107 protein-coding genes, 1 pseudogene and 1 riboswitch (2 of these 109 cut by a window edge) are annotated in these 115,343 nt (G+C 48.8%); of the genes and pseudogenes, 74 read left to right on the top strand and 34 right to left on the bottom strand.

Annotation, left to right across the window (positions count from 1 at the left end; all coding sequences use genetic code 11):
* From ACUUHJ_RS22850 to ACUUHJ_RS22745, 22 genes are all read left to right on the top strand, one after another.
* Window positions 1-2,396: the 3' portion of an adenylate/guanylate cyclase domain-containing protein gene (locus ACUUHJ_RS22850; RefSeq protein ID WP_472300007.1), read on the top strand. Its footprint begins 361 nt before the window's first position; 2,396 of the gene's 2,757 nt are visible here — the last part of the coding sequence; its start codon lies off the left edge, out of view; it ends in the stop codon at window positions 2,394-2,396.
* 18 nt (window positions 2,397-2,414) lie between these two features.
* Complete coding sequence (locus ACUUHJ_RS22845) at window positions 2,415-4,571, top strand: ATP-binding protein (protein WP_472300006.1); 2,157 nt, start codon at window positions 2,415-2,417, stop codon at window positions 4,569-4,571.
* Between the two features lie 112 nt (window positions 4,572-4,683).
* Window positions 4,684-5,256, top strand: coding sequence for a Pvc16 family protein (locus ACUUHJ_RS22840; protein WP_289678131.1), 573 nt, complete (start codon window positions 4,684-4,686; stop codon window positions 5,254-5,256).
* Window positions 5,256-6,062, top strand: coding sequence for a hypothetical protein (locus ACUUHJ_RS22835; RefSeq protein ID WP_472300005.1), 807 nt, complete (start codon window positions 5,256-5,258; stop codon window positions 6,060-6,062). The genes ACUUHJ_RS22840 and ACUUHJ_RS22835 overlap by 1 nt, the downstream gene beginning before the upstream one ends.
* A gap of 181 nt (window positions 6,063-6,243) precedes the next feature.
* A complete protein-coding gene (locus ACUUHJ_RS22830) occupies window positions 6,244-8,004 on the top strand; it encodes a phage tail sheath subtilisin-like domain-containing protein (protein WP_472300004.1) in 1,761 nt (586 codons plus the stop codon).
* A gap of 37 nt (window positions 8,005-8,041) precedes the next feature.
* The gene (locus tag ACUUHJ_RS22825; protein ID WP_007721341.1) at window positions 8,042-8,473 is read left to right on the top strand and encodes a phage tail protein; all 432 of its coding nucleotides are present in this window, start codon (window positions 8,042-8,044) and stop codon (window positions 8,471-8,473) included.
* 86 nt (window positions 8,474-8,559) lie between these two features.
* A complete protein-coding gene (locus ACUUHJ_RS22820; protein ID WP_007721338.1) occupies window positions 8,560-8,937 on the top strand; it encodes a hypothetical protein in 378 nt (125 codons plus the stop codon).
* Window positions 8,934-9,125 (top strand): DUF6760 family protein, encoded by a 192-nt coding sequence (locus ACUUHJ_RS22815; RefSeq protein ID WP_007721336.1) that lies wholly within the window; start codon window positions 8,934-8,936, stop codon window positions 9,123-9,125. The genes ACUUHJ_RS22820 and ACUUHJ_RS22815 overlap by 4 nt, the downstream gene beginning before the upstream one ends.
* A gap of 5 nt (window positions 9,126-9,130) precedes the next feature.
* On the top strand, window positions 9,131-9,595 hold the full coding sequence (locus ACUUHJ_RS22810; RefSeq protein ID WP_289673915.1) for a phage tail protein: 465 nt from the start codon (window positions 9,131-9,133) through the stop codon (window positions 9,593-9,595).
* 33 nt (window positions 9,596-9,628) lie between these two features.
* Window positions 9,629-13,639 carry a hypothetical protein gene (locus ACUUHJ_RS22805; RefSeq protein WP_472300003.1) on the top strand — a complete coding sequence of 1,337 codons (4,011 nt, stop codon included), beginning with the start codon at window positions 9,629-9,631 and terminating at the stop codon, window positions 13,637-13,639.
* 57 nt (window positions 13,640-13,696) lie between these two features.
* Window positions 13,697-14,332, top strand: a complete 636-nt coding sequence (locus ACUUHJ_RS22800) for a CIS tube protein (RefSeq protein ID WP_472300002.1) — start codon at window positions 13,697-13,699, stop codon at window positions 14,330-14,332.
* A 7-nt stretch (window positions 14,333-14,339) separates the two neighbouring features.
* A complete protein-coding gene (locus tag ACUUHJ_RS22795) occupies window positions 14,340-15,455 on the top strand; it encodes a phage late control D family protein (protein ID WP_472300001.1) in 1,116 nt (371 codons plus the stop codon).
* Window positions 15,452-16,177: a phage baseplate assembly protein V gene (locus tag ACUUHJ_RS22790; RefSeq protein WP_472300000.1), complete on the top strand. Its 726-nt coding sequence runs from the start codon at window positions 15,452-15,454 to the stop codon at window positions 16,175-16,177. The genes ACUUHJ_RS22795 and ACUUHJ_RS22790 overlap by 4 nt, the downstream gene beginning before the upstream one ends.
* A 16-nt stretch (window positions 16,178-16,193) precedes the next feature.
* Window positions 16,194-16,595, top strand: a complete 402-nt coding sequence (locus ACUUHJ_RS22785; RefSeq protein WP_015892455.1) for a GPW/gp25 family protein — start codon at window positions 16,194-16,196, stop codon at window positions 16,593-16,595.
* Between the two features lie 46 nt (window positions 16,596-16,641).
* Window positions 16,642-19,716 (top strand): putative baseplate assembly protein, encoded by a 3,075-nt coding sequence (locus tag ACUUHJ_RS22780; RefSeq protein ID WP_289673910.1) that lies wholly within the window; start codon window positions 16,642-16,644, stop codon window positions 19,714-19,716.
* A 17-nt stretch (window positions 19,717-19,733) separates the two neighbouring features.
* Window positions 19,734-21,977, top strand: coding sequence for a putative baseplate assembly protein (locus ACUUHJ_RS22775; protein ID WP_472299999.1), 2,244 nt, complete (start codon window positions 19,734-19,736; stop codon window positions 21,975-21,977).
* 33 nt (window positions 21,978-22,010) lie between these two features.
* Window positions 22,011-24,110: a phage tail protein gene (locus tag ACUUHJ_RS22770; RefSeq protein ID WP_472301230.1), complete on the top strand. Its 2,100-nt coding sequence runs from the start codon at window positions 22,011-22,013 to the stop codon at window positions 24,108-24,110.
* A gap of 36 nt (window positions 24,111-24,146) precedes the next feature.
* The gene (locus ACUUHJ_RS22765) at window positions 24,147-25,784 is read left to right on the top strand and encodes a hypothetical protein (RefSeq protein ID WP_289673908.1); all 1,638 of its coding nucleotides are present in this window, start codon (window positions 24,147-24,149) and stop codon (window positions 25,782-25,784) included.
* A gap of 78 nt (window positions 25,785-25,862) precedes the next feature.
* Complete coding sequence (locus ACUUHJ_RS22760; protein WP_173627437.1) at window positions 25,863-26,687, top strand: aldo/keto reductase; 825 nt, start codon at window positions 25,863-25,865, stop codon at window positions 26,685-26,687.
* Window positions 26,688-26,873: 186 nt separating this feature from the next.
* Window positions 26,874-27,620: an IclR family transcriptional regulator gene (locus tag ACUUHJ_RS22755; RefSeq protein WP_015892448.1), complete on the top strand. Its 747-nt coding sequence runs from the start codon at window positions 26,874-26,876 to the stop codon at window positions 27,618-27,620.
* A 122-nt stretch (window positions 27,621-27,742) separates the two neighbouring features.
* Window positions 27,743-28,375: a TetR/AcrR family transcriptional regulator gene (locus tag ACUUHJ_RS22750; protein ID WP_289673907.1), complete on the top strand. Its 633-nt coding sequence runs from the start codon at window positions 27,743-27,745 to the stop codon at window positions 28,373-28,375.
* A gap of 9 nt (window positions 28,376-28,384) precedes the next feature.
* Entirely contained in the window at window positions 28,385-28,888 is a 504-nt protein-coding gene (locus ACUUHJ_RS22745) for a DUF4188 domain-containing protein (protein ID WP_472299998.1), read from the top strand.
* Between the two features lie 84 nt (window positions 28,889-28,972).
* Here the strand turns inward: ACUUHJ_RS22745 and ACUUHJ_RS22740 are convergent, their stop codons facing one another.
* The 3 genes from ACUUHJ_RS22740 to alr form a co-directional block, all read right to left on the bottom strand.
* Window positions 28,973-29,296, bottom strand: coding sequence for a DUF3892 domain-containing protein (locus ACUUHJ_RS22740; protein ID WP_289673906.1), 324 nt, complete (start codon window positions 29,294-29,296; stop codon window positions 28,973-28,975).
* A gap of 147 nt (window positions 29,297-29,443) precedes the next feature.
* The gene (locus ACUUHJ_RS22735; RefSeq protein WP_289673905.1) at window positions 29,444-31,036 is read right to left on the bottom strand and encodes an alkaline phosphatase family protein; all 1,593 of its coding nucleotides are present in this window, start codon (window positions 31,034-31,036) and stop codon (window positions 29,444-29,446) included.
* A gap of 79 nt (window positions 31,037-31,115) precedes the next feature.
* Window positions 31,116-32,297: an alanine racemase gene (alr, locus tag ACUUHJ_RS22730; RefSeq protein ID WP_472299997.1), complete on the bottom strand. Its 1,182-nt coding sequence runs from the start codon at window positions 32,295-32,297 to the stop codon at window positions 31,116-31,118.
* A 689-nt stretch (window positions 32,298-32,986) separates the two neighbouring features.
* Here alr and ltrA point away from each other — a divergent pair.
* Complete coding sequence (gene ltrA / locus ACUUHJ_RS22725) at window positions 32,987-34,249, top strand: group II intron reverse transcriptase/maturase (protein ID WP_106834678.1); 1,263 nt, start codon at window positions 32,987-32,989, stop codon at window positions 34,247-34,249.
* 114 nt (window positions 34,250-34,363) lie between these two features.
* Here the strand turns inward: ltrA and acnA are convergent, their stop codons facing one another.
* The gene (acnA, locus tag ACUUHJ_RS22720; RefSeq protein ID WP_472299996.1) at window positions 34,364-37,093 is read right to left on the bottom strand and encodes an aconitate hydratase AcnA; all 2,730 of its coding nucleotides are present in this window, start codon (window positions 37,091-37,093) and stop codon (window positions 34,364-34,366) included.
* A gap of 287 nt (window positions 37,094-37,380) precedes the next feature.
* Here acnA and ACUUHJ_RS22715 point away from each other — a divergent pair, with 287 nt between their 5' ends.
* The 3 genes from ACUUHJ_RS22715 to ACUUHJ_RS22705 are packed head-to-tail and all read left to right on the top strand — an operon-like array spanning window position 37,381 to window position 40,877.
* Window positions 37,381-39,138, top strand: coding sequence for an ABC transporter ATP-binding protein (locus ACUUHJ_RS22715; RefSeq protein WP_472299995.1), 1,758 nt, complete (start codon window positions 37,381-37,383; stop codon window positions 39,136-39,138).
* A 15-nt stretch (window positions 39,139-39,153) separates the two neighbouring features.
* A complete protein-coding gene (locus tag ACUUHJ_RS22710) occupies window positions 39,154-39,816 on the top strand; it encodes a response regulator transcription factor (RefSeq protein WP_208759454.1) in 663 nt (220 codons plus the stop codon).
* On the top strand, window positions 39,813-40,877 hold the full coding sequence (locus ACUUHJ_RS22705) for a sensor histidine kinase (RefSeq protein WP_472299994.1): 1,065 nt from the start codon (window positions 39,813-39,815) through the stop codon (window positions 40,875-40,877). The genes ACUUHJ_RS22710 and ACUUHJ_RS22705 overlap by 4 nt, the downstream gene beginning before the upstream one ends.
* 63 nt (window positions 40,878-40,940) lie before the next feature.
* On the opposite strand, the gene ACUUHJ_RS22700 is transcribed toward ACUUHJ_RS22705, so the two are convergent.
* From ACUUHJ_RS22700 to ACUUHJ_RS22680, 5 genes are all read right to left on the bottom strand, one after another.
* Window positions 40,941-41,966, bottom strand: a complete 1,026-nt coding sequence (locus tag ACUUHJ_RS22700; RefSeq protein WP_289673900.1) for a ThiF family adenylyltransferase — start codon at window positions 41,964-41,966, stop codon at window positions 40,941-40,943.
* Between the two features lie 4 nt (window positions 41,967-41,970).
* Entirely contained in the window at window positions 41,971-42,678 is a 708-nt protein-coding gene (locus tag ACUUHJ_RS22695; RefSeq protein WP_289673899.1) for a molybdenum cofactor biosynthesis protein, read from the bottom strand.
* Window positions 42,679-42,781: 103 nt separating this feature from the next.
* Window positions 42,782-43,600, bottom strand: coding sequence for a radical SAM protein (locus tag ACUUHJ_RS22690; RefSeq protein WP_472299993.1), 819 nt, complete (start codon window positions 43,598-43,600; stop codon window positions 42,782-42,784).
* Window positions 43,601-43,612: 12 nt separating this feature from the next.
* A complete protein-coding gene (locus ACUUHJ_RS22685) occupies window positions 43,613-44,326 on the bottom strand; it encodes a 2OG-Fe(II) oxygenase (RefSeq protein WP_289673897.1) in 714 nt (237 codons plus the stop codon).
* Complete coding sequence (locus ACUUHJ_RS22680; RefSeq protein ID WP_289673896.1) at window positions 44,319-44,858, bottom strand: methylated-DNA--[protein]-cysteine S-methyltransferase; 540 nt, start codon at window positions 44,856-44,858, stop codon at window positions 44,319-44,321. Before ACUUHJ_RS22680 ends, ACUUHJ_RS22685 begins: the two co-directional genes overlap by 8 nt.
* A gap of 172 nt (window positions 44,859-45,030) precedes the next feature.
* On the opposite strand from ACUUHJ_RS22680, the gene moaC reads away from it, so the two are divergent.
* The 5 genes from moaC to ACUUHJ_RS22655 all read left to right on the top strand — a co-directional run bounded on the left by moaC (window position 45,031) and on the right by ACUUHJ_RS22655 (window position 50,233).
* Complete coding sequence (gene moaC / locus ACUUHJ_RS22675; protein ID WP_289673895.1) at window positions 45,031-45,513, top strand: cyclic pyranopterin monophosphate synthase MoaC; 483 nt, start codon at window positions 45,031-45,033, stop codon at window positions 45,511-45,513.
* A gap of 3 nt (window positions 45,514-45,516) precedes the next feature.
* On the top strand, window positions 45,517-46,773 hold the full coding sequence (locus ACUUHJ_RS22670) for an MFS transporter (protein WP_289673894.1): 1,257 nt from the start codon (window positions 45,517-45,519) through the stop codon (window positions 46,771-46,773).
* A 51-nt stretch (window positions 46,774-46,824) separates the two neighbouring features.
* Window positions 46,825-46,939: riboswitch (SAM riboswitch) on the top strand.
* A gap of 82 nt (window positions 46,940-47,021) precedes the next feature.
* A complete protein-coding gene (locus ACUUHJ_RS22665) occupies window positions 47,022-48,203 on the top strand; it encodes an aminotransferase class I/II-fold pyridoxal phosphate-dependent enzyme (RefSeq protein ID WP_472301229.1) in 1,182 nt (393 codons plus the stop codon).
* 154 nt (window positions 48,204-48,357) lie between these two features.
* Window positions 48,358-48,828, top strand: a complete 471-nt coding sequence (locus tag ACUUHJ_RS22660; RefSeq protein ID WP_016742085.1) for a hypothetical protein — start codon at window positions 48,358-48,360, stop codon at window positions 48,826-48,828.
* 196 nt (window positions 48,829-49,024) lie between these two features.
* The gene (locus ACUUHJ_RS22655) at window positions 49,025-50,233 is read left to right on the top strand and encodes an aminotransferase-like domain-containing protein (RefSeq protein WP_015892428.1); all 1,209 of its coding nucleotides are present in this window, start codon (window positions 49,025-49,027) and stop codon (window positions 50,231-50,233) included.
* Between the two features lie 54 nt (window positions 50,234-50,287).
* On the opposite strand, the gene ACUUHJ_RS22650 is transcribed toward ACUUHJ_RS22655, so the two are convergent.
* From ACUUHJ_RS22650 to ACUUHJ_RS22640, 3 genes are all read right to left on the bottom strand, one after another.
* Complete coding sequence (locus ACUUHJ_RS22650) at window positions 50,288-51,106, bottom strand: alpha/beta fold hydrolase (RefSeq protein WP_472299992.1); 819 nt, start codon at window positions 51,104-51,106, stop codon at window positions 50,288-50,290.
* A 143-nt stretch (window positions 51,107-51,249) separates the two neighbouring features.
* Window positions 51,250-52,098 (bottom strand): family 1 encapsulin nanocompartment shell protein, encoded by an 849-nt coding sequence (locus tag ACUUHJ_RS22645; RefSeq protein ID WP_007721249.1) that lies wholly within the window; start codon window positions 52,096-52,098, stop codon window positions 51,250-51,252.
* Window positions 52,099-52,135: 37 nt separating this feature from the next.
* On the bottom strand, window positions 52,136-52,735 hold the full coding sequence (locus ACUUHJ_RS22640) for an IMEF encapsulin system ferritin-like cargo protein (protein ID WP_289673892.1): 600 nt from the start codon (window positions 52,733-52,735) through the stop codon (window positions 52,136-52,138).
* A 330-nt stretch (window positions 52,736-53,065) separates the two neighbouring features.
* Here ACUUHJ_RS22640 and ACUUHJ_RS22635 point away from each other — a divergent pair, with 330 nt between their 5' ends.
* Together ACUUHJ_RS22635 and ACUUHJ_RS22630 are read left to right on the top strand one after the other, a co-directional pair.
* The gene (locus ACUUHJ_RS22635) at window positions 53,066-53,347 is read left to right on the top strand and encodes a DUF2325 domain-containing protein (RefSeq protein WP_016742090.1); all 282 of its coding nucleotides are present in this window, start codon (window positions 53,066-53,068) and stop codon (window positions 53,345-53,347) included.
* Window positions 53,348-53,410: 63 nt separating this feature from the next.
* Entirely contained in the window at window positions 53,411-53,557 is a 147-nt protein-coding gene (locus tag ACUUHJ_RS22630) for a hypothetical protein (RefSeq protein ID WP_015892424.1), read from the top strand.
* A gap of 30 nt (window positions 53,558-53,587) precedes the next feature.
* Here the strand turns inward: ACUUHJ_RS22630 and ACUUHJ_RS22625 are convergent, their stop codons facing one another.
* From ACUUHJ_RS22625 to ACUUHJ_RS22615, 3 genes are all read right to left on the bottom strand, one after another.
* Window positions 53,588-53,866, bottom strand: a complete 279-nt coding sequence (locus tag ACUUHJ_RS22625; RefSeq protein ID WP_289673891.1) for a S1C family serine protease — start codon at window positions 53,864-53,866, stop codon at window positions 53,588-53,590.
* Between the two features lie 22 nt (window positions 53,867-53,888).
* Window positions 53,889-55,337 (bottom strand): recombinase family protein, encoded by a 1,449-nt coding sequence (locus ACUUHJ_RS22620; RefSeq protein WP_472299991.1) that lies wholly within the window; start codon window positions 55,335-55,337, stop codon window positions 53,889-53,891.
* A 111-nt stretch (window positions 55,338-55,448) separates the two neighbouring features.
* A complete protein-coding gene (locus tag ACUUHJ_RS22615) occupies window positions 55,449-55,769 on the bottom strand; it encodes a winged helix-turn-helix transcriptional regulator (protein WP_016742092.1) in 321 nt (106 codons plus the stop codon).
* A gap of 201 nt (window positions 55,770-55,970) precedes the next feature.
* Between ACUUHJ_RS22615 and ACUUHJ_RS22610 the strand changes: the two genes are divergently transcribed.
* The gene (locus ACUUHJ_RS22610) at window positions 55,971-57,065 is read left to right on the top strand and encodes a YheC/YheD family endospore coat-associated protein (RefSeq protein ID WP_472299990.1); all 1,095 of its coding nucleotides are present in this window, start codon (window positions 55,971-55,973) and stop codon (window positions 57,063-57,065) included.
* A 64-nt stretch (window positions 57,066-57,129) separates the two neighbouring features.
* Here the strand turns inward: ACUUHJ_RS22610 and ACUUHJ_RS22605 are convergent.
* A pseudogene (locus tag ACUUHJ_RS22605) lies at window positions 57,130-57,333 on the bottom strand (trypsin-like peptidase domain-containing protein); the annotation flags it as partial.
* Between the two features lie 452 nt (window positions 57,334-57,785).
* Between ACUUHJ_RS22605 and ACUUHJ_RS22600 the strand changes: the two are divergent.
* Entirely contained in the window at window positions 57,786-58,319 is a 534-nt protein-coding gene (locus tag ACUUHJ_RS22600; protein ID WP_015892418.1) for a PadR family transcriptional regulator, read from the top strand.
* Window positions 58,320-58,373: 54 nt separating this feature from the next.
* On the opposite strand, the gene ACUUHJ_RS22595 is transcribed toward ACUUHJ_RS22600, so the two are convergent.
* Both ACUUHJ_RS22595 and ACUUHJ_RS22590 read right to left on the bottom strand, forming a co-directional pair.
* Window positions 58,374-59,486 (bottom strand): aminopeptidase, encoded by a 1,113-nt coding sequence (locus tag ACUUHJ_RS22595; protein ID WP_015892417.1) that lies wholly within the window; start codon window positions 59,484-59,486, stop codon window positions 58,374-58,376.
* Window positions 59,487-59,659: 173 nt separating this feature from the next.
* Window positions 59,660-59,752 carry a YjcZ family sporulation protein gene (locus tag ACUUHJ_RS22590; protein WP_017250455.1) on the bottom strand — a complete coding sequence of 31 codons (93 nt, stop codon included), beginning with the start codon at window positions 59,750-59,752 and terminating at the stop codon, window positions 59,660-59,662.
* 186 nt (window positions 59,753-59,938) lie between these two features.
* Here ACUUHJ_RS22590 and ACUUHJ_RS22585 point away from each other — a divergent pair, with 186 nt between their 5' ends.
* The 3 genes from ACUUHJ_RS22585 (at window position 59,939) to ytxJ (ending at window position 61,298) form a co-directional block, all read left to right on the top strand.
* Window positions 59,939-60,172, top strand: coding sequence for a hypothetical protein (locus ACUUHJ_RS22585; RefSeq protein WP_015892416.1), 234 nt, complete (start codon window positions 59,939-59,941; stop codon window positions 60,170-60,172).
* 277 nt (window positions 60,173-60,449) lie between these two features.
* Entirely contained in the window at window positions 60,450-60,848 is a 399-nt protein-coding gene (locus tag ACUUHJ_RS22580; protein WP_289673888.1) for a hypothetical protein, read from the top strand.
* A 123-nt stretch (window positions 60,849-60,971) separates the two neighbouring features.
* Window positions 60,972-61,298 (top strand): bacillithiol system redox-active protein YtxJ, encoded by a 327-nt coding sequence (gene ytxJ / locus ACUUHJ_RS22575; RefSeq protein ID WP_015892414.1) that lies wholly within the window; start codon window positions 60,972-60,974, stop codon window positions 61,296-61,298.
* Window positions 61,299-61,370: 72 nt separating this feature from the next.
* Here the strand turns inward: ytxJ and ACUUHJ_RS22570 are convergent, their stop codons facing one another.
* A complete protein-coding gene (locus tag ACUUHJ_RS22570) occupies window positions 61,371-63,527 on the bottom strand; it encodes a cell division protein FtsA (protein WP_472299989.1) in 2,157 nt (718 codons plus the stop codon).
* 314 nt (window positions 63,528-63,841) lie between these two features.
* Here ACUUHJ_RS22570 and ACUUHJ_RS22565 point away from each other — a divergent pair, with 314 nt between their 5' ends.
* The 4 genes from ACUUHJ_RS22565 (at window position 63,842) to ACUUHJ_RS22550 (ending at window position 67,478) form a co-directional block, all read left to right on the top strand.
* Window positions 63,842-64,939, top strand: a complete 1,098-nt coding sequence (locus ACUUHJ_RS22565) for a bifunctional 3-deoxy-7-phosphoheptulonate synthase/chorismate mutase (protein ID WP_015892412.1) — start codon at window positions 63,842-63,844, stop codon at window positions 64,937-64,939.
* Window positions 64,940-65,065: 126 nt separating this feature from the next.
* Window positions 65,066-65,374 (top strand): metal-sensitive transcriptional regulator, encoded by a 309-nt coding sequence (locus ACUUHJ_RS22560; protein ID WP_007720961.1) that lies wholly within the window; start codon window positions 65,066-65,068, stop codon window positions 65,372-65,374.
* Window positions 65,375-65,491: 117 nt separating this feature from the next.
* On the top strand, window positions 65,492-66,502 hold the full coding sequence (ccpA, locus tag ACUUHJ_RS22555; protein WP_015892411.1) for a catabolite control protein A: 1,011 nt from the start codon (window positions 65,492-65,494) through the stop codon (window positions 66,500-66,502).
* Between the two features lie 43 nt (window positions 66,503-66,545).
* Window positions 66,546-67,478 carry a 5'-methylthioadenosine/adenosylhomocysteine nucleosidase gene (locus ACUUHJ_RS22550; protein WP_472299988.1) on the top strand — a complete coding sequence of 311 codons (933 nt, stop codon included), beginning with the start codon at window positions 66,546-66,548 and terminating at the stop codon, window positions 67,476-67,478.
* A 78-nt stretch (window positions 67,479-67,556) separates the two neighbouring features.
* On the opposite strand, the gene ACUUHJ_RS22545 is transcribed toward ACUUHJ_RS22550, so the two are convergent.
* From ACUUHJ_RS22545 to ACUUHJ_RS22530, 4 genes are all read right to left on the bottom strand, one after another.
* Window positions 67,557-68,714 (bottom strand): acetoin utilization protein AcuC, encoded by a 1,158-nt coding sequence (locus ACUUHJ_RS22545; RefSeq protein WP_199928120.1) that lies wholly within the window; start codon window positions 68,712-68,714, stop codon window positions 67,557-67,559.
* Complete coding sequence (locus ACUUHJ_RS22540) at window positions 68,711-69,355, bottom strand: CBS and ACT domain-containing protein (RefSeq protein WP_015892408.1); 645 nt, start codon at window positions 69,353-69,355, stop codon at window positions 68,711-68,713. Before ACUUHJ_RS22540 ends, ACUUHJ_RS22545 begins: the two co-directional genes overlap by 4 nt.
* A gap of 34 nt (window positions 69,356-69,389) precedes the next feature.
* Window positions 69,390-70,022: an N-acetyltransferase gene (locus tag ACUUHJ_RS22535; protein WP_472299987.1), complete on the bottom strand. Its 633-nt coding sequence runs from the start codon at window positions 70,020-70,022 to the stop codon at window positions 69,390-69,392.
* A gap of 71 nt (window positions 70,023-70,093) precedes the next feature.
* On the bottom strand, window positions 70,094-73,234 hold the full coding sequence (locus tag ACUUHJ_RS22530) for a transglycosylase domain-containing protein (protein ID WP_472299986.1): 3,141 nt from the start codon (window positions 73,232-73,234) through the stop codon (window positions 70,094-70,096).
* A 255-nt stretch (window positions 73,235-73,489) separates the two neighbouring features.
* Here ACUUHJ_RS22530 and ACUUHJ_RS22525 point away from each other — a divergent pair, with 255 nt between their 5' ends.
* Window positions 73,490-73,744, top strand: a complete 255-nt coding sequence (locus ACUUHJ_RS22525; protein ID WP_472299985.1) for a GrpB family protein — start codon at window positions 73,490-73,492, stop codon at window positions 73,742-73,744.
* On the opposite strand, the gene rpsD is transcribed toward ACUUHJ_RS22525, so the two are convergent.
* Together rpsD and ACUUHJ_RS22515 are read right to left on the bottom strand one after the other, a co-directional pair.
* Entirely contained in the window at window positions 73,741-74,340 is a 600-nt protein-coding gene (gene rpsD, locus ACUUHJ_RS22520) for a 30S ribosomal protein S4 (RefSeq protein ID WP_016742106.1), read from the bottom strand. The two genes, ACUUHJ_RS22525 and rpsD, sit on opposite strands and share 4 nt — an antisense overlap.
* Before the next feature lie 292 nt (window positions 74,341-74,632).
* Window positions 74,633-76,921 carry an S-layer homology domain-containing protein gene (locus ACUUHJ_RS22515; RefSeq protein WP_289673882.1) on the bottom strand — a complete coding sequence of 763 codons (2,289 nt, stop codon included), beginning with the start codon at window positions 76,919-76,921 and terminating at the stop codon, window positions 74,633-74,635.
* 229 nt (window positions 76,922-77,150) lie between these two features.
* On the opposite strand from ACUUHJ_RS22515, the gene ACUUHJ_RS22510 reads away from it, so the two are divergent.
* From ACUUHJ_RS22510 to ACUUHJ_RS22480, 7 genes are all read left to right on the top strand, one after another.
* Entirely contained in the window at window positions 77,151-77,732 is a 582-nt protein-coding gene (locus ACUUHJ_RS22510; RefSeq protein ID WP_199928117.1) for a histidine phosphatase family protein, read from the top strand.
* A gap of 38 nt (window positions 77,733-77,770) precedes the next feature.
* A complete protein-coding gene (locus tag ACUUHJ_RS22505; RefSeq protein ID WP_472301228.1) occupies window positions 77,771-80,011 on the top strand; it encodes a sensor domain-containing diguanylate cyclase in 2,241 nt (746 codons plus the stop codon).
* 67 nt (window positions 80,012-80,078) lie between these two features.
* Window positions 80,079-81,077 (top strand): MBL fold metallo-hydrolase, encoded by a 999-nt coding sequence (locus ACUUHJ_RS22500; RefSeq protein WP_289673880.1) that lies wholly within the window; start codon window positions 80,079-80,081, stop codon window positions 81,075-81,077.
* Between the two features lie 126 nt (window positions 81,078-81,203).
* Window positions 81,204-82,109: a DUF6612 family protein gene (locus ACUUHJ_RS22495; protein WP_472299984.1), complete on the top strand. Its 906-nt coding sequence runs from the start codon at window positions 81,204-81,206 to the stop codon at window positions 82,107-82,109.
* A 257-nt stretch (window positions 82,110-82,366) separates the two neighbouring features.
* Window positions 82,367-82,969, top strand: a complete 603-nt coding sequence (gene refZ / locus ACUUHJ_RS22490; RefSeq protein WP_472299983.1) for a forespore capture DNA-binding protein RefZ — start codon at window positions 82,367-82,369, stop codon at window positions 82,967-82,969.
* Between the two features lie 47 nt (window positions 82,970-83,016).
* Window positions 83,017-85,473, top strand: coding sequence for a septation ring formation regulator EzrA (locus ACUUHJ_RS22485; protein ID WP_472299982.1), 2,457 nt, complete (start codon window positions 83,017-83,019; stop codon window positions 85,471-85,473).
* 5 nt (window positions 85,474-85,478) lie between these two features.
* Window positions 85,479-85,679: a hypothetical protein gene (locus ACUUHJ_RS22480; RefSeq protein ID WP_016742115.1), complete on the top strand. Its 201-nt coding sequence runs from the start codon at window positions 85,479-85,481 to the stop codon at window positions 85,677-85,679.
* A gap of 237 nt (window positions 85,680-85,916) precedes the next feature.
* Here ACUUHJ_RS22480 and ACUUHJ_RS22475 read toward each other — a convergent pair whose 3' ends face one another.
* Together ACUUHJ_RS22475 and ACUUHJ_RS22470 are read right to left on the bottom strand one after the other, a co-directional pair.
* Window positions 85,917-87,218, bottom strand: coding sequence for a BaiN/RdsA family NAD(P)/FAD-dependent oxidoreductase (locus tag ACUUHJ_RS22475; protein WP_472299981.1), 1,302 nt, complete (start codon window positions 87,216-87,218; stop codon window positions 85,917-85,919).
* A 78-nt stretch (window positions 87,219-87,296) separates the two neighbouring features.
* Entirely contained in the window at window positions 87,297-88,136 is an 840-nt protein-coding gene (locus ACUUHJ_RS22470; protein WP_472299980.1) for a GNAT family N-acetyltransferase, read from the bottom strand.
* Window positions 88,137-88,289: 153 nt separating this feature from the next.
* Between ACUUHJ_RS22470 and ACUUHJ_RS22465 the strand changes: the two genes are divergently transcribed.
* Entirely contained in the window at window positions 88,290-89,369 is a 1,080-nt protein-coding gene (locus ACUUHJ_RS22465) for a M42 family metallopeptidase (RefSeq protein WP_289673874.1), read from the top strand.
* Window positions 89,370-89,410: 41 nt separating this feature from the next.
* Complete coding sequence (locus tag ACUUHJ_RS22460) at window positions 89,411-89,926, top strand: hypothetical protein (protein WP_173605463.1); 516 nt, start codon at window positions 89,411-89,413, stop codon at window positions 89,924-89,926.
* A gap of 70 nt (window positions 89,927-89,996) precedes the next feature.
* Here ACUUHJ_RS22460 and ACUUHJ_RS22455 read toward each other — a convergent pair whose 3' ends face one another.
* From ACUUHJ_RS22455 to ACUUHJ_RS22445, 3 genes are read right to left on the bottom strand one after another with little or no spacing between them, the layout of a single operon-like run.
* Window positions 89,997-90,134 (bottom strand): hypothetical protein, encoded by a 138-nt coding sequence (locus tag ACUUHJ_RS22455; RefSeq protein ID WP_167402441.1) that lies wholly within the window; start codon window positions 90,132-90,134, stop codon window positions 89,997-89,999.
* Window positions 90,135-90,155: 21 nt separating this feature from the next.
* Window positions 90,156-90,302: a hypothetical protein gene (locus ACUUHJ_RS22450; RefSeq protein WP_173605462.1), complete on the bottom strand. Its 147-nt coding sequence runs from the start codon at window positions 90,300-90,302 to the stop codon at window positions 90,156-90,158.
* Window positions 90,299-91,546 (bottom strand): MFS transporter, encoded by a 1,248-nt coding sequence (locus ACUUHJ_RS22445; protein ID WP_472299979.1) that lies wholly within the window; start codon window positions 91,544-91,546, stop codon window positions 90,299-90,301. Before ACUUHJ_RS22445 ends, ACUUHJ_RS22450 begins: the two co-directional genes overlap by 4 nt.
* Before the next feature lie 326 nt (window positions 91,547-91,872).
* On the opposite strand from ACUUHJ_RS22445, the gene ACUUHJ_RS22440 reads away from it, so the two are divergent.
* The 16 genes from ACUUHJ_RS22440 to ACUUHJ_RS22365 all read left to right on the top strand — a co-directional run bounded on the left by ACUUHJ_RS22440 (window position 91,873) and on the right by ACUUHJ_RS22365 (window position 108,213).
* Entirely contained in the window at window positions 91,873-92,097 is a 225-nt protein-coding gene (locus ACUUHJ_RS22440; protein WP_015892387.1) for a hypothetical protein, read from the top strand.
* 132 nt (window positions 92,098-92,229) lie between these two features.
* Window positions 92,230-92,541 (top strand): YtrH family sporulation protein, encoded by a 312-nt coding sequence (locus ACUUHJ_RS22435; RefSeq protein WP_007720892.1) that lies wholly within the window; start codon window positions 92,230-92,232, stop codon window positions 92,539-92,541.
* On the top strand, window positions 92,538-93,083 hold the full coding sequence (locus tag ACUUHJ_RS22430) for a sporulation membrane protein YtrI (RefSeq protein WP_289673871.1): 546 nt from the start codon (window positions 92,538-92,540) through the stop codon (window positions 93,081-93,083). Before ACUUHJ_RS22435 ends, ACUUHJ_RS22430 begins: the two co-directional genes overlap by 4 nt.
* A gap of 56 nt (window positions 93,084-93,139) precedes the next feature.
* The gene (locus ACUUHJ_RS22425) at window positions 93,140-93,916 is read left to right on the top strand and encodes a sporulation protein (RefSeq protein ID WP_289673870.1); all 777 of its coding nucleotides are present in this window, start codon (window positions 93,140-93,142) and stop codon (window positions 93,914-93,916) included.
* A 196-nt stretch (window positions 93,917-94,112) separates the two neighbouring features.
* On the top strand, window positions 94,113-94,889 hold the full coding sequence (gene codY / locus ACUUHJ_RS22420; protein ID WP_016742124.1) for a GTP-sensing pleiotropic transcriptional regulator CodY: 777 nt from the start codon (window positions 94,113-94,115) through the stop codon (window positions 94,887-94,889).
* Between the two features lie 204 nt (window positions 94,890-95,093).
* Entirely contained in the window at window positions 95,094-96,587 is a 1,494-nt protein-coding gene (locus tag ACUUHJ_RS22415) for a M81 family metallopeptidase (protein WP_472299978.1), read from the top strand.
* Complete coding sequence (locus ACUUHJ_RS22410) at window positions 96,588-97,466, top strand: MurR/RpiR family transcriptional regulator (RefSeq protein WP_015892381.1); 879 nt, start codon at window positions 96,588-96,590, stop codon at window positions 97,464-97,466.
* A 24-nt stretch (window positions 97,467-97,490) separates the two neighbouring features.
* On the top strand, window positions 97,491-99,089 hold the full coding sequence (locus tag ACUUHJ_RS22405) for an ABC transporter substrate-binding protein (RefSeq protein WP_472299977.1): 1,599 nt from the start codon (window positions 97,491-97,493) through the stop codon (window positions 99,087-99,089).
* Between the two features lie 17 nt (window positions 99,090-99,106).
* Entirely contained in the window at window positions 99,107-100,027 is a 921-nt protein-coding gene (locus ACUUHJ_RS22400) for an ABC transporter permease (protein WP_015892379.1), read from the top strand.
* A 15-nt stretch (window positions 100,028-100,042) separates the two neighbouring features.
* Window positions 100,043-100,897 carry an ABC transporter permease gene (locus tag ACUUHJ_RS22395; RefSeq protein WP_472299976.1) on the top strand — a complete coding sequence of 285 codons (855 nt, stop codon included), beginning with the start codon at window positions 100,043-100,045 and terminating at the stop codon, window positions 100,895-100,897.
* Between the two features lie 23 nt (window positions 100,898-100,920).
* Window positions 100,921-101,910, top strand: coding sequence for an ABC transporter ATP-binding protein (locus ACUUHJ_RS22390; RefSeq protein ID WP_064202197.1), 990 nt, complete (start codon window positions 100,921-100,923; stop codon window positions 101,908-101,910).
* Complete coding sequence (locus tag ACUUHJ_RS22385; RefSeq protein WP_472299975.1) at window positions 101,907-102,914, top strand: ABC transporter ATP-binding protein; 1,008 nt, start codon at window positions 101,907-101,909, stop codon at window positions 102,912-102,914. Before ACUUHJ_RS22390 ends, ACUUHJ_RS22385 begins: the two co-directional genes overlap by 4 nt.
* Entirely contained in the window at window positions 102,895-104,007 is a 1,113-nt protein-coding gene (menC, locus tag ACUUHJ_RS22380) for an o-succinylbenzoate synthase (protein ID WP_064202199.1), read from the top strand. The genes ACUUHJ_RS22385 and menC overlap by 20 nt, the downstream gene beginning before the upstream one ends.
* Before the next feature lie 32 nt (window positions 104,008-104,039).
* Window positions 104,040-105,476, top strand: coding sequence for a serine hydrolase domain-containing protein (locus tag ACUUHJ_RS22375; protein ID WP_472299974.1), 1,437 nt, complete (start codon window positions 104,040-104,042; stop codon window positions 105,474-105,476).
* A 122-nt stretch (window positions 105,477-105,598) separates the two neighbouring features.
* On the top strand, window positions 105,599-106,816 hold the full coding sequence (locus tag ACUUHJ_RS22370) for an MFS transporter (protein WP_472299973.1): 1,218 nt from the start codon (window positions 105,599-105,601) through the stop codon (window positions 106,814-106,816).
* A gap of 140 nt (window positions 106,817-106,956) precedes the next feature.
* Window positions 106,957-108,213, top strand: a complete 1,257-nt coding sequence (locus tag ACUUHJ_RS22365; RefSeq protein WP_472299972.1) for an MFS transporter — start codon at window positions 106,957-106,959, stop codon at window positions 108,211-108,213.
* On the opposite strand, the gene ACUUHJ_RS22360 is transcribed toward ACUUHJ_RS22365, so the two are convergent.
* Window positions 108,190-109,020 carry an SDR family NAD(P)-dependent oxidoreductase gene (locus tag ACUUHJ_RS22360; RefSeq protein WP_472299971.1) on the bottom strand — a complete coding sequence of 277 codons (831 nt, stop codon included), beginning with the start codon at window positions 109,018-109,020 and terminating at the stop codon, window positions 108,190-108,192. The two genes, ACUUHJ_RS22365 and ACUUHJ_RS22360, sit on opposite strands and share 24 nt — an antisense overlap.
* A gap of 52 nt (window positions 109,021-109,072) precedes the next feature.
* Between ACUUHJ_RS22360 and ACUUHJ_RS22355 the strand changes: the two genes are divergently transcribed.
* Window positions 109,073-109,297 (top strand): DUF1540 domain-containing protein, encoded by a 225-nt coding sequence (locus ACUUHJ_RS22355; RefSeq protein ID WP_015892368.1) that lies wholly within the window; start codon window positions 109,073-109,075, stop codon window positions 109,295-109,297.
* A 58-nt stretch (window positions 109,298-109,355) separates the two neighbouring features.
* Here ACUUHJ_RS22355 and ACUUHJ_RS22350 read toward each other — a convergent pair whose 3' ends face one another.
* Window positions 109,356-109,946, bottom strand: a complete 591-nt coding sequence (locus ACUUHJ_RS22350) for a 5' nucleotidase, NT5C type (protein ID WP_289673861.1) — start codon at window positions 109,944-109,946, stop codon at window positions 109,356-109,358.
* A 97-nt stretch (window positions 109,947-110,043) separates the two neighbouring features.
* On the opposite strand from ACUUHJ_RS22350, the gene ACUUHJ_RS22345 reads away from it, so the two are divergent.
* Window positions 110,044-110,625 (top strand): DUF1700 domain-containing protein, encoded by a 582-nt coding sequence (locus ACUUHJ_RS22345; protein ID WP_289673860.1) that lies wholly within the window; start codon window positions 110,044-110,046, stop codon window positions 110,623-110,625.
* 54 nt (window positions 110,626-110,679) lie between these two features.
* On the opposite strand, the gene ACUUHJ_RS22340 is transcribed toward ACUUHJ_RS22345, so the two are convergent.
* A complete protein-coding gene (locus ACUUHJ_RS22340) occupies window positions 110,680-111,210 on the bottom strand; it encodes a DUF84 family protein (RefSeq protein WP_472299970.1) in 531 nt (176 codons plus the stop codon).
* Window positions 111,211-111,352: 142 nt separating this feature from the next.
* On the opposite strand from ACUUHJ_RS22340, the gene dapF reads away from it, so the two are divergent.
* Window positions 111,353-112,213 (top strand): diaminopimelate epimerase, encoded by an 861-nt coding sequence (gene dapF / locus ACUUHJ_RS22335; protein ID WP_472299969.1) that lies wholly within the window; start codon window positions 111,353-111,355, stop codon window positions 112,211-112,213.
* A 112-nt stretch (window positions 112,214-112,325) separates the two neighbouring features.
* Here dapF and ACUUHJ_RS22330 read toward each other — a convergent pair whose 3' ends face one another.
* Window positions 112,326-112,472, bottom strand: a complete 147-nt coding sequence (locus ACUUHJ_RS22330) for a hypothetical protein (protein WP_015892363.1) — start codon at window positions 112,470-112,472, stop codon at window positions 112,326-112,328.
* A 276-nt stretch (window positions 112,473-112,748) separates the two neighbouring features.
* Here ACUUHJ_RS22330 and ACUUHJ_RS22325 point away from each other — a divergent pair, with 276 nt between their 5' ends.
* The 3 genes in view from ACUUHJ_RS22325 to ACUUHJ_RS22315 are tightly spaced (at most 42 nt apart) and all read left to right on the top strand, a layout consistent with a single transcriptional unit that may run on beyond the window.
* On the top strand, window positions 112,749-113,918 hold the full coding sequence (locus ACUUHJ_RS22325) for a cysteine desulfurase family protein (protein WP_472299968.1): 1,170 nt from the start codon (window positions 112,749-112,751) through the stop codon (window positions 113,916-113,918).
* A gap of 25 nt (window positions 113,919-113,943) precedes the next feature.
* Window positions 113,944-115,143: a tRNA uracil 4-sulfurtransferase ThiI gene (gene thiI, locus ACUUHJ_RS22320; protein WP_015892361.1), complete on the top strand. Its 1,200-nt coding sequence runs from the start codon at window positions 113,944-113,946 to the stop codon at window positions 115,141-115,143.
* Window positions 115,144-115,185: 42 nt separating this feature from the next.
* On the top strand, window positions 115,186-115,343 hold the 5' portion of the coding sequence (locus ACUUHJ_RS22315; RefSeq protein WP_289673857.1) for a fumarylacetoacetate hydrolase family protein. Its footprint extends 619 nt past the window's final position; the window shows 158 of its 777 coding nt (coding positions 1-158); it begins with the start codon at window positions 115,186-115,188; its stop codon lies beyond the right edge, outside the window.

The following is a 115,343-nucleotide window of genomic DNA, read 5'->3' as shown; positions in this document are numbered from 1 at the left end:
TGTCGCCAGATGGAGAAATCGAACAAGTCGTGTATGAAGATTCCTATGGAGCGAACAGCCCGTACAAGCGAATTGGCAAGGTACGCTCCCTGCAAGTCGCGAAAGATCGTCTTTATTTTTATGTTTATCAACATCCTGAAGTGATTGCCTATCAATTTGTACCCTCTGATTCACCCCCCACACAACTCTATCAAATCCAATTGCCTAATGAAGTATACGTTAATGAAATCACAGGAGTAGACCCGCGTCATACCTATGTCACTACCAAGCGTGGAGAGTTTTTTCAGGTCGATGTTCCCCAAGGAAGTGGGGAAGCTCAAGTGAAAGGTCCGCTCTACATTCACTCCGAACGCTCGGAAAAGAATCGTACCGTCCCCGATCATGTCAAAGTGGGGCCAGCAGGTCGTCTTCTTTTCTACAATTCTGATCAAAGTGTCATTGAACGCTTCGATCCCGCACATCCAGATGAAATCGCCTTGATGGTGCCTTCCAAAACATTCGAGCAGATCAAGTCGAGCGATAGCAGTGCCCTAACGGCATTTGCTGTAACTCCCCAGTATCACATCGTAGTCGCCACAGATAGTCAACTCGCCTTTCTGGATCAACAAGGAAATGTGATGACCAAGCTCACGTCCCCGTCTGTATCCGAAAAAGACCGCTTGAAGGAATGGACCTGGTGGACAGGATTGGGCGTGGCCGTTCTCCTGTTTTGTGTCATTCAGTTTCTGTTGTTTCGCCTCTTCCGGATTCCGTTGATTATCAAGCAAACGATTGTAATAGCCCCACTCATTGTTGTCCCCGTATTCCTTCAACTGGAGGGAACGAAGCTGACCTTCTCGTTTATGGAGCAGGAAAATCAAACCGATCTTCGTCTCCAAGCCTATGTTATTTCCACGTTGATTGAAGGGGACAAGCTGGATGGAATCAACGGAGCGATTGATTACATGAATGCGGACTATCAAGCCGTACAGGCCAACCTGAAAAAACTGGAGGTCCCCGATGATGTGAATGTGAACAGGGGGCTGTATAAAACGATTTACAAATACACAGATGGCGAATTGTTTCTCATGATGGATGACAATGACAGCGCAGAAGTGTTTGAGAATGTGGCCATTGATGATGAGTTCCGCAGTGTGGTCATGAAAAGGGAGATCGTCTCGGGAAAAGCTCAGGATCGGACAGGCTACTGGATGTACGCGATGGCCCCGATATACAACTCTTCAGGCAAGCTATCCGGTGTGTTGGAGCTAGGCAGGGAAATGAACGGAGTCCGCATCCAGCACAACGAAATGTCACGTGAGCTAGGCCGTGGCGCTGCGCTAGTCTGGTCGATTTGTGCGAGTCTATTCTTCCTTTTCTCGTGGCTGACATACCGAAACATCCGCAATCTGCAAACGAACGTCTCCCATATGGGAAAAGGCGACTACAGTGTGGTGGCGAGGGTTCGTTCCATGGATGAAATTCAAAAGCTGGCAGAAAGCTTCAACCAAATGGCCAAGCGCATTCGTCAGTACATTTCGAATATCACGAGGATGAGCGAGGCGAACAATCGTTTTGTGCCGCAGCAGTTTATCCATTTTCTCGGGAAGGAAAGCATACTCGACGTGGAGCTGGGTGATCAGGTGGAGCGGGAAATGGCCGTTATGCGGATGAGTCTGCAATCGTTTCATGCGATCTCCCATCGTCTGCGACCAGAGGCGACCTTCCGCGTCATCAATGCGTTTCTCAAGCGGTTTGCTCCGATTGTAAACGAGAATCAAGGGATGATTACCGAATATCTCGATCCCGGGGTGCTTGCTGTTTATCCAAGAGAGGCAAAAGACGCGTTGGATGCGGCGGTACAGATGCGACGTACGTTAGCAGACTATAACGAGCAACGGGCGGAAAAAGGATACGATCCGATTGAATTGCGGGTTGCGCTGCATCACGGTCCGCTGATGCTGGGGATTATTGGCGAGGCGACGCGTCTGGAGGCTGCGATTATATCGGATCATGTCCGCGTGGTGGAGAAAATGGAAAAGATGGCAGAAACACTCGGGGCCTGCATCCTGATGTCCGATTCGCTGTTTGCCGAGATGGGAGAGAGTACGTCGTATCGATATCGTGATTTAGGCTGGGTGCATATCGAGGGAGAGGCTCAGCCGATGCATTTGTACGACGTATACGAGGGCGACGCTGACCAGATTCGTGCGCACAAGGATGAGACGAAGGAATTATTTGAGCAAGCGATTGTGATGTATCAGAATGGGAGATTTCACGATGCACGATCCGCATTTCTGTCCGTCATCAAGCAAAATCGCTGGGATCAGGCGGCGCGACAGTATTTCTACTTATGTGACGAATACGCGCAAAAAGGGGCGGAACAAGATTGGTCTGGCGAGTTGAAAATATCGTAGGAGCGGTGAAAAAGCGAAATGACGAATCTCGAACCGAATCACAACCAGTGGAACTATTACGAAGAGATGCTTCGATGGCTGGATATTCATCTGATGCGCTTGCTGGCCGTACGAGCACAGCAGGGGGAAGATTATCCGCTGGATCAAATGAGGGGGGTGATTGTCACAGAGGAGGAAGTCGTGCAATTGCTCGAGGCAGCTCCGCCAGCGACGCAGCTATGGGAAGCCTTCGCAGAGCGGTTGGCAGCATGCGAGGAACGACTTCATGCCCTGCACATGCAAGAAGCGGGTAGCATACCGATTTTGGCAGTGGCAGACGCTTTTTCACTCAACCGCTTCGAGCTGGGGTGTTTATTTCTTTGTCTGTCAGTCGAGCTGGATCGGAAGTATGAAAAGCTGTTTGGCTACCTCCTCGATGATATTACGTGCAAGTCACCTACTCCCGAATTGGCAATGCAGCTATTTTGCCGAACAGCGACCGAGAGGATAGAGGTCTGGACAGCGTTTGCGCAAAAAAGCAAGCTGGGACGACTGCTGCTTTTTACCGAGGGGGATATGGGTGGCAGCGGCTCTTGGCTCTCTCGACCGTTAAAGCTGGATGAACGACTGCTGCACTTCTTGACGACAAGGGATGGAGGTGATGCCAGTCTGCAGCCTTGGCTATCCTGGAGCTTGCCAGATCAAGAGTTAGAACCGTTGGTAGGAGAGAGCGCGATGCATTTACAGGAGCGCTTTGACACATTGTGGGAAGCAGCAGGAGCAGATTCAAATCGGCTTCTCCTGCATTTGCATGGTCCGACTGGCGTTGGAAAAAGGCATCGAGTCAAGCATCTGTTTCACCGCGTCAGGCAACCGGTGCTGTTCGTTGATGCAGAGCGCTTGATCCGGGAGGAAGCTTTTTCGCGCAGATTACAGCAGGTATTGCGAGAGGTGCAGCTGCTTCGGGGTGCGCTGTGCTTGCATCAGTTCGAGGTTTTTCTGACAGAAGAAGTCCAAACAGTTGGACGCAAGCAGCTGGTGATGGATGAACTCGAAAGCTTTTCAGGTCCCATTGCCATTTTGGCGAAAAGTCAATGGAAGCCGGAAAACGCTCTGGGGAAGCGGATTTGGCTGGAAATGGAGGTGCCTGGTCCAGATGAAACGGAAAGGAGGCGATTATGGGAGACAGGCCGTGCAGGCATGAGCTTTTCTCAAGAGATTGACGTAGGCGCTTTAGCAGGGAAATTCAAACTGAATGCCGGGCAAATCAATCAGGCGCTTCACAGAGCAAACGAGATGGCGATGCAGACGAAAGACAGGATCATAACGAAAACACATCTCCACGAAGCTTGCTTTCTGCAAATGAGACATGCGCTAGAAAAGCACGCCACACGCTTGAGACCCAAATACAGCTGGGAAGATCTGATTTTGCCTGAGGAGCAACTGACTTTGTTGCGGAACGCCTGCAATCAGGTGACCTATCGAAATGTTGTTTTGGGAGAGTGGGGTTTTGGGAGAAAGCTTTCTTATGGGAAAGGCGTCAGCATGTTGTTTGCAGGTCCTCCGGGTACGGGCAAGACGATGTCGGCGGAAGTCGTAGCAAAGGAACTGGGTCTGGAGCTTTTTAAAATTGACTTGTCGCAGGTGATCAGCAAGTACATTGGGGAGACGGAAAAAAACCTCCACCACATCTTCTCGGAAGCGAAGATCGGCAATGCCATCCTCTTCTTTGACGAAGCCGATGCCCTATTTGGAAAGCGCTCAGAAGTGAAAGATTCGCATGACAAATACGCAAATGTGGAAACAGCCTACTTGCTGCAAAAGATGGAGGAGTACGAGGGAGTCTCCATTTTGGCGACGAATCTCCTGCAAAATTTTGATGAGGCCTTCATGCGCAGAATCAACTACGTGGTGAAGTTCCCTTTTCCTGAACCGTCCTATCGCGAAGAAATATGGCGCAGCATGTTCCCGGCAGATACACCACGAGCTGGTGACATCGATTTTGAGTTTCTCTCTTCCAAGCTGCATATTGCGGGAGGCGGGATCAAAAATGTGGTGCTCGCTGCCTCTTTCTTGGCTGCATCAGAGGGCATCTCCGTTTCCATGCGTCATTTGATTGAGGCTGCGAAGCAGGAGTTAAAAAAGACGGGTAAGCTGCTGTTGAAAGAGGATTTGGGGGAGTATGCCAACAGGTAGCATGTCGAAGAAAGTGTGTAATTTTACAAAATTAGATAAAAATGCATGTAAAACCATTAATTTGAATGTTATGATAAGTGTATTCTGTCAAATAATGTCGAGGTGAACGGGTATTAGCCAGTACACCGCCATTGCTGAAGTAGGAGAGACACTGCTCGCTCTTTTGCGAAAAGAGATGACGCCGGAGCCGATTAGCCAACCGGAGTTGATTGGTCTAAGCTCGCCTGCTCAGCCAGGAGATTTGGCGTTAGCCTTGTTTTTATACGAAATCCGGGAAAGTCAGGAGAGGCAGCACATGATGATCAGTGAAGGTACTGATCAGTTGCGATATCCCCCAATGACGGTCAATCTCTCCTACATATTGACCGCCCATTCCCCAGCAGAACAGCATACCCGCATGCTGGACGAGCACCGCATCCTCGGGCGTGCCATGCAGGTTCTCTACGACAACGCCATTTTGCGTGGCGATCAGCTTCAAGGCTCCCTTGCAAACCTGGATACAGAGCTTCGTGTCGTCGTGGAGCAGCCTCCCGTTGATAAACTCATCCAACTCTTTCCACATGTTCCGTACAAGCTATCCATCGGCTACTCGGTAGGGCCGGTTCATATCGATTCCACCCGAGTTCGTTCAACGAAGCGCGTACTGGAACGGGATATTCGCATACGAGGGGAAGGTCATGGTTAATGGATCAGCATTTCCAGGTGCGCATTCGTTCCGTTTTCTCGTATGCCGTCCGTCTGGTGGATATGTATACAAGAGGAGCCCCTTTTCGCTCGAGCTTGTCTGTTCGCTTGGCGAATCATCCACAAGTGCCTGTATGCAAAGGGGACGGATGGTATATCTTTTCTGACTTGCCTGATGGGATATACACGCTCAATATAAGCAGCCGGGAGTATATGGATCGCTCCGTGACTTTCTCCGTGATCACCGGGAGCACATCTTACTCCGAACGAATTATTTACTTGCATCCGAGTCCAGCCTATCCATTTCGGGCAGGAGACTCCCTTGTTCGAGGGAGAGCTTGCTTGGAGGATGGTTCTCCAGCTGGTGGTGCCTGTGTGCAGGCTGTCATCTCATATGAGCGAGATGCCCCGGTGAAATTGGCCGAGGACGCTGCCAAAGAGGCCACGGAGCTAATCGTAACCAGTAAAAAGGGTCAAGTCGATTTGGCTGATGCTTTTCTTCTCGAAACACCCACATGCAAAGGGACGATCATTCGTTTTGCAAGTCCCCCAAAAGGTCGAGTTTATCCCTTGACCGAACCTCTTTCTCTTGCCTACCCAAGAGGCACTGTCTTACTCCCACTGCTCGAAACGAACTGCGACGACAGAGGAGAATTCGTAGTTGCCCTTCCGTTGTTTCTGGAAAAAACTCATGCGCGTATGAAAATTGAAGTATGGCGGGAAGAAGCCGCTGGTTTTGCCGAGCTTTCCATTCAAGCCAGTACGACCCAATCCATAGGTATCATCCAAATAAACAGACCCAAATAGGGTGATCCGGCAGTTGTTTGGCGTCGGTCCATGACATCCTGCTGCCTGATTATAGAGCAAGACTCACCTATCAAAACGGCTTTTTTGTAAGTGGTAAAGCAAGTGATGAAATTAATCGGAGGGAGGGACTGATTGCAGGTTTCTGCTGCTGATACATGCGGAACTCTCCAATCAGGTTACGATGCCAGAGTACTTATCACCAGGGGTGTATGTCGAGGAATTTGATAGTGGCCCCGTTCCCATGGAGGGAGCGAGTACAAGCACGGCCGGCTTTATCGGGCTTGCCCAAAAAGGACCCGTTGCGGGATTGCCTGAGCTGATTACAGGTGTCAATGATTTTCGCAAGTTGTTCGGTTCCTATTTGTCTGAAAATGCGTTTGGCGAATACCGCTATCTCGCTTATGCGGTGGATCACTTCTTTCTGAATGGAGGCTCCCGTTGTTATGTGATGCGGGTAGCGCCAGCAGATGCGAAGCCAGCTTCCAATGAAGGTAACAGCGAAGGAGCCGCCCTTCGGATTACGGCAAAAAACCCGGGGGCATGGGGAAATCAGATCCGCGTAAATTTGATTCCGTCGAGCAAGGCAAAAACGCAGATTTACGAGCAGCTCGGCGAAGCTCCTAAATACCGCGTGAAAAACAGTGCAGGCTTTCAAGCAGGTGATGTTGTTTCTTTCTACGACGGTGAAACCAAGCAGTACAGCGAAGTGGTTTCTTCCCAGGACAATGTGATCGAGTTGTCTACCGTGCTCACAGGAGACGTCATCGATAACAATCTGCTGCCGGTCAAAATTTTGTCCACATGCGAATTCACAGTGCAAGTCTTCTACAACGATGAGGCCGAAGAGTTCGACAAATGCTCGCTCAATGTCTCTGCTGCCAATCATGTCAGCAAGCTACTGTCCAAGAGCAATATCGTAGAGGTCGAAGCCGGTGCTGCCCCAGCGAGCTCAGAAGTCATACCGCCTTTTACCGTCATTTCAGGGATGGCGGAAGAAACTCAATCTGAGGGTGGAAAGACGGAATTCGGTCTGTATCAAATCTCATTGGCAGGGGGCAGCGACGGTTCTGTCGCCAATCTGTCGGCGGGCGAATACATGGGGGAGGATCATGGACCGGGAAAACGTACTGGAATCCAAGCCTTCATCGATAATGACGAAGTGAGCATTATGGCTATTCCTGGCGTAACAGACCCGAATGTGCAGCTCGCGCTTGTGGCTCATTGTGAAAACCTGAAAAGCCGCTTCGCCATCCTCGATATCCCACGCGACAAGAAAAAAGTAAGCGATGTGTTGACCCATCGCAATATTTTCGATACGCAATACGCTGCCATTTACAATCCTTGGCTGCAAGTGTTTGATCCGCTGGACAAGCGCAACATCTACATTCCGCCATCAGGCTCTATGGCAGGCATTTACGCGCGCTCGGACAACACCCGCGGCGTCCACAAAGCCCCGGCAAATGAGGTGGTACGCGGCTGCACAGGACTGGATTGCCAGTACAATACGGGCGAGCAGGATATTTTGAATCCGAAGGGAGTCAACCTGATTCGCGCGTTTACAGGTCAAGGAATTCGTGTCTGGGGTGCGCGGACGATGTCATCCAACGGGCTATGGAAGTACATAAACGTGCGCCGCCTGTTCATTTTCCTCGAAGAATCGATCAAAAACGGGACAAACTGGGTGGTATTTGAGCCAAATGACGAGAGGCTGTGGGCCCGGGTCCAACGCACGATCGATTCTTTCCTGACGCGAGTTTGGCGAGATGGCGCATTGATGGGCTCAAGCCCACAGGAAGCCTTTTACATCCAAATCGGAAGAAGCACGATGACGCAGGATGATATCGACAATGGCAGATTGATCTGCGTGATTGGTGTAGCTCCTGTCAAACCAGCAGAGTTCGTCATCTTCCGTATTACGCAAAAAACATCTGATCAGCAATAATTCACGAGGAAAAACGATGTGAAGAAAGGGGTACAGTATGGCAGATCGCAAGGATCCATACCGCAAGTTTCGGTATCGGGTAGAGATGGACGGCATTCAGCAGGCAGGCTTCAGTGAGGTGTCGGGCTTTGACGCGTCTGTGGACGTAGTCGAGTATCGCGAAGGCAATGAGGTGATTACACCGCGCAAGCTCCCGGGCTTGGCGAAGTACGGGAACATCACGCTGAAATGGGGTGTGACAGATTCGATGGATTTGTACAACTGGATGCAGGACACCATCCAGGGCAAGGTCGCACGCAAAACGGTAACGATCATTGCCATTAACGAAGCCGGAGATGATGTCGCTACATGGAAAGTCATCGAAGCATGGCCGACCAAATACACGGCCCCTGATTTTAACGGTACGTCCTCAGAGGTGGCGATTGAGCAGTTGGAAATTGCCCACGAAGGAATGACACGCACGAAATAAGAGAAAATCCCGACGCCTAAGAGTGGCAAGGAAAAGGCTTTTCTTTGTCACTCTTGCTGGCCTCGGGTGATGAGGAGGATGACACCATGGCATTTAAAACGGAATACGAATTTGAGCTCCCGCGCGGCTATGTGGATGAAGAAGGAAACCTGCACAAGCGGGGCGTCATGCGCTTGGCGACGGCTGCTGACGAAATTTTGCCGATGCGTGATCCGCGTGTCCAGCAAAATCCTGGCTACCTGACGATTATTTTGCTGACGAGAGTGATTACCAAGCTGGGAGATGTACGGGGAATTGACACAAGAGTGGTGGAGCGGCTGTTTACGGCGGATCTCGCGTACCTGCAAAACCTGTACAGACAGATTAATGAATTGGACAGCTCGATGTTCAAGACATCTTGTCCGAAATGCGAGCATGAATTTCAGGTAGATATGGCTTTTTCAGGGGCGCTGGAGGGAGTATGAGTGGGTATCCCGTCGACAAGATCTATGAAGAAGCCGCCTTCATCGCCTACTATTTTCACTGGCCTCACGACGAGATCATGTCGATGGAACACAAGGAACGGCGGCGCTGGTGTGAAGAAATATCCGCCATCAATCGCAAGCAAAATGATGAACCGGAAAATGTTTTTGATGTGTTCAAGCGGAGGTGAGTCTGGTGTTCGCCAATGACAATCCGTATTACACCAACCTCCGATTTCGTGTGGATTTATTTCCATTTGGATTGGAGATGGATGGCATTTGGGTCGCTGGATTTAGTGAAGTGTCCGGATTGGCCGTCGAAACAGAGCTGGAGGAGTACCAAGAGGGCGGCGTGAATCATTTCGTTCACAAGCTGCCGAAACGCAGTAAGTTTCCTAATCTCGTCTTCAAACGAGGGTTTGTGAGATCAAACGAGCTGTGGCGATGGTATGAGGATTTCCACTTTGGCCCGCCAGAAAAGCGCAAGCGCAAGCAAGGAGCAATCATTCTTATGGATGCAAACGGAAATGACGTGGGAGCTTGGGCGTTTGAAGGGGCTTATCCGGTCAAGTGGGTTGGACCGGAGTTTCGGGCCACGCATGGAGAAGTAGCCGTTGAGACATTGGAAATCGTGCACCACGGCTTAAAATCGTATTTTTAAGCCTTATCCCGTCTGCAAGGAGCAAAAGAAACGATGATAACGATCAAGGCGCTCCCACTTTCGCGGCGTCCATCACTGCAACCGAGAGCGTCCATTCAAGGCTTTGCACAGAGCATCATGCAGAAGTATCGGCACGCGGAAGGTCGCGATCCCGGCTACCTTGCTTTGATCCATCGTGATTTTTCACCGAGTATCGGAGGGCAGGAAAACCACTTTCATCAGACCTTCATTCATGTGCGCATGCAAGTACAAGTGGACTCCTACCTCGGATTGAATCGAGAAAGGTTGCCGAACGGACAGGCTGGCTTACCAGTGGCAAAAGAGCGCGTGGTGATAACGCAAGCATCGGGATCAGGACGAAAAGCACGACACACTACTTTGATACAGGAGCTTTTTCGGAAGTGGGAGTCGTCCAGAATAATCGAGAAGGTTTACCTGCCGCAGATAACGGTTGTCTCAAACGGAAGAGATAGATATCGCTGGTCTAGCTATGTTCAATCCTCGGTTCAGCGAGGAAACTCACTTAAGAAATGGCTTCCGCTTGGGCGGTTTAAAGAGCAGATACACCCGGCCGATTTTGCCGCCCCTCTTTTGAGAGCAATGGTTTTAGACAGCAAGGAAACCGTACGTGAAAGTTTTTGGACGCCTGAGACTCCCCATGTTTCTCCGGAATTATGGGTACACACAGCACGAAAGGGTGATCCAGGTGAACTCAGGAGCTTGCAAAATGAACGTGAACGGATACGGCTTGAATCAGCAACAGGAGTAGATGCGATTTCAATTCCACGTCTCAGAGCGACGCGTTTTGAAGAAGTCCGATTCGAACAGCCTAGCGTGCGCTACTTTTTGCAGTTGATCCGCAAAAGGATAGAACCAGAGATTGGGGCGTGGTCCTCTCCTGATTTGCTAAAAAGAGCAGAAGGACGGGCTGCTGGCTTACCTTTTGATCGCTCGGTGTGGACAGTGCAAGCCGGAATTGACGGCAGAGACGGTAGAGGCATCACGAGACGAATCGTTCATGAAAGTGAACATGCATTTTGGTCTGTAGCTTCCCAGCAGACTGAACTTTGGGGTCGCTGGTGGAAAAACCTGAGTCTGTACTGGCAGTATAGTCGAGAAACACCGCTACCAAGGACGATGATCGCCCATCCACGTCTACGTGTTTTACAGTCGATTGTTTTCCCGAGAAGCCGTCAGCATCCGCAAGCAAGAAGCGAGTGGATGCTAGAAACACTGTCTGACGTTTCTTTTATCCCATTGGAACAGAGGATACTTCAGAGCAATGAGCTTTCGAGGATGTTCTCGTTTTTATTGCCTCGTATGCTTCATCGAGCGGATGCCGGTCGGTTTAAACAGCTGTTCTATTTGGTTCAACGGTTTCCAAAGGCAGAAAGCGAACATGGGCTAGCCGTGCTCGGCTCTCGACAGAAGTTGAAGCAGATACAGAGCGGGCGGGAAGAACAGTCGAGTGCCTTGGTGTATTGGTTGCGCCAATTTGTCAAAAGTCTAGAGCGACAAGCAAACGCGCTTGCATCTCGGGTAGAGCAGAAGCAGCCGAATCGCATTACATTCCCCCCGTTGCAACTGCTTCCTTTCGAATCCAGCGCAACAAGTAATCAGCGGGCATACGAGTTGCTTCAACAACTGATATCACAGGAAGCTAGGTTGAACGAGATTGCTAGGAAGCAGTCCATTCGCTTGGAATCAAGCCATGAGCAAACTCATTTTGGCAAAACGAGCACCATCTCTGCCATGTTCCCTACTTCGTATCAGCAGCCTGACGTGCTACAGCAAGAGTGGCGGACGGGTTTGTCCTTACACCTTTTACACTCCATGCAGGGGCTACTGTTCCCATTGCAACCAGCGCGTATCACCGATATCTCCCGAACATTTCCGCTTCTCTCACAGTCAGTTGTCAGGAAATCGATCACTGCTTATTGGATTGAGAGCTTCCGGTCCGGCATTGATCCTGTTTTCTTTGAAAAACGAGGATGGTTGAACCAGCCGTGGATGAAGGAACATCTTGCAACTCATAACGAAATCGAGCGTGAGCCAGCTGGTATAGCAAGTACCGCACGGTTTGCATGGGAGCGTTTCGCGCCTGTCTTCCATACAAATCGCCAACGCTGGCAAACGTTACAGAATCGTATCGTCAGTACTACCCACGACAAGACGAACGGGAAGTCTGTGATGGAGTGGGTGCATCTTCAACAGATGGCGGCAAAACAGCTCAGAACAAGGGAGCTCCATATTGCTAGATCTCATGCTCCAAGGAACCTTTTATATGAGTCGGGGAAACACCCTCTGCATCCTGCTGCAAGTACGCCTAGTAGATGGTTGATGCACCTGCTGAATGCTCTGACCAAAGAGAGTACATCCATCCGTAATCATGAGGCTACGAATCGTATCGAAGGCATCTCACACCCATTTTTCCAGCCAGCTATTCATTTTCCGCAAAATAAACACGTTGTTCAGATGTCATACGAGATGGTACGTCAGCCAATGGCGGTACAGGGTGGAAGGGACAAGCAGTCAGATGTCACTTTCTCTTTTTCAAAGAATCATGAAAAGTTTAGCCTGCCCGAACGAAAAGCGACGATCTCAATGGTACACGAGCATGAGCATCATCCAATACGGCACACCGTCTTCCTAAAAAATGAGCGAAGCACAAGTCGATCACTCGTGCTTACTCGTCGTCATGATCAGGAGGCACTTTTCCTCAGGTTGAACCGCTTTGGATCTGCAATGCTTCGTGCCACAGAGTGGTTTGGACCCGGTGGAGCAGATCATCAGCGATTGTACAGCACGTCTGCGAAGCCGCTTGCTATGAGAGAAGACGTCTTTGACAGGAACTCATTGCGACGGATAGCTGCTGGATGGAGTTCGGAACTAGGACTTACGATCCTCATGCAAAAAAGCGCGAAGCTAGTGGCATTACGCGAGTTTGCAAAGCTAGGCACCTCAAGCACAAGTGGGAAAGCTCTACCAATCAGTGAAAAGCAAACGAATGACCGGTCAAGGTCTCGCATGGGCGAAAGCAATCCATTACGAGAAAGCCGTCAATCTCGTGAAATCAGTCAATCTCGCTTCTTTCAGCAAACAGCCAGCTTGTGGACAAGCTTCCTTGCCCTACGTGTCCGTCCTTATCTTCAAGTCATGGAGCAAATCAGAAAAGCAATCCAGACTGATTTCCGGACGGAAGCATATGTACAGAATCATCATTCATTCCTGACTGCTTTGAATCGTCACGATGCACAAATGGTTGTTCAGAAACAGTGGGGATTACCCCATAGCCCTGTGCATCAAAGCATGTTGGTGCCCGACAGTTTCATGCATGAGAGTGGAAGCAGTCGTGCAAGAAAACCACTACAACAAAAAGATCGATTCAACAGCTTGGAGCCATTATCTCACCACCATCCAATCAGCTCGGCTCCATTCTCGAGAAAAACCTCTATTGATTTTGTCTTGGACAGACTGCATTCTAGACAACTTAGTCGCCGCAGACTTTTCCAACAAACCAACCATGATCAGACTCTGACGGTCAACCAGAAGACACAGACGATCAATCGGTTAACGAGTGATAAGACACAGACAATCGAGGTTCGAGACGCTAGGCTCATGTCGCTGCAAAGACCAAGGATATTCAAGCAACAGTCAACAGCAATGACGATGCAGTCTTCACTCCTGCAACGAATGCAACAAGCGCAAAGAACACCCGGAGAATCCGAGCAGCGTTCCCTGTCCGAAAACTCAACCCATATTCATCGCCGAGCGTTACGCAAAGAAGACAGCCACACAAGCCCTGTTGCTACCGTTCAGTCGCCACCGTCCATGGAGTATTTGCGAAAAAGCATCCCTCCTCAAGAAACCGCAGTGCAGCAGGCGACAACACTTCCACCCCAGCGACAAGTCGATCTACACGTGCAAGAGAGGACTGGCAATCAGACGTCGTTGTCCCCACAAGAGGTGGATCGATTGATGGATAAAATGATGAAGGAGTTCGACAAGCGCTTCACTCAAGAGCGGCAGCGACGAGGTCTATAGGCAAGAATTGCCGCATTCACAGACGACTAGTTCTTCGATAAAGAGAGGCAAAAGCCAATGATGGGTCAGGAGAAAAAGGCCAAAATTTTAGTGGATCGCAACGGGCAAGGTGATTTCAAGGAGAGTATTTCCGTTCTCTTTAACCCTTCGGAATACAAGGTCGATGCTTCCAATAACTACTCGTGGCAGAAAATATTGGGGCAATCGGTACCAGTCGGGATGTTCACGAGCGGTGATATCGAGACATTATCGGTCGACTTGTTTTTTGATACATACGAAGCCGGAGTGGATGTGCGTGCATTCACCAATCAAGTGCTGGGACTGATGGCCGTAGAAAAGAAAATCAGTACGCCACCCCTATGCAAATTCGTCTGGGACAGCTTTCAATTCACTGGTGTTGTTGAAAAGGTTTCGCAGTGGTTTACGATGTTTCTCGATCAAGGGACACCGGTACGAGCTACGTTAGGCGTCACATTTAAAGGCACGAGCGTGAAAAAGTCCGCGGACGATATCGGGACTGCAAGAGAAAAGGTCGCACAACAAACGGTCAACCAAGGAGACCAGCTGCACTTGATGGCGTATCGCTCATACAATGATGCGTCGAAATGGCGTAACATTGCGAACGCCAATCAGATCGACAATCCCAGACTTCTAAAACCGGCTACTACCCTGCATGTGCCACTTGTGAGGTGACGAGGGCATGAGCGAATTGAAATTGACGACAGACCGCCATTCCTTCGATGACCTGCGCCAAACGTACAACAACTTTCATTCCCCAGCCCTGGAAATACTCGTTGGAGGGAAAAAGCTCATCAGCCAGGTAGGTGTCGCCATTACCAAAGCAACGATCAACTCTAGCCTGGAAGGTAAAGCTGATACGTTTTCGTTTTCGGTAACCAATGCTTTTGATACGGCCACGTGGGAGTTCCGCTGGGTAGATGACTTTTTGGTTCCTGGCAATGAAATTGAAATTCAGCTAGGCTATGGAACCGAGCTATCCAGCCTCTTTTACGGACATATTACAGCCGTTTCGTTTTCATGCGAGGAGACGCCTACCATAACGGTAAAAGGGATGGACAAATCGTTCCTGCTTATGGTCGATAACAAGTCTACCGCCTGGAATAAAAAGAAATACAGCGATGTCGTGAAAGAGCTGGGACAAAAATACGGCTTGTCGACGCATGTGGATGATACGGTTCAGACAATCGAGACCATTACCAAGACGGTGTCTGAGACTGACTTTCAGTTTATCAATCGTCTTGCGAAAATTTGTAACTACGACTTTTTTATCGTCGGGAAGAACTTGTATTTTCGTAAGCCACTGAGCAACATGACGCCGGTCCTTACCTTGATTTGGGGAGTTTCGTTGCGCAGCTTTTCCGTCGATGTCAACATTGCTTCTCAAGCCTCCTCCTATACGGTGCGATGGGTAGACAAGGACAAAACAACGGTGCTTCAGGAAGCGAAAGCAACGAGCGCAGATATCGGGAAGCTCGGGACGAATTCGAAGACAAGCGCTGATTTGCTGCGAGCAATCGGTGATTATTTTGATAAATACGAGTCTACGAAAAAGCTGGACTCACCTGAGGAGATTAAAGCAGTCGCCAAGGCACGCCTGAATCAACTCGCCATGAACCTTCTCGACGGCAACTGTGAGGCCATTGGTCTGCCAGAAATTCGTGCTGGCCGCTATATCACGCTAGAGGGCATGGGGAAAAAGCTGAGTCAGCCTTATTACATCACCTCTGTCACACATACCATCGATGTGGCATCTGGCTATGTCACGACGTTTCAAGTGAAGGGAAATACGATATGAGCTTTGATCAATGGTTCTACCAGGATGAAATCACTGAAGAAGAACGGGCAAGAATCCACGGTGTCATTGTCGGCATTGTGACGAACAACGAAGACCCGGAAAAGCTCTCGCGTGTGAAGCTGAAGCTGCCACTGGTGGATAACGAGCGGGAGACAGATTGGGTGCGAATGGCCACGCTTTTTGCAGGAAAAGATCGCGGCAGCCTGTTTATTCCGGAGGTAGGCGACGAGGTGCTGGTCGCTTTTCACTGGGGAGATGTACGCGAGCCATTTGTGATCGGGATGTTATGGAATAAGGAAAACAAAGGCCCGGAAATGGCGGAGAAAAACAACATCCGAAAAATCACGACCCGAGCAGGCCATGAAGTGATTTTTGGCGATGATCCGAATGACGGGAAGATCACAATTGCCACCAAAAAAGGACAACAGGTGGAGCTGTCGGACAAGGATGAGAGTATTGTGCTGACGGAGAGCAGCGGAAACAACCAAATCTCCATCAAAGGCGGCAGCGCCAATGAAGTTACGGTGAAGAGCGGCTCAAGTACGATTACGTTGAATGCAAAAGGGCAAGTGACCATTCAGTCGGACACATCACTGACAATCAAGTCCACCCAGCTAAATCTGGAGGCACAGGGAGCCATGTCGATTAAAGCAGGAGCGTCCCTGAACATCAAATCTGACGGCATTGTTGCCATCAACGGTTCGGTGATCAAATTGAATTAATTCATGGGGGGATTCCATGCAGCAGCCATTCGGTGAAAAAGGATGGAAGTTCCCTATTCAGGTGGATCAGGCTACAGGCCGTATTCGTTTGTCCGACTACGAGGATGACATTGCAGAAGCGATTCGCATCATTCTTTCCACAGCAAAGGGGGAGCGTGTGATGCGACCGAAATTCGGGAGTGGATTGCAAGGCTTCATGTTTGATGGTACGGACGGAACGAGCCTGGCTTTGCTTCAGTCGGATATTGCTGAAGCGATCATGATCTGGGAACCGCGTGTGCGGGATGTGCAGGTCGAGGCGAAGGTCGACAAGACTCATTCCGAAACGGTGAACGTTACGATCAGTTATACGGTACGTGCGACAAACAAGGGGTATCAGCTGTTGTATCCAGTCCATCGCCTCGGTCCACATGGATAGCGCAAAAATCGCAGTCGCGTGAAAAAAAGGAAGGGAGGTGGGTAAAGTGAAGCCACCTTTGGTCGATCCGCGGGATATGCAGGCAGTCATCCGAAAAATGCGCGAAATGGTGCCCTTCTACACACCGGAGTGGCGCTTTACGCCAGAAGATCCTGATTCAGGTACGGCTTTATTTCTCCTTTTCGCAGACATGCTGATGAATAATCGTGAGCGTTTGAATCAAGTGCCAGAGCGAAATTTTATCGCTTTTCTCAATATGCTTGGTGTCGGAATGACTCAGGCAAGACCGGCAGAAACCTTTTTGGCATTTGAATTGAGTACGGGCGTGCAAAAGCCAGTTTGGATACCGGCGGGCACAAAAGTTTCGGGTAAGTCTGCCCTTGGCGATGAAGTGGTTTTTGAAACCGATCAGCCTATGCTGGCTACCCCCTCTCTCCCAACGGACCTGTTGTTTTCCAATGGCAGTCGAGACTTTTTAACAGATGCAACGAGTTGGCTTGGAACAAATGCACCGCTTCCTCTCATGGACTGCCAGGCTTTGCCTAATCACCAGGAGCATTGCTGGTATTTGGGGCATGAGGACTTGTTTTGTTTAGGAGATCGTGCTTCGATCCAGCTTACGATGGTTTCCAATCAGGAACGCTACCTGGAATCCTTGCTGACAGAGAAGCTAGCGAATCCCGAATTGGTCGAGTGGACGTATCTGTCGGAGGGTGAATGGGTTTTGTTCGACAAGATCGAGGCTGATCAAAATCGGCTGCACTTGGAAAAAACGCAGCGGAAAAAATGGGAGCCTAGTCAAGTGCAGGGAATCGAAAACCGTTGGCTCCGCTGTAGAGTGAAGCCAGGCAGGATTCATGAGTGGATGAAAAATGGCGGGAGCACCTCTCTAACCCAAATCCAGATGAAGACGGATTATTTGCCGACAGATGATACGGAGGGCCTTGCACCCGACATGCTTTTCTCCAATGATGTGCAGGTTTCTGGGAGTGGTTGCCTTGCGTTTGGCGAGCAGCTCGCACCGTATGGCATGTTTTTTTTGTCCTGCGTAGAGGCGTTGACGAAGCCGGGAAGTACAGTTGCCCTGCGTTTTCGGATGAAGACAGTGCCTTATCCTGCAACGCATCTATCACAGCCGGAACCGAAATGGAAATGGATCATGAAGGAATCTTCCTTTGCCCCTCCTGCGACGACACCCGTCACGGTTAGCAAGGTGGTATGGGAATACTGGAATGGCAGCGGATGGATGGTGCTTCTGTCAGGAGACGACCGTGAGAAGCTGTTTGCCGGCACTGATTCGGATGAGGAGATTGTGGTTGTCTTTACGTGTCCAGGTGATTTGCAGCCGACAACCGTGCAATCCCAGTATGGTTATTGGATTCGTGTAAGAATTCTTCAGGTGGAAGGCTTGAATGGCCCGAATCCTGTATACATGGCCCCGTGGCTGGAAGATATGCGCCTGACCTACTCATACAGCGAGTCGCTGCATGAGCCCGAAGCCATTCTCACACAGAACGACTTGGATTGGCAGCAACTTGTCGGTACAAGCAATCATCAGGCTTGCTTCCAGCCGTTTTTGCCGTCCGAATGCTTGCATCCCGCCGTCTACTTTGGATTTGAGCAGCCGCCATTACAAGGACCGCTCTCTTTCTACTTTTCTTTTCTACCAATGGAAGAATCCCCAGGTGCTGCTCCGGTTGTGCAATGGGAATACAAGCGAGGAGATAGAGGTGCGACGACTTGGGCCAAGCTGCAAACGATTGATCAGACCGCTGGTTTTACGGAAAGTGGTACCGTACGTTTTGCTGGTCCTTTTGATATGGAAAAAAGCAAAATGTTTGAACGAGAGCGTTATTGGCTTCGCGCTGTCAACGTAGACAATCGTTTGGGAGGAGTCGCTTCGGATGCACGACACCCCATGCTAAGCGGCTTTTATCCGAATACGATACGAGCCATTCAACAGGAGACGATTCGTAATGAAATGGCAGAGCGGATAGCAGAGGGACCACAAGCCGAGTACAGACTGATTCGACATCCCGTCATGGACGAAGAGGTATGGGTAGATGAAACAGGCTTCTTTTTGCCGAGTGAACGAAAGAGCTGGCTGGAGCATCCAGAAAATCGGGTGGAGATTCTCTACGATTCTGAAGGGAACGAGCAAAAATGCTGGGTTCTGTGGCAGCGAGTAGAGCATCTGCACGATTCAGGCCCGGATGATCGCCATTACTGCTTGGAGAGTGCTAACGGAAAAATTTTGTTTGGCGATGGCCGACACGGTAGGGAGCTTCCTCAAACCGGACTCGGTTCCGTGAGGGTGACGTATAAGGTCGGAGGGGGAACAGCAGGAAATCTTCCAGCCGGGCAGTTGAATCAACTGGAACAATCGATTCCGTTTGTCCAAGCTGTCAGCAATCCGGTGCCTGCGAGTGGAGGAAGTAATCGGGAATTGCTGACGGAAGCTTTGCAGCGCAGTCCACAGACAATCAAGCATCGCTATCGAGCGGTGACGGCAGAAGATTTCGAATGGCTCGTCCGTGAAGCGCATCCGGGGATCGTCAAGGTGAAGTGTTTGCCGAATCGGAACAGCCGCCTGCAAAAAGAAGCAGGGCATGTCACTGTGATCGTATTGCCCACAGCGGGATGCTTCGGCACACCATTTTTGGAGCTTCGGCGTTCTGTCACGAACTACTTGCTGACACATGCGGCAGCGACGATAGCCTCTCCCGAACGGATTCATGTCAGGGAGCCTGTCTACTTGGAAATTGCGGTGACAGCAGAGCTGGCAGTGGGGTCTTTGGAGGAAATCGTGGAGGTAGAGCTGGAGACACTCGGCAAGCTCTCGCGATTCCTTGACCCGATAACGGGAAATCTGCACGGTGGGGGCTGGGAAATAGGCCAGCGTGTGCACCCTTCGCTCTTGTTTGCCTTGTTGAAATCCGTAAAGGGCGTCCGCTTTGTGGATCATCTGACCCTGGCTGTATTTCGAACGGAAAATGGGCAACGAAAGGAAATGCTCGCTTCTGAATACGAAACGATCGTACATGGGATTGTCACAGAGGGAGCACATCGAATCAGCGTCCGCGTTCACGAAGGCCAGGCTGCCTACCCACCCAAACATTGAAAAAGGAAGTGTGCGCTATGCTTCCATCCAAGAATCTGGATGATCGCTACTTTGAGGAGATCGTCGAACAAGCAAAAAACGCGATCCCCAAGCTGCAGCCAGAGTGGGGTGATCACCGTCATCACGATCCTGGCATTACGCTTTTGGAGATGTTCGCGTGGTTGATGGAAATGCAGCAATATTATCTCAACCGGATCACGGAAAAGAATGAACGCAAATTTTTGCAGCTCATGGGTGTACACCCAAAGAACCAGTCATGTGCGACGACGGATGTAACGTTTTTCGACGTGTCAGAAGAAGCGATCCTTCCGGAAAAAACGAGCTTGTTCGCGGGGAATCTTCCTTTCGAGACGGAACATTCGCTTGTTCTGGTACCAGCCAACCTGGAGCGTGTTCTGGTTCATACAGAAAGCGGGACAGTGGATGTGAGTTCATCCAATGCGCATACTGGCGTTACCTACTACGCATTCGGACAGGAACCAAAGATAGGGAACAAGATTTACTTAGGCTTTGATCGGCCACTGCCAGTAGGGAAGGCAGTCTCGATTGGATTGCGCCTGTTTGAGGACTATCCTGTCCCAATCGCCCCGCTTACGCCCACAGCGCTTTTCGTTCCATCGGCTAGTCTCGAGTGGGAGTACTATGGACAGAACGAACGCACGCAAGAACTGGGATGGAGTCCGTTACCACTAGTCTCGGATGAAACGATGAATCTCTCCTTTTCGGGACGTGTCCTGATCGAGCTGGAAGGGACGATGAAGCCGCTCATGCTTTACCCCGCCAATGATCGCCCTCGATTTTGGCTCTGTGCGACATTGCGTGCAGGTCGATTCGAATTGGCTCCTCGCATGGAAAAAATCGAGTTGAATACCGTGAGTGTGATCCAACGCGAAACCTTCAGTCAAGTGTGGGAGTTCGATGGAACGGGGCAAGCAGATCAGACGATCGTCCTTTCCAGTTCGCTATCGTATGAAGGCAATGTGGAGGTTCAATGCAAAAAGGGACAACATTGGCAAAGTGGATGGGATCAAGATGAACCAGACCAAGCCGATACAGGCGTATTTTCGTTTCGCGTTTCGCGTGACCCAGTACAGGGCACCACGATGATTGGATTTGGAGGTGCAATGCCTGAAGGTCGCAGAAATATTCGTGTCATCGCCTATCGGATAGACTTTGCAGGGCAACGGTTCATCGGAGAAAGCAGTGGATTGCCACATCAAGCGTTTCGGTTGAACGTCGAATCGATCTTGCCAGAAACGTTTGTTATTCAGGCGGCGCGTCAGGTTGAAGGCAATCCGTTTCCCGTCTGGGAAGACTGGTCGCTGGTCACTGATTTTGACCGATCAGGGCCACAGGATCGCCATTTTATGCTGACTGATGAGGATGGGGCAGAAATTGCGTTTGGCAACAATGAACACGGAGCCATTCCCGAAAGGCTGGAAGGCATGGCGGGTATTCGGATCCTATCGTGTCAGACAAGCCAAGGTGCGAAGGGGAATGTGCAAGGAGGGCAAATTACCCGATTCCTGCCACTCGCCCGGCAGCGAACCACTGCACAGGTGACGAATCCACGCCCAGCAAGTGGGGGAAGCGAGCGCGAAACGATTGATCAAGCCAAGCGCAGGATGAGAATGGAAGGGAAAAAACCGCAGCGGGCCGTTACAGCAGAAGATTATGAGGCCCTCGCTCTCTCGACACCTGGATTGCGAGTAGCCCGCGCGAAGGCAATCCCCCTGTACAAAGTAGGGGAAATGGGAGCTTCCGAGCAAAACGCAGCCGCTCAAACGACCGTCGTCATCGTCCCATTTAGCGATCAGCCGACACCACTGCCAAGTGAAGGCTTCCTGCGGACTGTTCGCCACCAATTGGAACAGAGAAGGCTATTGACGACAGAAGTCCATGTGGTTGCTCCAGCCTATATCAAAGTGACCGTTTTTGCGACAATCGTGGTGGAGCCTGCGCTTGTAGACAAAAAGCAGATGGTGCTACAGGCATTGCAGCGATATTTGACACCTTTGGATCTACACAATCCTTCGACTCACCAAGGAAAAGGCTGGGAATTTGGTCGGCCTGTTTATAAAAGTGATCTCTACGAGGTGTTAAACCAGATCGAGGGTGTGCTGTACGTGACGGATTTGTGGGTTTCCGCAGAGGGCGCAGGCATCGTCAGGGATGAAGGGGGCGATATTCAGATTCCGCGCCATGGGCTGGTGTACTCAGGAGAGCATGTTTTGGAGCTCGTTGTGGATAGAGAAAGATAGACGGGAACAAACGGAGGAGTGGGTGTGGATACAATGAATCGTTTCTTTTCCCTGAATAATCCGTCCGATTGGCAGCGGGGGATCTGGTATAACCTTCACGTCTCCAACGAGGGGATTGCGCTGAACAAATCGCCCGAATATGTGATCGATCATGTGCATCAGGCTGGGACGACACATCACTCTCGACTCTTGGATTTTGCCATGGCACGCGTTGGCTCATTGCTTTGGCTGGATGAAAGCGGACATATCACGCATTATGATGACGGCAACAACTTCAAGGAGACTGTGTTTCGCGCTGGACGGGGGTTGTTTTCCAAAGACTCGTTTCTCGTCGCAGACGATGAATACGTGTATATCCTTGACCCCGAAGCAAGGCGAAAAGTTGGTGCGTATTCTATAGCCAACGGCCAGTGCGTTTGGAGCTGGGAGGAGGGGGAGGAACAACGGCTTGTTCCTTTGGATGCAGGGCTGGATGAAGAAGGACGTCTTTACATCACGACACCTGTGCTCGTAGATCAAGACAACGAACGGAAGGAAATCGCGGCGGGAACACAAGTCGTCGTCCTTCGGCTGAATCGGGCAGGCAAAATAGACGCTACATACGCGCATGAGGAATTGAGAGTAAAAGAGACAGCTACACTCCGTGAGATCAGGCGAAGAAGGTTGTTCCGCCTGTCTGTTGCCGAAGCGGGCAAGGCCTATCTCTTTTGGGCACAGACGAAACAAGTGTTTCGGTTCTCTTCGGAAGGCGCCGATGTGTGCACCCTGGCGATCCCGTCCGGTACCAAGCCCGCGGGATTTGCAGTGGGTCCAGGCCCCATTCTCTATGTGGGTGATCGGCGTTCCATCGATTCGGCCCATGATCATACCCGATTCATTTTACGTTTTCAACCAACAGGAGAAGCACTTGCGCCATTGACCAACTACCACGGTCGAGCAGACAAGCTTGTTTTTGATAACCAGCAACGGCTGTATGTTTGGGACGCCCAGAAAAATGTCCTGACGATGATGAGGCTCGTCTCACGGACGTCCAATCTGGATGCGACGGGAATACCGATGGGCATCTACTTATCTCAAGCATTGGACAGCACGGAAATTGAAACGGTGTGGCATAAATTCACACTGGAAGCAGACATACCAGAAGAAACACAGTTACTCATCTCGACGTTTTCTTCTGATCGAAAAGAGCATGTAATTGATGGAGCCGTCCGCAATCTGGATGACGTTTTGCTGGCACCCGACATGGACTGGAGAACCAAGCTGCAAAGGACCGCCAATCTATGGTCAGAGCCGGTAATCAACGCTTCAGATGCGCTATTTCATTCCGCAAAAGGCCGCTATTTATGGCTCAAAATCGAATGGCTCGGAACGGACCGCCACTCCCCATTACTCAGACAAATGCGGATATACTCGCCGCGCGACACATTTTTGCGTTATTTACCAGCGACTTATCAAAGTGAACCTGCCAGTGCTGATTTCTTGGAGCGCTTCCTCTCCCTTTTCGGGACGTTTTACTTGGAGCTGGAGGAACAGATTGATACCATCTCACGGTTGTTCGATCCTGATACGACACCGGGAGAGTTCGTCCCTTGGCTCGCTTCTTGGTTGGGGATGGGCAGGGACGAGCATTGGACAGAGGCACAGCGACGAGAGCTGATTCGTCGCGCACCGGAGCTATACGCTGAGCGGGGCACTCGTGCGGGATTGGAAAAGATGGTTCAGCTGTATACCGGGGAACGCCCGATGATCGTGGAGTATTTCCAAATCAGGGACATGAAGGCGATCCCGGAGCTGCACGAGCTAATTTCTTCCTTGTACATGGATCATCCGTATCAGTTTTGTCTGATTGTTTCGCAGGGATGCGCGAAAACAGAGCGAGAGCATTCGGTTTTGCAAAAAATTTTGGAAGATCAAAAGCCTGCTTTTACAGAGGCAAAGCTCATCGTTCTGCGTCCGGGCATCTACGCCGACCTCCATAGCTACGTGGGGATTAATTCTTATTTGACGGAGCCGTCGTTCCTTACGCTTGATCAAAATTTGTCCATGCCATACAACACGGTGCTAAGTGGGAAGGACCGCAGCAGACGAATCGATTATGACACGAGGATTGGCCTGGATGCAGAGCTGGAGTAAGAAGCCGAGATTTATACGCAAAGTGAGGTGTTCGAGATGAAGAATCTGCGTTATTTTCCACATGAACGGAATGTGTATTTCAAAGGAAAGCTGTTGACCGTCAGAGATTTCGAATCAGAACAGCGCTATTTCAATGACAAGCGTCGACTCACCAATCGGCTGCTTCACGGGGGTGGGGTGGTATGCGGTTTGCAAGTGATCGCTGTGGACGAAAAGCAGATTTCGGTCGAGGCTGGGGTTGCTCTTGATTATCTCGGGAGGGAAATTGTGCTTCCTGAACCGGTGAAGCTGAAGCTGTCCATGATGGAAGGCTTTAGCAACAACGATTACGCAAAAAATGTGTACGTCTGCTTGGCCTATGATGAAAAAGGGAAAGAACAGGTCTTCTCCGTCTCCGAAACCGTCGAGCAGGAAATGGCTGAATACAACCGGGTGGCAGAAGGATATCGGCTTTTTATCAAAGAAGAGGCACCACATCCTGCATCCATCGAAGGGGTACAACTGGTAGAGCAAAGAGTGCTGCTCTATGCAGATCCACAGGTGCGCATTTGGCAGGCAACTCCGCGATACGTCAATCCGGGTGAAGTATTTTCCTTGCAGTTGCACATTGAGAAGACGGTACAAACGTCACGCGTGCAATTCGAATACAAGCTGGATGCCCCTGGGCTGACGGTCTTGGAAAGCAGTGACGGTAGCGTATCCTTCTTAGAGCCTGTTGACGCGAAAGAGACGGATTACGTCATTTCCATACCGATCAAGGCTGGCTGGGATCGTGGAACGGTGGAGCTGGCAGTGCTAGGCGGCAAGGCAGAGGTTCGACTCGGCGATCGCTTGGTGCATACCGATCTCGTCTCTGTAGGGAAAATCGAAATCACGCCAGACGATCTGGTAGAGCGGCTCGTATCCGATTACTACAATCGCAAGCTGGATCATGTGACACAAGCGAACGAACAGCCTTTTCTATATTTGGCAAAAGTATGCTTGCTGCAAATGAATGCGACCTATGTGATTGAGAAGGTTGTTCCTGTTCCGTTTGGGGAGTACGTGTATACGCCAGCGCTTTTGCAAAAGCTTGCGTTGCGTGGGCAGAAGGGAAAGCCAGTCGAGCAAGGCTCCCATGCGGATTCCTTTCGGGTGACCACGCGAGTGAAAGAAATCGCGGCAACTGATATGCCACAGTTCGATGTGAGCTACGATAATCTGGCGTCTGTCTACCAGTTTGAGCTGGGTCTGCCCCGACTAGGAAAGGCAAATGAACAAGTAGCAACGGGCGTGGTAGAAATACCGATTGATCCATACACCTCCAACTGGCCGTTTGGAGTCAAGATCGGCAATCGTTATTTTTCTGAGGAGCTCAAGCATTCTCTCGGAAAAGGGAATGTGTATGTCAGTGCAGGAATCGAGGATTTTCATGCAGATGTGATCGATGAGTTGCTTTCCCAGCATGAGCAAGTGATGTACGGGCATACCAGTGTTTTTGATGATTCGGAGTATGCGACAGATGCAGCGCATTTTGCCGTAGGGGTCATCGTTTATCCGCAAAAAGGAACGTTCCGGATCGGCGTACAGGTGAAGGGACCTGTACAGACAGATCGGGCGAGGATCAGGTGGTGGGCGATCAAACCGCTGGTAGAGGGGACAGAGGATGTAGTGATACAAGATTCGGAAGAGTAGCAAGGTTTGCTTCATTTTGTATTTATGTTACACTTTCTTAATGTAAGTACATATCAGCGTTAGACGGGAGGAGATCCAATGGCAACACATATCACAGATCATTCCGTTTTGAACAACGGGGTGAAGATGCCCTGGCTGGGTCTGGGTGTCTGGAAGGCAAAAGACGGAAACGAAACATTGGCCGTCCGATCCGCGATTGAGGCGGGTTATCGCAGTATAGACACGGCAGCTATCTACGGCAACGAAGCCGGAGTAGGCGAAGGAATTCGTCAAGCCGGGATTGATCGCGATCAATTGTTCATCACGACCAAGGTGTGGAATGCGGATCAAGGCTACGAGTCAACGCTGAAAGCTTTTGATGAAAGTATGAAAAAGTTGGGTACCGATACGCTGGATTTGTACCTGATTCACTGGCCCGTAAAAGGCAAGTATGTAGATACATGGAGAGCCTTGGAAAAGCTATACCGCGATGGATATGTACGTGCGATTGGCGTCAGTAATTTTCATAGCCACCACCTCGAGGATTTACGCCAACATAGCGAGATCATTCCAGTTGTCAACCAAGTCGAGTATCATCCCTTGCTTACCCAAAAAGAGTTGCATGCGTATTGCAAAGAGCACCACATTCAACTAGAGGCATGGAGCCCGTTGATGCAAGGAAATCTCGATCATCCTCTCTTGGTAGAATTGGGACAAAAATATGGCAAGTCTCCTGCGCAAATTGTGCTTCGCTGGGATTTGGAAAATCAAGTGGTGACCATTCCGAAGTCGATCACACCAGAGCGGATTCGTCAGAACGCAGATGTTTTTGATTTCACCCTCAGCACAGAGGATGTAGAAAAAATCACTGCCCTAAATGACAACAAGCGTTTTGGGCCAGACCCCGATCATTTTGATTTTTAAAGGGAAAAAATAACATAGAAAAGGGAAGCCGAAGCAGGTCGGCTGCCCTTTTTTCTTTCCATTCTGTAAGCTGACAATCGGATTCGCTCTTTACTATGCTTTATTTTTTCGTATACTGAAAAGTAGCATATTCGTTTCATCAGATGAAACGATCGGAACAAAGTAGGAAGCAGGTGTCAAACACTTATGGAAGAAGAACAAAAAGCAAACGTTCGGGCAGTCGATCGGGCTTTGGATATCCTGCTCTGTTTTACAGACGCGACGGATCTGGGCCTGAGTGAGATAGCGAGTCGACTCTCCTTGCACAAAAGTACCGTGCATCGTTTGCTGGCAACGCTGGAGAACAAAGGGTTTCTGATACGAGATGTCCAGACGGAGAAGTATCGACTTGGGTTTCGAGTTTGGGAGTTATCCGCCAATTTGTCGCAAAACGATGATCCAGCGACATTGCTGCTGCCGGAGATGGAGCGATTGCGGGATTTGGTGGAGGAAACGATCAGTCTGTATGTGCGGGATGGAAACGAGCGGATACGCGTACAGGCAGTCCAAAGCAAGCAGCCGATTCGCAGGGTGGCGCCAATTGGGGCGCGTATGCCACTTGCGGTGGGAGCATCGAGCAAGGTACTCGTTGCTTACGCAGAACCTTTCATTTTGCAGGAAGTCATCAGCGATCCGAATTGGCCTGACTTTGTGAACAAGGAGTCTTTCATTGAGCAATTGGATCAAATCAGGAAGCAAGGCTTCGCGACTAGCGTGGAGGAACGGGAGCTGGGGACAGCAGCCGTAGCCGTCCCGATATTCAACCGCAACGGACAATTGGTAGCGTCTATTGCAGCGTCTGGTCCATCCAACCGCCTGACTCCTGAAAAAATGAGCCAATATGCGCCTTACATCATGGAAGCAGCCTACCGAATGGGAAAAATGATGAAATAACGAAGAAGCCAGCACACCGCCACGAGGTGCTGGCTTTTTTGTTACTCAAATAAAAAACTTTACTAAAGTTAATTTATATACTATGATGAACACAGATAAAAATAGGAAAAAAGGAGTCCAAGATGGCAGAAGCATTAACTCTACGTGAGAAAAAGAAAGCCAAAACCAAATTAGCCCTTCTGGACGCTGCCTTGGAGCTTATAGGCGACGGGAGCTTCCGAAATGTACTGGTGGATGACATTTGCGAACGAGCAGAGGTGTCGAAGGTCACATTCTTTAAATTTTTCCCGCAAAAGGAAGAACTCCTGGTTTATTACATGAGCATTTGGCAAGCAGAGTGTTTCATTGAACTGCAGAGTACTGGCAAGAGAGGCTGGGAAGCGGTGCGGCATATTTTTGCCAAGGTTACGAGCGATGGTGTGAAGCAGCCGGGGATCATGCTTAGCCTTATCAGCTTTTTAGCCGAGCAAAAAATGCACCCGAGTGTCCCGCTTCTATCTGATGCCGAATTGCATTTGCGCTTCCCCGCACATGAGGAGAGAGAAGCCATTAGAGCTACTGATCTGCATCAGCTTTTCCAAAAGTGCGTGCAAGAAGCAGCCGAGGATGGTCAGCTGGCCCTTCACCTTTCGGAGGAGGAAGCCGTTATTTTGCTATTCTCGATGTTTTACGGAGCTTATCTAACGGCTCATTTGTTTCATGTGTCTGATTATATGGCGTGTTACGAACTGCATCTCAAATCATTGATAAGGTAGGGGAGTCGGATGGCAAAAGTAGTTCCGGGGCGTTTTACAGCACAAATGGAAGGATCTTTCGTCGTATTTATCATCGGGATGCGAATCAATCGTATGCTTGCAGTTCACAAGTGGATGCCAGTAGCCAATGCGATGGGAGGCATGATGCGGGAGTTGTATCAGCACCCGGAGCTCGGACTATTGGGGCACACTTCGCATTTTAATCTGCGTGAAATCACCCTGATCCAGTACTGGCGATCCTATGAGCATCTGGAAAATTACGCGAGAAAAAACCACAATCATTTGAGCGCGTGGAAGAAGTTCAACCAAGCGGTAGGAACGGATGGAACGGTTGGGATTTTTCACGAGACGTACTTGGTCGATGCAGGAAAATACGAATGCCTATACGGAAATATGCCTGTCTGGGGATTGGCCAAAGCGGGTGAGCATCTACCGGCTGTAGGAAAAAGGGAGACGGCACGCCGCCGTTTGGGCGGTGAGAACGAGCCAGCGGTTCCTACTCCTACACAATAAGAGAAGAAACCTCGGAAGCAATTACATTCTGTCGTAAATAAGCAGAAGGTCGCCCCGATTCTGCTGTGGGCGACCTTTTTGCCGTTAAAAGTCGGGCAGACGATCCAAATTATTTTCCTTGATGCCGTCTGGCTCACTGCGCAGAATGTCTCTTCCGTATTTGTGAAACACGTCTACATGAGCCAGCTTGCCAGCCTTTGCATCGTTTAGTGCGGTGATATAGTCGAGCTCTCGGCCAGTGTCTGTTTTAAAGGCGATCAAGTCTCCGTCGTCGTTTTTCCTGACGGCCACGATTTGCTCTTTTCCGTTATTGGTCAGTGGACTGTTATCATCATTTTCCTGGATCGCCTGTTGTTCTCCAGCATTTTTGTACGCTTCATAAATTTGTTCAAAGCTCCGTTGATCCATGTATCATCCCTCCTCATCAATAGGGTGCCTAAAATGGAGGAGAACATGTATTCGTTTTGGTTTTCGGGGACTATGCTCGCTGTGCATTTAGAGGAAGTAAGGTCGCTGCTATCCGCACCGAAACCCGCCCTTTCTCTAAAATCTGCCTCACTCGGTTGTCAGGCGCAGCAGCCAGTCTTTCAAGTCGACGATACGCAAAGTTTTGGGCCCCATCGTTGTCCCGGTTACCAGAAGGGGAACGAGTGAGTCTACCTCGTGCAAGGAACCGTGTGCCGCTCCGCCGATATGAGTGGGAGAGCTTTCGGTGATGAGCTCATGCCCAGGCTGAACAGTAACGACCACATATCTGCCTTCATGCGAATTCATCGCGCCGTAGAGCCTCGCCAAAGCGTCCGGATATTTCCCATACGTGATCCGGTTCTTGGTAATGGTCAAATCGAGCAGACGCGGATCACCGCTGAAGGTCCATGTTTGACCATATGGATCGGTAAAGGGACCGTTTGGTTGGTAGGAAAACTGTCGGTTGATCTTACCTGCTGATACGATAATCTTTTGGTTTTCCTTACGCGCAATGATGTCCAGCTTCGGTTCACGCTGCAAACGACTTACGATATCGGATAACGGAATACGCGAGTCCAGGGCATAAATATAGGCCATCCGTTCATTGGTCGAAATCACGACTTGGTCAGTAGGGGTGACAGGCTGACTGATTTTGGCTATACGATAGTCGGTCAATAAGCTGCGCAAGTCAATGGTAGCGGTCTTGCGATCATTCAGAACAGGGGTCTGTCCACTGTCTCCCATGACGATCCACCGCGCTTCTTTGATTGCCTTGTCCCACGAGCCAAATGCATCGAGTACGGTCTGAAGCGCTTTATCCGCTTTTTCAATCCCTTCGATCGTAGCGGGTCCCTTCTTATGTACTTCCATATCATTTTCCGGCAAGTAGGTTATGGTAAGAGGGGGGAGCTTCTTATTGGCGATGAGATAGGCAGCCTCCTGCGCGGAAAACTCATCGTTCATCCCGTATTTTCGCCAAATGCGCTTTTCACGCTTTTGATTCGGATCAAGCTGGGCAAATGCTGCATACGACATCAATTTTGGTCCGGTCACATTCAGTTCACTTGGCAAACGTGTGCCGAAATCAATGAGACGAGGGATTTGTAAGGTGTGGGGCGTTTTGCCTCGCCATAGAATCGCATTGATGGAAGCGGTATCCTTGCCTTTTTCCGCCAATTCTTCATGGATGGTTTTCGTATGCGGGTTGAGCTGGACCAGGTTTAGTTGATGAAGGATATCTAGCAGCACTTGTGGCTGATCGATCTTCAGACCTTCTTTGGGACCATACCCGTAATAAACCATCCGCTTTTCCTTGTTGCTGAACCAGGATAATCCCGGTACATGATGCTCATTGGCATACGTCCCTGTAAGGAGGGTGCTGTCGATCGTTACCGACATGGTGGGAAACGAGCTCACAACTTGCGGGTAATAGCGCCCATTTGCAAGCAAATAACCCAAAGCAGGAGCGCGACCTTGCCGGATTGCTTCTTGCAGTGGTGTGTCCATTAACGAATCAATGAGAATGAGCAGGACAGGCTTTTGCGATTCATTTCTCTCAGCTGAGGGTTGAGCCTTGAGGCTATGCTGACGGATTTGGGGAGCTGAGTCTGGCTTGCAACTGATCACAGTCAGACTCAGCGCCAACAGGAGAAGGATGGCGTATGTGAATCGTGACTTCATGTTCCCATTCCTTTTTGGAGAATTTGGTTTTCCCTATTTTTTGTTTTTGCGGAAAAATTATTCTCCAAGCCTGCCTCATTTACCCTTCCGGCAACAGATGAGAAATCTCTACAACCACCCCTTTTTCCAAAAAGAGGCGCGGGATGCGATTACTGAGGGTGGCAACGACTTCATAATTAATCGTTCCGAGCATTTCGGCAATTTCATCGACAGGAATCTCGCGGTTTCCTTGCTTGCCGTAAATCACGACTTCATCGCCTTGCTTTCCACTGCCATCTCCCAAGCTGACCATCATCTGATCCATTGTCACTCGCCCTGCGATTGGCAAACGTCTGCCTCGATACAGAACAAATCCCCGGTTAGAGAGCGCGCGCGAATACCCGTCGGCATAACCGATTGGAACCGTCCCGATGACTTCTCCGGGTTTTGCTATGTAGGTAGCGCCATAACTGATGGTAAACGGTGGCGTCTGCATTGTCTTCACATAGGAAAAGCGCGATTTCAAGCTGAGAGCCGGAACGAGCTTGACGCGATTGAGTTGGCGGATATAAGCGGATGGGTATAGCCCATACATGCCGATTCCGAGGCGGATCATATCGGCGCTGTATTCGGGAAAAGCAATGGTAGCAGCGGTGTTGCACATGTGGACGGTTGGAAGCTCGAAGCCTCGGTCCTTCAGATAACGAAGATACTGAACAAACAACTCGTGCTGCGCTTTGGTCAATGTGTGATCAGGTTCATCCGCAGTGGAAAAATGGGTGAAGATTCCGGTCCATGCAAGCGAAGTGCTGGAAGTTAAGGACTTCACGACTGAAAGCAACGCAGATTTCGTCCGTACGCCCAAACGTCCCATACCTGTATCGATGTTGATATGGATGTTTAGACGATTAGTGAAAGCTGTTGATTTGATTATTTTATCGGCTTTTTTGATCCAGTCGGCCTGGAAGGCAGACAGGTCAATATTCCAGGCAATCGCCTCCTTGACACGTGAAAGGGGCGTGAATCCCAGCACGAGGATAGGGGCTACAATTCCCGCCTTTCGCAAGACGATGCCTTCTTCCAGAATGGCGACAGCGAGGGAAGTAGCCCCGTACTCAAGGGCATGGCGTGCTACTCCGACAGAACCATGGCCATAGGCATTTGCTTTTACAACCGCCATGATTTTCGTCTGTTTAGGAATATGCCGGCGTATCGCCTGAATGTTTTTCTTGATGGCATCGAGATTTACCTCAATCCAGGTTTCGCGAAACAACTGATTCATCACGAATCCCTCCCTTTTTCTGGGAAACAATCCCTCTTTCATGCGTATTCATCGCATCTTCCACTTAAGCGTGGCCTATCAGGAAGGGAACGTAAAAAGAGCAGACTGCCGAATACTCGGAGTCTGCCCTTTTTGGTGCGCCCAGCATGGGCGATAACTCTAGGGTGTAAGTCCCGAACGGGGGTTGGCTGTACCAACCGTTAGCTCAAGGCAAGGGTGTCTACCGTGAGGTGGAATCTGGAGGAAGCCGGCGGCAAAGTCCCGACCTGAGGTACACGAATCCAATTTGAGGCTGTTGTATTCGGGCGAGTCTGCTGAACAAGACGAAGCCCTATACAGCCAAGGAATACAGCAGTAAACTTGGGCAGGTACATGGGATGAAAGTTATCGTTCTTACCTGGGGAGGTCTGCATGAAGTGCCTTCAAATGTTGGTAACCGTCTCCGTAAGGAGTCGCTGAACATGCAGAAGTCAGCAGAAGCCATAGTACCCAAGTATAGGACGCTTGAACGGGGAAGGGCTGAACATTAAGTCAACACATCCGCTAATCACTTTCGTGATCAAACTGTGAAGCAGAATTCCGTAAGGAACTACTCTTGGAGAATAAGGGTGAAGCCCTGAGGGTACAAGAGAGGGCTGAGTATTGACCGACAAGACTAGAAGGATGCGTGCGAAGGAAAGGGTATCGTCATGGAGTTGTTGGAGAAAGTCCTATCACGGGAAAATCTATTAGTGGCGCTCGAAAGAGTGGAAAGAAACAAAGGATCGGCGGGAATCGACAGTGTTTCAACCGAACAACTGCGCGATTATATCCGTGAACACTGGTTAACCATTAAAGAACAGATTATGAAAGGAACCTATAAACCTTCCCCTGTCCGCAGAGTCGAAATCCCGAAAACTGACGGAGGGGTAAGGTTATTAGGTATTCCTACCGTGATAGATCGCTTAATCCAACAAGCCATTCTCCAAGTTCTTACTCCCATATTCGATCCCCACTTTTCAGAATCCAGTTTCGGATTCCGACCGAATCGCAGTGCGCATGACGCTATGAGACAAGCACAATCTTATATTTCCGAAGGATATCGCTTTGTCGTAGATATGGACTTAGAGAAATTCTTCGACCGGGTAAATCACGATATTTTAATGAGTCGGGTTGCCCGAAAAGTAAAAGACAAAGCTTTGTTGAAACTTATTCGCGCATACTTACAAGCAGGCATCATGATCAATGGAGTCTGCCTCTCGGCAGTAGAAGGCACACCACAAGGTGGCCCGCTTAGTCCGTTATTGGCGAACATCCTGCTTGACGACTTGGATAAAGAGCTGGAAAAGAGAGGACATCGCTTTTGTAGATACGCAGACGATAGCAACATCTACGTGAAAACAAAGCGGGCGGGAGAACGGGTAAAAGAGAGTATCCAAAACTACTTGGAGAAGGTACTTAAGCTAAAAGTAAATGAGCAGAAAAGTGCAGTGGATCGACCTTGGAAACGTAAGTTCCTCGGTTTCAGTTTCACTAACGCAAAGCAAGCAAGGATTCGGCTTCATCCAAAATCACTTCTGAAGTTGAAAGAGAAAATCCGCTTCATCACAAATCCGGTATGGAGCATCTCTATGGATGAAAGGATTCGGAAGCTAAACCAGTATCTCATGGGATGGGTTGGATATTTCGCCCTTGCAGATGCAAAGAAAATTCTACAATCCATCGAAGAATGGATACGGCGTAGACTCCGACTTTGCTTGTGGTCTCAGTGGAAGCGAATAAAAACCCGATATCGAGAACTTCGTTCTCTGGGTTTATCACACGTCCAAGCAATAGAAATTGCAAACACCCGAAAGGGTGCGTGGCGTTCCACAAAGACTCCTCAAATACACAAAGCCCTCGGAGTTGCATACTGGCAACAACAAGGGCTGAAAAGTTTAGTACAACGATATTCTGTTCTTCGTCAAGCTTGATGAACCGCCGTATACCGGACGGTACGTACGGTGGTGTGAGAGGACGGGAGTTAGTCACTCCCTCCTACTCGATTTGGGTGGGTGCTGATACGAACTTATTTTTTATTCGTTTGCTTACGCGTTTACTGGTTTGCCTTCATCCAGCAATTGACGCAGAACCGTTTGCAGGATACCACCATTGCGGTAGTAGTCTACGTCTACCATGGAATCGAGGCGCACGATTACTTCGAATTCGAAAGTGCTGCCGTCTTTCTTCGTTGCTTCCACTTTTACGCGTTGACCAGGTTGAACATCATCGGAGAGACCCACAATGTTGAAGGACTCAGTACCGTCGATGCCGAGGGACTTCCAGCTTTGGTCACCAGCGAATTGCAGAGGCAGAACGCCCATACCAACCAGGTTAGCACGGTGGATACGCTCGAAGCTCTCAGCGATAACTGCTTTGATACCCAAGAGGAATGTACCTTTTGCTGCCCAGTCACGGGAAGAACCAGTACCGTACTCTTTACCAGCCAGTACAACGAGTGGAGTACCGTCTGCTTGATACTTCATGGAAGCATCGTAGATGGACATTACTTCGTCAGTTGGCAAGTATTTGGTTACGCCGCCCTCAGTTCCTGGAGCTACTTGGTTGCGGATACGGATGTTTGCAAATGTACCGCGCATCATTACATCGTGGCTACCACGACGAGCACCGTAGGAGTTGAAGTCTTTGCGCTCTACGCCGTTTGCTTGCAGATACAGACCTGCTGGGCTAGTTGGCGAGATGTTACCAGCTGGGGAGATATGGTCAGTTGTCACAGAATCACCGAAGAGTGCGATGGTGTTCGCTGCTTTGATGTCTGCGATCTTAGCGATTTCTCCAGCCAGGTTTTGGAAGAATGGCGGTTCTTGGATGTACGTGGATTTTTCATCCCACTCGTACAGGTCGCCAGTTGGAACGTCGATTTTGTTCCAAGCTTCGTTTTGTGTGAACACTTGGCCGTACTCAGCGCGGAACAGAGCAGGATTCATCGCTTTGTCCATTGCAGCTGCGATCTCTTGTGGAGTTGGCCAGATGTCTTTCAAGAATACAGGTTGACCATCTTTGCCAGTGCCGATTGGCTCTGTAGTCAGGTCGATATCTACAGTACCTGCCAGTGCATAGGCGATAACCAATGGAGGAGAAGCGAGGTAGTTCGCTTTAACCTGTGCATGGATACGACCTTCGAAGTTACGGTTACCGGAGAGTACCGCTGCAACTGTCAGATCTTCGTCTGCGATAGCTTTGCTGGTTTCCTCTGGCAATGGACCGGAGTTACCAATGCAAGTGGTGCAACCATAACCTACTACGTTGAATCCGATAGCATCCAAGGAGTCGATCAGACCAGCGTCAGTCAGGTATTGTGTAACTACGCGGGAACCTGGAGCCAGGGAGCTTTTTACGAAAGCAGGCTTTTTCAGGCCTTTTTCCACAGCTTTTTTCGCCAGGATACCAGCACCCAGCATTACGCTAGGATTTGATGTATTGGTACAGGAAGTGATCGCTGCGATTACAACCGCACCTGTTTTCAGCGTAGCTTTTTCACCGTTTGGATAAGCAACTGGTGCGCTAGCTGCGATTTTCTCTTCAGAGAGACCAAATCCGCCTTTGTCGATCGGCGTACGGAGGCTGTTATTGAAGGATTCCTTCATAGCAGTCAGTTCTACGCGGTCTTGAGGACGTTTTGGACCAGCCAAGCTAGGTACGACTGTGGACAGATCCAGTTCCAATGTTTCGGAGAATACTGGGTCAACAGTCTCGTCAGTACGGAAGAGACCTTGTGCTTTGGTGTAAGCTTCAACCAAGGAGATGAGGTCTTCTTCACGACCGGTTTGACGCATGTAGTTGAGTGTTTCAGCATCTACTGGGAAGAAGCCCATTGTAGCGCCGTACTCAGGTGCCATGTTTGCTACGGTAGCGCGGTCAGCCAGCGAGATGTTGGACAGGCCTGGTCCGTAGAACTCCACGAATTTACCTACAACGCCTTTTTTACGCAGCATTTGCGTAACAGTCAGAGCGAGGTCAGTTGCAGTTGCACCAGCATTCAGTGTGCCAGTCAGTTTGAAACCAACTACTTCTGGCGTTACGAAATACAGAGGTTGGCCGAGCATTCCTGCTTCTGCCTCGATACCACCAACACCCCATCCAAGAACACCAAGACCGTTGATCATAGTGGTGTGGGAGTCAGTACCTACGAGAGAGTCAGGGAAAGCAACCAATTCGCCATCTACTTCACGAGTAGCGATTACAGTTGCGAGGTACTCCAAGTTTACTTGGTGAACGATACCAGTAGCTGGAGGAACCGCACGGAAGTTGTCAAACGCAGTTTGTGCCCAACGCAGGAAGCGGTAGCGCTCTTGGTTGCGTTCGAATTCCAATTTCATGTTGTTGTCCAGAGCGGACGCGTTACCGAAATCGTCAACCATGACGGAGTGGTCGATAACGAGGTCAACTGGAACCAATGGGTTGATTCGTTTTGGATCTCCACCAGCGCGCTTCATCGCGATGCGCATCGCTGCCAAGTCAACTACAGCCGGTACACCAGTGAAGTCTTGCAGAACGATACGAGCTGGCATGAGAGGAACTTCTTGGTTTTCGTCGCGGCCTTTTGTCCAGGTCGCCAATTGTTGTACGTGTTCTTTGGTGATCGCACGGCCGTCGAACTGACGTACAGCAGCCTCGAGCAGAACTTTAATGGAGAACGGCAGTTTGGAAACATCGCCCAATCCTTGTTCTTCCAACCCTTGCAGGCGATAATAAGCAAAAGACTTGTCGCCTACTTGCAGGGATGACTTTACTTTGTAAGCATCTTTGTTAGCCAATGTATACAACCTCCCTATAATATCTTGGAGTTTCATCTGGTGAAACGTTGTTTCGTTTCTTCATTACGAACCTATTATATACGATTTGTTTCCCGGCTTCTACCCCAAATTCATCATTTATATACAAAAATCACAGGTAAAGAAAATTGGATCAGAAACGTCTTCTTATTAGAAAGAAGATAATTGCACGCACTTCAATATTATCCCGTTTATATTTCGTTTACATTCATGCAGTATCTTATCACTTGTAAGTGAAAATGAGGAGGAAAAAGGGGAGAAATGAACGAATGGAACAAACCAATCGCGTAGCGAAATGGGGAAACTGGCGGCCTTTTTTTCGATTAATAAGGGGAACAAAGCCATCCAAGCTAAAAATCGGTGTCGCATTGTTCATGAGCATCGCCACTACACTGGTGAGCTTAGTGATTCCGCTGTTTACGAAGGATTTGGTGGACAGCTTTTCCCTGTCTACGATCACCACACCACAAATCATTCTATTGATCGTTGCCTTTGTCGCACAAGCCATTGCAGGAGGACTGTCCATCTACTTATTAAATCATGTCGGCGAGAGTGTGGTGGCCTCACTCCGTGAACGACTATGGAAAAAACTGCTCGTCCTGCCGATCTCTTATTATGATAACAACCGGACAGGTGATACGATCAGTCGAATGACCAACGATACCGGCGTTGTAAAAAGCCTGATTACGGAGCACCTCTCGAGCTTTTTCACAGGATTGATCACAATTGTTGGTTCTGTGGTAACCTTGCTCTACCTCGATTGGCAAATGACGTTAACCATGCTCATTGCTGTGCCGCTGTGCATCGGGATTCTCATGCCGCTTGGCAGTCAGATGTACAAAATATCGAAAGGTCTGCAAAATGAGACTGCCAGCTTTACAACCATTATGAATCAAGTGCTCCAAGAGATGCGGCTCGTCAAATCATCGAATGCTGAAACTCACGAACTGGGAATGGGAACAAAAGCAATCGGAAATTTGTTCCGATTCGGGTTAAGAGAAGGAAAAGTCCAAGCCGTCATTGGACCGCTAATGTCCTTTATCCTGATGGTGCTGCTCGTGGTTGTGATCGGCTATGGTGGCATGCGCGTGTCCATGGGAGCATTGACAGCGGGTGAACTGGTTGCGTTTATTTTGTATCTGGTGCAAATTGTCATCCCGCTGGGGCAATTCACACAGTTTTTCACCTCGTTACAAAAAGCCATGGGGGCAACCGAAAGAATCATATCGACTCTGGACGCTGAAGAGGAAGATCTTCTCACAGGACGGACGCTTGAAAACGCAGGACTGCCCATCCATTTGAGCCATGTGAGCTTCGCGTATGAGAACGGGGAAAAGATTCTCGATGATGTCAGCTTTACGATTGGGGCCGGAAAAGTAAATGCGATTGTCGGACCGAGCGGCAGCGGCAAGACGACGTTGTTTTCCTTGGTTGAAAGATATTACCAGCCAATCAGTGGAGAAATTAGGCTGGGCAATGATCTCGTCACGGATTTTTCCTTGAAGTCATGGAGAAGTCAAATCGGCTACGTGTCTCAGGAAAGTCCATTGATCGCCGGAACCATCCGAGAAAATATTTGCTACGGGATTTCACGGACGGTTAGCGACGAGGAGCTGAAGGAAGCGGCAAAGATGGCTTATGCCGATCAATTTATTGAGGAATTGCCGAATAGCTATGAGACAGAAGTAGGGGAGCGAGGCATGAAGCTATCGGGTGGACAGCGCCAACGAATCGGCATTGCCCGTGCACTGCTTCGCGACCCGCAAATCTTGATGCTGGATGAAGCTACCTCTAGTTTGGACAGCAATTCCGAGATGATCGTCCAGAAGGCGTTGCAAAATTTGATGAAGGGACGTACCACCCTTGTGATTGCCCATCGCTTGTCGACTGTGGTGGAAGCAGATCAAATCATCTTTTTGGAAAAGGGAAAAATCACAGGTATCGGTACACATGACGAGCTTTTTCAAACCCATGAGATGTACCGGGAATTGGCTAGTCAGCAATTGCTCGTAAAAGAGAGGGTGTAGAATGTGACCACGATTATGGTAGTCGACGACGATCCACATATTCGCGAGCTCGTCAGCGTCTTCTTGCGCAATGAGGGCTTTACGATAGTGGAAGCTGTTGACGGACAAGAGGCACTGGACAAACTTGAGTCGGTTGCCGCCCAACTGGTGATTCTTGACATCATGATGCCGAACATGGACGGCTGGGAGTTGTGTCGAAAGCTTCGCGAGCATTATGATTTTCCCTTGCTCATGCTGACTGCGAAGGGAGAGACCTCGCAAAAAATCAAAGGCTTTGAGCTAGGGACAGACGATTATTTGGTGAAGCCGTTTGATCCGCAGGAGCTGGTCGTCCGGGTAAAAGCGCTGCTCAAGCGCTACCGGATTGCCGCTTCGCATCAGGTTCAAGCAGGAAATCTCCTACTTGATCGTAAAACGTTTGCAGTCGCCAGTGGCACGAAAACATGGACAATTCCACTAAAGGAGTTCGAGCTGTTGTTCAAACTGGCCAGCTATCCCGGGCAGACCATTTCCCGCGAGCAGCTGATCGAACAAATATGGGGTTATGATTTTGAAGGAAATGAGAGGACGGTAGACGTGCATATCAACCGATTGCGGGAGCGTTTTCCGGAAGCGATGTACGGCTTTTTGATCCGGACGGTCCGGGGACTTGGTTATCGTTTGGAGATTGTCGTATGAAAAAGAGGCGACAAGACGAACATTCCTATATTTTGCTGAAAAAAATCGTAGGAGTTGTGGGCATATGTGCTGTTTTTGCCTTGTGCGGGCTAGGTGCATACGGGATTACCACTCTCTTTTATAGCTATATGGGCTATCATCCCAATGATCTTGTAAAAGTGTTGATCCATTCCGTTTTGAACTGCATGTTGTTTATTGGGGTTGGGATAATTATTTCTTTCTTCACCATGTCAAGGCATCGGGGCAGGTTTCAACCATTGATTGATGCGCTCAGACGAATTGCCATGGGGGATTTTCGAGTCAATCTCGATATCAAGCTGGCGAATGAATGGGGGGAGCTGGTGGACGGCATTAACCATGTGGCGGAACAATTAAATGAAATGGAGAAGCTACGTCAGGAGTTCATCTCCAATGTTTCCCACGAAATTCAATCACCTTTGACGTCCATCAGCGGGTTTGCTCGCGCCCTGCATAATGAAAGACTTCGCCCAGAAGAGCGCATTCGTTACCTGGAGATTATCGAGTCGGAAAGCAAGCGGCTGTCCAAGATCAGCGACAACCTGCTCAAGCTCACTGCGCTAGAGGGCATCCAGCATGATTTAGAGCGGAAGCGGTATCGGTTGGACACGCAGCTACGCGCACTCATCCTCGCCAGCGAGCCGCAATGGATGGCGAAAGAGATTGAAATGGACATAGACTTGGAAAAAGTCGAAATCGTCGCCGACGAGGATATGCTGAGTCAAGTCTGGACCAACTTACTTGGCAACAGCATCAAATTCACGGAGGCAGGCGGGAAAATCAGCGTAAAGCTGAAGACGGTAAACGGTGAAGTGCTCGTGAAAATAACCGACACGGGAATCGGGATATCCAAGGAAAATCAGGAGCGCATTTTCGAAAGATTTTTCAAGGCGGACTTATCGCGAAACAGAGCCAATTCGGGCAGCGGCTTGGGGCTGGCGATCGTGAAAAAAATCATCGATTTGCATCATGCTACGATTGTCGTTGAGAGTGAAGAAGGGAAAGGTACCACGTTTACGATTACCTTTATTCAAACGGCATAAAAAAGCTGCCCCTTCGTCCGAGTGACGGTCTGGGACAGCTTATTTTTATTACGGGTAAACCAGTTACGCGCCGATATACTTGGCATGAAGCGAACGTGCCAGGCTGACGTCATCTGTGCCTTGCACGAGGACGCGACCATCCGGGAAAATAACGAGCGTGTACGTATCAACACGGAAACGCAGCAAAAACTTGTTTTGTTCGACTTGTCCTAAAGGGAAAAGTCTAGCTGCCAATGCATGTAGATCAAGTGTCATTGCAGCGGCGGGTGAGATTTGTACGGTGTCTCGACCGCAAAGCGAAACGGCTTGTCCATCTTGGGTATCCGGCTGCAAAAACGAAAATTGCTTCTGCCCACATGTCGGACAGTCGTCTCGGCGGGCATTGACCACCTTGATTTGCTGATGGCGGTTATGCCAAATCTCAAAGTGCTCCAAATTCGGATTGAGTTCATCCGTTGCGCCTACTAACAGCTTGAATGCTTCCGTTGCCTGATAGGAGGCGACGATGTGAATGATCGGTCCGATGACGCCAGCTGTGTCACAGGTAGGCATCTCACCCGGGTTTGGCGCTTCAGGGAAAAGACAGCGCAAGCAAGGTGTAATTCCCGGACGAATCGCGGTAAAGGTTCCGGTCGCACTCACAGCGCCACCGTACACCCACGGGATACGATGTTTAACGCAAACATCGTTCACGAGGTATCTCACCTGAAAATTATCCGTCGCATCCAAAACGAGATCGACATCTGCCAGCAATTCCTCCGCATTGTAAGCGGTGAGGTCTGCGACGATCGGTTCGATGGTAACGGCTGAGTTGATCTTCGTCAGCTTGGCGTGAGCGGCGATTGCCTTTGGCAAATGCTCGGCTGCATCGGATTCGTCGTAGAGCATTTGACGCTGTAGGTTGCTCGGCTCGACGAAGTCGCGGTCAATGATGCGGACAAAACCTACTCCAGCCCGAACCATATGATTGGAGAGAACCGTTCCGAGCGCTCCCATACCGACAATGGCTACACGGCTTTGACCGAGTTTTTCTTGTCCACTGCGCCCGATCGGATGAAACAATATTTGACGGGAATAGCGAGTATCCAAGGCGTTACTCCACCTTTCCTTCTGGCATCGCAAGCGGATTCCACGGCCCTTGTTGATGTCCCTTCCACTCGCTTCCATCTTCCCACATTTCTTTTTTCCAAATAGGAACGATCTGCTTGAGTCGTTCGATAGCATAACGGCCTGCTTCAAACGATTCATTGCGATGCGCTGTTGCAACGGCACAGACAACTGCAATCTCTTCCACAGTCAAATGACCGATACGATGGTGCATCGCGACTTGTGCTCCCGGCCAGCGTTCCTCGATCTCTGCTGCGACCTGCTTCATTTTTTCAACCGCCATAGGCGCATAGGCTTCATAGGACAAATACACGGTGCGCTGACCATGGGTAAATTCCCGAACAGTTCCGACAAAAGTAAGGATCGCGCCTGCATGCGGGTTGCTCACCAGACGAACGAGCTTGTCCGCAGAAATAGGCTCCTCGGTAATGGCAAAGCGCGGGTCTTCTTCTCCGCCGCTTACTGGAGGTAAGAGGGCAATCTCGTCGTCGACTGAAATGACCTGATTTTTCGCTGCATATTCATGGTTGATGGAGACAAAACAACTGCCCAAAAGCGCAGAGAGCGCAGGATATTCTTTTTCCACTGCTTGCAGAAGATCGCTAACGGTAGCACCTTCAGATAAGGTCAACTGTACTTCCCGGGCATTCGCACGTTCGGCGAGTCCGGCAAATAACAAGATCGTAATGGTCAAGACAATTCCTCATTTCCCTGGATGATACTACTCTCTAGGCTAGACGATATCATAAACCGATCAAAGTTGCCAATGAATGGGGTGTTACAATCCATGGTTGATGCTAAGGGGCGAAGCCTTCCTGACTCAAATAAATTTGATCCGGGGGAAAAACACGCAATAGCCGATCATAGACGATCCGATAGGCGGAAGGATCATACCATTGCTCCAGTCCAAGCTGTTCATAGAGAGCGGGAATGCCGTTTCTTTTCGTGCGTTTACCGCCGCTGCCATCTCCCATATAAAAATCGTCGACACAGACACGGGTGACCAGGGGACGCAAAATCTCCGGGAATGACTCACTGCTCGGTAAAACAGGGGCAATCGTTGCTTGTGTAGGGATGCCTGCTTCCGACAAGCGCTGGAGTGTTTTGAGCCGCGCTTGAATAGGGGGAGCTTGTGGGCTAAAGTGCCTGCGAATCTCCTCCAAATCGGTCTCGACGGTCATGCTGACGCGGACACGATCACCCAGCAGGAGCAACAAATCGGCATCCCGCCAAACCAAGGGACTTCGAGTCTGCACCAGCAAAAAATCAGGTGGATTCTCTACCATGACTTCGAGTAAAGACCTCGTTACCTTTTCCGTTTGTTCGATGGGCTGGTATGGGTCTGTACTCGAAGACATGAAGATGGTCACCTTTCCTTTTTTCTTAGCCCGCAAAAGCTCCTTGCGCAATAAATCGGCAGCTTGCTGTTTGATATCTACCCACGTGCCCCATTGCTCGTTGCGAAACAAAGAGACAGGCATTTGCCGAACATAGCAATAGGAGCAGGCGAAAGAACAGCCTGTATACGGATTGAGCGAATGGGTGTAATCCGCAAGAAATCCGCTTCCTTTATTAAGGAGGGTTTTCGGCATTTTATAGGAAAGGATGCTTTTCATATGGGGCGTTCCTCACTTTGCATCATGAAAAATAATTCCGAGGCTGTAGCGCTTTCCGGAGGTAATCGTGCTGACACCGTGGCGTAGCGTATTTTTATAGTAGCCTCGCGTTCCCTGCACAGGACGGTAGGATGTCGGGAAAATCAGGCCAGCACCTTGCTCCAAGGTTATCACATGTCCCCGGCTCTGTGCGCGCGGCCGTTGCTCCATCAGTTGAAATTCTCCGCCCCTGTAGTCCTTCTCCTTTTGATTCAAGGCAAAAACCACTTGAAACGGGAAGAACACTTCACCGTACATATCCTGATGCAAGCAATTATAGCCACCTGTCTCGTATTTTAAAATCAATGGAGTAGAGCGCAGCTGACCCTGATCGTGACAGTGGGCCAAAAATTCAGGGAGGGTAGCAGGATAAATAGCTTCGCGACCAAGCATTTCCAGCCACCGATTTGCAGTCTGCGCAAGCATCGGATAAAAGCCTTCGCGAAGCTCCTGCAAAAGCGGGGGAAGGGGAGCCTGATAATAGCGATATTCTCCTTCACCGAAACGGTACCGCGCCATCTGGATCGTATTGCGAAAAAGCTCATCCTGTCCATATGTAGCGATTAATTCCTCGCACGCATCCGCGTTTATTAAGGAAGGAAAAGCAGCATACCCTTGTTCATCCAGCTCCTGTTGCATGGATTGCCAGTCGAGTGCAGCAATCCTTTCTGTCACTGATTTAGCCATGCTTCACACCCCGATTTGCCTTTTTCTCCAGATCGAGCAGAGTTGTCTTCATGGGCAGTCCTCCGCGATAGCCAGTCAGTGAACCGTTTTTACCGACGACGCGGTGGCAGGGGACCGTAATGAGAACCGGATTGGCACCGATTGCGGCACCGACGGCACGAACAGCAGCGGGCTTTTCAATGATGTTTGCAATGTCGGTGTACGATGCCGTTTGACCGTATGGGATTTGGCGCAGTGCCTCCCAGACAGCGAGCTGAAAAGGCGTTCCAGACAGGTCGCAATCCATGGAAAAATGCTCGCGCGTCCCCTGCAAATACTCCATTAGTTCTGTTGCAAAAGGCTTTAGCCACGGATCGTCTTGCACCAGTGCACTGTGTGGGCGATGCTTTTCAACCCACGATTCCAATTCAGCAAATGGCTGGTTGACTGAGCCGACATAACAAAGCCCGGCAGCCGTTGCAGCCAAATAAATGGTCCAATCCCCATGTCTCAGCATTGACCAACGTACCGTCTGATCCTTCTTCGTTTCCATTCCCATATGCCTCCTTTGAGCTGTGTACGCACAGTATATCTCCCTCACTTGTTCTTCGTACGTTTTTAGGAGTGGATGAGCAAGATAACGAAACTACGCCATCTACATTCCCATTGCTTTTATCCAGCGGCGGGAGTAAGGTAGGAGAAGATAGAGGAGGAACGATACTCGTATGACTGATCAATTAACACATTTTAATGAACAAAATCGAGCGCGGATGGTAGACGTGTCTGAGAAGGACGTCACAAAACGGGTGGCTGTAGCCGAGAGCCAAATCAGCATGAAACCCGAAACCCTCGCCCGAATCCGCGAAGGTCGAATCGAAAAGGGCGATGTACTCGCCGTAGCACAGGTAGCAGGTGTCATGGCTGCCAAAAAAACGTGGGAAATCATCCCGATGTGTCATCCGCTGCCATTGACTGGCATCGACATACAATTTGCTTTTGTAGACGAAACGACGCTTGCGATTACAGGAACCGTGAAGACGACAGGGAAAACAGGCGTTGAGATGGAGGCTTTGACCGCTGTAAGCGTAGCGGCTTTGACGGTGTATGACATGTGCAAAGCGATGGATAAAGAAATGATAATCGGTCCGACCAGTCTGGAATCCAAAACAGGCGGAAAAAGCGGCGATTTCCATCGGGGAGAGAAGTAAGCCATGAGGCAAAAGTGGGAATCCTATCCGAGCAGCATTCGTTTATTGGCGATTGCTGCCGTCATTTTTTCTACCGGAATGGCATGTATTTGGCCGCTGGTCACGATTTATATTCATAACCATCTCGGAAAGCCGCTGACTGTAGCCGGCTTCTTGTTGCTTTTAAACCAAGGCGCATTCTTGATCGGAAGTATTGTCGGCGGGATGCTGTTTGACCGCTGGGGCAAAATGCGCACCATCATTGTCGGTTCCATCGGTGTTATCCTGATTTCGCTCGGATTAGGTGTTACGGAGGATTTTACGATATATGTTGTGCTGCTTCTGTTGAATGGACTGTTTTATGGATTACTTTCTCCGGTGATGAATGCATTGGCCATAGTTTTGTGGCCGGACGGAGGACGTAAAGGAATCAATCTGATTTATGTCACGCTCAATGTGGGGGTAGCTGCCGGTTCTGCGTTGGGCGGCTTTTTGGCAAGTGTGTCATTTGCCTGGACGTTTTTTGGTAATGCCATCTCACAAGTAATCGTCCTCGCCATGTTCCTACTCATTTTGCCCCGTCAGTTAAAAATGGTGGAACACCAACGCCAAAACTCGACGGCTGGACAAAGCATGCCTGAGCAAGCAACTACTGATGTGCTGCGACAACCACAGCAAGAGTCAAAGGTGGTATGGGGTGCCTTGCTGCTATTATGCGGGGGACTATTAATTAGCTGGATTGTCTATGTACAATGGACAACGGTGCTGTCGACCTATATGCAATCCTTGGGCATTTCCCTCCGTCAATACAGTCTGTTGTGGACGCTGAACGGCGGCTTGATCCTGTTTGGTCAGCCACTGATTGCGTGGGTCATTCGACGCTTTGCGCGAACGCTAAAAGCCCAAATGCTCTTGGGCGCCTATATTTTTGCCTTGTCGATGTTGATTTTGTCGCAATCAACGGCTTATGCAGGCTTTGTGGCGGGGATGTTCATCATGACGCTGGGCGAAATGCTCGTGTGGCCAGCGGTGCCAGCAGTAGCTGCACAGTTTACGCCAGAGGGACGAGAAGGTTTCATTCAAGGACTGATTGCAGGGACTGGATCAGCTGGGCGGATGCTCGGGCCACTGCTCGGCGCATTCATCTTCCAATCGATTCACGCGCAGGGACTATTGTTCGTGATGGCGGGCTTGTGTCTGTTGTCTGTCGCCTTCTTTGCCTTCCACACCTCTTTTCACAAAAGAAGGCATCAAGTGCCGGTACACAATCAAGCATCTTGACACGGTTTACGTGCTCAAGTAGTATGGTATAGACGAAAAAACAGTATATTTGACTTATTCAGAGAGGTGGAGGGACTGGCCCTATGAAGCCCGGCAGCGGATCTGTTCCATGTGATGGACAGATGCTGTGCCAATTCCAGCAGGATTTTTTCCTGACAGATAAGGACGTGACCAAGCTGATCTCCCCCTTTTTCTGTATGGAAAAAGGGGGTTTTACTGTATTGGCCCAAGAAAGGAATGGAAGAAAGATGCGCATTCAACATGCCGATATGATTGATCGACTCCCTACCCAGTTTTTTGCGACCCTGGTGGCAAAAGTAAACAAGGTCATAGCTCAAGGCCATGACGTCATTAACCTGGGGCAGGGCAATCCTGATTTGCCAACACCGCCGCATATTATTGAAGAATTACAGGCGCAAGCGGCACAACCACTCCATCACAAATATCCGCCTTTTCAGGGACGTGTGGAACTGAAGCAGGCAGTGGCTCATTGGTATAAGCAAGAATTTGATGTGGACCTCGATCCGGAGGAAGAAGTAGCGATTTTGTTCGGCAGTAAAACCGGACTCGTAGAGATTTGCCAAGTACTCATGAACGCAGGCGATGTTGCACTGGTTCCAGACCCAGGCTATCCGGATTATTGGTCGGGGGTTGCAGTCGTAGACGGACGGATGGTTATGATGCCGTTGAAGGCGGAAAATGACTTCTTGCCAGACTACAGCCAGCTGTCCCAGGCTGATTTAGATCGAGCGAAACTGATGTTTCTCAACTATCCGAACAATCCGACAGCAGTCAACGCACCACTCGAGTTCTATGAGGAAACCATTCGTTTTGCCCGAAAACATGAAATCGTCGTCTGCCACGACTTCGCCTACGGAGCTATCAGCTATGACGGGAAAAAGCCGGTCAGCTTCATGCAGGTTCCGGGTGCAAAAGAAGTGGGCGTAGAATTTTATACCTTGTCCAAAACGTACAACATGGCAGGCTGGCGTGTGGGTGCCATGGTAGGTAATCGCGAGCTGGTTCGTCTGATTAACCTCATTCAGGACCATTACTTCGTCAGTCTGTTCGGTGCAGTACAGATGGCGGCAGCCAAAGCGATGACGGATTCGCAGCAGTGCGTCCGCGATCTCGTCGCTGTCTACGAAAGCCGCCGCAATGCATTGTACTCCAATCTGCATCGGATTGGCTGGCAGGCTCCGCCATCTCAAGGTTCGTTTTTTGCTTGGCTTCCTGTTCCAAGCGGCTTCACATCTGTGGAGTTCTCTGACCTACTTTTGGAAAAAGCGCATGTCGTCGTAGCGCCGGGAAATGGCTTTGGCCCGACAGGTGAGGGTTATGTGAGAGCGGCTTTGTTATCCAACGAAGAGCGTCTCGCGGAAGCGGTCCAGCGGATTGAACGGTTGGGGTTATTTACGAAAACAAAATAAAAGCGAGGCAAAATGGCCACACTACCGTATAGATGGAGTGTGGCTTTTTTCTTCTAGAATAAAAATCATTCTCATTATTGACAGATAATGATTTTCATTATACGATGTCATTGTTGTTAATGATAATTAGTCTCAGCTAGAGCGGGAGGGTACCATGCGCTATCAGATTAACGGTTACACGGATATGTATACGGTGATCGCCAACGAGCGAAAAATCGGCGGAGCCATTGAAGCAGGCCAGATTCGCTTGCGGACGGGAGAAGTTTACGCCAATGCTGTTCTCACTCGTTTGGAAATGTCAGGTGCGCATTTTTGCTCGATCGGCTTTGTTACGGAAGAAGGCAAAAGGCTGATTGTCCATGTGAATGATATCAGCATGATCGCTGATGCTCGTCACGTCAACGTATGTGAGCTGACGAACGAATGCATGAGAGTAGAGAAGTCAGCAGAGAGACTGAAGCGATTGAAGCGACTCTGTGAGCTGAATGAAGGCAGCTGTACGCCGACCTTCCAAGAAGAGGCATTGCTGTTGGCAAGCGATATCGGTATGGAAGAAGCGTCCAATCATGTCGACCTCTCCTTCCTTCCACAAACAGAGAAACCACGTGTGTTCCGTATTGCTTAGGAAAATATAGCCCATACATATGGACCCCTTTTTCGTTTCATGCGAAGAGGGGTTTTTTGCATGCAGTGTGTGAAGACTAATGGTTGAACAACCGCTCGACATAGTCAAAACCTATCTGCTCATAGCTAGCAAAGATTGGACTTACGCTGTTGACAGTGATAAAACAAGGATAAGCAAAATCAAGGGGGAACGGAACATGGAGTACTCATTTTCAAAATCTGTAGAAGCACTATCCTCCTCGGCTGTCCGGGAAATCTTGAAGCTGACCCAAGGCAATCAAGTGCTCTCGCTCGCAGGTGGACTGCCAGCAGAGGATTCTTTTCCAATCGCAGAGATGCGCGAAGCGTTTAACCGCGCATTTGAAAAAGGAGCAAAAGCTCTTCAGTACGGATTGACTGATGGATACCTGCCGCTTCGTGAGTGGATTGCATCCCGTATGAAGCAAAAGCATATGAACGTCGGTGCAGATAATATGATCATCACTACGGGCTCTCAGCAAGCAGTTGACTTGTTGTGCCGTGTATATTTAGACGAAGGCGATGTCGTTCTCGTCGAAAACCCTACTTATTTGGCAGCGGTTCAATTGTTCCAATTCCGGGGAATCAAAGCGATTCCGGTAGACGGTGATGCCAATGGGATGGATTTGGACGATCTGGCGAAAAAAATTGCCCAGTATCGCCCGAAAATGGTATACGTCATTCCTACCTTTGCCAATCCGACAGGAAAGGTATGGAGCCTTGAGCGCCGTCTTGGCTTGCTTCGTCAATGCAAGGCGCAAAACATTCTCATCCTGGAAGACGATCCATATGGAGAGATCCAATTTGATGGGGAAGCTCCGTACCGTTCCATTTTCTCACTGGATGAGCATCCGACCGATTGCTGTGTGGTGTACACCAGTACCTTTTCCAAAATTGTCGCACCAGGCTTGCGTACCGGATGGGCTATCGGTGATACACGCGTGATTCAAATGATGGTGAAGGCGAAGCAAGCAGTTGATTTGCAGTCGAGCACAATCGACCAGTACGCTCTGTATGAACTGCTGTCCCGCTTTGATCTGGAACGTCACATTGAGAAAATCCGCGAGTCCTACAAGGCGCGCATGGAATGGATGCATGAGCTCTTGGTTGCGCAAAACTGGGAGGGCGTACAGTGGGAAAAACCAAGAGGCGGGATGTTCCTCTGGGTGAATCTGCCTGAGCATTTCGATGCAGAGAAGCTGCTGGCCCAATCCGTAAAGGAAGGTGTGGCATTCGTGCCAGGGAAGCCGTTTTATGCAGCCGAGCCGCATCTCAATACGATGCGCTTGAACTATACGCTCTTGAACCGGGAAGACACGGAGCTTGCGATTTCACGACTGGGCAAGGCATTCCATGCCTACAGCGAATCACTGGTGACAAATGTTTAATGGAAGCAAAAAGACAACCATTCTCAAGGGGCTGGTTGTCTTTTTTATGCATGTTTACTGGGATAGCTCTCTTTGTGCCCGATCCAGCCATTCATTTACAAGCTCTGTAAACAGAAGCGGCTGCTCGATCTGCAAATTGTGACCGGCACAATCGAGAGCTGCAAAAGAAGAGCGGGGATAGGCTTCGATGATATCCCAAATATCGCGATAACCGACAGACTGGTCTTGTTTCCCCACAACAAATAGACTCGGATGGGGGAAGGGGGCGGTGTCTAATGGGAAGGAGACGCCATAGGCTTGTCTAATTTTCATGAGAAAAGCAGGGTCAGAAAGCATGTAGCCGTCGATAATCTCTTTTTTATAGCGATTCCACGTATAATCGGTAGCGACTACCGCCATCGACTCAAACTCCGCTCGTTCCGTCTCACTCAACTGCTCCCAGAGGGAAGACTCCTCTACTAGGACGGGTTTATCCGGCAGTGTTCGTTTTTCTTTGTCAGGAATGACATTTGGGCAGATGAAAAGGGCACCCTTTACTTGCTCTCGGCGCTTCTCGATAACTGCTCGTGTAAGATATCCGCCGTATGATTCACCTGCAATGAAAAAGGGCTCACCTGGAATGAGTTGATCGATGAACGCGAGCACAACCTCCAGAATATCGTCTGTGGTGTGGAGATGTTCGTAGTTTTCCGTTTGTCCCATTCCTGGCAGGTCTATGTAAAGCCGTCGGTACCCCGGACGTTTCTCAAAAATCGGTTCCAGACAACCAGTCATGCAGCGGTGATCAAGTGAAAAGCCATGAATCATCACGACAGGAAAACCGCTTCCGATCTCTTCATAATAAAGGTTGACGCCATTGACCTCGCATCTCATAAAAAGCCCCCCAACGACATTTATGTCAGACTGTTTGGAAAGTTTGGAACGTACGTTCTTATTATAAGTGATCTGTTACATATTTCAAGGATGAAAAAACACACCCACAACGAGAACCGTCAATGGGTGTGTCAAAGGGTTTCCTATTCTTCTGTTTCTTCCAAGGTGCAAATGGCGCTTGGACGCTTGATACGCAATACAACGCACTCATAGACACGGAACAAACTGTTCATTTGTTCGTCTCCAAGGAATGCGGAGTCGAAGTCTTCTGCAATCGCTAGGTCGAGATTGTGGCGGCCAGTTGCTACCAATACGCCGGAACGGCCTTTAATGGTAGGGGATTGGAAGACACCATCTGTAACGAGATTGCGAACGTGCTCGATCTCAAGCACGTTGGTGCCTTTGTGCACACGATGCAAGAGAGAGTAGAGCTCAGGAGAAACAACCAGTGCATATGGACCGCTATGGCCCATTTTCAACAGCTTGTTGCGTGCTTCCACGATGTCGGCAAACGCATTGCCAGATTCCATCCAATCGCTCTTTAGATGAGTGAGGCGTCCTTTTACGTTCATCAGACCAGGAAGGTCGAATTCCGCAGCACCGTTGAAGATCAGATCGTCTTCCATCAGTGCACCACCAGCAGCTGCGTTGGCAGCCGCGCTCATGTCCAAAGGCATGCCCAGTGTGCGTGCTTGGGCAACGTCGCGCCAGTAGAGCATGAAATCCTTGTACAGGATCGGAATCGTCATGCTGACGCGGCGGCTAGGCTGTGTCATTTCCAGTGATTCTCCGCGCAGGGAGAGACCACCAAAACGGGATTCCTCATATACATCGTTGGTAATGGTTTGGATACCTTCACCCAATGGTCCATAAATATCGATAAAACGACGTCCCACTAGTTGACGGCGAGCCATGTCAACAACAGTTGCGTCCAGTTGATTCCATTCTTCCGTCGTCAAAGGAGAGTCTGGGTATTTACGAAGCTTGTCCATAGTGTAACCTCCATGTCATTTCAGGATTTCCGATTCTTTACATTCCTTTCAAGCTGCCAACTGTCAGTCCTTTTTTACCGGAAACGGCAGGGGCGGAATGCTTGATCACGGAAGCAACACCGTGAGGAGCGGAAGCCGAGGCTTTCAAATGATCTACCTGGTGAATATCGTGCCCCTCATCGTGATCAGTAAGATCAGGATGAGTCGCATCAGAGAATCGTTGGCTCATGTTCGCCATGATCTCTTTGACTGTCAAATAGTCTGTATGCGTCTTTTCACGCATGCCATCCAGGAGCTGACGTGTTTCGTCATCCTTGAATTCATACAAAGAGAGCTCCAGATGCTCGCGGAAATTGTGCAGTCCAAAACGTTCCAGATTCACATCGGACAGCATTTGCGAGAGGTCCCGATCACTGAGCTGATCCAGGCTTTTTCCTGCTGACAGCTTCTCCAGGTAGGGAACCAATTCCTGCAAGCGACCCATGCGCTGTTCTTCTTCTTCCAAAATGTGATGGTAATAAAGACGAGTGTGCTCGTCCGTTGCCGCATCGATAATCGGCTGGATAACGCCCATGAAGCTGTTGATGTAACCTCTGGTGCGATCAAAAATGGCGTGCAGCTGTGTAATTTCTTGCACCCTACGCCACCTCCTCATTCACAATCTATTTTTTCATTATACCGTTGGAAAAAACACCCGGGCAACACCTATGTACATTTTCTTATGACTGCGAAGAATAGGATGCGGTGTAATTTGGAAAAGAGAGCGGGAACGTTAGAGCGACGTGGCTTTGCCTTTAGGCTGAGTCTCTAGTTTTGTTTTTTGACAAAAAAGTTATCATGGAGAGTATTGTCAAAGACAAATGGGAATGATAATATTTATCAATAAGAGTGATATTCATTATCAATTAGTATTCAGAGAAGAAAACATAAATCTTACATTCACCTAAATTTAAGGAGGTAACAAGTTATGTCATCGATTTTAGTAATAGGCGGAGATCGCCTAGGCAATATTATCGAATTACTGCAAGGTCAAGGCTTCAAGGATATTCACCACGTAACTGGACGGAAAAGCTCGCAAACTGGGGTGAAAATTCCTGCTGGTATCCACATGATTTTGGTGTTGACTGATTTCGTCAATCACAACTTGGCCAAAACTGTGAAAAACCAAGCCAAAGACCGCGAGCTGCCCATCGTTTTCTGCAAGCGTTCGTGTTCTGCGATTGCCAAAGCTTTTGATCTCACTGCGTAAATACATACTCTCCAGATCGGGCAGACTACGATCGTGAGTCTGACACCAACGGAGGAATGTCGCATGGAACAGAATCGTTTGGGTGAACTGCCTATCGCACAGCTTACGGCCGCTCAGCTGCAACAATTAAAACAGGCAGAAGAACAAATCAACACAGAAGGTCCAAATGTATATCTTATTGCATTAGAGAAGCATTCCCCGTCCTCCTAGACGGGGTTTTTTTGTTGAAGCGTGTGCTTCTCACTTGAATACGTACTGCTCCAGTTGCATTTTGAGGGCGTCAATCCCGATAGCGAAACCTAAGCATTGGCTGGATTGAATGATGAATGCATTGAGACCAACGACTTCCCCATTCAAATTAATGAGTGGACCTCCGCTATTTCCTGGGTTAATCGCAGCATCCGTCTGAAAAATTTCTTCGTACATTCGCTTCGCAACCTGTAATCGGCGGTTTTTAGCACTAATGATCCCCGCTGTCACAGAATTTTCCAAACCAAGTGGGGAACCACCTGTAACCATACAAACAAAATCAGAGAAAGTTTTAGTGGAAAGACAACAGACGCAGGCACACCTCTCGATTTTTTTGACCAGAGGCAGCGTCTGTTGCTTCCACGTCAACACGTTGGATGAGCATGCACACGAGTAAGCGCCGTTCTTTTTCATTTGCATATGTCCAAATAAGGTTCCAATTGGAAAGAGCATCTAGATCAAACCGTTCTACACTTGAAAAAACAGAGTAAGTGCGTTCTCGTTCTTTAGCAGCCCGCTCCAATGCATTGATTTTCTCTCGTAAGTCAGCCAACGAAAGGAATCCCTCTTCATAAGCTTGTTCCCAGCGCTGCTTCCGAATTTGCAGCTCTTGCCCGGTCTCTTTCGCGGAGCAGGAATTCGTCTGAAACAAAGTCTGAACCACTTCCTGCAACGCAGCGATCGACTCTGGTGAATGCTGCATCAGCTCGTGCACAATGACCTTTTCCAAGCGATCCTCACGTATGGCTGGAGCATCACACGTACCAGCCAGCTTGTTTTTACATAAGTAATAGCGGTGCGTGTAGCGTTTTTCCCCTTTTCCTGTAATGGTGGTTGTTTTCCCGCGCATGGAGGAGCCGCAACGCGAGCAGTATAGCAATCCGGAAAAGAGGTAGCGGGAGCTGAGAACGCGAGGGTGGCTTGTTCCGCGAGCACTCATCCGCTCCTGCACCCGGGAGAAACAGGATTGATCGATGATGGCCGGGTGAGTTGCCTCTTCGATTATCCATTCCTCGGGGTCATTGCGTTGTTGATCGGAGTCGGTGTAATTCCAACGCAACGCGCCATGATAGACCGGATTTTTTAACAGACGAAGCACGGCACTTGCACTCCAGGAAGCGCCATTTTTCCCGCGTAATCCAGAATGATTTGCCCATTCGGCGATTTGGCGCGGAGATTCGCCTCGATCATAGCGCTCGAACATGCTGCGTACGCCAGCTGCTTCCCTTTGATTCACGACCAGCGTTCCTTGCACTAGATTGTATCCAAATGGTGGAGGTCCTCCTGGCCGTTTTCGTTCTCTTGCCATTTGGCTCATCCCCAGCTTGACCCGTTCCGCCAAGTTTTCCCGCTCCCATTGGGCGAGAGCAGCCACTAAGGTTATAAACAGTCGCCCGATTGCCGTAGTCGTATCGTATACCTCTGTGCAGCTTTTAAAATGTACCGCATGTCGATCGAACTCCTGCAGGAGCTGATACAGATCAAGGACAGAGCGAGTAAGCCGATCGAGTCGATAGACGAGGACGACATCGATTTTACCCGTTCGGATATCTTGCAGGAGTTGACTGAGTGCAGGGCGCTTTGTATCTTTGGCACTGACGCCTTCATCTGCGTAGACGGCTTGGACTTCCCAGCCTTGGGAGTGAACATACGAGAGCAGCTTTTCCCTTTGAGCGGGGATCGAAAATCCTTCACGTGCCTGATCCTCTGTACTGACACGTATGTAGACGGCCGTTCGCATTCCCCGTCCTCCCTTCACCTTGGGTTGCTAGAGTGTACAGCAAAAGGGAGGAGCTTATGCCTGACCGCAATAAAAAACCCCGCTTATCCGTCTTGGACAAGTGGGGTTATGCTACATCCATTTTTGGCCCCATTCGTGAATGGAATCAATGACAGGACGCAGATCTTTTCCTTTATCGGTCAATTCGTATTCAATGCGAACTGGGATCTCTGGGTACACTTTGCGCTCCAAAATCTCGAGCTCTTCCAGCTCCTTCAGTCTTTCCGAGAGCATTTTATCGCTCATATGAGGAACCATTTCCCGGATATCTTTGAATCGTACAGTCCCGCGTAGCAACACATGAATAATCAGGCCGGTCCAGCGTTTTCCAAGGACGTTCATTGCGCATTCATATTTTGGACACATGTGTTCGCCAGAAAAATCTTGACTCATATCGGCGTCACCTCTATCTAGCAGCATTATTGTTGCCCTTTATTCTAACAGATTAGCTTGAAAAAAGTAAGTAACGAAAAACTGGAATGACACTTTATCAATGCCTGAGAGGTTAAGCCCGTTTTCATGGACAAATGTTTCCCTATTAGGAGTCCACACATACACTAATCGCGAAAGAAAAGAAGCGAAGAGGGTGTTGCGATGCTTCCAAAACGGGTAATCGGCATTTTAACCTGGCGGGAGGGGTTACGCTTTGAGGAACCAGCCTATTTGCGAAAGCTGGTTCAAACAGGGCAAAAGCTGGGCGCAGAAATCTACCTGTTTTCGCATCAGGACGTCAATGTGTCCGCCAGAAAGATCAAAGGCTTCATCCCCAAACCGAACGGGGGCTGGATGAGTAAATCGTTCCCTTGGCCAGAAGTTGTCATCGATCGGTACCGACGCAGGGTAAAGGAGTATATCCGGCTGCGAAATAGCGATCTGCTTTTCTTTGCAAACAGTCCGTTCAGTAAAAAATGGAGAGTGACGAATCTGCTCGCTTCTGATGACCGCGTCAAACGCTGGATTCCGGAGACGCATGTTTACGAAAAAGGCAAGGTCCGAAACATGCTCGCACGCCATGGGCTCGTCTATGTCAAACCAGGCAATGGCACCGGAGGAAGAAGCATTCTCAGAGTGAAGAGCAGCGGCAAGGATTATAGCCTCTCTGGACGTGACAAAAAGCATAAGCATCATGTAGCTCGAATTGATACGGTGGAAGGCGTGGAAAAATGGGTCAAAACGTGGGTAGAGGAGCAGCGCATTCGCGATGGCAATTTCCTGGTGCAGCAAGGCTTGGACCTGGGACTGCTACGCAAGCATGTCGTCGATGTACGGTTATTGATCCAAAAGGACGAGCGTGGGGAGTGGACGGTGACAGGGTGCGCAATACGCATGGGGGAGAAGGGCAGTGCTACTTCCAATTTGCATGGAGGAGGCAAAGCGATTCCCTTTGAATGGTTAATGTCAAGGCGATTTGGCGAGGAGCGTGGAGAGCTGATCAAACAGGAGTGTTATCGACTTGCTTTTGATGTAGCAAACACGCTCGAGGACTATTTCGGCCGCATGATGGAATTCGGGCTGGACATTGGGGTAGATGTGGACGGACGCGCGTGGTTAATCGAAGTGAACCCCAAGCCGGGGAGGGAGGTTTTTCGCCAGATGGGTGACATGGCTCTATACAAAAAGGCGATAGCCCGTCCTGTTCAATTTGCGCTGTATTTGGCCCGGAACAAGGCTCGTTTTTTGTCTCTTTGAATACAGATGGAGAACCGACGCTGATGACCCATTCTCCTACTTTTGTATGAGAGGAGTTGCCTAGTGGCAGCGGGTATAGCTTGCAGTCTGCATCAATTTTGATGACGGCGTAATCCCGGACTCGATCAGCTATAATGCGTTTGGCTTCAAACACTCTACCGTTATATAGCTTCACGAAAATGTTTTTGGATTTGCCGATGACATGCTCGCTCGTCAAGATATACCCTTTCGGATGAAAAAGAAATCCGGAGCCAAAGCTTCGTTCCATGGGTGGAGAATTATCTTCATGATCAATGAGGCTGCGAATTAACGAATCCACGTCTTTGGAATGGGGAGCATCCTCGGTTACGATGGAGACTACTCCTTCTTGAACTCGCTCGACAATGGGAACGAAGAAATTGAATGGGTGCAGACTGCTGCTGCTCACAGGGTACTTTACCCGCGTATATTGGGACCATTTTTTACTTTTCACCGATCTCTCCCCCTACAGCAGATAGGTATGTATCATCTTATGGGGAGGGGAGAGGGAAGGGACGCCCAATTTCTAGTCGAGTGTATGGTTATATCATTAATTTTGATTGATATGATAAAGAAATAGCATTGGTATAATTATTTAAATGCATTTATAATAACATGTAGTTAAAGAATATTTCGAACATAAAGGCTAAGTCCTAGCCGCTAGAGAGAGAGAAAAAGAACGGTAACGGAGGATGCGAAGAGATGGATGTTAAAACGATCATACTGGGTTTCTTGAGCTATGGGGAAATGAGTGGCTACGATATTAAGCAAGCGTTTACAAACAGTATTGGATTCTTTTATGACGCTAGCTTTGGTGCTATTTATCCAGCATTGCGCAAACTGGAGGAAGAAGGCTTCGTAACGAAGCAAGAAATCATTCAGTCTGGCAAGCCGAACAAGATTTTGTACCGAATTACAGAAGCCGGAAAACAATCGTTCCGCCAAGAAATCCAGACGCCTATCTTGCCGCCAGTATTGCGTTCAGACATGCTGGTTAAGATTTTCTTCGGCAAGGGCCGCACGATCGACGAACAAAAGGATTTGCTAGAGGGCTGCTTAGATACGCAACGTCAATTGCTCCAACAAAGTAAGGCCTCTTATAAAAAGCTGGAAGTAAATTTTGACGAATATCAACGCTTTTGCTGGGAGTATACCATTCATCATCTGGAGTCAACGATTTCCTTTATGGAACAAAAAATGACTTCCTTGTTGAAACAACCAGCTTATTCCGTTTAGCAATAAAGCGAAGGGCTCATGTCTTGTGAACAATGAGCCCTTCGCTTCTTTTATTTATTTCAGGTTTTCTGGATTGAGGCATTCGAGCTCTGGTACAACGAAACGTCCGTCTTTGCGGATCAGGCGATCGTCAAACCAAATTTCTCCACCGCCCCACTCAGGACGTTGAATCATAACCAAGTCCCAGTGAATGGAGGATTTATTTCCATTAAACGCTTCATCATAGGCCTGTCCTGGCGTGAAGTGGAAGCTTCCGTCGATTTTTTCGTCGAAGAGGATGTCTTTCATCGGGTTTTGGATGTACGGATTCACACCAATCGCAAACTCCCCTACAAATCTGGCACCTTCATCCGTATCAAAGATTTCATTGATCTTCTCTGTATCGTTTGCAGTTGCTTCGACGATTTTGCCATCCTTGAAGGTCAGCTTGATATTGTCGTATGTAAAGCCTTGGTAAGGAGATGGCGTGTTGTACGCGATCGTACCGTTGACGGAATCACGGACAGGGGCAGTGAATACTTCTCCGTCAGGGATGTTGGCTTCACCAGCACATTTGATTGCCGGAATATCTTTGATGGAGAAGGTCAGATCAGTGCCTGGCCCTACGATACGTACCTTGTCGGTTTTCTCCATCAGCTCGACCAAGCTGTCCATGGCTTTATCCATTTTGCCGTAATCAAGTGTGCACACTTTGAAATAGAAATCTTCGAAAGCAGCGGTGCTCATATTAGCCAACTGAGCCATGGATGCATTTGGATAGCGAAGCACGACCCATTTGGTATGCGGTACGCGAATGTCCAGTACAGGACGCGCTAGCAGCTTGGAATGCAGCTGCATTTTGTCTCCAGGTACATCAGAGAGCTCACTAATGTTGTCGCCGCCGCGGATGCCAATGTAGCAATCCATTTGTTTCATGAAAGCCACATCTGCTTCACGCATGATGCCCAATTGTGTTTCGTTGGCACCCATCAAGAGCTCACGCTGAACGGATTGGTCAATCAATTGGACAAACGGATTTCCTCCAGCTTCGTATACCTTGGCAATAACGGCTTTCGTCAGATCGGTAACGTTGCCAATAGAGTAAATTAAAACGTTTTCACCAGGCTTGACAGTCACTGAATAATTGACGAGGACGTCAGCTAGTTTTTCAATTCGTGGATCTTTCATAGGAAGGGGATCCCTCACTTTCCATATCATTCTTGTCAATTGTACACAACTCAAACAGAAAAAAGCTACCCACTGTCGAGGGTAGCTTGCGGAGGAAACGCACTTGAAGGATTCGGTACTTCATGTATATGCAACGGCCTGCTGAATATGGCTATATCTTCGGGGAAGAAAGATTAATCGCAGCTGCACCCGATAATAACCAGCAGGATGAAAAGAATCAAAACCAGAGTGAAGCCGTCGAATTCTCCATTAAAGATGCCGCTCATCGAATAAACATCCTCCTCATATATGTGTTAAGCCTCTTGTGCTTACATCTACAACATATGGGTGATCGCATAGGACCGAACCGGGCATCCGCCCATTTTTGAGAAATTTGATGTTTATTATTCTGAAAAGCAGGAAAAGCTAGAGGATACCAAAAGACTTTGCAAGTATGAAAGGATGTTTATGTGATGCAAAGATCATTATCGAGCCTACAGCATGATCTGGTCCAAATTACGATTAATGTTGGAGAAGACTTTAAATCCATTGTGTGGAAAGCGCAGTACGATATGGACTTCAATACAGAATGTCTCTTCTGTTTCTCCGAGCAAATTACTGGCTACCGTGTAGAAGACGAAGACGGAAAAGCGGGGAAAGTCGCTGTTTGTCCGCATTGTGAAAAAGTAAACGCGATCTATGCGTGAAATTGAAGTTTTGATCGTTAAAAGAAAGACGATGCCGATTGTTGGCACCGTCTTTTTTCTTTCAAGTTTTAGTAAGGTACCGATATGCCAAAAAAGCTCCCCCTTGCGTGCGTGTCAGAGTCGAAGAGAACTGTGCTTTTTCTTCTCCTCCACTATGTGATCTCTAGTCTATATCTGACTCTATATCCACCAAGTACCACCTGCTCTCTAGCAGGATTGAAAGGACGCTCCTCGAATAGTTATGAGAGACATACATAGATAGGTAGGGGTGAACATTTTGCAAAAGAGATGCAACCGCTGCGGGAACGAAATGGAGATCGAGCTGCGCAACGTCGTGTACCGGAAACGAGTTAAAATCATGAATGTACCTGTACAAGTCTGCGTGGACGAAGACTGTGACCATTCCCAAGTGGTAGATGTGATTAAGGATGATTTGAAGTCACTCATGGAGGAACTGGGCCAACATCCGCAGCGTCAGGCAATCGAATTCGAAGAAATGTCAGAGTTATCCAACTTATTGGTATTGATTGCTAATGAGAAGGAGAATTCGACCGTAAGAGAACTACTTGGTGAAAAAGTCAACGAGCTATTGGATCTGTTTTTGTTGGCGCAGTCCCTTGGCGATGAAAAATGGATGCTGGAGCTACGCGAACGTCTAACGAAAATCATGGTATAAGGATAAAGGAGATGCCTAGAAGATAGGTATCTCTTTTTTCATTTCTCCACGGCACCGCAAATGTAGACTTTGCTGCTTGGACTTATGTATACTGGTAGGCACATGAGATAAGGAGAGATGAACATGTCACAGAAACAGCTTCACTCCATAGAAGAACTGGATGAGTTCGTAGCGAAAAATGGGAAAAAGCTTTTGTTTAAGCATAGCACGATCTGCCCGATCAGTACGTCTGCCTATGAAGAGTTTCAAACGTATTTGCAGGACAATCAAGTGGAATCTGCAGTCATTCTGGTACGGGAAGATCGCCCTGTCTCCAACGCCGTTGCGGATCGCTTTTCCATCAAGCACGAATCCCCACAAATCTTTTTGCTAGAAGACGGAGAAGTAAAGTGGCACACATCTCACTGGAAAATTACAAAAGACGCGATTAGCCAGGCACTCAACGTGTAATCAAAAAGCCGGGACACCCGATAAGCGAGGTGAAACCGGCTTTTTGCATGGAAAAAAAGAGCAATGGAAAAACTATTCCCAGAATAGCTCCAACTTGTCTCCACTTTTCAATTCTGTCTGGAAATTGGCTTGTTCGCCGTTGACGAGCATCACAAATCCAGAGATACTCTCACGGTCGGGCTTTTCCAAGGAAACATCAACGAAACGGAAGACATCGCTAAACACAGGTGTTGAAGCAGGTGAGGACTTTACTGTGATGTCGGCACCTTCGCTCACAGGATCAGAGGCATTCGCCGCTTTTCCGTGTACCGTAATCGTTACCTGTGCGACAGGCAATACGACCCGTTCACCATTGAAGTGGACGATCATTGTCTCCTGTACCCATTCTTCCAAGGGGATGACATCTTGTATAGAAGGGGCGGGGATTTCATCCAGTCGATAGACGAGGACATCACCTTGCCGGATGATATCTGTCAAGGCTACTGGTCTTCCGTTCAGCTCGATCACCTCGACACGGGACGGAATCGAATAATCTTGTCCGTTCACAGAAAAGCGCAAGCCTGATTCCGCTGACGTTTTCAGTTCGGCGAGCTCCAGTACTTCATAGACAGTGCGAGGAAGGCGGATGTCCACCTCGGCACGATCTGTGATCAACGTATCGAGAGTAGCAGTCGCTTTATTAACATGTACGACTGGACCGAGCGAGTAGGGACGATCATTGCAAATCACTTCAAGCGTGTCCAGCTCATCGAATAAATCTTTGGCAAACACGCGTGCATCCTCGCCATTTGTACCAGCCACTACGGTGATTTGGTCCCCGTCATTGATTGGCGTGTCGAGACTGACGCCCTCCCCGTTGCGCTGAATCACTGGCGCTGTACCATGACCACCTGGAATCATTTTCATCCGTCCGTTTACGGTGACGGTCATCGCCAATCCGGGGCGACCATACAGACGGCGGATATCCAGTCCGGATGCAATGAGCGCATCACCCAACGTCATTTTTCGCAAGTCGAATATGCGCACAGGAGTGTCATTGACTGTAACCGTTACATAGCGCAATGGATGACGTCGAGCAGCAACAGCAATGCCGACTGGCGTTACAAACTCAGGTCCACTGAGCCCAGGATTGTCTCCAACGTATTGTTTAATCGCATCGCCGCCTCTAACGGCAACACGAGCGGCAGGAATATTCAAGACCTGAGCGACTTTTCCAGTAAGTCCAGGGGTGAGGCTGCCACCGCCGATCAGCATGACCGCTTGCGGAGCTTTTCCGTTGAGCTCCAATATTTTGAAGGCAATTTTATCAGCGAGCTGCTGGATGTCTGCTTCAATCGCACTGGTTACCTCGGCAGCGCTCATCGTATGCTCCATGCCGAGAATGTCAGTGAAGGTGACGGACTCCTCAGTGGATAAGAGACGCTTCACTTCTTCTGCCATCGGAAAATCCATGAGAAAGGCGTTCATGAGCGCATCCGTGATTTCATCGCCTGCAATAGGAACCATGCCGTAAGCGGTAATGGCCCCTTCCTCAGTCAGCGCTACGTCAGAAGTACCTGCTCCAATGTCGACCAAAGCGATATTCAGTCGGCGCATCGTCACAGGAATCAGGACATTAATGGCCGCAATCGGCTCAAGCGTCAATGCCTGCATTTCCAGATCGCATCGTTTCAGAGCAGCGATCAGCGAGTCGACAACCACGCGTGGAAGGAAAGTGGCGATCACATCTGCGCTTGCTACGTCACCCCGCTGATCAATCAGACTCCCGATTAACTCTTCATCCAGATGGTAATGGACGACGCTGTAACCCACGCAATAATAGCGGGTGACGTCTTGGTCCTTTAGCTCCTGGGCTAATGCGGCTTGGGCCTCCTGTACAGCGGAAAACTCCAAAGCGACAACATCTTCACGCGAGATGAAGGCATGTCTGGCTAAGGGCATATCCACACGCACGCGGCGGGTCCGCAATGACCGACCGGCAGCAGCGACCGCTACCTGATGCAGCTTGCCGTATTTCCCCTCCAGCTCTTCTTTTATTTGTTGAATCACCTTAGCTACGGCGACAATATCGTGAATTTGCCCATCGAGCATAGAGCGTTCATCGTGCTCTCGAATGGCGCAGTCCAATACGCGGTACTGCTCGCCGGTCGTTTCCACGATCAGGCCGACGACGCTGCGCGTTCCAATATCTAATGAAAAAATAAGCTCAGGGGCTGTGATGTCAGACAAAAGTAGGTCACTCCTTGTAAGAGGTTGTTCATGAAGTCTTTACAATAATTATCGGTAATTTTGGTCTGTATCGGAAAGGAACAATCGATTTTAGCTAGAACATATATCCAAAACTATTCGATTTAAAAGGGAAAGAATCCTGTCGAATCAAGGAATCTTCTTCGTTTTGACGAATAATTGGAAAAGATAAAAAAACAGAAAAAATTTACTTTCGCGCTTTTTGGCGCTAAACTGCTGACAAGGGTCTTTGAATCGATTATAATTACCCTAATTTATCGATAAATCCCCATATAAAAAGAGGAGAGTGGAGAGAGATGGCACACGATCAAATCGAAACCATGCGCAAGCAGATAGACGAGATCAACCTGCAAATTCTTGAATTGATCAACAAACGAGCTACCTTGGTTCAAGAGCTCGGCAAAGAAAAAGAAAAACAGGGCAGCAACCGTTTTGACCCAGAACGTGAGCGCCAAATGCTCAATCTGCTCGTGGAAAACAATAAAGGTCCTTTCAATGACAATGCAATTCGTCATTTGTTCAAGCAAATATTCCAAGTTTCCTTAGATCTGCAAGACGACGATAAGAAAAAAGTTCTCCTCGTTAGCCGTAAGAAAAAGGCAGAGGATACGGTTATCACGGTAAAAGGCGTAGAGTTCGGAGGGAAAAATCCGATTCTGATCGCAGGTCCTTGCTCCGTGGAAAGCTATGAGCAAGTAAGAGCCGTAGCAGAAAACCACGCAAAACGCGGACTGCGCACATTGCGCGGCGGTGCGTACAAGCCTCGTACCTCGCCATACGACTTCCAGGGTCTGGGTGAAGAAGGCTTGCAAATTCTCAAACGCATCGGGGATGAGTTCAACCTCGTAACGATCAGTGAAATCGTGACGCCAGCAGATCTAGAGATGGCGACCAAATACATCGATGTTATCCAAATCGGTGCTCGCAATATGCAAAACTTCGAGCTGCTGAAGGCGGCAGGTCGTGTGAACAAGCCGATCCTCTTGAAGCGTGGCCTCTCTGCTACGATTGAAGAGTTCATCTACGCGGCAGAGTACATCCTGTCCGAAGGGAACTCACAAGTCATGCTGTGCGAGCGTGGAATTCGCACGTATGAAAAAGCGACACGCAATACGCTCGATATTTCTGCGGTACCACTCCTCAAGCAAGAGACGCACTTGCCAGTGTTTGTAGACGTGACGCACTCTACAGGTCGTCGTGATCTACTCTTGCCTTGCGCAAAAGCAGGCTTCGCAGTCGGTTCTGACGGAATCATGGTAGAGGTTCACCCAGATCCAGATGTGGCACTGTCTGATGCGAAGCAACAGTTGAACATTCCACAGTTCAACGAATTCGTTGATGAACTGCTTGCTTCTGGTCTGTACAAAGACGAGAATGTGGCAACGAGAGTATAAGAATACCTTTCGGGTACGTTTTGAGGGTCCTTCCTGCGCGCGGGAGGACCTTTCTCATTTGACGAACCATTGGCGACCAAGTAAGCTAGAATTACGTGCTGATATTGGTGAAGGAGGATAGGCCATATGGAAGACAACCATCAATGCTGCTCGACGGATCGGTCCACTGAAAGGCCTGATAAAATCAAGTCTAATCTCATCTCCCGTCTGAATCGGGTAGAGGGACAAGTTCGCGGAATTCGTGGAATGGTAGAAAAGGATGTCTACTGCGACGACATTCTCAATCAAATTGCAGCTGTGCAGTCAGCACTGAATGCGGTTGGGAAAATGCTCCTCGAAGGACATATGAAAAGCTGTGTGATGGATCGCATTCAGCAAGGCGATCATGAAGTGATTGATGAGCTTTTGAAAACGATGAACAAACTCATGAAGTAACGGGTGCACAAGCCGTCAAAAACGATTGCAACGGCATACGGCTTGTCGTATCATAGGTGCATATATTTATGAAAACGCTTATGAAAACCAAAAAATAGGGAAAAGTGAGGGTGCATGATGCCGGTTACTATATACGACGTAGCAAGAGAAGCGGGGGTGTCGATGGCGACAGTTTCCCGCGTAGTCAACGGGAATCCCAACGTAAAGCCTTTGACCCGAAAAAAGGTATTGGCTGCGATTGAGCGCTTGGGATATCGACCAAATGCGGTTGCTCGTGGACTCGCCAGCAAAAAAACGACAACAGTTGGTGTCATCATCCCGGATATCTCCAGTTTGTTTTTCTCCGAATTAGCGCGGGGGATTGAAGATATCGCTACCATGTACAAATACAATATCATTCTGTGTAACTCTGACCAACGGATGGAAAAGGAATTGCAGCTCATTAATACTTTGCTTGAAAAGCAAGTGGACGGGCTTCTGTTCCTGGGGGCAGAAATCAAAGAAGATCATTTGCAGGCATTAACAAGCACGTCTGTACCGACTGTACTCGCTGCGACTCGTGATGCAGACAACGTACTCCCGTCGGTTAGCATTGACCATTTCCAAGCCGCATATGATGCAACGGAGGCATTGGTTGCACGCGGGCACAAGCGCATTGCGATGATCGCGGGTCCTGCAAACGATCCATTGGCAGGGTTAATGCGCTATGAAGGCTATAAAAAGGCGTTGAAGGATGCCGGTATCGAGCTGGATGAAGAGCTGATTGCCACAGGCAACTACTTTTATGAATCGGGCTTGTCCACTACAAAAGGGTTTCTTGCCCTTAAAAATCCGCCGACGGCGATTTTCGCAGCGAATGATGAGATGGCTATTGGCGCAATCCACGCCATTCAAGACTCTGGCTTGAACGTGCCAGGTGACATCGAAGTGATTGGTCACGATAATATTCGTCTGGTTGAAATGGTGCGTCCGCGACTGACTTCTGTCGTACAGCCCATGTATGATATTGGCGCGGTGGCGATGCGCCTGTTGACCAAGTACATGAATAACGAGAATGTCGAAGAACATGTCGTGCTGCTGCCGCATCGAATTGAGTATCGGGAGAGCACAAAACCCGAGCAAGCTTGATCGAAAAGGGACGTAGGAATTAACAGCAAGAGGGGGATGGGAAATGCGTTACGGAATTATCGGCGCGATGGATGAAGAAATCGCGCTTTACTTGGAAGCGATGCAAGAGACGACTACTGCCACCAAAGCAGGCATTACCTATTACACAGGTAAAATGGAAGGCAAGGATGTCGTGCTGTGCAAATCAGGTGTCGGCAAGGTGAATGCTGCCGTGACGACGCAAATCCTCATTGATTCATTCCAAGTGGAACGTGTCATTTTCACAGGTGTGGCAGGAGCCGTTCACCCTGAATTAAATATTGGTGACATTGTGGTTTCGACGGATTGCATCCAACATGATATCGATGTGACACCACTTGGCTTTGAGCCAGGACAGATTCCGTTTACAGAGCAATGGACATGGCAAGCAGATGCTGGGCTGATGCAGCAAGCGATCGATGCGGGCAAGGAGCTGGAAGCGGGAGTTCAAGTAGTGAGCGGTCGTATCCTGTCTGGCGACCAATTCGTTGCCAGTCGGGAAAAGGTTCAATGGCTGTATGAGCAATTTGCAGCACACTGCACCGAAATGGAAGGGGCATCTGTAGGACAAGTATGTGCGATGAATGGCGTGCCGTTTGTCGTGGTTCGCTCGATGTCGGATAAAGCAGACGGCTCCGCGCATGTAAACTTCGTAGAATTTACCAAGCTGGCTTCCAAGCGCTCCTACGCGATTGTCCGTAACATGCTGACAGCTACACAAGCAGCGACAGCTGCGGGAGTGATTGTCTACTCGACGAAAAACTGTGTGGATTGTGACATGGTTAAGAACTGGCTGACAGCAAAAGGTGTTTCCTTTGAAGTGCGCGATGTCATGACGAGTCGTGCCTATCAAGAGGAAGTAGAGCGCTTTGGCTTCATGGGTGTGCCTGTAACAGTCGTAGGCGACAAAGCGGTAAAAGGCTTTGCACCGTCTGAGCTGGAAGAGCTAGTGAAATAAGAGTTTGGAATAGAAAAAGCGTGCTGACCAGTACCCAAAGGTACGAGGGCAGGACGCTTTTTTTCGATAGAGGTTTTCTTACTTCTCTGATCCAGTAGGTGCGTGCAACATCGCACGTTCTAACGTAAGCCGATTTTTTTCCGTGATCTCTGCTCGTCGTGGGATTGTTGGGAATGGTTCGTCAAAAAGCCGTGGTGGCAAGGGTAAATCCGTCTCAGGTTGCCAGCGCTTGAGCCAGGCTTCGGGAAGAGCCCCGTCCGTAAGCGGCTGGTCGCTCATCTCACTCCATACCAGAGTCCACGCCCGCGGCACCACCCGCCAAATATCATAGCCCCCGCCGCCTACCGCAATCCAGCGACCGTCACAATATTCATGAGCGAGACGGTGAGCAAGACGAGGAATCGCTTGATAAATTTTCATCGAGCAAGACAAATGGGTGAGGGGATCGTACGCATGAGCGTCACAACCATTTTGGGTCAGGATGACATCAGGCTTGAAGCCAGCCGCTAGCTTTGACACCAGCTCGTCATATACTTCCAGAAAAGAATCGTCTTCCGTAAAGGCATCGAGCGGAACGTTGACAGAATAACCATAACCGCTTCCATCTCCACGCTCCGACAAATTGCCTGTTCCTGGGAAGAGATACTTTCCTGTTTCGTGAATGGATACAGTCAGTACATGAGGGTCATCGTAAAACGCCCATTGTACCCCATCTCCATGATGGGCATCTGTGTCGATATACAGCACGCGCGCATTCCAGTTTTTTCGCAAATAAGCGATCGCGACGGAGCAATCATTGTAGATACAAAAGCCAGAGGCACGTCCACGAAAGGCATGGTGCAGTCCGCCGGCGGGATTGAAGGCGTGTTCGGCCTGTCCACTCATAACCGCGTCCACTGCATTTAACGTACCTCCGACGATCAGCGAGGACGCTTCATGCATGTTCGAAAAACAGGGAACGTCCTCTGTTCCTAAACCATAACTGGCTGCCTGCGGAAGCTCGTGTTCACTATGGCCCTGATCGCGAACAAATTGGATATAGCGTGGGTCATGCACCAGGGCGAGTTCTTCATCGGTTGCTGGGCGGGGTGCCAGGATGTCTGCGTCTTTCAGTATTCCGTAACTGCTCATCAGATCGTGTGTGAGGAGCAGACGACGCTGGTTGAACGGATGATCATCATGAAAATAATATTGCGTGTAGTCTGGAGAGTAGATCAGACGAGCATTTCGGCTCACTGGGGTATCCCTCCTTCCGTAGGGCCGATTACGGAAAAGCCTTTTTCAAGGAGCAATTGCGTCACGATACGCGGATCAATGGTCTGTACCCGAAAAACAAGGTTCTTTTTCGCGGGCTTTTTCCCGGGAAAGACTACGACGCTCGTGACATTTACTTGTGCATCGCGAAAGACTTGACTGACTTCTGCTAGCATGCCGACGCGGTCGTCTACTTCTACTTCGATATGGGAGCTAGGTTTGTTAACGCCGAATAGTTCAATCAGGCTAGAGAAAAGATCCGATTCCGTAATCAATCCTACGAGTCGATTTCCTTCGACGATGGGTAGTGAGCCGATTTTGTGCTCGTATAGTTGGAGGGCTGCGTCTTCGATGAAATCAAGTGGGTGGGCAGTGATGACTTGTTGATTCATGATATCGGCTACAGGCTTGTGCAGGACGGTGTCGTCATCGTCATGTGTCAGCAGACGAGAGGGGAGAGCGTCTCGTAGATCACGGTCTGAAACAATGCCTACGAGTGAGTCGTTTTCAATGACAGGCAAATGCCTGATTCTGTTTGCACGGAGGAGAAGAAGCGCTTCTCCGATTGTAGTGGATGGCTGGATCGTGACCATTTTTTTTCGCATAATCTCTTCAATACGCATAAGAGTGACCTCCTGGAATCAAAAGGCATCCAAACTAGTAAAGAAAACGATTTTGAAATCGCATAGCATCAAAGGCAACGACTGTTTCTGGGGGTACACGCTTACCGACTTTGGCCATGAGACAGTTGGCGGGATGTGAGCATATTTCCGGGTCGTCGGTAGCCATCCAGCTCAGGCCTGCGCTGCCCATGACCTTTTCCATGACCTTTCTGTATTGCCATACATCGAGTCCTGTTCCTTTCAGGTCCCAATGCCAATAATACTCCGTTGTAATAATGACGTAGTCTTCCATGGCATCGTCCAGGAAGGCAACTTCCAGTAGCTTTTTGCCTACGCCACCCGCTCTCACTTTGTGACTGATTTCAATCGCGCCCAGCTCCAGCAAATCGGGCAGTTGGGCTTGTGACCATCGCTCCAGTGGATCGGGGTGCAGAAAGGTCACGTAGCCGAGGATGAGGTCTCCTTCGCGTGCAATGATAATGCGCCCTTCAGGCAAATCAGCGATTTCGATGAGAGCTTCATGCTGCTGTTCAGGGATACGAAAAGCTTTCAGTCCCTCATCAAAGCGTAATGAGGCCAGATAACTTCCTGTAATCGGTCCTTCGACGAGCAGCTCCTTGTTGTTCACCATTAAACTCAATGAATGATAGCGTTTGACGTGCTCCATCAGTTCCCCCCCTTACGATTGTAGAAAAACAGAGATGGCGTCTAACCATCTCTGTCAGTTGTCATTCCAGTTTATTCTGAGGTGTTGGCAGTTACGATGTTAGAATGTGGCGATTCTCCGTAACTGTTGACTGCTGTAACGTAATAGTTGCTGCCATTCGGTACTTCTGCAGCGTGAGTAAAGCTTGTATTAGAGACTGTACCGAGTAGCAAATAGCCGCTTGCTGAGTCTGGGCTAAAATACACGTTGTACATCTGCTCAGACGAGCTGCTTCCTTTCCACTTTAGCTGCCAACCGTTAGGCGTATTTTTGATAGACAAGGATTTCGGAGCAGCAGGTGGTGAAGCAGAATCTGTATTTGTATTCGTGCCTCCTGATCCATCTGTTGGGTCCGTCGCAGTTCCGCCTGGATCTGTTTGGCCATTCCCGTTATTGTCCATCGGATTCGGGATGCCTGTTTCCGTACCTTGATTTGGATCAGGCAATTGCCATGTCTGCGTTGAACCGACAGAAGCGATTGCGGAAGGCTGCGATTCATGGCCAGCGATATCCACAGAAGTGACATAATAGCCTAAATCCCGATGGATTGCAGTCGTATCGGCAAAAGTCAATTCCGCTGGATCTTTCACAGTCGCTACTTTGACAAAGCCGTTCTGCATATCAGCACGGTAGATGCGATAACCGACCAAGTCAGCTTCTTTGGCTGATTGCCAGGAAAGCGTGATTTGCTTACCTGAGCCTGTAGCTGTTACACCACTTGGCGAAGATGGCGCTCCTCCTGCCTCTGTTCGAGGATCTTCTTTTTCAGGAAGGCGCTGCTCCCAATCTGGTGGTTGGGTGGAGACCCTACTGTTTTTCGCTTGAATTTGCTCCTTGGTAGGAAGTGGATCAGGTGAGCGGTAGAAGACGCCTTCGGTAACAAAATCCTCAGGTGTTCCTTCCTTCGCCAAATATCGTTCGCCATTATACGTAATAACGCGTGCTTTTTGGTGGGTATCGTCCACCTTCTTCGGAACGAACTTGCTGTTGAATATATCAGTGATCAAATGGCCAGCTTCTTTTGATAGCTCACTTGGCAAAAGACCTGATTTCGAGTCAACAGTCGCGCTGACAATTCCCGCCGGCTTTTTAAAGCTGGAGTCAGGAGGTGAAAGGTTCGGATGCTTTGCTATGACGTCCTTCATGACCTTACCCCATACGACCATCGGAACATATTTGTCTGCGTCTGGCATTGGATATGGCTCGTCAAAGCCAACCCATACCCCCATGGACAGCTCTGGCGTGTAACCGACGAAATAGAGGTCGTTGCTGTTGTTCGTTGTTCCGGTTTTACCTGCCACATCGACTTTGCGCGGCACGTATTTGCGGATGCGTGTACCTGTACCGTTATTGACAACGGAACGCATCATATCAGTGATCAAGTATGCTGTTTGCTCGCTGTACACTTGCACTGGTTTAGTCTCATGGCGGTAAATTACTTTTCCGGTGCTATCTTCAATTCGGTCAATCAGATAGGCATCCACGAAAGAACCATGATTTGCGAATGTCCCATAGGCGTTTGTAATTTCCTCAACAGTTGTTCCGTAGGTAAGACCGCCAATTACACCAGTTGCTGCATAGTTGTCAGCATCTACCAATGTAGTGATTCCCATTTTCTTTACGTATTCGAGAGCCGTTGGAATGCCAACTTTCAAATACGTCTTGATCGCCGGAATGTTCCAGGACATCCGCAGCGCTTCGCGGGCACTCATCATCCCTTGCCATTTGTTGTTCCAGTTCTTTGGTAAATGGGAACCGTTCTGGCCGTCAGCGAGTAGCACCGGAGCGTCATCGATTGGAGACGCTGGCTGGAGCAATCCCAGTTCAAAAGCAGGAGCATAAGCGGCAAGTGGCTTCATGGCAGAACCAGGCTGACGAGGGACAGTGGCGTGGTTTGTCTGTTCCACCGTGAAGTCCCGTCCTCCGATCATGCCGAGGATGGCTCCTGTTTTGTTGTGAATCAGCATTGCGCCGACTTCTTCCAGAGCATTTTCGATTTTTTCTGTTTTGCCGTTAGAGCGACGAATCGTATAGGTACGATTCTTACCGAAGTTTTTCGGGTCAGTTGCAACAGCCTGCATGATGTCATATACGCTCTTGTCGATCGTGGTATGTATCTTGTACCCTTTTCGCAGTATGTCGCGACGTTTCTCTTCAACCAGCTGTCGGTATTCGTTGCGGCCGATGGTTGATTTGTCACGTCCTTTTTCCAAGAGGTCTGCATCCACAAGTTGACGTGCGGCACGATCTTCAATTTCCATCATCAAGAAAGGTACTTCTCGATAAGCTTGCTGCGTCGGTTTTGCTAGCTGTGTCTTCAAATCACCGGCGATAGCTCCATCGTATTGAGTTTGTGTGATGTAGCCATTTTCCAGCATGCGATCCAGCACCATTTTTTGGCGTTCCTTCCCGCGCTGATAGCTTTCTGCACGGAATGGAGAGTAGGCACCCGGGTTTTGAATCATGCCCGCAAGATAGGAGCCCTCAGCAAGCCCGAGCTCTTTTACATCTTTGCCAAAAATCCCTTTCGCGGCAGCCTGAACGCCGTATACGTTTGACCCGTTGGCGTTTTTTCCGAAGTAAATTTCATTCATGTAGGCTTCCAGAATCTGATCTTTGGAAAACATCCGCTCGATTCGAATCGCGGTAAAGATTTCACGTGCCTTACGGGTGTGGCTAACTTCAGCAGAAAGGATTGTATTTTTTACAAGCTGCTGTGTAATCGTACTACCACCTGTTACGACAGGCTGGTTGGTAATTTCCTGAATGGCTCCGCGCATGGTAGATTGAAGCGAAACTCCGGAGTGGTGATAGTAGGTTTTGTCTTCCGTTGCGATGATGGCATTAATTAAATAGGGAGAAACGTCTGCTTTCTTCACTAAACGTCGATCGCCTTCTTCTGCCCTTAATTGGCCGATAAGAGAGCCGTCGTTGTAGTAGGCGAATCCAGTCAGATAGTTGGTGAAGATTTTATTCTCCAGTTCCTCCTTGCTGCGCACAGGCTCGTCCTTCACGAGTGCGGCAACATAACCTGTCACGATTCCTCCCGCGACTGCAGCTCCCATTAGCCCTAGCACGAAGACGATTTGGAAGATGATCCAGAACGTTCTACTGCGGCTTCTGCGTCGCTTTTTCTTCGTCGGTTCAGAGGAAGATGTGTGGTTATTCGACATAATCTACGACCCCCTAGCATACCCCCTGATTATACCATACGAGGAACCTAGAGGATAGAAAATGCGTAGGAGATAGCAAAATGTGTCAAAAATCGTTGAATGCTGTCAACGACAGATGATTGATTGCGTTTCACAGACATTGTTAAGCTTACAGGGTTGGATCAGAAAATAGATTTCATAGGAGGAGACAAATGAATATAGACGAGCCGATTCATCTCGAAGGCTTCACAGAAAACTGGTCGAGGATGCAAGGTCGTGATTGGCAAGATTCAGGAGTGTGGGTATGAATTCCTAGGGGAAGCAGGAATCGTTGGAAGGCTGTATTTTCGAAAAAGAGGTCAGCACTCCATTAATGCTCATGTCGTCTCTTATAAGGGAGCTCTGTGGAATGACAACCTCATCCTTCGAAATTTTTTGCGCGGGCGAAAGCGTGGCATAAAGCAAATACATAAAAAAAGAGCAGGCCGACAAGCGGCACTACTCTTTTTCTTTTTATCCTCAGACGATTAACGGCTGTAGAACTCAACGATCAGAACTTCGTTGATTTCAGCTGGCATTTCTTCACGGTCTGGCAGACGAGTGAAGGTACCTTCAGCAGCAGCATCGTTGAATGTAACGTAGTTCGGCAGGAAAGTGCGGCTTTCCAGAGCGTCCTTGATCAGTTGCAGACCACGGGACTTTTCACGAATGGAGATTACATCACCCGGTTGTACGCGGTAGGATGGGATGTTTACTTTTTTGCCGTTTACCAGGAAGTGACCATGGTTTACCAACTGACGAGCAGCTGGGCGAGTTGGAGCAAAGCCCATGCGGTATACCAGGTTGTCCAGACGGGATTCCAGCAATTTCATGAAGTTTTCGCCCACTACGCCAGCCATTTTGCTAGCATTGTCGAAAGTGCGGCGGAATTGTTTTTCGTTAAGGCCAAACATGTGGCGCAGTTTTTGCTTTTCTTGCAACTGGATTCCGTACTCGCTCAGTTTACGACGGTTGTTGTGACCGTGTTGACCTGGAGGGAAGTTGCGTTTGATGTCTTTTCCTGTACCATCGAGGGAAATACCCAGACGGCGAGCCAGTTTGTGGCGAGGTCCTGTGTAACGTGACATGTTTTCATTCTCCTTTAATATGGATTCGCAGGTGTTTACTTCCGGCAGGTTAGTTCCTACTTTATCTACACGAACTTCGGACGGTAGCGTTTCCGCATCGTGCTCCTCACAGATGATCAGCCGCAGTCTGTAAAGGGAGGGAACTAAGAGGGTACATCCTTCCGTTTTTACCTACAATCAATGCTACCCTGTACACATACATTCAATAATACTAGGCGCGATATAGTAAAGTCAAGGGAAAAGAAGCGCGCCATCCGCCGCAAGAAGTGGGATGGATGGCGCTTTTTGGGTTTTATTTTCGCAACAAAGTAACCGGTCCGTCTTGCGTATCCCGTTTTTCGAGGAAACGGGTAAAGGTAATGGCTGCATCGGCACGGGGGACGAGGCTTTGCGGCTGGAATTTCTGCTTATCGGTCGGCACAATACCGAGAGTAGTCGCGATAACGATCGAACCGCGGTACTTGGAATTGGCAATGTCTGAGAGCTCGGACTGGAACATGCCAGGGAAGTCCGTCAGTTTTTTGTAACCGAGTGCACGAACAATCATATCAGCGAGCTCTTCGCGCGTAATCGTCTCATTTGGGTTCAGCTTAGAAGCATTTTTATCCAGAAGTCCGCGATCAACAGCGCCTTCTACTGCTGAGAAGAAGCGCGAACCATTTGCTACATCGCTATAGGTGGCCTTTCGTTCCATAGAGTACTGTGGATAGTGTCTGCCTTGGTTGAGACTGATCATGAGCATCTCAATCATTTCACCACGTGTGATCGGTTTTTGCGGCATAATATTGCCGTTTTCAAGCGTTAGTGCATCGTATTCATACATCAGCGAGAGTTCCTTCTCTGCTGGATGCCCCTTCAAATCGGCAGGAGTGGGACGATGCAGCACAAGCGTTTTGCCAGTAGAGCTGGAGCTCCACTCGCCTGTTACAGCGTCAAGGTAATACGGCTGCTCAAATGGCGTAATGGTCGCCCGATAAACGATCTTGGCGGTTCGTTTCGGTGTATAGGAAGGCTGCTCTTTTACGCGCTTGGCATCCTCAGGAGTAAGAGGGGCGAGGGCGTATACTGCCTCCGCTTTTGTCTCGGTCCACCACTTCTCGCTCGCTTCGGCAGCAGGCAGGTGCTTGGGAACTTGTGTCGGGTATGTTTCGCTGCCCAATTCAGTACTGTAACTCATCAGCTCGCCCGTTTCTGTGTCAAACGTGAAGAAGGCAGAGCCGCTAGCTGCTGCTATTCCATTGATAAAACGCTCAAATCGGATCTGCGTCCGCTCGGAATCAACGGGTTGGTTTTGGATTTCCTCTTCAAAACGCTCTGTCCAGTAAAGCTGGTGGGCCATGGTTGGCGCCAATTCGCGTATTGTTTCCATCGCTTTTGCCTTGAGTTTTTCCATGTCTGGTTTTTTAGAAGCGGTTGTTTTTTCTTTATGGTTGCGGAAGTCCTTGTTCAACCGGTAGATGTCCCCGGTTACAGCATCCACAGAAACATAAGCAAACCCTTCTTCGCTGTTGCCTTTTTCGCCGAATTCGAGATCCCAGACAGGACGATTGCCACGGTAGTCTTTTTCATTGTAATTGGCAGAACGAAGCTCGTAGTTGGACAGCTTCAACGCTTTCAATGCCCATTGTACAGCCTCCTCTTGGGAGAGCGGTTGTCCGCTGCGGCGTGCAGGAAGGACTTTGCTGCTTACAGGCTCAGGGTCTTTTGCTGGTTGATAGGGGGTCAACGATTGTGTCAATGCTTTGCCAGTCTCCGCATCAATGTAGAATGGGAAGGGATTTATATACCCGAGAGATGGCTTGTTATTTTGTGTCTCCATCTGCTCCCACGGCAGCAGGTAAACTGGTTTTGGATTCGCTTGCTCTTTAAAAAGTTTCTCGGCTTCTTCTTCTGAGATTTTTGTATCCGTATCCGCGAAGGTCACGTCGTTCCAGGACAGAGAATAGTTAATCACTTTGCCGGAAGCATCTACGGTGATATCCGCGCCGTTGTCGGGAAAGAGAATGCCGTCCACTTCACGAACAAAGCGGAAATTATAGTAAACTTCCGAGTTCAGCGGAGTTTTTGGTTCTGGCATATCGCGTGTATACAGTCTTGTTTCCGCTGCTTTTCCTGCATTGTTTTTCTCGAAAAAGTGCTTCGCCTGCTCTTGCGCCTCCGTATAGGAAATTCGCTTTGCATAGGGAAGCGAGGATGCTTCCTGCTCTTGACGTGAGTAGGAAGTCAGCTCGCCTGTATTAGCGTGGATACTGACGCTATAGGATAGAAGGACTCTGCCGTTTTCTGGATCCTTCTTCACCCAACTAAACGACCATTCAGGAAATGAGCGCCAGCTATCTGCTGAACGAAATGACACATTTTGCACCGTCATCCCAGCGGTAGGCACAATTTTTGTAGCGAGTGCCAAGGCCGCTTCCTTGGAGAGCTTTGCTTTGGCTTGTGCCACAGAGTCTGCTTGTGCCACAGAAGTCGCCATTTTACTGGTACTCACATGAGGTGATTGTGCATGCGCTTGTGCGACAGGTAGCAAAAGACTGGCAGATAGAACAAATGAGCTAGATCGAATGATCCACGGTTTCATAGGAACCCCTCCAACGATGTCATATTCTTCTTATCACCTCTGACGAGGGGAATTGAAAGTTCGTTTCAGTTCAAACCTACGAAAAAAAGTCCTGGGTATTTGCAGAAAGAAATGAAATATAGGAATTTTGTACCAAATGTTTTTTTATCAATCTAGAATTGTGAACAGGCATCTTATATAATAAGAAATACTATCCAAAGAATACAGAACGGTAAGGAGATAAATCGTTTTGGAAACCATTATGTATCTCATTCGTCATGGAGAGACGGAGTGGAATCAGATTCGTCGTATACAAGGCCACAGTGACATCGCGTTGAACGAGCTCGGAGTACGTCAAGCCGAGCAAGTAGCAGACAGGTTGCGAGGCGAGAAGATTCACGCTTTTTATTCGAGTGATCTTAGTCGCGCGCGTGATACGGCTGCCAAGATTGCTGGTAACTTCCAATCCTCTGTTTCTACGCGAACAACCTTGCGGGAGCGCTGCTATGGGGAGTGGGAGGGGCTCACCTATGAAGAAATACGGGAGCGATTTGAGAATCAGGATGAAGCCTCCTGTGGAATTGAGACATTCGAAGACATGCAGCGTCGAGCTGTTGCTGCCATGACAGAAATAGCAGGGAGCCATCCGGGTGAGGCGATTGTCGTTGTCTCGCATGGCGGTCTCATTAATAGCTTCTTGCATTATGTGACGGTAGGAGAACAAGGAACGGGGATTACACGTATCGATAATACCGGTATTACCATGTTTCGGTATGTAGATCGCAGGTGGGAACTTCTATCCGTTAATGATACAGACCATTTGAAAGCTTGAGAAAATGCTGAGAGAGGGAGTTTCTCGTGTCAAGTAAAATGTTGGGGAAGTTAGAGACAGTCTTTTCCTACACGGCCCATTTTATCTTACAATCTTGGCCGGAAAAGCGCCCAGGCATCCTTTTCTTGACAGATTCCGGGGGCCGTGTAATCAACTTCATGGAAATGCAGGTTGGTCCATCTCAGAATTCTCAAGGGCTTACCCTGCAACACGATGTATCGATTGGCAAAGTCTTTGATTTTATTGTAGAGGCACTTTCCTCCAAAGAAATCGTAGTGAAAACGAGCAGTGAAACGAACAACGTGTGTGGAGCCGTTCCTTTATGTGAAGAAGATGGAAGGGTTCGAGCTGTCATAGGCATGTTAGTGCCCCAAGACCAAATTCATTTCGATTTGTCATCTTACATGCGCGGGTTAGAGCCGTTGATTCGCATGGGATATGATGCTTATATTCAACACGTAACAAGCCAGATTGTCATGGATTTGACGCTGCACGATACGACCAAAGAGCTGCTTCAAAGCTTGACGAGTCAGATCAGTGACATTATCCAAAAAGGCTATTGTTCCGCCGTGAAGCTCGCGGACGACGCCACGTTGATTCCGCAGGAGAGCGTAACAACGCAGGAGGTCGAAGGTGGACAAACCCACATTGCCCAACTGGTTTCGAGATTCGGTACGACGCAAATCATGCCTTCTATTTCGGATGACCACAGGCTTGTCGTCGTTCCTGTCTCCTTGAATCAAACTCCGCTCTACGCACTGTTTTTGCATCTGCCACCCGAAGAGACAGATTGCGTGTACGACGAACGGGATGTGGCTTTTTTGCAGGAAATAGGCGCGAAGGCAAGCTGTGCGCTTTGGCGTTCGATCATGTCGGACGACCTGCGTCGTGAAGCGAGCAAAAAAGACTTATTGTATCAGTTGATGTCAAAAATTCAGGCATCGATTGATGTAAATGATGTTTTGCATGAAATCGTGACGAGCATTCCCAGCCTTTATCCGTACTTGTCGGCAGAGCTTTTCCTGACGGTTGAACCCAATGCAACCACCCCGGTTAAACAGCTTTCTTTTCAAGAAGTAGAGCCGTCTACCAGTACCAAGGCCTATTTAGAAGGACGTCTCATTGCCGAAGAAGTGGGAGAAGGGGAGCAGCAGGTCACGGTGATCGCAGCGCCACTCTTGGGCAAGCAAGGCATCTACGGAGTTTTGCAAGTGACCTCCGATCAAAGAATTACCTTGAATCAGCATGAAAAGGACTACATCTCGATCTTGGCGGATACGGCTGGCACTGCGTTTGAAAACGCTCAGCTCTATCAGCAATCGCGCAATTTAATTCGAGAATTGCGTTTGATTAATGAGATGGCACGCCAGTTGAACAGAAGTCTTGATTTAAAGGAAATTCTCGATTTTGTTACGACAATGATGCGGGCTACCTTTGATGCGGAGTTTTGTGCCATTTTGCGAAAAACGCCGGGAGAAGATTGCTTCCATGTGCTCTCTTCCTCCATACCAGCGTTCAATGGCAAGGTTATCGATTCGAAAGAAAAGCCATTTCAGCAAATCTTGCAAAACAAGCAGGCATTGTTGCTGGCTCAGCCAGGGGCAGGACCGCTCCCTTTTTCGCTCTTTTCGTGCTGTTCCTTCATGGGGGTTCCGCTTGTTGTCGAAGGTGAGATTAGTGGAGTCCTGTTAGTCGCAGATTCCCGTTATCATTTTTTTAGTTTTGACGACTACAAACTCCTCGAAATATTTGGCCAGCACGCGAGCTTGGCAATGACCAACGCCGTCCTGCATAATGAAATGGAACGTATGGTCATTACGGATAATTTGACAGGTCTGTACACGAGAAGACATTTGAATGAACGAGTAAGAGGATCCTTACAAAAAGACAACTATGGCTCGTTGATCTTGATTGATATTGATTATTTTAAAACCGTGAATGATACATTTGGCCATCAGGTAGGGGACGAGGTGCTGATTCAGGTCTCCAATCTGATTCGACATAGCCTTCGAGACAGTGATATCGCAGCAAGATGGGGCGGAGAGGAACTCGCTGTTTATTTGCCTCGTGTGGACAAAAACACCGCGTATTCCGTAGCAGAGCGCATACGGGAATGCGTCGAGCAGGAGACGTCTCCACAGGTCACGATCTCGTGTGGACTAGCGAAATGGAGCAGGGAAATGGATGTAAACCTGAGTGTAGAAGCGCTGTTCCATCAAGCAGATATTGCTCTGTATGAAGCCAAAAATTCTGGTAGGAATCAAGTTGTTCTCGCCTAGAGCCAAAACAATGGCTCTTTTCTCTTTTTCGGAAAAAGAGGCAATAAACTTGAGAGGTAGATAAAAAATGACAACGAACGATGGCAAGCAAAGGATCGCGACGCTGGTAGCACCTGATATTTATTGTCTGGAGATACCTACACCTTTTGATGTAGGGGCAGTAAACGTCTACTTGCTAAAAGGGGAGCGCTTGACCTTAGTTGATGTGGGTCCATCGACAGATGATGCATGGGCGGCCTTAACAAACGGCTTAGAATCAATTGGGGTAAACGTGGAGGATATCGAGCAAGTCATACTGACGCATCATCATGTGGATCATTGCGGGCAGTTAGAAAAAGTACGGGAATTATCGGGAGCGAAGACATTTGCCCATCCGCAGGCAACGCCTTATGTACAGCAGGATGAGCAGTTTATGACTTTTCATGATCAGTTTTTCGAAGAGCTGTACATCCAGAGCGGTGTGCCAGAAAAAATGATGGTCATTATCTCGAAATTTCACAAGCTGATGAAGACGTTTTCTGCGCCAAGCCAGATTGACTTTCATCTGAAGCATGAGCAAAAGGTACCATACTTGGAGGACTGGCAGGTACTGTACACGCCGGGACATAGCCAAAGCCATCTGTCGTTGTATCGAGCAAAGGATCAAGTCATGATTGGTGGAGACCATATCATCAAGCGAATTTCATCCAATGCGTTTATTGAGCCACCCCGGAATCGCACGAGTACAAGACCACTGACTTTGATTCAATACCGCACAGCGCTGCAAATGTGTGCGGACATGGAGATCAAACAAGTCTTGAGTGGACACGGTGAACCGGTTTACAACCATCGAGAGCTCATACTCGCTCGATTGCAAAAGAACTGGGAGAGAACAGATACGCTCCGCAGGCTTCTTGCAGATGGCGAAAAGACAGCTTTTGAACTGAATGCTCTCTTATTTCAAGGCTTGTATCAAAAAGAATTGCCATTGACGTTATCGGAGACATTGGGACATATTGATTTGTTGATGATTCTCCATCAGATTGAAGTGAGAGAGCAGGATCGAGTCTTGTATTACCACCTGTAAAACCTGATTATGCAAGAGAGGCTTGCAAGTAGAATAAGCCTATTCCTCCCCGGAAACGCTAAAAGGGACTATTACCCTGGGCCCCTACATGAGGCTGACCAGGGTAGCCGAGGGAGGGTAGCATCTATGCAGAAGTATTGGCCCATTTGCGTGATGGCTCTAGTGTGTACTGTTGTTGGTGGCTGTAATCAAATGCGTGTGAAGCAGGATGCGAATACAACGTTTGAGCAGGTCCGAGACAAGTTCGACGTGCAGAAATCGTATGCGTTCTACGGGCAAACCAAGCTGCTGACGGCGAACAGTGCCAATGCGAACATGGTTAACTTTTCGGGCAGAAAAGACGGAGAGGCTGTTTACATGAACGTGAAGCTCTCTGTACCAGAGGAAAACAGAGTGGACGACTTATCCTTGCTCAGCCATGGAGACAAGCTGTATACCAAGGATGGACAAAACGAAGGCTGGAACCATGTCGCGGGGGACAGCCCCGCCCTGCATCAAGAAATGAACAACTGGAACCCCGTCGCTTCTTTTCAGCAAATCGACGATATGAAACGAAACGTCCGGTTGCTGCCTGATGAGAATCCAAAGGACGATTTTGAAGCGCTTGGAGTTGTATTGGATTCGGCCAAACTAAAAAGCTGGCTTGTTGCTCAAATGCAAGAACAAACAAAGTCGGGAGCAAAAGTCCAATCGATAGCAGGGCGGGAGAAACCCTACATACCCAAGCTAAAACTAGCGATGTCACTCTCAGAAGGAAATTGGAGAGGGGCGCCTTCCCATCATTCTGGACCCACGATTCAGTCCAAGAAAAAGGTGGACGTAAATGAGCTCGTGAACCAGATGGAAGTGGAGGCAGAGTACACGATTCACTACAACAAAAAAACGATGCTCCCCACGAACATGACGATGTCCATTCGATCTGCCTACGATTTGAACGATCAGCGTGTAAAAGAGCATACGCAAGTAGAAACGTATTTGCAGCAATACGGAACAGTAGCCCCCATCACAGTTCCAGAGGAAAAAAGCAAATAGGGAGTAAGAGTAATCAAGTGAGACGTTCCTCTTGCAAAAAAGACAGGAGCGTCTTTTTTCTGTCAGGGAAAATTGAGTAAATGAGGTAACGTTCTCGATGCTTTTTACGTACTTCTTATGTGGAAGAAAATCTATGCGGTAGCGGTATTTTTCGATGGAATCAGCATGATGAGAAGGAATCATGGAAAACATTGTCGAACATACAAGCAAGACTATCTTTTTTCGTCGAATAATCTGTACAATGGGAAAGATGCCTGATGGATCAGACGAAAATGCGTATTTTATCCGCAGCAGCGAAGCTTTTTGATGTTCATGGCTACAAAGGAACCTCCGTAAGACAAATTGCCTCTGTTGCTCAAGTAAATTCCGCGCTGATTTCCTATCACTTTGAAGGGAAGCAAGGAGTCCTGGAGACGCTGATTGCTTCTTACTTTGAGACGTTGTTTCGCCTTTTGGAAGAACTGGAAAACGAGCAGGAAAACATCCCTGCCTATCAACGATTGGAACAAGTTGTGCAGCTATATTTGCAATTTCAATGTGAGCATTCGCCTATCACGCGGTTGATTCACCGTGAGCTGAGCGTAGAATCCATGCTTGCTCGTGAAGTGATGACGCTATATATGAGCCGATGGAAGCACGGGCTTTCACGTGTGATCGAGGGCGGTGTCCTCTCGGGTGAGTTTTTGCCCGTCACTATTGATCGTACAGTACTGGCTATGACGAGTCAGATGATATATCCATTTTTGCAACCACAAATGGTTCGCCAGGTCTATGATCTGGAGCCATCTTCCGAGGAGTTCGTCCAATGGCTGCAAACCTCGATTATGTGTTATCTGCGGGGTTCTTTGCTGCCTGCTTAGGCGTGGCCTCTCCCAATGAATGATTCTAGTAAGGGGATGTATGACAAGTGAAACGAAAACTATTCATGCTCTGTTTGGCAGGCATGTTGTTATATACGAATCCGGCTTATGCAACACCGTTTCCGGATAAAAAAGACGAAGTTGTTCAGGACGCTGACAACTATTTGAAAAAAGAAGACAGAACCGCCTTTGCAAATTCATTGAACGGCCTACCAGGCAGCTACAAAGTCGTGATTGTGGAAAGCACCGCACCAGAAGCTGACTCACCAGATATGTACGCGCAAAAGCTGTTTGACAATTATAATTTGGCCGATGATGCACTAATGATCGTACTTGACATGAACACCGAGCAGCTGGGGATTTATGCCGGTCCTTCTTTGCAGGAAAAAGGTGCGACGATGACATTACTGCATGAAAAGATCGCGTCTTTTTATGACGCATTTCGCACACAAAAGCAGTATTTGACCGGTATACAAACTGTAATCGCGGAAGTGAACAGGGAGCTAAGCCGCATTGAAAGCAAGCAATCAACAGCCATACCGGATGCGACCGACGCTAGTAAGGCGCCAGAGAGCGAAAGCAGTAGCGCACTCGGAGGTATTCCGTGGTGGATTTATCTGGTTGGTGCGGTATTTGCCGGGTTATCGATCGGCTTGATTTACGCGATGATCAGACGTCGTGCTATTTTTGCCCAAGTAGATGATGTAGAGGATTGGAAGGAAGAGCTCGTTGAGAAGATCAATGTCATCGAGGTGGAAAAACCGCTTCGCCGTTCCAGCGGCATGACAGAAGTACGTTACCACCACTTGGCAGACAAAAAAGAAAATCTGTTGCGCATTCGCATCCCTGATGTGGAAATGATGATTCTCGATGCGGAAGAGGCTTGTGATCGTTTCCGTTTTACGTTGGCACTTGGTATGTTGAATGAGGCAAGAGAGGCCATTACAAAAATTGAGGAAGAACTGGATGAGCTAAAAACAGACACATCCAAAGTGGCAGTTACCAAGCAAGAAAATAAGGTTGTTGTTCCGGAGATTGGAAAGCAAGTGGAGCAGATGGAACGACGTTTGTCCGATTTGCGTCTCGAGTACGGATTGTCTTTCCATGAATTGAAAGCATCGCTGGATGAAGTAGACACGATGCGAAAACTCGTGAAAACTGCGCGGGCAGCAGGGGACGACATTGCCGCCTACGAAACCACACAAAAAGCTCAGCAAGTACTGGAGCAGGTAGGACAAGCAATGGACCTTATTCCAAAGCTTGTGCAACGCGTGAAAAAAGAATTGCCAGAAGAATTCAAGCATCTGGAAGAAGGAATTGAGCAGGCTGTTCGCGATGGCTTTAATTTAAAACAGGATTCCTTGGACAATGCCCTCTTGCAGGCGAAGCAATTGGTCATGTCAGCAAAGAGCGCTTTGGAAGAGGGCAGCCTGGAAATGGTGTTGACCCATGTCAAAGCGTTCGAAGTGCTCATTGATGCGACGTATCAAGCGATAGAAGATGGCGTTCTGGCACGTGATGAAGCTGCAGCGACGGTGTATGCAGAAGTTGAATTGGAACCGCAAGCAGAAGTAAATCAAGGCAAAGATGAAACAGAATTTTTGCAGGAAGAAAAGAGGGCAGAAGTAGGCGCGATGGAACAGGATGATTTGCTACAGCAAGTAGCTGCGACGTCCACGCCTGTGGAGCCGGAGATTCGTACACCGGAGCCGATTCTGACTAGCGAGATCGAGCATTCTGCCAGCGAAGAAAATCCAGGAATGACAACTTCTTTCCAGCAGACGAAAGTGGAAGAAGAGCGAACGGTGAGAGGAAGATCCTCAGAGCTGAGTGAAGCTGAACGTTCCGTGTTGTTGCAAGCAATTCCTCAGCTTTTCAACAAAAAAGCAAAAAAGCCGGCTCCAGAAGTCAAAGCTGAGGAACCTGTGTACGAAGAAGAAGAAGAGTACGAGTTGGTCATGCCGAAGAATCAGCCTGAACAGGAGGAGATGATTCCGGAAGAAGAAGAGCAAGCGTATTTAGTCATCGAAACGGAAGATGATGCGCTGGATGAACTGGAGCGCATTTCTAACACATTAGTCCGACTCCGTCAGCAAATCAAGCGTAGCTACTTGCCAGGCATTCCGGATCAATTGAAATACATGTTTGAAGAAGTCGTGCAAACGTTGGGCCGCGTGCAAACGATCATGGAACAGTACCGCTATGATCTGGAAGAGGTCGCCATGCTGGTCCAGGACGCGAGTGATTTGGTCGGCGAAACAGAGCGAATGGCAGAACGAATTATCGCAACTTGCCAGATGGCAGAGGGTGCCATCCAGTATACAAACCGTTATCGCCGTCAAAATCGTCAGGTCAATGAGTTGTTGACGAAGGCAGAGATATCATTTCGACAACTAGCTTTCGCAGAAGCCTATCAGCTTGCCGAGGAGGCCCGGCTGGTAATCGAAGGCGCACCAGCCGAAGATGACAACGGTTGGCTTCTCCGTCGTAAGAAAAAGGGTTGAGCCAGATGATGGTCTTTCCTCTCTTCTTACTGGCAGTTGGGATTCTCGTCATGGTACAGCCGCAGACAAAACGTTGGCAATCGCGGATGAACGCTCATTTTCAGGGAGACGAAAGGCGCGTTAAGCAGCGTGCCAACACGTTTTTTCTGTTGGGTCTAGGCTTTTTGCTCGCTGGATTTGCGTATTTGTTCCGCCTTGTTGGATAAACCGATCATCAATGATAAAGCACCTGCTATGAAAAGATGGATGTACCGTCTTTGGTAGCAGGTGCTTTTTGTTGGGCAAAAAAAGAAGCATCGCTCACGCAGGCGATGCCCCATCTAGGAAGATAAAGGGAGTAAGGTCTGTTAAACCAGCACATTACAACTAGGGGGGAGTAATGTGCTGGTTTCTCTTTTCATGAAAAGAGAACCTGATTCATAGTTTCCCCATTCCCTGATCATCTAAACGTCATTCTCGTAAAAAAATTCAAATGCTTCCTGCGCACTATGCGTACCCGCAGAATAGCCAGACGAAAAGGCGATGGTGATGTTGTAGCCACCTGTATGGGCGTGGACGTCCATGACCTCTCCCGCAAAATATAACCCATCCATGAGCTTGGATCTCATCGAGCGTGGATCGATCTCTTTTACACTCACACCGCCACCTGTAATGAACGCTTCCTCAAGGGAGAGCGTCCCTGTAACGGTGAGTGGAAAAGCTTTGATCAAGCTCGTGAACTTGATCCACTCTTGTTTTTTCATATGACTGTAGGTCGTTTCATCCGAAATTCCTGCCATGGAAAGCAAGAGTGGGATAATCCGTTCGGGGAGGAAGCCTTTGATTGCATTTTTTACTGCCTTTTTTGGCTGCTCCTCAATCAGCTGCCAGCTTTCCGCCGTGATTTCCTCGGCCGTTTTGTCAGGCATGAGATCGACCGTCAGAGATAGAGGAACCGCTCCGTATTTTCGTTGCGACACAGAGACATAATGTCCCATACGCAGGGAGGCGGGACCTGATATTCCGAAATGAGTGAAGATCATATCGCCTTCCTGTGTATTGATCTTTTTCCCATTGGGCGCATACAACGTCATCGTGATGTCACGCAGCGACAGACCCTGGATCGATTTATCGCGAATAAAAGAGTCATTGGCTGTAAGCGGTACTTCAGTAGGATACAGCTCTGTGATCGTGTGCCCGGCTGCTTTTGCCCACGCATAGCCATCGCCTGTAGAGCCTGTCTGTGGTACAGAACAACCCCCGACGGCAATAATCACACAAGGCGCGGTAATTTTCTCACCAGACTGGAGCATGATGCCACCGACTCTGTCTTCCGAGTAGAGAACTTCCTTTACAGCAGCGTTTAAATGAATGCTGACACCTCTTTGCTTCAACAAATCAATCAACGCTTGGGCGACCGTCACGGCTTTATCTGTGACGGGAAACATACGGCCCCGATCCTCTTCTTTTAACGCGACACCCAACTCCTCAAAAAACTGGATAATCTCTCGGTTGCCGAATTGGGTGAGAGCACTGTACATGAAGCGGCCATTTCCCGGCATTTGTTTGATTAATTCATCTTGTTCCTTGGCATTGGTTACATTGCAACGACCGCCGCCAGATATGATGAGCTTGCGTCCGAGCTTCGAGCCTTTTTCCACGAGACAAACTCTTGCCCCTTGACCAGAAGCAGCAATAGCAGACATCAGCCCAGAGGGGCCGCCGCCGATGATGATAACGTCATACTTGTATTGTGATCGATTCATTTCATTCTCGTCCTTTGTTATATAGGGTTGGGCAACCACCATTTTACCACAACCTACCCACCCGGCGCGCGATTCTAGCTAGGATAAAGAGGACGAGGCACCTAAAATATCAGTCAATGGCTGCTTTTCTAAGACGTAACGAACGATGGATTGATCACGGAGGATATTCGTCACGACATAACCTTTGGCAAAATAGGCGGTGAACAATTCGCGCGTCATCTCTCGCCACATGGAAGCGACCGTCATATCAGCTCGTTTAACATCCTGGAAGAAGGCAGGGACAGGCAGCAGCACAATAGGCTCTTCGCGTGACAAATCGATTTCGATAGGATGTGGAATACCATCCTTGATTTCCAGACGCAACAGGTCTGGTGTATGTTCAAGAGAGGGAGTAGGGTTGTTCGCTGCCTGACGCGATTCCACACGATCGCTTCCGATCATCCATTCCACGAGGAAACGGTCTGTCGGCAGTCCTCGATTAAAGTCGTCATCGAGCTCTCCGTAGCAGTTTGGCAAATAGGTTCGAACGATTCCGCCGAGCTTGGCGATGTTCAGAACGCCGTTTACTGTTTCAAGCGGGTCGTACGTCCATGTAATTTTGGAATAGCCTGCTGCTGCCGCTTCTTCCTTTTGCAGCCATTTCATTTGTACACCTAGCCCCTGCTTGCGATACTCTGGCAAAAAGCCGAGCATGTGCGAACAAAGATGGGGTTCTCCATTAGTGAAGCCCGGGAAGCTGTACAGGAAGCCGATCATTTCCTCGCCATCGAATGCCCCTAAAAACAGACCGCCAAACTTTTGCATCGTGAGTGTCATATGGTGAGGAATAGCGCTAGAAGGGTCCCATATTTTTCCTTCCATTCCTTCTAATTGCTCAATTTCACTGAATTCGGACAACTTTCGTAACGTGATTGCCATCTGCTTTTTCCCCCTCAAAACGATTCGTGTTTTTTCTTCATTCGGGACAAGATCTTGCATTCCTGCTTGGAGGTAGTTGCGTCTGAATTCTCTCTCGCGGATAATAGAGAAGGTTAACAGGCATGAAACTAGGGTCGGGGAGGATTTTTGGCGATGGAAAATAAATTTCAAGCTGAACTGTGGAACCGTTTGACGCAGGCACCAGGAGCGCCTGGCTTCGAAGGTCCGGTACGCGAGATTATGAGGGAATACATAAGCAGCTATACGAGTGAACTCATGTACGACAATCTGGGCAGTATTTTTGGCGTTATGCGTGGTGACGAGAACGGTCCAAAAATTATGGTAGCGGGTCACATGGACGAAGTCGGCTTCATGGTCACCCGAATTTCTGATAAAGGATTTATTTCATTTCAGACGCTGGGAGGCTGGTGGGGGCAGGTTCTGCTCGCGCAACGTGTACAAATTATGACCGACAACGGACCAGTCGAAGGCGTAATCAGCTCCATTCCACCGCATGTCTTGAGCGACGATCAGCGTAATCGCCCGATGGATGTACGCAACATGTACATTGATATCGGCGTGGATTCACGTGAGGAAGCAGAACAGGTAGGGATTCGGGCTGGCCAGCAAATCGTACCAGTTTGCCCGTTGCAGGTCATGGCCAATCCGCGCCGCATCATGGCGAAAGCATGGGATAATCGCTATGGTTGCAGTTTGGCAGTGGAGCTCGCAAAAGAGCTGCATGAAAACCCAAATCATCCGAATGTCGTCTACGTCGGTGCTACTGTACAGGAAGAATTGTCTGGGCAGCGCGGCGCGAAAACTGCCGCTGCGTCCATTGATCCGGATTTGTTCCTGGCATTGGATGCGAGTCCAGCCACAGACATACCAGGGGTAAAAGATGATGGCGGCAAGCTCGGCGGTGGACTGTTGATGCGCATCTACGATCCGATGTACGTCATGCCGGTGGGATTGCGTGAGCTTCTTATCTCCACGTGCGAAGAGGAGAACATTCCGTACCAGATTTACGTGGCAAAAGGCGGGACGGATGCAGGTGTCGTTCAGTACCATGGCAAGGGAGTGCCGTCTGCCGTTATTGGAATTCCTTCCCGTTACATTCACAGCCATGCTTCGATCATTGACCGAGAGGATTACGAGGCAGCCAAGCGTCTCTTGTTCAGTGTCATTCGCAAGCTGGACCGTGCGACGTGGGAATCTATTTTGCCTAGATAAATGGCAGGGAGAATATCGTTGAGTGAGTAGAAAGCGGAGGAATGCTTTTGAACGCGATCATATTGTATACACGGCGTCAGGGCGAAGCGACGTCGTTTGAATTTAATGTGTTTGACAATCAATTTGCTACGGAGAATCTGGCAGTGCGCAAGGTGTTGATGGCGATGCTTGCAGCCGTTTCCAACAAATTGACCGATCTGGAAGTGGAGTACAACGACAGCATCCTGGTGGAGAAGGTCGGGGCGAAGCGTGCCGGTGAACTGCTTCGTTTTCTCGGGGCAACAAAAGAGAACATGCGGGAAAATCTGAGCAATGGTGTAGTAGTTAGCCGGATCTTTCATGCGCCTTTTACACAGGAGCACTATGAATACTTTTACAACCTGACGGACATCGCACAACTGTCACACTATCGCTTACAAGAGGGCAAAGAAGATCGCATCGTGTTTTATTTCACACGCTATCTCCAACTGATTGCGCCTGATGAAAAGTCTCGCCAAGCGTTTTTGGAGGGGCTAGAAGAATTCTCCTTGCCGTACAAGCTCGTACCGATTTCGTAAAGGAAATGAAAAAAGTCATTTTGCCCTTGCATGAAGGCGCAAAATGACTTTTTTATTGATTGCCTAAGGGTTAGGTGGAAGGACGATTTGGCCCCTCCAGTTTTTTGTCTCCATAGCCCGGCGCATCGTTTTGAACGTTTTTGGGCTGGCGATTGCGTTCGTCTGGTCGATTTTGCTGTACGGAGGAATCCTTGTTTTGCTTAGTCATGTAACTACCCCTTTCTCAGAGTCATGGCTGCCAAGGCGAATTTGTTTTTTGGCGAATGCGGGAGGATACATGGTCCTCCAGTTGGATGAACAGGGAGGTGAGCGGCACTCGCCGAAGCACTTCCATCTGCTTTTCGAGTTGATGCTGTGCGTTTTCCTCTACGTTCATGTGGCCCCTTCCTTTCTGGGAGTTTTTGTGGGGGAGTGAAGTACAGCATTTTTGTGGCGAGGGATGGCGTATAGGGCAAACAGACCAAGAATCGCCGCCAAAAACAGTGTAATCACTCCGTAGCCAATCCAGGGATAAATGCTGCCGACTCCCCCAAGCTTTTCAACCATTGCTCCACCCAATCCAGTTCCAAGAGCCGTCCCAAGACCAGATACGAAATTGGAAAAGCCAAAGTACGCCCCCAGCCATTCTTCTTTTGCGAAATGAGTGACGAGGCTGTCCAGCATGGGCATAAACAGCATCTCACCCAAAATGAATAGAATCGCAGCCCCGGACAGTGTGAGGAAGTGGTTTGCCCATCCCATGAGCGTTAAACCTGCACCCAACAAGATCGTTCCCATTGTGACAGACAAGTACGGATTGATGCGTTGTAGTACAAAACGTGAGATCAGCCCTTGCAAGACGACGACACTGAGCGAGTTGATCGTCCAAATGAGACCAATCATCGTAGCGGAATGCAGGACATGCTCTCCCCGCAGCGGCAGGATCATGGCGAATTGAGCGTAGATCGCCCAGATTAAGAGCGAGATCGTGGAAAAAAGCAGAAAGCTGCGATGGGTCAAGATGTGACGATACTCCTTGAGCGGCGTTTGCTTACAGTCAGTTCCCACACAGCGATCATCGGGAAGGATGAAGCGAGAAAAAACAGCAAGTGCTCCGTACACAAAGGCAGCTACGAGAAACGGCTGTTTCCCACCCGCAGTCATCCATGTAATGATCAAGCCTGCGACAATAATCCCGCTGTGAGCGAGTATCCCTCTCCATGAGAAGGCAGCCGTTCTTTGGCTCTCATCCACTTCATCCGCGATCATGGCTTTTATGGTAGGAGCGAGCAGGCCAAGACCCAAGCCGTTGACTGAGGAGAATACCAAGAAGAAACCATAGGAATGGCTGAAGTGATAGCCTGCCATGGCACATCCTTGAAGGAATGCCCCCAAGGCTAGAATGGTGCGTTTGCCCCAGCGATCTGACATCAAGCCGCCTGCCAAGCTTCCGATTTGGTATGTGATGCTTCCCGCTGCCAAAATGATGCCGACTTGAGAGAGTGAAAGAACCCGTACCTTTTGCAAAAAGACGGGGAAGACGGGAATGACCAGGTAAGAGGCCATGTGCATGAAAAAGACGACTAGCAGTAACAGCAGGTAAGGCTTGTTGCGTAAGAGAGATCCAGTAGAGGCTGTCATGTTCGTCTCCTCTTTGATTCGTTCCTCTCTAGTATGAGTGGAAAAGGAGTGTCCCTATGCGTCGTTTTTCACAACAAAGTAGGCCAGCACACAAAATCAATATGAAGGCAGGCAAGTGTCCAATCCAACAAGCGTGGAACCACATATACCTATAGGGAAAGGTACCATGGGCGGTATGGAATGGTGCGAGGAGCGCGGCAGGATGAAGGGGGGATCTGACGTGAGAGGATTTGGTTTCTTCAACGAGGAAGGTTTCGAAGTGATCATCTGGATCATCGTGATCGTTTTTCTCCTCGTTATATTTTTCGACGAAGGGATAGATTAAGATGAGTGGATATCGACCGGTTCGGCAATTGAATCACTATTACAAAACAAACGATGCTTTCAAGAAATGGATTCGTGCCAACGAGCAATGGTTCAAGCAAAATCCAGAGGTTTTTAACCAGATGCTGCGCAATCCGAAAATGGTCAACTTGTTTACAGATCTTATGATCATGAACTCGCCGCGCATTGAAAAGAAACTGAAGAAATGGCGAAGGAACCAACGCTGATCGACCCGGCATGCTGCCCAATCTAGCATGCCGCTTTTTATTTGAAACGCTGGCGAGTTCTGTTATAAAACCGGGATGACGAGCGTAGGGATAAGCATATGCTGCTTGTTCGAAGAAAGGATGAAGCACAACATGGCACAAGTCATTTTGACGTTTTTCGTGGCTTATGGCATTGTGGTCGGCGGCGCTCTCTCAGGTGGGGTGGGCGCTTTTCTCACAGAAAAGCCTCCGCTGTTATCGATGGCCCAATTAGCTGACCAGCTCAAAATATGGGGATTGGTTGGGGCATTGGGCGGAACGTTTGATTCATTTTTGCAGATCGAAAAAATACTGATGGGAAATTTGACACCTGTCTTTAAACAGCTCGTGATGATCGTCGTCGCATTCTTGGGTGCCCATATCGGAACGATTTGTGTGCATTGGCTGGTACAGGTGCGCTCATGAAAGTGATTCTTTGGAAACGTTACCTCGCTCTATTGCTCATGGGGTGCGTGTTGGGCGGAACCGTGATTTTATTTACATACGGACGCGAAATGGAGCAGATGATGCTGATCAAAAAAAGCTTGGAGCTACAAAACAAAAAACTGTACGAGGAAAATCTGGAGCTGAAGCAAAATCAGCGGGTCTATCGCAAGAAGCAAGAGACTGTCATCGAAGACGTACGTGCATCTGTACTCACTGCAGATCAGAAGCAGCCACTTCATGCCACCATTGTGGTACAAGTAGTTGATCGCGTGGAAAAGGATCTCGCTTCGTTAAAAGGGAAGAAGGTTGAGCAGGTTGCGGAGGTCCATCAGGTCTTGCATGAAATGCTGCGACGCCGCGAATATATTTTGTCTGATCGAACGACAGTGGAGGTACGAATCAAAACAGTTGTGATTAGTAGAACGTTACATGTGTTCGTGACAGCGGATATTATACCCGATGATGTTTGGCAAAAGATTGCGCGAAACTTTCTATTTATTCCGCCGTATATTTCAATATAGAATATCTGATAGCCAGATCTTGTTGGTCTGGGTCGGTATAAAGGAGAGGCGAACACATGTCCATGTTCAAAAAATTGTTGGCTAGTGTAGGTATTGGCTCTGCGCAAGTAGATGCACGTCTTGAGCAAGATTCACTTATTCCCGGAGATATGGTCAGAGGTGAGGTCCATATCAAGGGAGGAGATGTCGCCCAGGAAATCGACGAAATCTATATGTATGTCGTCACACACTATGAAAAAGAAAGCAACGACTCTAAGACGAAGGAAGAATGCACACTTGTCAAATATCGTCTGTCTGAGCGGGTACAATTAAAACCGAAAGAGGAAACCGTTCTGCCATTCGCTTTTCAATTGCCTTATGAGACGCCATTGACAATGGGGCGTCAACCCGTTTACTTGCGGACAGGTCTCGATATTAAAAATGCGATCGACCCAGGGGATTCCGATTTCATCGAGGTTCGCCCACATCCGTTAATGTCCAAAGTGTTGGATGCTGTTCAACAGATCGGATTCCAGCTGTACAAGGTAGACTGCGAATACAATCGACACCTTGGTCGCAAACATCCATTTGTACAGGAATTTGAATTCCGTCCGACAGGGCTATACCGCAGCCGATTGGAGGAGCTCGAAGTAGTCTTCTACCTTCGCGATGGCGAATTGGAAGTTTTATTGGAACTGGACAAACGTGCGCGTGGCTTTATGGGGGCACTTGAAGAAGCGTTTAACCTCGATGAACGCTATATCCGTTTCCGCTTAACGAATGCAGACATGAACAGACAAACGCATGTCATTGCCGAAGCGATTGAAGCACTCATTAAGCAGCAGCTTCGCTAGAGAATGATACAAAAAAGGCCTGACGGGGTGAAATGAACCACTCTGTCAGCCTTTTTTCTTTTTGGAGGTTTTCTCGTTTTTCTCCCTACCTAAATTCCTGTACACAACTTTCTTTTTAATTTTTCGATTTGCATGTATAGGGCTGGATTTTTCTGACAATACTGTGAGCATGAAGAATCCAGAGGAGGATATTATTATGAATTTGTTAGAAAAAACGAGAAAAATTAATGTGATGCTTCAAAAAACAATGGGTGGCAGCGGAGTAGGCTTCCAAGATCTCGCGAGACTATTATCTGAAGTGATTTCTGCAAATGTTTACATCATTACCGCAGATGGCTCGATCCTGGGAAGTGGAATGAATCAGGAGATTTCCCTGCAAGAAGAAGGGCGTTCATCCACGCAGCTACAGGAAGGTGTACATCAGAAGCTGCTGGAAGTTTCACAAACCTTGGCCAACGAGCCTGTTACCAGCCCGTACAGCCTGGTTCCAAAAGAGTTGAATTCGATCTTCCCGCAAATGATGACGACGATTGTTCCTATCAATGCAGGGGGAAGCCGTCTTGGCACACTCGTCCTGCTGCGTGCTTACGGTCAGTTTGAAACAGAGGATCTGATTTTGGGCGAAATCGGTGCTACCGTGATCGGTATGAAAATCGTTCGTCAGCGAACAGAACAAATTGAAAATGAAGTGCGTGACAAAACCTTTGCCAAAATTGCACTCTCTTCGCTGTCCTACAGTGAACAGATCGCGATTGAAAAAATTATGGAGCAATTGGATGCGCGCGAAGGCTTGCTAGTAGCTAGCCAGCTGGCAGATCAAGCGGGTCTGACACGTTCGGTCATCGTGAACGCTCTTCGCAAGCTGGCAAGCGCAGGCGTGCTGGAATCCCGTTCGTTAGGAATGAAGGGTACCTATATCAAAGTGCTGAATGACAAATTCCCATCTGAATTGGCGAAATGGAAAACCTCATAAGTTGCACGAGCTACGAGAGAAGCTCTCCCTGTACAGGGAGGGCTTTTGTTTATGAATCAACAAGTATAGCAGAACCGATAAAACGTTCATAATTTAGCGATTGAACAAATGATTTTCTTCCCTTTATAATGTTCACAAAGGTTGAAACTTCAAAAAAATAAAAAAATAAAGTTCATACTTCAAAATCGAATGGAGGGTCTAAGAATGAAGGTGATTATTGGTGGGATTGCGCATGAAACGAACACGTTTTCCAATGTGCCCACGACGCTTGAGATGTTCCAAAGCTATGAGTGGGATTATCATGAAACGATTGTGAATCGCAATCGGGGCGTTCGCAACTTTCCAGGAGGGATGGTGGATCGCGCCGAAGAGCTGGGCATCGAGCTTTTGCCGACCTTTCTCACCTTTACGTATCCAGCGGGGACGATTTTGCGAGAAGCGTATGACCGGATTAAAAAGGAGCTTCTTGACACGATTGCTGCAACAGAAGGTGCAGATGCCATTTGTCTGGGGCTTCACGGAGCGGGGGTTGTAGAAGGAATGGATGACCTGGAGGGCGACATTCTTGCATCCGTGCGTCAGTTAGTCGGTTATGACATTCCCTTAATTGTTACGCTCGACCTCCATGCAAACATGACACAAAAAATGGTGGATGAGGCCGATGCTCTTCTAGGTGTTCACCTTTACCCGCATGTGGATTGCTATGAACGCGGGATTGAAGCGATCGATCTGGCGCACAAGATGGTCACGGAAGGGATCAAGCCAACCATGCATTTGACTCGACTGCCGCTATTGATTCCGACATCTGCTACTCATCATTCCCCGGCACGCGAAATAAACGAAGCCTGCTGGGCGTGGGAAAAGGAAGAAGGCGTCATCGACTGTGCATTCTTCCACGGTTTTCCGTACACGGACATTCCTGAGCTGGGCGTCTCCGTTTTGAGCGTGACGAATAACGATCAGGAGCTCGCCAAAAAAGTGAGCGAGGATGTCGCCAGTCTGATTTGGGAAAAGCGGGATGAATTCGAGCTGAACATGCCGACTCCTGCCGAGGGAATTGCGATGGCACTGGAAACGGAAGGCATGCCCATCGTAATCAATGAGACCTCAGATAATCCTGGCGGAGGCACACCCGGAGACGGAACGCATTTGCTGCGGGCGATGCTGGAAGCCAAGCTGACAAATGCATGTTTTGGATTTATTTACGATCCCGAAGTGGTCCAGATTGCCCACCAGGCAGGAGTAGGTGCTACTGTACAGCTATCACTGGGTGGAAAGACTGACTACCTGCATGGAGAACCACTTGAAGTAACAGCCTACGTCAAAGCTTTGACAGATGGAAAATTCATTGCGACGACGCCGATGGGGCAAGGGGGACATGAGAATTTTGGCAAGTCCGTTCGCTTGCAAATCGACGGGGTTGACGTCCTGGTTTGCTCCGTGAAATCGCAAGTACTGGATGAGCAAATTTTTCTGTTGCACGGGATGGACGTGACCAAATACAAGATCGTGGCCTTGAAATCAAGCACACATTTCCGAGCATCCTTCGAACCGATCAGCGCACGCGTCATTACCGTCGATTCGCCGGGATTGACGACGCTCAACTTCCGCTTCTTCAAATACGAGCGCGCCATTCGCCCGATTTACCCGTTAGACCCAGCCACAGAGTGGAACCTACATCAATTGACAAGGAAGTAGATGATCATGGAATCCGTACAGGAGCGCATCCGCAAGCATTATCCGGAATTGACCAACCAACAAAAACTCGCAGCCAAATACATTCTCGCCGAGCCGAAGACCGTTGCACTGCAACCAGCAAAAGTTGTCGGGGCATTGAGCGGTACAAGCGAGACGACAATCATCCGACTATCCTACGCTCTTGCCTACTCCGGGTACAGCGAACTGCAAAGTGAGATTCGCAGCTCCTTATTGGAAAAAGTCCCAAAAGCTGATGCCATCCACAGTTTTCGTACAGCGGCAGTGGAGATGAAGGGAAAACAAGACCTGATTTCTTATAACATGGAGCAGGATGTTGCGTATATTCGGCAAACGTTAGGGGAATTGCAAAAGAACCATCTTTTGCAAGCGGTTTCAAGTATTATGGCAGCCAAACATATTCTCGTTGTAGGATTTCGCAGCTCCTATGCTCCAGCCCACTGGCTAGCCTTTACACTGAATGTCGTCAGAGGAAACGCGCATCTGTACAATGGGCCAGTTGATGACGTCAACTATTTGTTGACCCAGATCAATCAGGATTGGCTCGTGATCGCACTCTCCTTTCCCCGCTATACGAGTGAAACGATCCTGTTTGCAAAAGCGGCCAAAGAGAGAGGCGCCAAAATCATCGGGATTACAGACGATGAGCTATCTCCGATTGGGCCAGTAGCTGATCAAATTTTAAAAGTCAGCGCACCTGCTCCTACTGCCTTAAAAGGAATGACGGCGATCTTTTCCATGCTGAATATTTTGATCAGTGGTGTGGTTCAGGCTGATGGAGAACAGGTACAACAAAGACTGAAAGAATACGAAGAGACAAGTCGACAAATATACCCGTTTGCGGAAGGGACAGAAGTGTAGCGGCTATTGATAAGGGGGATGGACATGAAGATTCACAGGTGGAAGCAAGGGGCCTTGAGTGTATTTGTGGCAACGGCGTTGATTGCAGGCTGTTCCTCACAGCCGACCAATCAAGCGGGGAATGACACGTCGGCCAAAGGGAACACATTAGTCATCGCTTCCTTGACGGACCCAGACTCGCTTGATATGCACAAAACGAGCTGGCTGAGCATGGAAAACAGTCTAATATACGAGCCTCTGTTAACCCGTGATGCAACAGGCAAACTTCAACCGCGTTTGGCAGAGAAGTACGAAATCTCGCAGGACGGCAAGGTTTGGACATTTATCCTCCGCAAAGATGTCCGCTATCACTCTGGCGATCCAATGACGGCAGCATCCGTAAAAGATTCCTTTGACCGTTTGCTCACCATATCGCCTGTGAAGGGGCTTGCAGGTCCGATTGAAAAAGTGGAAGCAACAGACGAACATACGCTCAAGGTGCATTTTAGCCAACCGTTTGCCCCGTTTGTTAACGTCATTGTCGGTGGATTAGTCTCGCCTCTTGATGCCAAAAAGGCAAAAGAACTAGGGGATGGCTTCGCAGATAACCCATCTGCAACGGGGCCGATCATTTTTGACAAACGAGAGCGGGGTGCTTCGCTCACCTACAAAAAAAATCCCGATTATAACTGGGGACCGGAGTACGCTGCCAACAAAGGTCCTCTGCAATTCGACAGCATGATGTTCCGGTTTATGAAAGACGACGATACGCGCCTGATGGAATTCAAAAAGGGCACGGTCCATGTGTTGTATGATGCGCCGCCGAACTCGGTTGCGGAGCTTGAGACACTGCCCGGAGTCAAGATTGAGAAAGTGATGGACATTGGAAACAAATACATCGCATTGAACAATAAGCACCCGTTGTTTTCAGATGTCCGTCTGCGCAAAGCAGTAGCCCTCTCCGTAGATCGCGATCCACTTGTTCAGGTAGCGTTGAACGGCTTCGGTAAGCCGGTCTATGGTCCTTTGGCACCCACGATTTATGGCTACAGTGAAGCGATTGAAAGCAAGGCGAAGCAGTTATATACGAGAGATTTAGGCAAAGCCAAGCAGTTGCTAGCGGAAGCAGGCTGGACGGACAGTAATGGGGATGGCATCGTAGATAAGGACGGAAAACCGTTGTCGGTAGAAATGCTCGTTTCTCAAGAGCCAGCATTTCAGCGAGCGGTGCAGATATTGCAGAGCCAGCTGAAAGAAGCAGGGATTGATATGAAAATTAGCGTGCAAGAAATGACAACCATCAAAGAGCGCATTTCGAAAAAGTCGTATGACATGGCTTTGATGTACTACGGCTGGTTTGATGCGGATATCTTGTACCTCATTTTTGAAAAGAGCAATTCAACAAGCCGTACTCATTACAACAGCCCTGAGTTGGATGTTTTACTGAACAAAGGACGTTTGGAAATGAATGAGCAGGCGCGTCTCAAGATTTACGAAGAGGCACAGGAGATTTTGGTGAATGACTTACCGTGGGTTCCGTTATGGGTGAGCGAGACGGTGATAGCGACACGTGGTGTCAAAGGCTTTACGGTCAATCCGTACACGCAAAACATTACGTTGCATGATGTCACGCTTGAAAAATAGACAACGGAGGTGAAGGCATGCGCCGATATGTAATAAAAAGATTACTTTCCCTGGTGGGTACACTGCTTGGCGTATCCGTCCTGATCTTCTTGATGGTACACCTCATTCCGGGCGATCCCGCAACACAAATACTCGGACAGTTTGCAACACCAGAGGCCATCAGTCAAATGAGAGCGAAGCTTGGTCTTGATCAACCACTGTGGCAGCAATACATGCGGTTTGTCGGAAACCTGTTCACTGGCGATTTGGGAACATCGTTATTCACTGGTGAAAAGGTATGGGATCAAATCATGAACCGTTTCCCGATTACCATGCAGCTTGCCATCCTTAGTGTAATCATTGCCGCAATATTCGGTATCTTGTTAGGCACGATTGCTGCCGTCAAGCAAAACACCATCATCGATCGGCTTGTGGTGCTTACCTCATTACTCGGTATTTCGGCACCCGGCTTCTGGATTGCCTTGTTTCTCATCTGGATTTTTGCTTACAAGCTGGCCTTGTTTCCGATTTCCGGCTATGAGGGGATTCACTCCTTGCTGCTGCCAGCGATCACCTTGGGTATGGCGGAAGCGGGGATGATCGCCCGTATGACCCGCTCCAGCATGCTGGAAGTGATCAAGCAGGATTACATGCGGACAGCCGAGGCCAAGGGGGCGGCGCTGTTCCGAGTCATTTTGAGCCACGGCCTGCCGAATGCCATTATTCCTGTTGTCACGATGTTAGGCTTGCAGTTCGGTGCGCTCATGGCTGGAGCTGTGGTGGTGGAAACGGTGTTTTCTCTGCAAGGGATCGGCAGCTTGGCGATTGAGGCGATCAGCAAACGGGATATGCCGACCATACAAGGCATGGTGTTTTTCATGGCGTTGATTTTTGCCTTAACCAATTTGATCGTGGATCTCATTTACAGCCGGATTGATCCGCGAATCCATTTCGACTAAGGAAGGAGCCGATGAATGGTGAACAGAAATCGTCCGGAGTCGTATTGGGGAGGGATGGGCAAACGGCTGAAACGCAATAAGACAGCAATGGCGGGTGTGGTCATCCTGATCGTCTTTACACTGGGATCGCTTCTTGCTCCAGTCGTTGCCCCTCATCCTGTCGAACAAATGAACTTTAACAGCCGATTAAGCGCTCCGAGTCTGACTCATCTTCTTGGAACGGATGATTTCGGCAGAGATATTTTTTCCCGTCTGTTGCACGGGGGGCGAATTTCCTTGCTGATGGGTTTGATAACGGTTGTACTTTCTACCTTGATAGGTGTAACGCTCGGTATTATCGCTGGCTATTATCGTCGTGTGGATCTGTTTATCATGCAGGGCATGGATATTCTCATGTCACTTCCTGCACTGCTTCTGGCGATCGCTGTCATTGCGGTCTTGGGTCCTGGATTAACGAATGCCATGATCGCGGTAGTCATTGCCGTTATTCCGTCCTATGTGCGGGTCGTTCGCTCTGCGGTCTTATCCATAAGGGAAAAAGAGTACATTGAGGCTGTTCGCGCTCTGGGGATCAGGGACTGGCAAATTTTGCTGAAACATGTTTTACCCAATATTCTCTCCCCAATCATTGTGCTTTCCACCATTCAATTCGGTGTGAGTATTTTGGCTGCAGCGGCCTTGAGTTTTCTCGGGCTGGGTGCGCAACCGCCGATGCCTGAGTGGGGAGCCATGGTTTTTGTCGGCAAAGCATTCTTGAGTCAAGCTTGGTGGATGTCCATTTTTCCTGGATTGGCCATCATGCTGGTTGTCCTTGGCTTCAATCTGTTAGGTGACGGATTACGGGATGCATTCGACCCGAAAACGAGGTAATGGATGAAGGGGGGCACAAGCTGATGAAAGAGGTACTTTTGGAAGTAAAGGATTTACGCTTGCAGTTTAAGACGGATAAGGGCGAGCTGCCAGCGCTACAAGGCATTTCTTTTCAACTGAAAAAAGGGGAGACGGTAGCGTTGGTAGGCGAGTCTGGCTGTGGAAAAAGCGTGACGTCCTTGGCGATTATGGGACTCTTATCCCGGGCGAATGCACAGATGGAGGGAAGCATTCGATTTCGTGATATCTTATTGAACCAGTTGAGTACTGGTGAACTTCGCAACATTCGCGGAAAAGATATCGCGATGATTTTTCAGGAGCCGATGACGTCGCTCAATCCGGTCCATACGATTGGCCGACAGCTAGAAGAAGTTTATCAACTGCATACCGATTTATCGAAAAAAGAACGCCAAGCAAAAGCGATTGAGATGCTCAAAAAAGTGGGCGTGCCGAGGGCAGAAGACATCATGCGGGACTATCCCCATCAGCTATCAGGTGGGATGAAGCAGCGTGTCATGATTGCGATGGCGATGGCTTGCAACCCGGATTTATTGATTGCAGACGAGCCGACCACCGCGCTGGATGTGACCATTCAAGCGCAAATTTTGGAACTGATGAACGATTTGAAGGAGAACGATCATACCTCTCTGCTACTCATTACGCATGACCTGGGTGTCGTGGCTGAAATGGCTGATCGTGTACTTGTGATGTACTACGGGGAGATCGTAGAGGAAGCTGACGTTGCCAGTCTGTTCTCGCATCCAAAGCATCCGTATACGATTGGACTTTTACGCTGCATCCCCGATCTGGATGAAGAGGAGAAGCTTCGCCTCGATCCGATTGAAGGCAGTGTCCCGCTACTGGGTGAAGTGACACAAGGGTGTGCATTCCGCTTCCGCTGCTCACAGGCCGAGGAGCGATGTCACAAAGAAAAACCGCCGCTGATGGCAACGGGAACAGGCACACAGGCTGTTCGATGCTGGCTGTACGAGAACAAGGAGATGGCGGTATGAGGGATATCTTGTTATCAGTAAACGATTTAAAGACGTATTTTCCAATTAGCAAAGGACTATTTCGCAATCGCGACGAAGTGATTAAGGCAGTCGATGGGGTTTCTTTCCAGTTGCGAAAAGGAGAAACGCTTGGGCTGGTAGGAGAGAGCGGTTGTGGCAAGTCAACGACTGGTCGCAGCATCATGCGACTCATTGAGCCGACGAGTGGAACGATTGAATTTGAAGGACAAAACATTTCGGAGATGTCAGCTGCACGTTTTCGTCCACTCCGCAAGCGAATGCAAATCGTGTTTCAGGATCCGTATGCATCATTAAATCCACGGATGACCGTGCAAGGGGCTTTGGAGGAAGCGTTAGGCGTCAGAGATCCGCAGATGTCCGCGAAAGAAAGGCGCGATCAAGTAAAAGAACTGCTTCAGATGGTCGGGCTGAATGCTCAATACGCTACACGCTTTCCCCATGAGTTTAGCGGAGGGCAGCGGCAGCGGATCGGGATCGCTCGCGCATTGGCGGTGGAACCTTCATTAATCGTAGCAGATGAGCCGGTTTCAGCACTTGACGTATCTATTCAGGCGCAGATCGTGAATCTTTTGCAGGATTTGCAGCAGCGTCTAGGCTTGAGCTATTTGTTTATTTCGCATGATCTAGGTGTCGTTCGCCACATCAGCGACAGGATTGCGGTGATGTATCTTGGACGAATTGTCGAAATCGCCAGCAAAAAGGATTTGTTTTTGCGCCCGTTACACCCGTATACAGAAGCGCTCATGTCAGCGGTTCCCAAAGCCAATCCGTTTCGGAAAAAGGAGCGAATCGTTCTTTCCGGGGATGTTCCCTCTCCGGCGAATGTTCCCGTTGGGTGTGCGTTCCATACCAGATGCTCATATGCTACGGAAATTTGCCGCACAGTGCGTCCTGCCGCTACATTAGCTTCGCCGCAACATTATGTCGCATGTCATTTATATGGAATAGAAGGGATGAAGTACATTGAAAATCGAACGAATTGAATTGCAGCAACTACACATGCCACTTCGTTTCCGTTTTGAAACGAGCTTTGGATATACGACCATCAAGGAGCTCATCTTGGTCAGTGTATATGGAGAGGGAGAGGTAGGGCACGCGGAAAGTGTGGCGATGTCGGCTCCTTATTATAGTGAAGAAACGACAGGGACAGCATGGCACATGATGGAAAAGTTTATGATACCGAAGCTGTTTTCGAGTGAGATCGAGACCCCTGAGGATGTGGATCGGTTGTTTGCCCCGATTCGCCGCAACAACATGGCGAAGGCGGCGCTAGAAGGCGCAATCTGGGATCTATACAGCAAGCAGAAAGGAATCTCTCTCGCCAAAGCATTAGGAGGCGAGAAAGCTGTCATCGATGTAGGGATCAGCATCGGTATTGAACCGACTGTTGATCAAGTTTTGGCAAAAGTAGAGCGCCATCTCAGTGAGGGCTACAAGAAGATCAAGGTAAAGATCAAGCCAGGCTTTGACGTCGAGGTGATTCGAGCCATCCGCGAACGCTTTGGCGAGGGTGTCCCGTTGATGGCAGATGCGAACTCCGCTTACACAATGGAGCATTTGGATGTGATGAAGGAGCTGGATCAATATGGGCTGATGATGATCGAACAGCCACTCGCTCATGACGACATTATTGATCATGCCAAGCTGCAAAGGGAGCTGTCCACACCAATCTGCCTCGATGAAAGTATTCACAATGTGGATGATGCCAGAAAAGCGATAGAGCTAGGCAGCTGCGGCATTATTAATATCAAGGTGGGGAGGGTCGGTGGATTAACAGAGTCCAAGCGCATTCACGACTTGTGTCAGGCACACGACATTCCGGTGTGGTGCGGAGGCATGATTGAGTCGGGTGTTGGCCGCGCACACAACATTGCGATTACTTCTTTGCCGAATTTTACGATCCCAGGTGATACAGCTGCCTCTAGCCGTTACTGGGAGGAAGACATCGTAGAGAATGGTGTAGAGCTGATGGCTCCCGGTCAATTGGCAGTTCCAGATAGCCCGGGCATCGGTTATACCCTGAACCAAAAGGCGATCGGCAACTATGTGATTCGCACGGAAAACTTCCGGCCTTAAACCAAAGCTTAACGAAAAAGGGGAGAAGGAACATGGCGGATTGGGTACAGTCGTTTGAGGAATACGCGCAAAAGCTGCTTGCAGAGGCAAAAGTAACAGGAACAGCAGTCGGATTGGCAGAGCAAGGAGTACTAAGGTATTTCCATGGCTTCGGTTTGGCAGATGACACAGAAGATGCAAAAGCATTAACCCCTGATACGGTGTTTGGCATCGGTTCTGTGACCAAGTCCTTTACATGTGTGGCCATCATGCAGCTTCAAGACGCAGGAAAGCTATCCGTTCATGATCCGGTCATCAAGTATCTCCCTGAGCTCCGTACGCCTAATGAAGCTTATACCCGGGAGATCACGATCCAGCATCTGATGACACATACCGCAGGTTTTCCTCCTTTGGATACATTAGCGGGTGCAATGAAAAGAAGCATTGTGGAGGGAGGGGATGACCTGACCTCTAGCTCCGGTCTTGCTTTTGATCTCGAGAAAGTGGAAGAGATCAATACAAAAGAAGAATTCATGACCTATATTGGCAAGCTGAATTACGAGTTTTTAGGTGCGCCTGGAACGGAATTTAGCTACTCCAACGACAGTTATGCCATGCTCGGACTGATTATTGAACGAGTGAGCGGGATCGCTTACGAGCAGTTCGTGCATGATCATATTTTGGAGCCTGCCGGGATGAAGAACAGTGCCTTTCTCGTCGAAGATTTGCCTGAGGAAGCTGAGGTCGCTACGCTATTCACGCGGAAAAGCCCAAAGGATGGTGGTGAGGTATACCGTTCCCCTTCATGGTGGGATTCACCATCGATGCGTGCGGCTGGTTTTCTAAAATCGACCATTCACGATCTATTGCGCTATACAGAAATATTTAGAACGGGTGGATTGGTGGGCGAGAATCGCTTGCTCTCATCGGAGAGTGTGCAGGACTTGACAGCGCCTCATATCTCCATTTCGCCGTTTCAAGCATACGGCTATGGATTGTTTGTAGCCAATTGCCATGACGGAACACTCATTGAGCACGGTGGGGCGATCAAGGGGGTTTCTGCACAAATTTTTGTTTTACCGGAGCGGGGCTTAACAGGAGCCGTACTGATGAACACAGATGGCGGGCCAATGGCCGATTTGATGCATGGCATTTTAAACGCAACCAATGGACGCTCTCCGGATACAGTGCCGTTCGAATATCCGGATTATGAAATTTCTGTAGATGCACTCGCTGCATTTACGGGGGAGTATCGCTCGTCCGAAGGGGCTACTGTATCGGTAGAAATCAAAGAGAACCAGCTGGTAGCCAAGAGTAATGGAGCGAATATTCCACTTCGTTCAGTAGGAGAAGACAGCTTCGTCATGAAGCGGGGAGAAACGGATATGTTTATCCACTTCGTCCGCAATGAGGCAGGCGTAGTTACCCGGATGGGCTTTGGCGCTCGTCAGCTGATAAAGGTCCTTGCCGAAAAAGAACAAACCGTATAAATAGCAAAACGCGTACCTGCAAGAGCTCATGCTTGCGTGGTGCGCGTTCTTTTATTTAATATGAGAGGCTTTATTTTTCGACAAATGCTACAATATTGAAAACGGTGAGAGGGTGCATTCCTGTGGCGATCTTACAACATCCCGTCTTTCGCCGTTTGTATACGGCCCATGTTGTACACATCATCGGAAATGAATTTACATTTATTGCGGTCGTTGGACTTTTACATGATTTAAGTGGATCGGGTCTTTCCTTTGCGGCAGGGACTGTGTTTCGCATGCTCCCTTATGTATTTGCCAGCTTTTTCGCGGGGACGCTAGTGGAGAGTTGGGATAAACGGCGGGTCATGATTGTCGTCAATCTGCTTCGCGGCATTCTCGTCAGCTTATTTTTCTTCATCACATCTGCGACCTACTTATGGGTGGCTTTTTTGTTATTGATCCTGGTCAACATTTGCAGTGCTTTTTTCCAACCAGCCATGCAAGTAGCGATCGTACAATCCGTGGAGGAAAAGGACAGGCTAGCTGCCAATTCTCTTTTGCAAGGGACGACTTCGTTTCTCATTATTGTTTGTCAGGGTATAGCAGCAGTTCTGGTTTACTTGTTCTCCTACCGTTACAACTTTTTGCTTGATGCCGCCTGTTATTTGTTGTCGCTGTTCATCTTGTTGCCGCTCCCGCATATCGCCAACTCTGTTGATTCGAAAGCGGCTGTACCTTTTATGGAAAGGCTAAAAGAGGGCTTCCGTTATATCGGCAAGCATCGGGAAATTGCCAGTGTAATCGGCTATCAGATGGCGGAACGGGTATGTGGCGCCTATTACATTATGCTGATGTACTATGTTCTTACGGAGCGGGGAGAGGGCTTGTATGTATTTGGACTCCTGGATATTCCGTTGGGACTCGGAGGTGTGATCGCTGGGATTGCTGTGAATAAGCTATCTGACAGCCTGAGCGAGAAAGCAACGTGGCGGGTCCAAGGTTGGGCACTCGTAGCGATGGGATGCTCGATTATCGCCGTGTTTCATGCAAAACCATTACTTGGGCTGGCGATCGCCATCCTCTTTGCATCAACGGCTCAGTTTAGTTCATCGATATTGTCTGTGACGAAGCTGCAACGACTGTCTGATCCTGCTTATCTGGCTCGCGTTTTTTCCATACGGGAAATGGCGACCATGGGAAGCTTTTCTGCGAGCTGCTTGATTCTCGGATTCAGTGCGGAGCAGTTCGGTAGTGCCGCTGTCTCCGTGTGGCTTGGATTTTTTGGAGTTGCAGCAGGAATTCTGTGGCTTTGGAGTCGGCGTAAGCTACAAAAAGATCGCAGTCGTACAGTAATGATGTAGGAGAGATTCCTCTGCTTATTTGGAGCAGAGGTTCTTTATGATACAAAACGATACTTTTAGATTTAATAAATATAATTGTTGAAAAAGTATGAATATGAATATACAATGAATGGAAATATAGAGAAAAAGGAAGATGCAGCATGAAGGAATTATGGCAACAGCGTTCATTTCGCTGGTATTGGCTGGGGATGTTCTTGTCTAGCCTAGGGGACCAGTTTGGCTGGATGGGCTTGACGTGGTTTGTCATGAAGAAAACAGGCTCACCTGCGGCGATGGGTGGTGTCGTTCTTGCGTATATGCTCCCTGCTGTTTTTGCTGGTTTAGTAGCGGGAGTTTTGCTGGATCGATTTGATCGACGCAAGCTCATCATGATGGACAATATCGCGCGAGGACTTATTTTTATAGCGTTGGTCGCATTATTGCAGGTCGATCAAGTTCCACTATTTGTGATATACGTGCTGATTGTGATTGCAGGGATTCTTTCTCCGCTGAGCACAGCTGGGGCGCAGACATTGTTGCCGAGAATCGTCTCGGACAAAAATCAATTGGTCAAAGCGAATGGCGTGATGGAAACGCAATGGCAAATTGTTTATATGTTTGGACCGGCACTCGCCGGAGTTTTAATCGGGTTGATTGGGGAAGCTTATGTTCTATTGATTGATGCGGCGAGCTTTTTTGTATGTGCCTTCTGCTTCTCAAGGCTGCCTCGTGAGCTTACGAAAAGTGCGAATCCTGCAACGATTGTAAAAGGTCAAATGGGAGTGTTCTTTCGTTCTCTCTTGAGTGACATGCGAACAGGGTATCGCTACCTATTTGGACGCAAGCAATTGATCATTCTTGTTTTCTTTACGTTTTTGTTTAACATGTCGTATGGCCCCATTGAAATTGCATTACCCCTGTATGCGAATCAGGATTTGGCAGGAGGATCTGTTGCGTTAGGGATGCTTTGGTCTGCTTTGGCAATCGGGGCATTACTAGGCTCTCTTTTTTTCTCGACGGTTACGTGGAAACTTCCGTTGGGATCGACGCTAGCAGGGATTATCGTGGCGTGGGGATTGACGACATTGCCAATCGCTTTATTCTCGCGGTTGGAGATCGCAATGGCTTCGATGGTTGTAGCGGGTTTTTGCTTTGCTCCCTATAACATCATGTACAGAAGCTACCTGCAAAAACAGGTACCCGATGCTCTCTTGGGGCGGGTATTAACCAGCGTTCGAACGATTACGGGTACGGGAATGCCGGCGGGAGCGGCTGTCTCTGGCGTCCTCATACCCTTCCTGGGCGTTCAAGGGATCATTGGAGCCGGAGCAGCCGTATGTATCATTTTCGGTCTGCTTGCATTCGGGGCATTGAAAAACTTGGAGGATTCCTCATCACTTTCGATTGAGGAGAGGTGAGACGAGGTGTTTTAGCCACTGAGGTAATAAAAAGTAGATACGGGAGAGCGCATGTAGACGAAATGGCATGGCAACCTCCGGACGTTTTGCTTCCGCCGCTCGATAAATGGCTTTTGCCGTTTGTTCTGGTGTCAATAAATACCGACTTACTTTGCTGCGATAGCTACCTGTTTTGTCTGCCTTATCCAAAAAAGGTGTGTCGATTGGGCCTGGCATCGCACAGGTCACAGCAACTCCAGTTCCTTGCAGCTCATGACGCAATCCTTCACTAAAACGGATGACGGCTGCTTTGCTGGCAGCGTATACCGCAGCTTTGGCTGTAGCGACCTGTCCGGCAAGTGAGGCAACCGTGATAATATGCCCTTGCTTTTGCTGAAGCATCATCGGTAAAAAGGCACGGGTCGTGTAGAGAACACCGGAAATATTCGTTCGCAGTGTTTCTTCCAGCTCCTCCACACGCATTTCGATGAGTGATTCAAAGACGGCCATCCCGGCATTGTTGTAAAGAAAATCGCATCGTTCGAAGCGGATGTGCACCCATGCAGCTAACTGCCGAATGTCTTCGTTGCTGCTGACGTCTAACGGGTAATGATGGAGTCGATCCGGATAATCTTTTTGTAAGGAAACGAGTTCCTGGGTAATCGTTTTCCGGCTAGTGGCAATGACACAGTCTCCTTTTTCCAAATGAAGTCGTGTCAAAGCTAGACCAAGACCACCAGAAGCTCCGGTGATGACGACAATACGGGTAATCGACATGTCATCCACTTCTTTCTTGTGTATAGTATTGATTTCCACTGTGAATGGCAAAGTATAAGCCCCTGAGTTGTTGTGAAGGCTAGCCTCTAGGGGGTGAATGCACATGCCAGCAGTAAAATGTTCTGTAGCAAACTGTGAATACTGGGCGAAGGGCAATCTTTGCAGCGCCGAAGAGATCATGGTAGAGATTGACGCACACGCCACCGTAAACCTGAAGGAAGAATTCGCAGGCGAGTACGGTCAAAACACGCAGCATCAGGATAAGGCTAAGACATCGTCTGAGACCTGTTGTCTGACGTTCAAGCCGAAGACATCCGAAAAGAAATAACGCTTCGGCGCAAAAAGGACGTATCCCTTTAAGGTGATACGTCTTTTTGCTATTCAACCTATACGCTTGTCTTAGCTGGAAAAAGCTCGTTGACTTTTTGGGCAACCTCTTCCCAAGAAGTGACTCGATGGACGAGCGGAGGTAAGGCAGCTTGGTTATACGGAGTGTCAAACAAGAACACGGGAATTTGCAGCGCCTCTGACAATTGCAAAGCGTTCTCCAGACGATCCTCCAAAAATAGGTCCACGCCCCACTTGCGGGCAGCTGACAGCTTGTCGTGGCTCCCAATCAAATCCACTTCATGATGAGGGATATTGTAGCGAGCAAACCATTGTAACGTCACATCGCGGTGACGATCCTCACGAGCACTTATATATACCAGCTTGTGGGAGGTAAACCAATCGCGCAAAACCTGATCGGCTATTCCGTGAACAGGCGCACCATCATAGAGGCGCTCCCCGTTTTGATCCAGCCACATTTCAAACTCTGCGTCCGTGATTCGATACACGTTGGCTAAATTGTATTCCACACAATCTTCATATCGTAAATCTCTTCCAAAGCTCTCATTCATCAACGGAACAATACTGCTGGGTGATGTGACTGTACCGTCAATATCAATGCCAATGGTTAGGATTTTGTCTGGTTTCATTCTCTCGCCTCCCGTTTAAATTGTACAACGTAGGCAGACAATAAGGCTACTTCCTTCACTTAATTAATCCTTTACCAAAAAAGGGGCTGAGCATGCTATGTTGGATCGACACGAACGTAATGATGCGAAGCGGAAGGAAGACACCGGTTTTTCCGAGACGGTTGATCAGCACGACAGGGAGTTTGCAGCGAATACCTGGACACAGGCCGTCTTTGACGAAGAGGAAGATCGGTCGAGGCGCAGGGTTCACTATGACCCTCACTCCTTGACAGAGCGCTATACAGGCGAGCTGAATGAGGAGCGAAAAGACTTTTCGGAGCGTTTGGATGGCGGTGTTTTGACAAAGGAGGACCGTTCACCGGTTGCCAAAGTCAGAGATGACGACATCGAGGCGGCGACGGAAATCGCCGAGCCGTTTCCGACGCGTCGTGCTGCCAGTGAGATCGACACAGACGAGGAAAACCGGGGAAATCGGGCCAGCGGTATCGGGATGACTGGCTTGGGCTTATCGATCCTGTCCTTGTTTTTCATGCCGTACTTGGTGGCTCCAATTGGTATGGTGCTTGGCTATCTGGCGTATCGACGCAACTCGAAGACGCTGGGAGTCTGGGCGATGATCATAGGTGCTGTTGCCATTTTGGGCGCATTAGTCATCTACCCGTATTATACGGCTCGCTAAAAGCATCAAACCAAAACCCTCTCCGGTTCGTTTAGCTGGAGAGGGTTTTTCATGTTATTTGTACAAAGAGGAAACAAAAGGCGTAATGGCTGCGATCACGGCGTCACAAAACACATCGGAACGACGTACGCGATTATCCGTTAAAAGGGAATAGGCGCCGCCGCGATGATTACTGCCGACGGTTTTCCCCCATTCATCTATGATGGTACTAAGCTCAATTTGTTTCTGCTGGATTCGGTGAACGGCTTGATTCGGGAGAGGGAAAGCCAATCCCTTTCCAATAAATAACTCACTTCCATCCCAGGCTGCACAGATGGAAATCAAATACCACTGTTTTGTAAACCGCTCATCGTACATAAGTCCGCCTTCCAAGCCTAGCCCGATGTCTGCTTCCGGTGCTTGACTACGTGCAGCTTTTGCCCGATTGATCGCTCCTGTTATCGTTTCTTCTTCACTCATCGGCTGAGCCGCTACGCCAGAGGGGACGGATATGCAGAAAGGTTCCGTTCCCGTTGCTTTTTGTACAGCGAGGCGTTTTGCTTCATTTTTCGTTCCGAGTGCATAGCGGAAAATATGATAATCCAATGCTTGTTCCACCTCTTCCCATCATCGATGCTAGTGGTAGTATACCACCTTTTGATTCGACCGCGATTCTCTGGGGTGTGATAAGATAATAGGCATAGAAAAGAGTCAGACCTAGCATACGAAAGAGAAAGAGGAGTGGACGATGAAATTTACAAAGCTGCATGGCTTGGGGAATGATTACGTTTATGTCAACTGTTTTGAGGAAGACGTATTACTTGTAGATTTACCCGAATTGGCACGAAGAGTGAGTGATCGGAATTTTGGCATTGGGGGCGATGGACTGATCCTCATTATGCCATCTGAGCGAGCAGATTTTCGCATGCGGGTCTTTAATAATGATGGCAGCGAAGCAAAAAATTGCGGAAACGGCTTGCGCTGTGTGAGTAAGTACGTATACGATCACGGTTTGACAAAGCAAACAACGTTTACCGTGGAGACATTGGGAGGGACCGTCACTCCAGTAGTATCGCTAGGAGCAGATGGTAAGGTCGATCAAGTAACAATTGATATGGGAGAGCCTCGTTTTGAGCGAGCAGCAATTCCGATGACAGGTATTCCAGAAGAGCAAGTGCGAGAAGAGGGAATCGAAGTCGGTGGAACGGCGTTCACGATGACGGCTGTTTCAATGGGGAATCCTCATGCCATCCTTTTCGTGGATGAAGTGAAGGAAGAGGATGTTCGCCACTACGGGCCAATGATCGAGTATCACGAGTGGTTTCCTGAGCGAACCAACGTCGAATTTATCCAAATATTGAATCACGAGGAAATTCTTTTCCGTGTATGGGAGAGAGGATCAGGTGTAACGCTTGCCTGTGGGACGGGAGCTTGCGCTGCTGCAGTAGCTGCCCACTTGAGTGGAAAGACAGGAAGAAAAGTCACGGTCCACCTGGCAGGAGGCGATCTCTTTATTGAATGGAAGGAAGCGGATAATCGCGTCTATATGACGGGTCCGGCTACTGAAGTTTTTTCTGGCGAGTATGTAGGGGAGATTCCGTTTAAATAGAAGCAAGCCAAAACCGTTCCGTCGAACCGACAGGAGCGGTTTTTTTACAAAAAATAGCGTGGTCACGGCGAATCCTTCATGCCGTCACCACGCTATCGAATTCGAATGAGCGTCACGCGTTGTACACCTCATTTAGGTATGCGACATCCGTGCGGTCGTACTGAGGGATATTTTTGTTCATCTTCGCCAGTTCCGCTTGCAGTCTTTTCAATTCGGCTTCCATCTTCTTGATTTCTTCTTGCATAGCTTGTGCTGTCATGGTGGTTCTCTCCTTGTTGTTGTTTTTTATCTAAATTTATTGACTATTCTAACGAAAGGCCAAACCAATGTAAATAGCCTATATCTGGATGTAAGCGCTTTATCCGTGAATAGTCTGTGAACGGTTGTTCAGATTGTCTGATTTGGCCTTTTGAGAGCAATGCACTCGGGGAAAAATAAGGTCGAGAAGTGTAATACTTTGTATGTTCTTTACGAAAAGTCATGTTATGATGAAGCGTAGTATTCGGGCATCTTGCCCTTAGGAAGGTGTGTACTGGTGATTTATTTGGACAACAGTGCGACTACCCGGCCTCATCCTCAAGTGATTGAAACCGTTAGACGCGCGATGGAAAACTACTATGGAAACCCGTCTTCTTTGCATCAAAAAGGAGTAGAGGCGGAAAATGTACTGAAGCAGGCGCGAAAGGTTGCCGCTCAGTACTTGGGCTGTAAAGAAAGTGAAGTTATTTTTACTTCAGGTGGTACGGAGAGCAATAATACGGCGATCAAGGGCGTAGCCTTTCAATATCAAAACAGAGGGAAACATATTATTACAACGCAGGTAGAGCATCCGGCTGTTTACGATGTTTGCAAACAGTTGGAAGGTCTGGGATTTGCTGTGACATATCTGCCGGTAGATCATGAAGGCCGCGTATCGGTAGAAGCTGTTCAGAAAGCAATGCGTCCGGATACGATTCTCGTTTCCGTTATGCATGTGAACAACGAGCTGGGAACCATTCAACCGATCCTAGAAATCGGACAATGGTTGAAGCAATTCCCGAAAGTCCTGTTTCACGTCGATGCTGTCCAAGGAATTGGGAAAGTTCCTTTGCGCATCAAGGATTCAGGGATCGATTTGCTGAGCGTCTCTGCGCACAAGTTTTACGGGCCCAGAGGAGTTGGCATTTTGTATAAACGGGAAGGCTTGATTATTCACCCGTTGATGATGGGTGGCGGTCAAGAAGGGGGAGTTCGCTCAGGAACGGAAAATCTCCCAGCCATCGCTGGTATGGCAAAAGCAATCCGGATTCTAGAAGAACTGGGCAGCGTCGAGATGATCAGGCTGCAAAAATTGAATCAACAGCTTCGGGAGGGGATTGCAACGATGGAAGGTTGCGTCGTGAATACCCCGGAATCGAATACGGCTCCTCATATTATGAACTTGTCAGTACCAGGAGTAAAAGCAGAAGTCCTGTTGCATGCTTTGGAGGAAAAAGGTTTTCTGATATCCACCAAGTCGGCCTGTTCATCCAAAGTCAATGAGCCGAGCAGAGTATTGACTGCGATTGGCATCGAGCGGGATTGCGCGTTGTCATCTCTGCGGATCAGTCTGGGCCGGGAAAATACACCGGACGACATTCAGCAGTTTTTGAAGGCCTTAGAAGAATGCGTTAGTGTGCTTCGGACTTATATCAAACAACAACCTGCCCCCGCTCATAGAAAATAGTGTGGACAACTAAAAGGAGATAATCATGAACTACGATGTTATTTTAATTCGTTATGGTGAGTTGGCGCTTAAAGGGAAAAACCGCGATCAATTCGAAGAGGCCCTTGTAAAAAGCGTGAGAAACGTACTGCGTTCGTTTTTTAAAGTAAAAGTTCGACGCAATTACGGCCGGATGTACGTGGAGCTGCACGGCGAGGATGCTTACGCGGTTATGGAGCGTTTGAAGCGTGTTTTTGGGATTTCTTCCTTTAGTCCGACGATCCAGGTAGATCCTGATATTGAAACGATCAAGGAAAAAGCGCTGGAGTTGGTTCGTCAATTGAATCCACAGCCACGTACGTTCCGTGTGGTTTCCCGTCGTGCGGATAAACGCTATCCGATTCAATCGATGGAAGTCAATCGAATGGTGGCAACGCACATCCTTCGTGCTCTGCCAGCTATCAGCGTAGACTTGCACGAGCCAGATACCATCGTGAATGTAGAAATTCGCACAGAGGGTACTTACATTAGCTGTGAAACCATCAAGGGACTAGGTGGCTTGCCAGTTGGGGTGAGCGGAAAAGTACTGCTGCTTCTATCTGGGGGTATCGACAGTCCTGTAGCGGGATGGATGATGCTGAAGCGTGGTGTGACACTTGAAGCGATCCACTTCCACAGCTATCCGTTTACGAGCGAGCGCGCTTTGCAAAAAGTACGTGACTTGGCTCATAAGCTGACGAAATGGGGAGGAACTGTCCGTCTCCACGTTGTACCGTTTACCGAGATTCAGACCGCCATTCGTGAAAAATGTCCAGAAGACTATTTGATCACCATCATGCGCCGCTTCATGATGCGCATCTCGGAGCGTGTTGCGGAAAATACGAATGCCAAGGCACTCGCAACAGGAGAAAGCCTCGGTCAAGTTGCATCGCAAACCTTGGAAAGCATGGACACGATCAACAAGGTGATTTCAATTCCGATCCTGCGACCACTCGTCGCCATGGACAAGGTAGATATCGTGGACATTTCTCGTCAAATCGATACGTACGAGCTTTCTATTTTGCCGTATGAAGACTGCTGCACGGTGTTTACACCGAAAAATCCTGTAACGCGACCGAAGCCTCGCCTCGCTGCAAAATTTGAGGAAGTGCTGGATGTAGAAGCGTTAGTGGAGGATGCTGTAGCGCGAACTGAAATCGAAGAGATTACAACGAAGCCAAAAGAAACGACAACTGACCTGTTCTAAATACAGGTATAGAGAAACTCGCGACACGGGGGAGAAGGAATCATGATAATCCGTTATGAGCGCAATGGTAAGGTGAAGCATGGCTGGATGGTGGAAGAGGATCACAAAGTACGCGTGATTGAAGGGGACATTTACAAAATCCATACGGCAAAACCGATCATGACGGGTCTTGAACTACCTCTGGATGAGGTCACATTAAA

The organism is Brevibacillus schisleri, assembly GCF_055685845.1.
The sequence above is the reverse complement of the archived record's forward strand: the minus strand, read 5'-3'. Positions and strand labels throughout refer to the sequence as shown.

What these genes read in the sequence shown, in the direction of transcription:
- ACUUHJ_RS22445 (WP_472299979.1), bottom strand. Translation starts at nt 91,546, where the DNA reads ATGACAGCCTCTACTGGATCTCTCTTACGCAACAAGCCTTACCTGCTG.
- ACUUHJ_RS22610 (WP_472299990.1), top strand. Translation starts at nt 55,971, where the DNA reads ATGCTTCCAAAACGGGTAATCGGCATTTTAACCTGGCGGGAGGGGTTA.
- ACUUHJ_RS22395 (WP_472299976.1), top strand. Translation starts at nt 100,043, where the DNA reads ATGGTGAACAGAAATCGTCCGGAGTCGTATTGGGGAGGGATGGGCAAA.
- ACUUHJ_RS22825 (WP_007721341.1), top strand. Translation starts at nt 8,042, where the DNA reads ATGGCAGATCGCAAGGATCCATACCGCAAGTTTCGGTATCGGGTAGAG.
- refZ (WP_472299983.1), top strand. Translation starts at nt 82,367, where the DNA reads ATGGATCAGACGAAAATGCGTATTTTATCCGCAGCAGCGAAGCTTTTT.
- ACUUHJ_RS22495 (WP_472299984.1), top strand. Translation starts at nt 81,204, where the DNA reads ATGCAGAAGTATTGGCCCATTTGCGTGATGGCTCTAGTGTGTACTGTT.
- ACUUHJ_RS22835 (WP_472300005.1), top strand. Translation starts at nt 5,256, where the DNA reads ATGGATCAGCATTTCCAGGTGCGCATTCGTTCCGTTTTCTCGTATGCC.
- ACUUHJ_RS22680 (WP_289673896.1), bottom strand. Translation starts at nt 44,858, where the DNA reads ATGGAAACGAAGAAGGATCAGACGGTACGTTGGTCAATGCTGAGACAT.
- ACUUHJ_RS22615 (WP_016742092.1), bottom strand. Translation starts at nt 55,769, where the DNA reads ATGAGTCAAGATTTTTCTGGCGAACACATGTGTCCAAAATATGAATGC.
- dapF (WP_472299969.1), top strand. Translation starts at nt 111,353, where the DNA reads ATGAAATTTACAAAGCTGCATGGCTTGGGGAATGATTACGTTTATGTC.
- ACUUHJ_RS22585 (WP_015892416.1), top strand. Translation starts at nt 59,939, where the DNA reads ATGCAAAGATCATTATCGAGCCTACAGCATGATCTGGTCCAAATTACG.
- ACUUHJ_RS22480 (WP_016742115.1), top strand. Translation starts at nt 85,479, where the DNA reads ATGATGGTCTTTCCTCTCTTCTTACTGGCAGTTGGGATTCTCGTCATG.
- ACUUHJ_RS22405 (WP_472299977.1), top strand. Translation starts at nt 97,491, where the DNA reads ATGAAGATTCACAGGTGGAAGCAAGGGGCCTTGAGTGTATTTGTGGCA.
- ACUUHJ_RS22690 (WP_472299993.1), bottom strand. Translation starts at nt 43,600, where the DNA reads ATGAAAAGCATCCTTTCCTATAAAATGCCGAAAACCCTCCTTAATAAA.
- ACUUHJ_RS22830 (WP_472300004.1), top strand. Translation starts at nt 6,244, where the DNA reads ATGCCAGAGTACTTATCACCAGGGGTGTATGTCGAGGAATTTGATAGT.
- ACUUHJ_RS22800 (WP_472300002.1), top strand. Translation starts at nt 13,697, where the DNA reads ATGATGGGTCAGGAGAAAAAGGCCAAAATTTTAGTGGATCGCAACGGG.
- ACUUHJ_RS22660 (WP_016742085.1), top strand. Translation starts at nt 48,358, where the DNA reads ATGCGCTATCAGATTAACGGTTACACGGATATGTATACGGTGATCGCC.
- ACUUHJ_RS22685 (WP_289673897.1), bottom strand. Translation starts at nt 44,326, where the DNA reads ATGGCTAAATCAGTGACAGAAAGGATTGCTGCACTCGACTGGCAATCC.
- ACUUHJ_RS22775 (WP_472299999.1), top strand. Translation starts at nt 19,734, where the DNA reads ATGCTTCCATCCAAGAATCTGGATGATCGCTACTTTGAGGAGATCGTC.
- ACUUHJ_RS22820 (WP_007721338.1), top strand. Translation starts at nt 8,560, where the DNA reads ATGGCATTTAAAACGGAATACGAATTTGAGCTCCCGCGCGGCTATGTG.
- ACUUHJ_RS22355 (WP_015892368.1), top strand. Translation starts at nt 109,073, where the DNA reads ATGCCAGCAGTAAAATGTTCTGTAGCAAACTGTGAATACTGGGCGAAG.
- ACUUHJ_RS22560 (WP_007720961.1), top strand. Translation starts at nt 65,066, where the DNA reads ATGGAAGACAACCATCAATGCTGCTCGACGGATCGGTCCACTGAAAGG.
- ACUUHJ_RS22465 (WP_289673874.1), top strand. Translation starts at nt 88,290, where the DNA reads ATGGAAAATAAATTTCAAGCTGAACTGTGGAACCGTTTGACGCAGGCA.
- ACUUHJ_RS22595 (WP_015892417.1), bottom strand. Translation starts at nt 59,486, where the DNA reads ATGAAAGATCCACGAATTGAAAAACTAGCTGACGTCCTCGTCAATTAT.
- thiI (WP_015892361.1), top strand. Translation starts at nt 113,944, where the DNA reads ATGAACTACGATGTTATTTTAATTCGTTATGGTGAGTTGGCGCTTAAA.
- ACUUHJ_RS22475 (WP_472299981.1), bottom strand. Translation starts at nt 87,218, where the DNA reads ATGAATCGATCACAATACAAGTATGACGTTATCATCATCGGCGGCGGC.
- ACUUHJ_RS22390 (WP_064202197.1), top strand. Translation starts at nt 100,921, where the DNA reads ATGAAAGAGGTACTTTTGGAAGTAAAGGATTTACGCTTGCAGTTTAAG.
- ACUUHJ_RS22735 (WP_289673905.1), bottom strand. Translation starts at nt 31,036, where the DNA reads ATGAAGTCACGATTCACATACGCCATCCTTCTCCTGTTGGCGCTGAGT.
- ACUUHJ_RS22705 (WP_472299994.1), top strand. Translation starts at nt 39,813, where the DNA reads ATGAAAAAGAGGCGACAAGACGAACATTCCTATATTTTGCTGAAAAAA.
- ACUUHJ_RS22620 (WP_472299991.1), bottom strand. Translation starts at nt 55,337, where the DNA reads ATGCGAACGGCCGTCTACATACGTGTCAGTACAGAGGATCAGGCACGT.
- ACUUHJ_RS22540 (WP_015892408.1), bottom strand. Translation starts at nt 69,355, where the DNA reads ATGCGTATTGAAGAGATTATGCGAAAAAAAATGGTCACGATCCAGCCA.
- ACUUHJ_RS22460 (WP_173605463.1), top strand. Translation starts at nt 89,411, where the DNA reads ATGCTTTTGAACGCGATCATATTGTATACACGGCGTCAGGGCGAAGCG.
- ACUUHJ_RS22790 (WP_472300000.1), top strand. Translation starts at nt 15,452, where the DNA reads ATGAGCTTTGATCAATGGTTCTACCAGGATGAAATCACTGAAGAAGAA.
- ACUUHJ_RS22470 (WP_472299980.1), bottom strand. Translation starts at nt 88,136, where the DNA reads ATGGCAATCACGTTACGAAAGTTGTCCGAATTCAGTGAAATTGAGCAA.
- ACUUHJ_RS22625 (WP_289673891.1), bottom strand. Translation starts at nt 53,866, where the DNA reads ATGGTTACAGGTGGTTCCCCACTTGGTTTGGAAAATTCTGTGACAGCG.
- ACUUHJ_RS22740 (WP_289673906.1), bottom strand. Translation starts at nt 29,296, where the DNA reads ATGGATCAACGGAGCTTTGAACAAATTTATGAAGCGTACAAAAATGCT.
- ACUUHJ_RS22450 (WP_173605462.1), bottom strand. Translation starts at nt 90,302, where the DNA reads ATGAACGTAGAGGAAAACGCACAGCATCAACTCGAAAAGCAGATGGAA.
- ACUUHJ_RS22645 (WP_007721249.1), bottom strand. Translation starts at nt 52,098, where the DNA reads ATGGACAAGCTTCGTAAATACCCAGACTCTCCTTTGACGACGGAAGAA.
- ACUUHJ_RS22410 (WP_015892381.1), top strand. Translation starts at nt 96,588, where the DNA reads ATGATCATGGAATCCGTACAGGAGCGCATCCGCAAGCATTATCCGGAA.
- ACUUHJ_RS22600 (WP_015892418.1), top strand. Translation starts at nt 57,786, where the DNA reads ATGGATGTTAAAACGATCATACTGGGTTTCTTGAGCTATGGGGAAATG.
- ACUUHJ_RS22815 (WP_007721336.1), top strand. Translation starts at nt 8,934, where the DNA reads ATGAGTGGGTATCCCGTCGACAAGATCTATGAAGAAGCCGCCTTCATC.
- ACUUHJ_RS22745 (WP_472299998.1), top strand. Translation starts at nt 28,385, where the DNA reads ATGGCAAAAGTAGTTCCGGGGCGTTTTACAGCACAAATGGAAGGATCT.
- ACUUHJ_RS22635 (WP_016742090.1), top strand. Translation starts at nt 53,066, where the DNA reads ATGTCATCGATTTTAGTAATAGGCGGAGATCGCCTAGGCAATATTATC.
- ACUUHJ_RS22550 (WP_472299988.1), top strand. Translation starts at nt 66,546, where the DNA reads ATGCGTTACGGAATTATCGGCGCGATGGATGAAGAAATCGCGCTTTAC.
- alr (WP_472299997.1), bottom strand. Translation starts at nt 32,297, where the DNA reads ATGAATCAGTTGTTTCGCGAAACCTGGATTGAGGTAAATCTCGATGCC.
- rpsD (WP_016742106.1), bottom strand. Translation starts at nt 74,340, where the DNA reads ATGTCACGTTACACAGGACCTCGCCACAAACTGGCTCGCCGTCTGGGT.
- ACUUHJ_RS22750 (WP_289673907.1), top strand. Translation starts at nt 27,743, where the DNA reads ATGGCAGAAGCATTAACTCTACGTGAGAAAAAGAAAGCCAAAACCAAA.
- ACUUHJ_RS22345 (WP_289673860.1), top strand. Translation starts at nt 110,044, where the DNA reads ATGTTGGATCGACACGAACGTAATGATGCGAAGCGGAAGGAAGACACC.
- ccpA (WP_015892411.1), top strand. Translation starts at nt 65,492, where the DNA reads ATGCCGGTTACTATATACGACGTAGCAAGAGAAGCGGGGGTGTCGATG.
- ACUUHJ_RS22415 (WP_472299978.1), top strand. Translation starts at nt 95,094, where the DNA reads ATGAAGGTGATTATTGGTGGGATTGCGCATGAAACGAACACGTTTTCC.
- ltrA (WP_106834678.1), top strand. Translation starts at nt 32,987, where the DNA reads ATGGAGTTGTTGGAGAAAGTCCTATCACGGGAAAATCTATTAGTGGCG.
- ACUUHJ_RS22785 (WP_015892455.1), top strand. Translation starts at nt 16,194, where the DNA reads ATGCAGCAGCCATTCGGTGAAAAAGGATGGAAGTTCCCTATTCAGGTG.
- ACUUHJ_RS22385 (WP_472299975.1), top strand. Translation starts at nt 101,907, where the DNA reads ATGAGGGATATCTTGTTATCAGTAAACGATTTAAAGACGTATTTTCCA.
- ACUUHJ_RS22430 (WP_289673871.1), top strand. Translation starts at nt 92,538, where the DNA reads ATGAAAGTGATTCTTTGGAAACGTTACCTCGCTCTATTGCTCATGGGG.
- ACUUHJ_RS22365 (WP_472299972.1), top strand. Translation starts at nt 106,957, where the DNA reads ATGAAGGAATTATGGCAACAGCGTTCATTTCGCTGGTATTGGCTGGGG.
- ACUUHJ_RS22795 (WP_472300001.1), top strand. Translation starts at nt 14,340, where the DNA reads ATGAGCGAATTGAAATTGACGACAGACCGCCATTCCTTCGATGACCTG.
- ACUUHJ_RS22535 (WP_472299987.1), bottom strand. Translation starts at nt 70,022, where the DNA reads ATGGAGCACGTCAAACGCTATCATTCATTGAGTTTAATGGTGAACAAC.
- ACUUHJ_RS22715 (WP_472299995.1), top strand. Translation starts at nt 37,381, where the DNA reads ATGGAACAAACCAATCGCGTAGCGAAATGGGGAAACTGGCGGCCTTTT.
- ACUUHJ_RS22440 (WP_015892387.1), top strand. Translation starts at nt 91,873, where the DNA reads ATGAGTGGATATCGACCGGTTCGGCAATTGAATCACTATTACAAAACA.
- ACUUHJ_RS22505 (WP_472301228.1), top strand. Translation starts at nt 77,771, where the DNA reads ATGTTGGGGAAGTTAGAGACAGTCTTTTCCTACACGGCCCATTTTATC.
- ACUUHJ_RS22760 (WP_173627437.1), top strand. Translation starts at nt 25,863, where the DNA reads ATGGCAACACATATCACAGATCATTCCGTTTTGAACAACGGGGTGAAG.
- ACUUHJ_RS22650 (WP_472299992.1), bottom strand. Translation starts at nt 51,106, where the DNA reads ATGAGATGCGAGGTCAATGGCGTCAACCTTTATTATGAAGAGATCGGA.
- ACUUHJ_RS22710 (WP_208759454.1), top strand. Translation starts at nt 39,154, where the DNA reads ATGGTAGTCGACGACGATCCACATATTCGCGAGCTCGTCAGCGTCTTC.
- ACUUHJ_RS22400 (WP_015892379.1), top strand. Translation starts at nt 99,107, where the DNA reads ATGCGCCGATATGTAATAAAAAGATTACTTTCCCTGGTGGGTACACTG.
- ACUUHJ_RS22655 (WP_015892428.1), top strand. Translation starts at nt 49,025, where the DNA reads ATGGAGTACTCATTTTCAAAATCTGTAGAAGCACTATCCTCCTCGGCT.
- ACUUHJ_RS22330 (WP_015892363.1), bottom strand. Translation starts at nt 112,472, where the DNA reads ATGACAGCACAAGCTATGCAAGAAGAAATCAAGAAGATGGAAGCCGAA.
- ACUUHJ_RS22565 (WP_015892412.1), top strand. Translation starts at nt 63,842, where the DNA reads ATGGCACACGATCAAATCGAAACCATGCGCAAGCAGATAGACGAGATC.
- ytxJ (WP_015892414.1), top strand. Translation starts at nt 60,972, where the DNA reads ATGTCACAGAAACAGCTTCACTCCATAGAAGAACTGGATGAGTTCGTA.
- ACUUHJ_RS22425 (WP_289673870.1), top strand. Translation starts at nt 93,140, where the DNA reads ATGTCCATGTTCAAAAAATTGTTGGCTAGTGTAGGTATTGGCTCTGCG.
- ACUUHJ_RS22590 (WP_017250455.1), bottom strand. Translation starts at nt 59,752, where the DNA reads ATGAGCGGCATCTTTAATGGAGAATTCGACGGCTTCACTCTGGTTTTG.
- ACUUHJ_RS22530 (WP_472299986.1), bottom strand. Translation starts at nt 73,234, where the DNA reads ATGTCGAATAACCACACATCTTCCTCTGAACCGACGAAGAAAAAGCGA.
- ACUUHJ_RS22845 (WP_472300006.1), top strand. Translation starts at nt 2,415, where the DNA reads ATGACGAATCTCGAACCGAATCACAACCAGTGGAACTATTACGAAGAG.
- ACUUHJ_RS22455 (WP_167402441.1), bottom strand. Translation starts at nt 90,134, where the DNA reads ATGACTAAGCAAAACAAGGATTCCTCCGTACAGCAAAATCGACCAGAC.
- ACUUHJ_RS22665 (WP_472301229.1), top strand. Translation starts at nt 47,022, where the DNA reads ATGCGCATTCAACATGCCGATATGATTGATCGACTCCCTACCCAGTTT.
- ACUUHJ_RS22350 (WP_289673861.1), bottom strand. Translation starts at nt 109,946, where the DNA reads ATGAAACCAGACAAAATCCTAACCATTGGCATTGATATTGACGGTACA.
- ACUUHJ_RS22805 (WP_472300003.1), top strand. Translation starts at nt 9,629, where the DNA reads ATGATAACGATCAAGGCGCTCCCACTTTCGCGGCGTCCATCACTGCAA.
- ACUUHJ_RS22630 (WP_015892424.1), top strand. Translation starts at nt 53,411, where the DNA reads ATGGAACAGAATCGTTTGGGTGAACTGCCTATCGCACAGCTTACGGCC.
- ACUUHJ_RS22755 (WP_015892448.1), top strand. Translation starts at nt 26,874, where the DNA reads ATGGAAGAAGAACAAAAAGCAAACGTTCGGGCAGTCGATCGGGCTTTG.
- ACUUHJ_RS22375 (WP_472299974.1), top strand. Translation starts at nt 104,040, where the DNA reads ATGGCGGATTGGGTACAGTCGTTTGAGGAATACGCGCAAAAGCTGCTT.
- ACUUHJ_RS22765 (WP_289673908.1), top strand. Translation starts at nt 24,147, where the DNA reads ATGAAGAATCTGCGTTATTTTCCACATGAACGGAATGTGTATTTCAAA.
- ACUUHJ_RS22515 (WP_289673882.1), bottom strand. Translation starts at nt 76,921, where the DNA reads ATGAAACCGTGGATCATTCGATCTAGCTCATTTGTTCTATCTGCCAGT.
- moaC (WP_289673895.1), top strand. Translation starts at nt 45,031, where the DNA reads ATGACTGATCAATTAACACATTTTAATGAACAAAATCGAGCGCGGATG.
- ACUUHJ_RS22670 (WP_289673894.1), top strand. Translation starts at nt 45,517, where the DNA reads ATGAGGCAAAAGTGGGAATCCTATCCGAGCAGCATTCGTTTATTGGCG.
- codY (WP_016742124.1), top strand. Translation starts at nt 94,113, where the DNA reads ATGAATTTGTTAGAAAAAACGAGAAAAATTAATGTGATGCTTCAAAAA.
- ACUUHJ_RS22770 (WP_472301230.1), top strand. Translation starts at nt 22,011, where the DNA reads ATGAATCGTTTCTTTTCCCTGAATAATCCGTCCGATTGGCAGCGGGGG.
- ACUUHJ_RS22435 (WP_007720892.1), top strand. Translation starts at nt 92,230, where the DNA reads ATGGCACAAGTCATTTTGACGTTTTTCGTGGCTTATGGCATTGTGGTC.
- ACUUHJ_RS22500 (WP_289673880.1), top strand. Translation starts at nt 80,079, where the DNA reads ATGACAACGAACGATGGCAAGCAAAGGATCGCGACGCTGGTAGCACCT.